The following is a 110,462-nucleotide window of genomic DNA, read 5'->3' on the forward strand; positions in this document are numbered from 1 at the left end:
GGTCTTATTGGTAAAACCCTCGATCCCTCCACCCGCATAGCGGGTGGTTTTATGTTTCGCACGCTATCGCGTGCTCAACTGACTAAAGTCATAATAAAAAACCCTGATCCATAACGGATCAGGGCTTTATTTTATGATTCCCTAAACTTAAAGGGCGTGATGTTTAATATGTCCACCAGTTCCCCGACATCACGATCATCGAGAACAGCTTGATGCTTTCCTCATAATATCCCTCTGCGGATGCGTTCGCCGTGTAACTCCATACCGAATTCAGCCAGCTCTGGTGGCTGGACGAAGTCATCGCACTTACGCCAAAAGGAGCATAGAACGCCCCACTGTTATAAGTTACCAGCGCGGTGCCGTTCAGGTTATACCCTGCCTTGATGTTGGCAGGATTGCTGCTTGTGGCTGATTTAATGAACGTGTTCATCTTGTTCAATTGATTCAGCGCACGCGTATCGCCGGTCATCAGATAGTCAGTCGTAATCCGCCAAGGAGTCCGGGATGAATTGTAATAGTATTTTCCATCATTCGCCCCTTCCAGGAATCCCCCTTCCGCAGGCTGATAATTGCTGCCCGACTTGACTACGAAATCCGGAAGCAAGCCAGTATTGGAGCTGTAGCCGTTATAGATGGAGTTGATGATGGTATAGGTTTTGTTAATGACATTATCCCAACGGGCATCGCCAGTAGCTGCACGGAATGCCTTCATATGGTTCAGCATGAAATCCGATGGGCGCGTGGCGGTGTCGAAGATGCCGCTTGTTGCCCAATCGCCTAAGCGCAGCGTCCACTGGGACTGATTAACGTCACTGCTCATGATGGCATTGATAATATCCTTGGCTGCCTGGAGGTAATTAATCGATCCGCTGCTTCCCCACTGCTTGTCCGCAAGCAGGAGTGCGTAAGCAATGTCCATATCGCCGTCCGTTGCCGAATTGGCTCCCCCTATATTCTGAAAGCTGCTGTTTTGCTTCCAAGCCATCAGATATGGATTGTTATTACTCGGATGCGCCTTATAATATCGATAAAGTCCGTCGAAATACGACTGGGCATTACTGTCGTATCCCGCCATCAGAACGGTGAAGAGCATCCCGTAGCCATGAGCCTCGGACACTGTCTCACCAGCCGAATTGTATTTTACGTAATATTGCCCTGTCGCTGCAGGCTTCAGGAAAGACCCTTTCCAGCTGTTCCATTTGTTCTTGACCGCACTGTCCATCGCTGACTGCGTCACATTGTTTGGTTTAATCGAACCGCTCGTATACGACGTATGCTGGGGAAACGGCTTGTTGGCCGCCAGAGACAATCCGGCTGGCAAGATCAGTAGAACAGCACAGAACAACACAGCCGACTTACGGATGATCGAATTTCGGAATACTTTCATCACGCTTCGCTCCTTTGTTTTTCGAATTGGAAAGCCATTACCGCTACAGTTTGGTAAAACGGTTTCGAATAAACCACCACCCTTCCAAAATCGATGGAAACGAGGAATGCGCTTATATGTATAAATCCTAAGAAGATTAGATATGTAAATATCTCTATATAAAATGATAAATTATCCATATCTACTACTAGTATAATTTAATTGTATATTATTGTAAATTAATAGTTTGGCAGATCGGATCCCGTCGCACGCAAAAAGCCGTCTTTCTGCAGTGGCATCACTGCTCGGAAAGACAGCTATAACGATTCCTCTTCTCGTTCCTCTACCGCGAATCCCATTCCCGGAATTCACGCATTGTCCGCGTAGTTAAATATCGTCCCCAGCGTCGTTGATCCAGGGCCGTACCGCTCATAAGCCTTATCCGCTTCATCCACGGGGATCACATGCGAGATCAGCGGATTGACCGATATTCTCCCTTCCGCCAACAGACGAATATATTCCGCGATGTTACGACCTTCCGTCCAGCGTACAAAGCCGATCGGGTAATCCGTATTGCGGAGTTCATAACTTGCGTCGTAGCGGCCCGGACCGCCTGCTCGCGAAATGAGCACCTGCGCCTCCTTGCCAAACATTCGGTCCCGCGCGTACGTCATGGACAAATCGCCGACAATGACGATTTTCCCCTTATCCCGAATCCATGTCATCGAAGAGTTAATGAGTTCTTCCCCGGGGCCACTTGCACACAGAATAACGCTGTCGGCTCCATGACCGCCGGTCATTCGCTGAATCTGCTCCTCAAGCTGCTCCTGGTTATCGTAGGCATAAGCAATATGCCGCTTCATTCCCAGTACCCGCTCCGGGTTCAGATCAAATCCCGCAACCGGGCAAGCTGCCGCGTGCGCGACCTGGGCAATCATCTGCCCCAGTATGCCAAGTCCGACCACCACAGCCGATTCGCCAAAACGAAGATCCGCTACCCGCAGGGCATGGATCGCAATCGCTCCCAGTCCCGCAAATGCCGCTTCTTGCGGGTCCACTCCATCCGGAACAATCGCCGTTAGATTGGAAGGCACCGTAAGCCACTGGGCATGACGGACGTAAGGAGCCCCATAGCAGGCCACCCGTTGACCGACGGCAAGTCCCTTCACGCCTTCTCCCAAGTCTTCGACGATCCCCACGGCGCTGTAACCCATAATGACTTTTTGATCCGATGCTCTTCGTATAAAGATCATCTCCGTGCCCGGGCTGACCGCCGAGTATTCGGTACGAATCAGCACATGGCCTGCCGGCAATTCGGCCGGCTTCTCGATTTGATCAACGATCACGTTTCCATGAATCGTGGCAACAGCCTTCAATATGAACCCTCCTGCTCCACCTTATTTTCCTGATGCTTTCCGATATTCGCTCGGCGAGACGCCGCTATACTTCTTAAACGTTGTCGTAAATGTGGAAGAGTTCGAATACCCCGTCTTCTCTCCGATTTCGGCAATGCTGAGATCCGTGTTTCGGAGATATTCACGTGCGTGCGATAGTCGGACCTTGTTCAAATACTCCACATAATTCACGCCGAATGTCTTCTTGAAATAATTCGAGAAATATTTCGAGCTGGTATCCAGCACTTCGGCCATATGGTCCAAATACAAATTCTCCATATAATGCAGTTCGATATATTGCGAGATGAAGGCGGGATTCAGCTTGCTCCGCGGATCATGGTTCCGCGTATTGGCCACCACGCGCATCACTTCCATTAGCGCCTTCTGGATCTCTTCATAGGTAAAGGCTTGATCAACCTTGCGGATGAAATCACTCTCCAGCTGAAACAGCTCATTGCGATCAACGGACGGCGAATCCGCCTGCTTCATGACAAGAAAGAACATGCTCTTCGCGATGTGCACCATCTGATGATGATGGATATGAAGGTCCGCATTCTGCTGAAAAATGTCACTCACGATCTGCAGTCCTTCATCCACCTTGCCGCTCAGCATGCAGTTGCTCAGCTTCTCAATCTTCTGAAGCGGATAATAAATATCCGGGACGTAACGGATTTGCTCCGTATCAACCATATCCGTGTCCGCATTCACATTCCGGTATAATCGGCCATCCTTAATGTTCCGGTATGCCTCGCAGCAATTGCTGATCTTGGACTCATACGTCTGGCTAACGCAGCCCCACACCATAAACGTATCTATAAACTCCTGGTTGCACAGGCCGATATACTCTTCGAATTTTCGTACCAGCTGCTTGCGGTCCGACGGCTGATCCAAACCGATGAGCGCGAGGAATCTCAGCTCTTCGATATGATAAACCACCACATGTTCATAGCGTTCCTGCAGGCCGTTTCGGATCTGGGCCGTCAACTCTTCCAGGACAAAATCCGCCTTGGCTGCCCCCTTGCCGGCAGGCTGCAAATATACGGCCGCCATCATGAAATGCCGACACTGGAAAAAATGCGTGTAATGCTTCTGCATCTGCATTTCCTGCTCGCGTGAATGGTGATGGCCGTCCAGCGTTTGCAGAAACACGCCGCGGCGAATATCTTCATCCACCAGGTCCATCTGCTTCTTCAAGGATTCATTCTCCCGCTGGACCTTGATAATGCCGCTCTGGATTTTTACAAAATCATTCCCTTTCAGCGAACTGCCTCCGAGCAGCTGCACGATGTTCTTCACCGGCCGGTACAGATAAATGCTGAGCAGCACCGACAGAATGACGTTTAACGCAATCGCGCCGTACATGATCCACGTATTGGCATTGGTGACGGAATCGATATTTTGAAACTTGTACGGCAGCTTGTTGATATAAATAAAACCGTTATAATCCGATTTATAAAAATTGTACTCAAAATCATCGTGTGTGAGGGAGGCTTCCTGCGACGGGTTAAAGTATACGTCGTTAAGAATGCCTACCAAATCCAGATCCTTCTCGGTGCTCAAGATGACGTTCCGGTTCGCATCCAGCACGATGAGCGAGGCACCGGGAATCATCGAGTTCAAATCGATCCCTTTAAGCAGCCGGTTCACGTTGATCATGACCATGAGGTTTTTGTTCGACATCCTGACCTTGTTACCGTCCACGGCAATCATCAAATTCCGGCCATACCCGCTGCTCTGATCCGCATAAACCTCTGCTGGAAAGATCGTAAGCTCGTGCTCCGATCGGGTAAACGTCTTCCAGAACATCGAGTTGAACTTCTGGGATTTGTACCGTCTGTCAAACAGAGCGTCCAGATTGCTGGTCCCGCGTGTCGTAATGGCCAAATCATGATTGTCGAAAGAGACGACTACATCTTCCACGATGTCCACATTGGACACTATGCTGGTGACGCTATCCTGAAGGGAAATGACCTTCTCCATGTCCAGCATGCCGTTATCCAATTGCATCCGGTCTGAAGGAAGCGCATGAATGTTAAAAATCAAATTGTTCACGGAGGAGAAACTGGTATCAAACGACTGAATAATGTTTCTGATCACCATCCGGTTGTTCTCGCTCACCTTGTCGTAAATTCCCGTAATGGAATTCTTGTACACGATGTAATTGAATATGAACATGATGCCGACGACCAGTTGCAGAGCGAAGAAAATCTGGAGCAATCCTCTGTTGGCGATCAATCGATTCATACGGATTCACCTCTCTTGGATGTCATCCCTTCATATTCAACATCAAAGCCCACGGCACCTTCCCGTTATCCCTTTTCGGAACCGAGCATGACTCCTTTGGCAAAATACTTCTGAGCAAACGGATAAATCAGCAGCACCGGAATCATGGACAACACGATTGTTGCATTCTTCATAGCTTGAGGCGCCAGCGCCGACGCGTCCACCAGACTCGGGTTGCTTCCGTTCTCACTGAAAATCAGCATATCCCTAAGGACAACCTGGAGTGGATACATATTCGCATCGTTCAGATAAATCAGCGGGATAAAGAAGCTGTTCCAATGACCCATGAAGTAAAACAATCCGATCGAGGCCAGCGCCGGTTTGGACAGCGGAAGCACGATCTGGAACAGGATGCGATACTCGGAAGCACCGTCGACAACGGCTGCCTCGCGCAGGGACTCCGACATATTCTCATAGAAGCTTTTGAGGATTAACAGTTCAAAGGTCCAGATCGCATTCGGAAGCACGAGTGCCCATACGCTATCCAGCAGGCCAAGCTCCGATACGATCAGGTAGTTCGGAATGATCCCCGGATTCAGGAACATGGTCATGATGATCGCCAACAGGAAAAACTTGCGCCCGAAGAAATTTTTGCGCGCGAGCGGATATGCCGCTACTGCCGTAAGCAGCAGGTTAATGACCGTACCAAGCGCGGTATAAAAAATCGTGTTCAGGTAGGCGCGCGGCACCCGGTCATCGTTCAGCACCTGGGCATAGGCGTCCAGATTAAATCCCTTGGGAAACAAGGTGATATTCCCTTGCACCACTTCGGAAGTCGCACTGAGGGAAACGGCGGTGATATATACGACGGGGTACACGGTAATAATGGCAAGGCACGTCAGAATCAGCGTATTGATGATGCCGAATAACGAGATGTTCCGAAGGCCGAATCGTTTGTTGTTTACCATAGTCCGCTACCTCCCAGTCTCTTGCTGAAGTAGTTCGAGGACAGCAGCAATATCATGGCGACAACGGCTTCAAACAAGCCCACGGCTGCACCATAGCTGTAGTTGCTCTCCAGTAGCCCTTTCCGGTAGACATAAGTCGAGAATACGTCCGCTACCTCATAGGTCATCGGATTGTAAAGCAGCAGTACCTTCTCGTATCCGATCCGGAGCATCGATCCCGTCTTCAAGACAAACATGATTATAATCGTAGGCAGAATGGCGGGAATCGTAATTCTGAAAATCATATGGCGCCTCTTGGCACCATCCACCTTGGCCGCTTCGTAAAGCGACGGGCTGATCCCTGCGATCGCAGCCATATAGATGATAGCCTCATAACCGACGGTTGCCCAGATGTCCGATGAAACATAGATGGTTCGGAACCAGCTCGGCTCTATGAGAAAGTACGTCTTCTCAAAGCCTAGCGCGGCGATAAGCTGGTTAATGATTCCTTGATTGGGCGACAGGAAGTCGATAATCATGCTGCTGATAATGACAACCGACAGGAACGAAGGAAGATAGCTGAGCGTTTGAACCGACTTTTTAAACCATTTGACTCTGACCTCGTTTAAGAGAATCGCCAGAATGATGGGAAATGGAAACCCGAAAATGAGATTATATACGCCGAGAAGCAGCGTATTCTTGAACAACAGCCAGAAATCCGGACTGTTGAAGAATTTCTCGAAATGCTTGAGCCCTACCCAGTCACTCTCCATGATACCAGTGAATACGCTGTAGTCCTTGAAGGCAATGATTAAGCCGTACAGGGGCCCGTAACGAAAAATGATGTAAAATAACAGGCACGGGATAAACAAAATCAACAGTTGTCTGTCCCGTTTCATATGCTGAAAGGCCGAAGCCATTCTTCTTCCAAGCCCGCCGCGGGGATTGGCCAGTTTTGTCTCTGTCCCTGCACTTGACATGGTGTTCCCTCCTTAAGATGATGAGCAGCACCCGAGCGTTGTACCCGGATGCCGCCATCAGTCCTATTTCTTCCGCGGATTAATTCGTGGCTTCATCCAATCTCTTCTGGGCTGCGTTGAAAATATCGACGATCTGCTTGGATCCCTGCTTCTCGGCTTGCGCTTGCCATTGCTGCCACTGCGCATCGCCGTAATTTTTGTTGAGAATGTATTTCGCGTTAAATTCATCCGCCAATTTCTTCAGCGAGGTTTGAATCTCCGCAATTGTTGCGGTTTCATCATCCGTAAAGTTCACGACCGGATCCAGCGGCTCGAATTTATTACCGTTCAGCAGCTTATCCTGAGCCTCCTGTTCCTTCTCCGTGTAGTTGAAGTACACGCTGCGCTTATCGGAGTTGACATACAGACCTTGCAGCCACAGACCATAACGGTCCTCCAGCACGCTGATGTCCACCAGCGGCACGTCGGTCAGCTCCGGATAGACGGCTTTATCGCCTTCGATCTTGAATGTCTCGCCTTCCACGCCCATCGTTACCAGCGTTGCGCCGGACGGGCTCGTCAGGTAGTCGAGGAGCTTCAGGGCAGCTTCCTTGTTGTCGTTGTTGGCTACCGCGATGCTGAAGCCGTTCGTAATGCTCTCGATCGTCTTGCCGTTGCCGGTCGGTCCGACCGGGTTGCCGTATCTCAGATCATAGTTCGGGTTTTGGTCCTTAACCTGGTTGTAGAACAGGTCCAAACGTCCGATCCAGTCATAGGTCACAAAGGATTTGTTGCCTGACGTCATTTTCGCCGTCCAGGAATCGTCGGTGTCCGTCATGAATTCCGGATCGAGGAGTCCCTCGTTGTACAGCTTCTTCATGAAATCGAGCATTTCTTTATGCTCGGGCTGTATAGTAGCGTACTTCCACACCTTGGCGTTCTCGTCGTAATACGTCGGATAGTTGGCTCCGCCGATTCCCCAGCCGAAGGCCCAATCGCGGAAAATGTGTTCTTTCGTCTTGGAGGCGTAAGGATAGGAATCCGGATAGGCTTCCTTCAACTTTTTGAGTGCCTGATAGAATTCATCGGTATTCGTCCATTCCTTGATGCCCAGCTCATCGAAGATGTCTTTGCGGTACAGGAAACCGTGGTTAACGTCACGGTTGATGTTTGCAACCGGCCAGGTATAGATGTTTCCGGATTCGTCTCCGTAGGACGGAATGACCCACGGATTCTCATCGACATACATCTTTTTAAAATTCGGCAGCATGTCGAGATATTCGTTGATGGCAACGACCGCTTTCTGTTTGCCGATCTTCTTCAGCTCCGGAGGCGTTAGCCCGTGGATAATGTCCGGGAGCTTGCCGGAAGCAACGGTTACTTTCAGTTTGTCTTGAAAGGTAGCCGAAGAATAGGCTTGGAAATTCACCTTGATGCCGGTTCGCTTCTCGATTTCCTTTGCAAGCAGGGAATCATTCAGGTTGGTTTTCTCGCTGACGACCATCCAATTGATCGTTGTCGGTTTATCAACCAAAGGAAGCGCGAGCCCCCCGGTATCCCCATATTGATCCGGATCTGCCGGTGCCGTTGGAGGGGCTTTGTCTCCGTCCGTTTTGGGAGCTGCCTCTTTCCCCCCTCCGCTGCATGCGGCCAGGATCGAAACTATCAGTGTGAATGCGAGTGCCATACGAAACCACTTTTTTGTCATTTTCGTTCCTCCTTTAAAAAGATCATTTACATGCTGCTGACTGAATCTGTGTAATCGCTACTCTACCCCCGTTATTTCTTCTCATCTGTGCGTGTTGGTTTATTCATCTGGACTACGTTTCTAATAGCAAGATGCTCCCTACCACTCCTCCTTGTTGGCGAAGATCCCTAGCTCAGTGCAGGGAATATTCTAAAATCACTCGGCAGCCGATACCGATCTTCCGGCACGGATTTTTCTATCCATCCACATCATAAAAACGCTTTCACGTTTCGTAAAGAAGCGTATTTCGGCGAGATGCTGTTTTTTCTCACCCAAGCCATTAAAATGCCAAAAAACCGCGTAGTATCAGGCTTTTCAGACATGTGGAAAATGCTAAAGCGGTAGAAATATCTAAAAAAAATGAGGGATTTCATAATGAAATCCCTCACGGAGCATGTTAAATTTCTTCTCCTCCTCATCGTACATTAGAGAAACCTGACGCCTTGGGCTTTTATGAAAATGAGTGTGAACTCATTCACCCGTTTCGTCTTTTCTTGCTTTGGCACCCTTTTCCCGCAATTTCTTGCCTTCCTTACCGTACAAGTCCTTCAGGATTTTCTTGCCGGTCGGCGTCTGCGCAAGACCACCCTTCGCTGTTTCCCTGTGCTTGGACGGCATGGCCGTGCCGACTTCCAGCATCACGTCAATAACTTCATCAGATGGAATGACACTGCGTACACCGGCAAGCGCCATATCCGATGCCGCCAGTGCTGTCACGGCCCCAAAGCCGTTGCGCACGATGCAAGGGATCTCAACCAGTCCGCCAACCGGATCGCAGATGAGCCCCAAAGAGTTTTTCAGTGCAAGTCCAACAGCATGAACTGCCTGCTCCGGCGTGCCGCCTCGAAGTTCAGTCAAAGCGCCTGCCGCCATACCGATGGCTGAGCCAACTTCGGCTTGACAGCCGCCCTCCGCACCGGAAATAAACGAGTTGTTGGCGATAACATAGCCGATTGCGCCTGCGCTGAACAGCCCCATCACCAAATGCTCGTCTTCCCAGCCGAAGCGTTCCTGCGTGCTGACGAACACCCCGGGGATAATGCCGCAGGAGCCTGCCGTCGGCGTTGCCACGATGCGCCCCATAGAGGCATTCACTTCAGATACGGACAGGGCGTAGGCCAGTGCCGTGCAGGCGTCCGTACCGAGCGCGGGTATCCCGCTGCTCATGTATTGATGAACGCGTACGGCATCGCCGCCGGTCAGGCCGCTTTTGGAAGGGACGGGTTCATGGATCCCCCGGTGCACAGCTTCCTTCATGATGCCGTAGTAATCGGCCATTTGCTTGAACGTCTCGTCCCGGCTTTTCCCCGTTTCCTTGATCTGTTCATTCAGCATCAGCTGGCCAATCGTAACCTGATCCTCCCGGCAGCATGCGATGATCTGCTCCAGCGTAGAAAACTTCATGACAACGCCTCCTCTACTGTCAAATCCGCAACGACGACACGGTGCACGCTCGGCAACCCTTCGATATGCTTCATCAACTCAGCCGGAACCGCTTCATCCGACTCCACCACCGTCATGGCATCACCGCCTCTTCCCTTGCGGTCGACATCCATATAGGCAATATTGACGCCGCCGGCCTCCAGGAGCCGGGTGATATGCGCGACCATGCCCGGCGTATCGTCATGAAAGACCAGCAGCACCGGATAATTCATCGTAAACTTGACGTCGAAGCCGTTCACGCGCAGCATTTCCACGCTGCCTCCGCCAATGGAAGCGCCTGCAATGACATCGGTATGATCGCCGTCCGTCAGCCTCAACTCCACGGTATTGGGGTGAAAGGCCACATTCTGTGCCGTCTTAAATTTAAGTTCAATGCCTGCCGCTTCGGCAAGCTCGATCGAATTCCGGATACGCATATCATCCGTGGCAAAATCGAGCAATCCGCCCACGACAGCCAGATCGGTCCCGTGGCCGCGGTAGGTTTCAGCAAAAGAACCGTAGAACACAATTTCCGCTTGATCGGGGAATGCTCCAAATATGCGCCGCGCAGCCCTTCCGATCCGCACGGCCCCAGCGGTATGAGAGCTCGACGGCCCCACCATACTGGGCCCAATAATAGAAAACACATCTTTAAACCGCATGCGCGATTCCCCACTTTCAACTATTCTGCCCTCATTGTATCAGTCCGCTAGCCATCTTTCCAAGTGCTCTTGAATAAAATCGTCATCGTTCAAATGCGGATAATCCCGGTAGACTCTGTCAATCTCTTCGGATTGGCCGGGAGACAGCGTCTCATGCGGATTCAGGCACCATATGCCTTGAAGCAGTCCCTGCCTGCGGAGCACCTCATGGATACCTGGAATACAGCCTGCAAACTGATGTGCAGGATCGAAGAAGGCTGCATTGGAGTCGGTAATCTCCACGTTGCGTGTCAGCCATTCCTTTGCGAATCTATCCTGCTTGCGAGCCTCCTTGATCTCTTCCAGCAACTCCACCGCTTTCTTCGTCCAGACTGCCCAATGACCAAGCAGACCGCCGACGATAGGCTTGGTGACCAGCGTCCCGTCCACCTGGAATTGATACGTCGTCAGCAAATCATTGACGATGTTATCGTCGTTCCCCGTGTACAGCGCAATATCATCTCTACGGCTCGAATAACAGACGGCACGAACGACGTCCATCGTCTGGTAGCGGTTGAAGGGAGCCATCTTGATCGCCACGATATTCGGAATTTCGGCGAAGGTCCGCCAGAAATCGAAGGAGAAGATATTACCGCCAACCGACGGTTGAAGATAGAAACCGATCACCGGCATCCTCTGTGCAATCTCCTCCGTGCGCTTTAGAATGTCTTCTTCGCTCCAGCCGCTTAAACCGCCCATGCTGAGAAGGACGGCGTCATAGCCAAGCTTGCGGGCAATCTCTGTTTCCTCCACAGCCTGCTCCGTGGGGCCGCAGACACCGGCCACCATCATGAACGGCCGATCGAGCTCCGCCCTGCGAACCTCTTCTGCCGCAAGTCGCAACACGGGTTCATACAAGTCGATGCCCTTGTCGCGGATTTCGAATTGAGTCGAATGAACGCCGACCGCAATACCGCCTGCACCGGATGCCGCATAATAACGCGTTAATGCCCGCTGGCGTCGTTCGTCCAGCTTCCGATTCTCATCCAATGCCAGCGGGTGAGCCGGTATAACGAGCCCATCATGCAGAGCTTTAAGCTTCTCGGGGGCCAAACGTTGAGTTTCAGGAACCTGTCCGCTCATTAGAATTTCCCCTTTCTCTCTTGGAAGTGAGTCGGCTTATTCCACCTCTCGCCGCCGGATTGTACCCATGCTGCGGTCCAGTCGAGCATCTGCAGCAGAGACACCTTCGGATAACCGAACAGCTGGTGGGATTTCGCAGCATTGTTCAGGAGTGCAGTCTCGGATTCAGTACCCGTAAAGGTCACTTCCTTGCCCATCCGTACCGCCAATTCCTGTGCCGCCCAGCGGATCGACATCGTCTCCGGTCCCGTAATGTTGATGATTTCAGGAGGCGAGCTGCAGTGCAGGAGCGAACGGAGCGCCATCTCGTTGGCATCCCCTTGCCATATGATATTCGCATGCCCCATCGCCAGGTGAATCGGCCGGTCCTCGTGGATCGATCTGGCCAGCTCATGCAGAACGCCGTAACGCATGTCGATAGCATAATTCAGGCGGTAGATCGCCATCGGCGTACCATTCTGGTGGGAGAAATATTCAAAGACGCGCTCTCTGCCGAGACAGGACTGCGCATACTCTCCGACCGGCTCCGGCGCTACCGATTCGTTGACTCCGCCGCTGCCCACCGGTGAGAACGGATACACATTTCCTGACGAGAACACCACCATGCGAGATTGCTTGAATTTCTCGGCCACCCGACCCGGCAAATACGAGTTCATCGCCCAAGTAAAATATTCACGGCCGGTCGTGCCGAATTTATTGCCCGCCATGTAGATCACGTTCGGAGCCTCGGGCAGCTGCTGCAGCTCCCCATCGTTCAGCAGGTCGCACGAAATCGTTTGGACGCCCGCCTCCTCCAGCTCGCGTCTGGCCTCTTGGTTCGAGAACCGGGATACGCCGATGATCCGTTTGCCACCACCGCCTTCACGTACGGCGTTCGCTGCCAGCCTTGCAAGGCTGGGACCCATCTTCCCGCCGACACCCAGCACAAGGATATCCCCCTCCAAAGACGCCAGGTCGGCAACAAGCAGTGCTGAAGGCTCAGCCAGCTTCGCTTCTAATTCTGCAACGGTTAACATGAACAATCTCCTCCTCCGATTGATGATTCATCCTCATCATACGGCCTTGCTTTATATAAAGACAAATCTTTAAATTGTCTTTAAATAGGCAGCGATGTGCCATTATACTCACAGACTTGCCTCCGGGAAACGGGGACTTTCACCCCCCGGCGGTCGAGCTGCAACCATCTTCATGACAGCATTAAAAAAGCCCCCTGATCTCAGGGAGCAAACGAAACGTTCAGCACGATGTGTCGAAGCACGAGGAAGGCAATGATAAAGGAGGCTGCCAGCCCCAGCATCGTGAAGATGACGATTTTCTCAACGCGAGTAAATTTGACCTTCGTTTTATTCATCACAATCACCTCGACTTCCATTATAGTACAAATATGATATCATATTCCAGAAATACAAATCTGAAGATTTGCCTTGGCCTTCCTCTGGATTTTATGTGTGTTTTTTGATGCATCCGGGTCTGCTCCTGCCGTTATTCGTCTTTCATTCGTTTTTCCTCGTCCTTTTGGCCTTCCGGATGCCCTTGCTCAGATGCCGGCCCGTTATTGAGCAGCTTTCGTTTACGGACTACCTCTTCCCGTTTCCGCTGCCCCGATCTTCGCGCCACCCATAGGATGAGCAGAACGAAGACCGCGATGAACAATACGGGAAGCGAGCCGGAAAGGATGACGATAATCCATTGGACGATGATGGTGATCACGTCGATGCTGCCCTGAAAAGCTTGGGAAATCCGCTGCCCGAGCGGTGCCTGCATGGCGGGCGTTTTGGGATCATCCTTTTTTTGTGGCGTCTCGTAAAGCCTGATTTCTACCGTGGAATAAGACACGTTTTGGTCAATGTAACGCATTCGGCCTTTCATCTGCTCGATTTCCGATTGGATGCGCTCCAACTCGTTTGCAAAAGCGACGAGGTCGGCCGTTTTGGTCGCTTTTTTCATGAAGGCGACGTACTGCTCCTCCATGATTTGCTTGGCCTTGAGCCTGGATTCCAAATCGACGTATTCCTCAGTCACGTCCTGCCCTTCGATGCTTCGCTGCAGGTTTTCATGCGCAATGTTCTCCAAACGGTTTAAAAAGGAGGAGAAATCGTTTGCAGGAACTTTCACAATAAACGTGCCGCCTTTTTCGCTGCTGGACTGGGTTTCGCTGAAATTAACAATATAACCGCCAGAAAGCGTCACTGTGTTCCGGACTTCCGACTGCGCTTTTCCATAGTCCTGAATCTCCATCACGATATTCGCTTTGTACATCAGCTTTTTGTTGAGCCCGCCTGATAAATCCTGCGAATTAAACCCTGCGCCGGAAGCCTGGGCAGGCGATGGCATATTCGGAAGCTCAGCATCCGCCGATGCCGGCTCCTCGACGCTCTTCTTGCTCGTCACCGCCATTTCGTTTTTGGCTTCCGCCTCACCTCCATCTGTTTTATTTGAGGCTTGATCCGCCGTTGTTTCTTGCGATTCGACGGCCGCGGCACCTCCAGCGCTTTTGTCTTGAGAACCCGAAGAGCAGCCGCCGACCAGCAATACGATAAGCATCAAAGCAGCAATCCATGAACCCCGCTTTCTCATACTTCAACCCCCTGAAGATAAATATATTCCATTTTATCTACTAACGGTTCCATCATCTGGAAGGTTGCGGGCGCGCTAAAGAAATTTATCAAGGCGGGGCCTTTGCTCCGAGAAACCTTTGCCCTCTCCATGCATCGCTTCGCCGCACACGGTAAGTACGAACGTCATTGTCAATGCACATCGGTAGGTTCAATCTGGCCTGCAGCTTTTCCGGAACTCTCCCGGCAGAAAGCCTGTCATTTCGCGGAATACCTTAAAAATTCACTTTATATCCCCGCATTGATGGAACCTGGACCGTATTCGCCATGTCGATATGGCACCACCGCGCCCTTTTCGTTCAAAACAACGCAGGAAAAACGCCTCCTTTCGTCGCGTAACGAAAGGGGCGCCCGTTCCAAAGCAATTTCACAGCGCTATTCCAAAAACGTAAATCTGAAAATCTGCCTTGGTCTCCCCCTCGGCACCTTCTCGATTCCGGCAATCTCGACCAAGTCGTTGTCGGTCCACAGCTGGAGCAGCCGATGTGCACTGCGGACGGTAATGTCCAGCAGGTGAGCGAGCTCGTGGACCTTGTATTCATATTTACCCGAACGGGCACGCTGGTTCAGCAGCTTGCTCAAATAGGCACTCGTCATACCCGCGTCCTCTGCCCGCTTGATCAGCTCTGCATCTGTAAAGGACAGCACCTCCTGCACAGGGTCGGCCATCTCCAGCGGTCCTATCAGCGTTCCATCCTCCCGGACAATAAAGCAGGCGTTGCCGCCAACTTCCTTGGATTTCCGCATCGCGATGCGCGCATTGGTTCCCGCCATGCTGGCCGACTGGCCGAATCCCATGCCGATGCTGAGCGAAATACCATAGGTTTTGTTCACGTCTTTAGCCAAGGGAATCGTTTTGTAACCTCCGGTTTCCCGTTCAAAGATGCCGCGCGTCGTGAAGAACAGATACTCGTCACCGCCCAGATGGGTCAGATAGCCATCCAGCGATTCCACATAATCGAGCACCATCCGGTGAATATCCAGCTTCAGCTTCTGCACCTCGTGCTCATTATTCCGTCTTAACGCCTGGGTTCCGAAATCGTCTATATTAATCATCCCGACCACGATCTGGCCTTCCCGGCTACGGCGGGATGCCGTGGACAGCAAAGCCCGCTCCAGCGATACCACAGTATCCTGATCGGAAGGCAGCAGCCATTCATTTGGGACCCCAAGCCTCGTCAGCTCATGGGCCACCGATTCTACGCCCGTGAACGCAACAGAGCAACCGCCGGATTCATATTGAAGACGGTGAAAATCAATCAGATTCCTCTTCGGGGCATAAGCCGGTCCATCGTAAATAACAGCTTGTACAGCCGGGATACCCAGATCCCTTATCGTCCGGACCACCATCGTCTCGGTTAAAGTATCCACCGATATGCCACCAGCCAGTCTTCCCCTCTGCCCGGCATGGAACAGCGCTTTATATAAACCCGCGTCCGTGACGGGGACATAATGCACAGGGATTGTGACCTGTCCGAGCTCCTTCACCTTGCGCTGGGACAGCGGATCCGAGAGGAACAATACCTCAACCTCGCCTCCGATCCGCTCAGCCAGTGCCGGCGCTTCGTCATCATCCTGAAAAACAAGCGGCACGGGGTCAAAGGAAGGAAAGGTTTCAATGACCTTCATGATTTTATCAACGATCGTCTGGGTTCCGATAATACCGATACGAATTTGTTGGACAGGGAGTTGCCTCCGCTCCGTCATATCTCCTTCACTCCCATCTTTCCCATTGCCGAGAAGCCGCTTATCGGCAAGCCGGCATGGATACTTAAATCATACCCGCTATCGAATATTTGGCAAGTGAAATTGGCCAGCGGGATTCATTACTTTTCAATTCCACCCCTGCTGCCTGCCACCTATAATTCCCTACAAAAAAAAAGAGCCATTACGGCTCTTTAACAGGCTTTCTTTAATATATAACGAATCCATAAATCATACGCACAGTGCGCGGTCCGGGCATGCTTGGATGCGATCGACCATATGCCGATTATTCACCATGAGGCTACCAGCCCAGATCCAGGGTCTCCCCCGTCTCCGCATAGGTCTTCAGAATGCTCATGACCATCCACCAACTGTCCGCCGCCTTGGCGCGAGACGGATGATCCGGCGTGTATTGATCATTGACGAGCGTCAGCTTGGTACAATTCCCTACCGGCTCGAGGGTGAACGTAATCCGAGACTCCAGCTCCTCATGATTCGCGTAATACGACGGACCCGGATGTTCGGACAGACTCAGTCTCTTCTGCGGCTCATAAGCCAGAACCTTCCCATAGACATGAACCGTCTCCTCTCCGTCATTCCCCGGACCCACATAAGCGTAAGGCTCCCCGATTTCAAATGAAGATCTCAGCTCGCTCCCGAAAAAGGTGGCCCGAGTTCCCTCCGGCAAAGTTAAGACATCCCATACCTTCTCCGGCGAAGCACCGATATAAAACTCATAATGTAACGGCTCCATTTTAGTTTCCTCCTACCATCCATGAAATACGCAGTAAGACCGGCTTGTCCTCCTGTGATATGATGATGTTATCAAGAAGCTGCGATCCAAGTATTGTAAAAATGCGACAGGCTGCAACCTGTAGAATCACTTCAAGCACAAGTCCCGTGTGAGGGCAAGTGGTCCATCGATCCTGGCCTGTTACGGATTATCGGAGGTGTTTATGTATCCATGATTCAGCATCCTCATCAGTCCAGCCTCGGCATTTTGAACATGAACAGAGCCGGAGAGAAGTTCCAGCTCCTGCGAGTTCCCCCATCCAAGGACCTTTCCTATTTCATCAAGCATTACTGGATCATTCATTGGGATTTAACCGATCAGGAGCCTTATCTGCAGGATGTTGTTCCTAATCCTTGCGCCAACTTGGTTGTTCAGCCCCATCGAACCGCTTTTTATGGCGTATCCAGCACCAGGCATTCCCACCATCTGGAGGGCATTGGACAAGTATTCGGAATCAAGTTCAGACCCGGCGGATTCTATCCGTTCGTGAACACGTCCATGGACCGTCTGACGGATTCCTCCATAGGGACCATGGAGGTTCTCCAAATCGAGCCCCATACGCTGGAGCAGCAGCTATTGACCGCAGAGGAACCGGAGCAAAAGGTTAGGTACATGGAGGAGCTTATTCGCCGCGTTCTCCCCGAAGAAGACGAACAGATCGAACGGATTCATACCATCATTGATCGGATTCATCACAACCGGGACATCATTCGGGTCGAGCAGGTTTGCGAATGGTTCCAGATGAGCCCGAGATCACTTCAGCGCCTGTTCAAGCAATATGTCGGGGTAAACCCTAAATGGGTGATTCGCCTGTACCGACTGCAGAATGTCGCCGAGGTGCTTGAAGGCCTTGATCATCAGGATGTGCTGGAGCTGGCCATGGATATGGGTTATTATGACCAGTCGCATTTTATCCGGGATTTTAAAGCGGTGATCGGTAAAACACCAGAAGTTTATATAAAGGAACGATAAACCTGAAGGAGGAAACAGCATGTATACGATACAGGCGATCGGAACGATCCATAACGAAAGAAAGGCGATTCAGGATGATTACTGGGGGGATGTTATCTCAGAGATCAAGCTGGGCAAAGAATGGGATGAATGCTCCCTGGATGGGATTGAAACGTTCAGCCACCTTGAAATCATCTATGTATTCCATCTCGTCCAGGACGACAACATCCAGTACGCGGCGAGACATCCGCGAAATAATCCGAGCTTTCCCAAGGTCGGTATCTTCGCCCAGCGGGGCAAAAACCGCCCCAACAAGCTAGGAGCCACCATGGTGGAGTTGGTAAGCAGAGAGGGCAGGTCCGTTTTCGTGAAAGGGCTGGATGCCATAGACGGGACTCCCGTCGTTGATATCAAGCCTGTCATGGAGGAATTTTTGCCGAAGACAAAGACCAAGCAGCCCGAATGGGCTACGGACATCATGTCCCGTTACTGGGAATAATGATTGAGCAATCCATCGTACAAAAACAGCGCTGCCGCGCCTGTCCCTAAAGGTTCAAGGGACTGGCCTGGCCAGCGCTGTTTCTATGGAGTCCATTTCTGTTAAGCCTACTCCTCGTGCATGACGAATTGAGCAATATTCTTACTGTGGTCTCCGACACGTTCCAAATTGCTCAGAATATCCAGATAGACCGCTCCGGAGTTTCCTGTGCACAGATTCTGGTTCAACCGCTGGATATGACTCTTGCGGAACCTGACCTCCATCTCGTCCAATTGCCGCTCATAGTCCAGCACCTCTTGAGCTGCGGCCACGTCATTATGCTCTAACGCAGCCAGCGCCCGTTCCACCGCCTTGTCGGCTAGGGACAGCATTTCCTTCAACTCGCGCCCGGCTTCCTCTGAGAACTCAACCTTTTTATTGATGCTGAATTCGGATAGCTCCACGATATTTTCCGCGTGATCGCCGATCCGCTCAATATCGTTCACCAGTTGGAACCAACCGGAGGCTTTTTCAGACTCGCCTTCCGGCAACCCGTTCTGCTGCTGGATTTTCACCATATAATCCGTGATTTTTCGATTCAATTCGTTGATAAGCTCTTCCTTCTGCAGGGCGAGTTCCCCCACCCGGGATTCCCTGCTGAAAAAGAAAGTAGACGCATCATTGAGAGTCTCCCGGGCATACTGCCCCATGCGCAAGATTTCATGCTGTGCTTGTCCAAAAGCAACCGCCGGTGTGGCCAGCAAACGTTCATCCAGATAAATCGCCTTAAATTCAAACTCCTGCATCTTGCCAGGAATAACCTTGGTTACGATCCATGCCAAAGCCGGAATTAATGGCAGGAAGATCAGGGCATTGGTTGTATTGAAGATGCCGTGAGCGTACGCAATCTGCATACGGATATTGACGCCTTCGCCCAGCCATAACACAAGGGAATGCACGGGAATCAACAGAATCATAAAGATAATGGCACCGATGACGTTAAAGATAACGTGAACCAGAGCCGTGCGCTTCGCAGCGACCGTTGCGCCGATCGAGGCGAGCACTGCGGTAATGGTTGTCCCGATGTTATCGCCAAACAAGATCGGTAACGAACCTTTCAGGTTGATCATTCCTTCGTCTGCAATGGTCTGCAATATGCCGATGGTAGCACTTGAGCTCTGGACAACCATCGTGAATATAGTACCTACAACGAGCGCCAGGAGAGGCTGATCCTTCAACTGGATCATAAAGTCAGTAAAGGCTGGAAGCTCACTGAGCGGCTTCACGCCGCTGCCCATGGTGGATAACCCCAGAAAAAGGGTACCAAAGCCAAAGACCACCTGGCCGATATATTGGAATCTTTTCTTGTTAAAGAAAAATAAAAAGAACGCCCCTACCGCAATAATGGGCAGTGCATATTCTTCGATTTTAATCCCCACGATAAATGCAGTCATCGTCGTGCCGATATTGGCCCCCATAATGACGCCTATGGCTTGTCTTAGTGTCATCAGCCCCGCATTAACCAGTCCGATCGCCATCACGGTCGTTCCCGATGAGGATTGAATCAGTATCGTGACCCCGACACCGACCAACACGCCCAGTACCGGGTTGGATGTGTATCTCTCCAGCAACCCGCGCATTTTGTCTCCTGCTGACTTCTGCAGACCGTCCGACATATACTTGATGCCAAACAGAAAAATGCCCAAGCCGCCGACAAATTTAAATAGGATGTCCTGCCAATCCAAAAAATAAGTCCTCCTTTAGATGTTAATCTCGTAGTGTGGCTATAAAAACCCTCTAAATAATTTAGCACAATATCACAACAAGATATACCTATCTAAGTATCGACATATTACGAGATCGGCAGACTTATTTCGACCGATGTTCCCCGCTCTTCCTCGCTCCGGATGACGATCCGGCCATTGTGGCTCTCCATGATCCGGTGGACGATCATAATACCAAGGCCATTGCCGTCCGGCTTGGTCGTATGAAAAGGCTCCCCAATCCGCTGAAGCACGTCATCCGTCATGCCGGAGCCGTTATCCGTAAAAATCACGCGTTGATATCCTTCCTGCACATCCAGATGAATGTGAATGTTTCCGCCATGCGGCAAGGCTTCCATCGCATTCTTCAGAATATTAAGAAATACCTGCTTAATCTGATTCCGGTCACATAGAATCGTTGCATGCTGCCCGATGCATTGGGTCATGTCGATCCCGCTAAGCTCCGCCTGAATGGCAAACAAGTGGAGCACCTCTGTCAGAATTTCACCGCAGTCCTCTAGCTTAAAAACCGCAGCCTGGGGCTTTCCCAGAATCATAAATTCCCCTACCATCAGATTAGCCCGCTCCAGCTCGGACATAATCAGGTCATAGTGCCGAAGGCAGGCGTCCTTATTCGCTAACTGGAGCATTCCCTTCACTGTGGTGAGAGGATTGCGCACTTCATGAGCGATGCTTACGGCAACCTGACCGGCAAATACCAGCTTTTCCGTATTCCGCAGCACTTCCTCCGTCCGCTTCAGCTCTGTAATATCACGAAGAAAACCTACCACCCGCATGAGCTGTCCCTCACGGTCATAAGCAGGTTGAACATCAAGTATATAGTGATTCATGTTTCCAGAAATCTCAAGCGAAAGCTCTTCTCCGATGCAGATTTGCTGCCGGTGTATCACCCGCTCATAAAACTCGCCAATCGGCTTAATTCCGAATACCGATCGACCCACATATCGGGTTCGGTTTCGGTCGCTGCCGTCCGGGCACAGCAGGCTTAAGCTGGTTTCGTTCATCTCCAGAATCTGACCCTTTGCATCGGTAATGATTACGCCATAATGATTCGTCCCGAGGAGCACCTGATTCAAGGTCTGCAGCTGCGTGTTCTGTTTGCGGGTAACCATCTCCCGTTCCAGGGAATCGGCCATCGTGCACAGCAAAGCATGCAAATGCGGGTGAACAAACTCTCTGTGCGTCATTAAAGAAATCGTTCCTAGGATCAACTTGCCATCCTCGCCATGGAAGGGAGCCGAATAACATGCCATGCGGTGAAGAATGTGATGAAAATGGTCCTCTCCTATCAACGTAAACGGCCGCTCATACCGGAGACACAGATCAATCGAGCTTGGACCGTCTTCTTGGCAATAGCCGTTGCCCTCGGCAATACCCAAATACCGGGCTGTTTCTATAATGGTCGGATCCCCTTCCATATCAAGAATGAATCCCTCGTTATCCGTAATGGTAATCACGACAGGATTTCCTGATCCGGAGGAAAGGAACTTATTCACGAAAACTTGGATCACTTCAATGTACTCTTTATATTTTGCACGCCTTGCGGCCAATACCTCATCATTCAATCGATTCGTATGTGTTGGAACAAGCTCCGGGTTCATCCCCTTGTCTATACACTGCTGCTTCGTTTGCTGAATGATTTCCTGATCAGTTATTTCACCACATTGATTATCCAAAATCACATACCCCTTTTTATCATACTGCCACTTTAATGTAACCTAACGTTTATTCTATCACTTTTATCGGCAGATGGAGTCTGCTGGTAAACTTAATAGAATGTGAACATGGCAGCGTTCATCTTAACATTTATGAAAATATACGGGATAAGCAGAACTTTGGAAGCATATTCTTTTATTCTTCTCCTGGTTATGTAACTCTTTACAGGAAATATCCGTTTAGGATGTAAAGGAGATGAGAATCCATGTTCAAACCCAATATTGCGTACCTGTTCCTCATAGCCGTTCTATTTCTTGGAACAGCCTGCTCGAGCAATCAAGCTGAAACGCCGACTTCATCATCTGAACCTGCGACTACTGCAGTGATTGACTATAACAGTACGGCGGAGAACGTATTTTCATTATATAAAGCGGAGGAGATGAGTAGCGAGGATAAAGTCAAGAACATGCTTGCTCAATTGGAAGGCATAGACTGGACAGAATATAACCGCCTGAGTAATGGCAAAACATTGGCGACTCTTGAGCTGCTGTATACCCACCGCTCCCTTATCAAACCCGAGCATCACAGAAGCCTGTTCCTGGCAACAACAAATCTCGACGGCGCCTCTGCCGAGCAATATGCCGCCATCGCAGGAGAATTGTTTACCAAAGACACGGAAGGCGTAGTTCAAGCACTTGCTGATTTGAGTGACGATGCTAACAGGCAAAGCGTCATTTCGAGTATTGCTTACCATCTTGGTTACCAAGATGTTTCACAGGTGAAACAAGAGCTCGAACAATGGCAAACGAATAAGGGGCTGGGGGAGCCCGAGAAAAACGTCATCTCCTCCCTTATAGCTGCACTTAACAATCCATAATACCAATCATATCTTTGCCCCTGCTGCGTCATATCTTCACACTGGACTCAAACGGTTTCACAAGCTTTATCTATGTCATCAACCCGAGATAACCGACAGCGAAAAAAAGCCGACCAAGATCTACATCTTGGTCGGCTCTTTATATCGATAAAACAACGATACACCTTATTGGTTTAGCAGGAACTCTTCTCCGGCAATGCCTGGAGATGTCATATGGTAAGGGTCCAGGATGACCTGGATCTGTTCCTCTGTCAAAAGACCCTGCTCCAGAATAATCTCCCTGATGCTCTGGCCTGTCTTCTGCGCTTCCTTCACGAGTCTGGAAGCTACGTCATAACCCAGATGCGGGTTCAATGCCGTAATAATGCCGTAGCTGTTATCCACGAAGTATTTGCAGCGTTCCTTATTCGCTGTAAGATCGACCATCAGATTCTTGTAGAACACATCCATGCCGTTCTTCAGAATTTTGAGCGAATGCATCAAGTTGTTCGCCGCAACCGGAACCATGACGTTAAGCTCGAATTGTCCGGCTTCGCATGCCAAACTGATCGTATGGTCATTGCCGATAACTTGAAACGACACCTGGTTCATGACCTCGGCCATCACCGGATTGACCTTGCCCGGCATAATCGACGAACCCGGTTGTCTTGCCGGCACGTTCAATTCGTTCAAGCCCGCTCTCGGGCCGGAAGCCATCAAGCGGATATCGTTGCACATTTTCGAGAAGTTCACGGCACACACTTTGAGCGCAGCCGACAATTCCATATACGCATCGGTGTTCTGGGTGGCATCGACCAAATCCTCGGCTTGCTTCAAGGAGAAGCCTGTCTGCTCAATCAAATGCTGGACAACGCTGTGCATATAGTCAGGTGTTGCATTAAGCCCCGTACCTACGGCCGTCGCCCCCATATTAACGACTAACAAACCTTGCGCCGCCCGCTCGATCCGATTGATGTCACGCGTCAAAACATTGGCATAAGCCCCGAACTCTTGTCCGAGTCGAATCGGTACCGCATCCTGGAGATGCGTGCGCCCCATCTTGATGACATCGTCAAATTCCTTGGCCTTCTCCTGAATGCCGGCAACCAAGGTTCGGAACACCTCAAGCAGATTCTGCGTCAGACGGTAAGACGCAATACGGATCGCCGTCGGGATGGCATCGTTCGTGGATTGCGACATATTGACATGATTATTAGGATTGCAGTAGAAATACTCAGCCTTCTGTTTTCCCAAAATTTCCAACGCGCGGTTCGCCAAGACCTCATTCATATTCATATTGATCGAAGTGCCTGCACCGCCCTGGATGGAATCGACAATGAATTCGGAACGGAGATTGCCCGCGATGATCTCGTCTGCCGCCTCTATAATGGCACTGCCTATCTTTTTCGGCAGCAGGCCAAGCTCCATGTTCGCCAGGGCTGCGGCTTTCTTAACCTCGCCCAGTGCAGAAATCAATTCTGCATGAATGGGTACCCCGCTAATCGGAAAGTTCTCTACCGCCCTAACCGTATTAATGCCGTAATAGGCTTCCACAGGAAGCTGTTTTTCCCCCAGAAAATCTTTTTCAATTCGATACTGCATATCCATGGACAACATCACCATCGCCTTTTGATTATTTTGTATCTTGCTTGTCACCTGTTATCATCCAGCTTGCCCGGATATATACAGAATTCTGCCTTCTAACTTGAAATCCTCTATAGCTTACGCGTTTTGTTAGAGAATATTGAATGATATGTGCGAATACGCAAAAAAAGAGACTTTATTTAAGTATAAATACCCAAAAAAGTCCCTCTTACCCCATCGTGAGCTTTCATTCGTGAATATTGATTGGGGCACACATGAATTAGACTATGCTGGTCTTCCTATACGGAGGGAATCCTACCGAGATGACGGCCCCACCCTCTGTGCGATTCCCTGCCGTGATCAGACCTCCGCAGCGTTCCACAATGGCGCGGGCAATAGCCAGACCCAGACCGGACTCCCCGTTCTTGCCCTTCACAAACCGGTGGAACAAATACGGAAGAAGCTCCTCGGATATGCCTTCACCATCATCGGAAACGGTGAGTAATACCCGGCCATTTTGGATACCGGCTTGAATGTATATATGCTTGCTCGCGTGCCTTGCTCCATTCGATACGATGTTCAGGAGCGCCTGCAGCAGCTTATCCCGGTCAGCATACACCATTAACGATTCGTTATCGCCGTAGGCAGGATGCACGAACAATCCTTTTTTCACCAAGACCGGATTGACTCTTTCGATCGTTTCCTCCACGAGCTCCTTCAAATTAACCGCCGTTGCCTTAAATATATCATCCTCGCTGTCCAGCTTCGCGAGCAGCGTCATCTCCGTTACGATATTCTTCATGCGGCTGCTCTCACTCATAATGATATCCAGCCCTTTGCGGATCTCTTCCCCTTCGAATACTCCGTCCCGAATTCCCTCCGCATATCCGGAGATGGACATGAGCGGCGACTTCAGCTCGTGGGATGCGTTCTGGAAGAATTGCTTCTGCACATGATTGTACCGCTCCAGTTCACCCGCCATTTCGTACACAGACTCTGCCACTATGCCGATTTCTCCGCTTGCCGGCACCCGCTGAACTTCGGAGAACTGGCGCTCTTTCACCTTCTTCAATTCCTCCCGCAGCAGCATGAGCGGCTTAATCAATCTCTTGGTGATGAACAAGCTTAAGATAACCATAATTACGCCCCCCACAGCAAATACGAGCATCAAACGCCCCATCAGCGCCTGCTCAATAGCCTTGATCTTGCTGATTGGAGTAATCAGCGTTACCGTTCCTTGGGGAACTGCCGTAACCTCTGTGAGATACGTATCATTCTTGATGGCAGATTGGAAGGATGTCATCGGATAGTCCGGCAGGACCTGCGCAACCTCACTATACGGATAAGTAGGAACAGCTGACATCGGAGCTACCACATTTCCTTGTGCATCTTGAATAATGACTTCCACATCCGCAATCCGGGAAGCAGCATAGCCACTGACAGCGATCGGCGTGCTATCGATTGGAAGACTCTGTGCAGCGGCCGTCTCCAGCTTTGCCGATAGTTCGGCACCGATGGACTGCATGTCCTTGCGCTGCGTACCGATAAAGTGATCCAGCAGCACGTAATGAATGACGACAGCCGTAACGGAAAGCACGAGTATTAACGATAAAGCAAAAGCAAGATTGATCTGATGCACCAGCTTCATATCAACGTTTCCTCCCCATCCGTTCTCATTCGGTATCCATGTCCCCATATCGCCTCAATCGGCAGCTGCTCCACTTTCTTGCGCAGCCGTTTGATGAGATGGTCGACCGCGCGGTCGCTTCCAAAATAGTCGTCCCCCCATACGGAGGTCAGCAGTTCGTCTCTGGTAAACGCACGGTTCGGATGCTCGGCAAACACTTTCAGCATCTCGAATTCTTTGTTGGTCATATCCACTTCTCCCCCGTTCCAGAACACGCGCCGCTCCTCCAGCATTAACTGAAGCCGCCCATTGCTAAGCTCCGGGGAAGCCGCCGCAAGCCGAGGGGGACTCTCCACATGATTGAATTTGTACCATCGGTTTAGCTGCCGTTTGATTCGGGCAACCAACTCGCGGGGGCTGAACGGCTTGACCATGTAGTCATCGCTTCCCAGCTCAAGCCCCAATATTTTATCCACTTCGCTGTCCTTGGCAGAGATCATGATGATCGGGACCTCGGCTTCCGCTCGGATCCGCCGGCACAATTCGAAGCCGTCCATGCCGGGCAGCATAATATCTAGCACCCACATATCCGGCGGGTTCGTTCTCCACATCTCCCAGCCTTCCTCCGCCGTGCCAAGGCCCACCGTCCGGTAGCCTTCCTTACGCAAATAAGCTTCCACCAAATTTCGAATATGCTGATCATCATCCACAACGGCGATGAGATAGGATTGGTTCATATAAGTACCTCCGAGCTTAATCTCCTCTCAGTATACCAAGCGGCACGAAGCGAATGGGGAATGCCATTGTTTTTCCACAAATACACCAATGTTCTGCCAATGCTGACTCGTACACTGGGTACTGTAAGACAAACCAAACCGATAAGGAGTGTTATACGATGAAACACAAACTATTTGGCAAGCTCGCCCTATCCGCTGCCCTTCTTGGAACAGCAGCTCTTCCAGTCCATGCCTCGGGTGCCGAGACCCCAAGCGATGCACCGAACCAAACAGGTAAAAGCGCCCCCGTTGCCACCACGGCAACGATTTCCGTTATGCCGAATCCGTTGGAAGTGGCTGAGAAATACGCCCCGGAAACGGTTCAGGACTGGAAGGAAACGCTGGAGAAGTACGGCAAGCTTGTCGGAGCCGAGGGAACCTTCTTGTTCTCGGAGGCTGCTGCTGTCAATGCAAATAACGGAGATGCACAGCCGGTTACGGGAGATGGCGAATTCGGAATTGCAATTGCCGTGATGGCTACTCCGGCTGCAGATATCAAGGGAGTCATGGACAGCGGGGATATCAAGGAATTCAAAGCGATCAAGGAGCTTGCCCCTCTGGAAGGTACAGCTATCAAAGTAACGGAAGCCGTGAAAACCGACGCCGGCGACGGGAAACACGACGTGATCCATGGCGAGACAGCCAGTTTGAAGGCAGTGAAGATCAGTGATGCAGAAAGTTTGGAAGTGAAGATCAGTGATGAGGATCTGGCGTTCATCCATGCCAGAATCGACCTTTTCAAAGCCGTGGATTCCAAGGACTCCGACTCTATCAAAAAGGCACTGACGAAATTGCTGGACCAATACAAGGAACAGATCGCCAAGCTGGAAGCTGAAGCGAAGTAAGGTTATACGGAGCAGCATATGTCGGCGCAAGCCGATCCTACTTAAAGCACAAACAACCCTTGCCGGTGCCGCGGCAAGGGTTGTTCTTCTGTATAGGCCTATATCACGATTTTTTCGTCATGACCTTCATCAGCTTAACAGCCGAGCGCACGCGGGGCCGCTTTAAGTGCTCTTCCACATAGCGGTAATCCGTCAGGATCACTTTGGCATCCCGGAGTCCGTAGGCAAAATCGTCATCGAACAGCAGCCGATACTCCCACACCCGCTTCTCCCAATTCGGGATATTCGCCAGCATCCATTCATCTTCCGCTCCTGGATGGACATAGGTTTCGCTGACTCCTTCAGGAAGTCTGTACAGCTTATCGATGAGCGATTGCTTGAAGCTTTCGTAGGTCTCTCCATCGACAACAGGAAACGGATGCGAGAGCAGATAATCCGGGATTGGCACGCCAAACGTATCAGCAAGGCCTGAGGCGAGCGCAACCGGACGCTCGATATTCGCCAGCGAGCTGAGCAGCGGATCCTCCGGGTAGATATAGCGGAACAATCGTGCGGGGAGGCGCCAACGCGAAGTCTTCCACAGCATCTGCGGAATGAGGCTTCGCCCCGTTTCCATCCCGTACAGGCTGCCCATATGATTATCCACATGACTGATCCGAATGCCGGCCTTGCTCGCAAGCCGGTACTGCGCCTCCAGCTCTTTTAACACGGCACCTGTCTCTGCCCCCCGTTCAAACTCCGGAACGGTCCGATATTGATGACCGCTGGCGTCATGAAGGGAGGAATGCCCCGTCAAGCTGCGCCATCGCAGAGCCTCAAATTCGCTCGTCAAGGTCAGATGCAGCCCCACATTGGATTGGCGTCGGCGTGCGGCCCAGGAGGCCGCCTCTTCAAAGCCGGGAGCCACGGTCATGATGGTTGCCGAGGAGACTTTGTTCTCCTCCAGCAGATGGCGAATCGCCTCATTCATGGCCTTGCTTTGCCCGAAATCGTCACAGTTGATGATCAGTCTTCGCTCCATGGTCGTGTCCGCCTCCTATAGTTTTTGAAAATTCGATTTTGGTTGCAAACGATAACAGAAAGGAAATAGCCAGCAAGCACAATGGAACGACACTGATCAAATACCTGAAGGTCGATTCCGGATCACTTCCCGGATTGTCACCGCTTTCATATCCGAATATCATGCCTACCACAAAAAATGCCAGGGCAGAGATCAATCCGCTGGAACGCGTAATAAATCCGCTGACAGCCGTATAGATCCCCTCTCTGCGCAGCCCCGTCCGCTCCGCATCCTCGTCGATGATGTTGCCGCTAACCATGGCCGGCGTTACCAGAAATCCCGCCAGACCGAACCCAACGCCGATGCCTGCCAGAATCCCGCTGATCAGATCGTAACCAAACCAGAGCGGAATGACCGAAAGGCCATACACGCCGAGCGACAACCGCCATGCTCTCACACCATCCATTCTTCGGATCATCCAATACCAGACGAATACCAGCGGAATGACCGATACAAACACGGCTGCCAGCAGAATGGATACTTGATTGTCCGGGATGCTGAGCACGTATTTTGCATAAAATGGGATCGTCGAGCTTATCAGTCCATTCACCGTCTGGGCAAAGGAGTTGGAGATGTTAAACACCCAAAACTTCTTGTTGCGCAAGGTTTCGCGGAACGCCTGGACGAGCTTGAGCGGCTCGCTTGCGCTGTACGCCTCCCGCTCCCGGACGCTCATCATGCAGAGGAACATAAACACGCCGAACAGCAGCGCGTACAGAATCGCCATATTCGAGAACCCCATGGCATCATAAATGATCGGGGTAAGCGCGGTGCCGATCAATAGAGCCACGACCTGGTAGCCCTGCTGAATGGCCGAGGCCTTCGCCCGGATGCGGTCTCCGCGGAACAGCTCGGGGAACAGCGCTCCATAATTGACCCATAATACGGTTGCAACAGCTTCGTACAAGATAAGGGCAACCAAAAACCACATAAATAGTCCGTTCTGCGACAACCCTTCCGGCGGCGAGAACACGAGCACGAAGGTCAGCATGAACAGCGGAATGGCGCCGAACACCCACGGCCTGCGCCGTCCCAGCCGGGTATTGGTTCGATCGGACCAATACCCCATGAGCGGATTATTAACCGCATCCCAGATCAGAAATACGGTTCGTGCCAAGGATGCAAGCCCAATGCCTAGACCCAATGTATCCACGTAGAAAAAGATGTAAAAGGAGCTGAACGCCTGGCTCGGGACCATCATGGCAAACATGCCAAGCGAAAATGAATACGGCGAATTCACCCAACTGCGCTTCATCCGTTTCCCTCCATCCGTCATGGACGATTTTGTTGTACAGTATTCTGCGGATGGCACGAATATACCTGCCTATGCGAAGGCTAAGTTGATTACGCCTACGGAACCGGACAATAGCCACGATGGGATCATAGAATTGGATGAGCATACATATTTTTCATGGCATCGGCCAACCCTTCTAAATAAGACCATAAAATTTTCAGAAAGGGTCTGTGCCATGGAACTCCTCAAAGATCTTCTGTTAGTGCTTGGAAGAATTTATACCATCTACCTGCTGCTCTTGGGCGTTACCTTATTCATGGGCCGCCGCTCCATCGGCGAGCTTCCCGTGTTTGACTACATCATCATCCTGTCGCTCGGTTCCGTGATCGGAGCAGACATCGCAGATCCAAAAATCGAACATATCCATACCGCCTTCGCGATCGTCGCCATCGGCGTGTTACAGAAGATAGCCTCTGTCCTTCATGTGAAGAGCCGGCGCATCGGCAAGTGGATTACGTTCGAACCGATGATTGTCGTTAAAGACGGGCAGTTCATTTATCCGAATTTGAAAAAAGCCCGATACTCCATCGATAACATTTTGCAAATGCTGCGCGAGGAGCAGATATTTGACATAGCTGAAGTCGATATGGCGGTATTGGAGCCTAGTGGCGTCTTATCCATACTGAAAAAGATGGAGAAGACCGCCGTCACGCTGGAGGACCTGAAGTTAAAACGTCCGAATTCCGGGCTGTCTTACGCCGTCGTCAAAGAAGGACGCATTCAGACGATCACCCTCCAAAAATTAAACCTTACCGGGAAATGGCTGGAGACTCAGCTGGATGAGCGGGGAATCCCGCTCGATCAGGTGTTCTTTGCTTCACTCGATGAACAGAAGCGTTTAAACATCACCGTCTACGATAAGGAGATCCCGATCCCTCCCCTGTATCATTAATGATCCACAACAAGCCTGGCGCTACCGCCAGGCTTGTTGTGTTCGTGACTTATTGAAGAACGATTTTAATGGCATTGCCGATCGGAGGCAGGCTCTTGGTCAGCACGGGGCTGTAATAACCGATAATCTCCGCATCGTCGGTCAATTCAGTAGCTTTCAAGGTTTTACCGTCTTTATTCACGACGACCGTCTCGGGTGTCAGATTCAGGATCACTTCGCTCGGCGATTGTTCCGTTAGTCCTTTTCCCTTGATCGTAACACGCAGGTTACCGCCATCGGCATTGATATCCGTGATGACACCAGCTGTAGCGAGCTGGTCCGTCTCTTCCTTGTCCGACTTAACGCTGATTTCAAATGCATAGGTCTGAGGAGGCAGGCTCATGGTCATCGCCATGCTGTGAACCGCTTCAATCTTCATGTCTTTTGCAAGATCCTTAAGCTCGATCTTCTTGCCTTCCGCATCGCGGATGACGGTGTTCTCATCCACGTTCAGAACAATTCCTTCGGTTCCCGTGCCGTTAATGTGAACGGCTTTACGATCTTCATTATTAATAATTTCACTGATTGTACCACTCACGGTTTCCTTCTTAACATCTTCTTCGGACGAGATGCTCACCTTCGTGCCATCAACCGATACGTTAGCTTGGAGCACTTCGCTGAAGAAATTAGCCGGAACATAGAGCGTGCCCTTCACATTTACAGGCGCAGCGCCGAGAGACTTGTACATTTTGTTAACCGCATACTGGTCTTTACCCGTTTGCACGAGGGTCCAGATCGGGGAGCCCGGTTTAGTTAGCTCCGCGGAGCGGTCCTCTTGATTCCAGCCCAGTTCAAATCCGAGCGCCTCGGATACGCTCCGCAGCGGGATCATGACCTGCTTCGCATCGGCGTTCATATAACCGGCGCCGGCCACTTTCTTACCGTTAACCAGAACCCCATAATCAATTGCAGCCGATATCACGACCGGTTGTTGTTCCTGGTTGCCTCCAGCCTGGGGTGCTGCATAAGCCGCTGCGCCACCAGAGACAGCGATGGCCGCAACCATCAATGTCGCCGCTTGCTTCTTCCATTGTTTATTCATGCTCATCATCCTTTCTAGGTGCCTTAAATTATCATGTACTACTATACTGACGGGCGTATTTGCCAAATGTTGCAATGAAATGATAAGCGAATGTGGAAGATCGTACGCAGAAAGGCCGTTCCGGGATAGACTTATCAAGTCTTCCGAAACGGCCTCTTTATCTGACTTAGCGATGGATAAATAGCGGGTCAACAAAGCTTCTGCAATATTCCTCCGCAATCTGCTCCGCGCTGTATCCCATATCACGCATGTAGAGAATGATATCCGCGCGCGGCAGAGATGCGAGCATCACAGAGGTAAACTGAGGGTCAAGCGGCATCAGTACTCCCTGCTCCGCCGCACGCTCCAGCAGGCGCTTAATCTGAAACCGTAAAAACGTGAAGGGCGGGTTCTCGCACATAATGTTCTTGGTTTCCTCCAGACGGTCAGAGGTCAGCATCACCCTTAGCCACTCCAAATCTTCATTGAAATGCAGAATGACCTTTGTCATCACCGTCCGCAGCCGATGAGCCACCGGTTCACCTTCGCTGCTCTGAAGGTAAACGTCCAGCCCCTCCATAAACCGATCGATCTTGGCTTCCATCAACGTGAAGCAGATCTTGCTCTTGCTGGGGTAACGGCGGTACAAGGTGCCTTGCCCGATCCCGGCTGTTTTCGCCACTTGATGCATGGAGACGTCCTCGACTCCGTATTTATTAAATAAAGCCTGAGCCGTATCCAAAATCTTTTGACCCAACTCGTCATACTCTTTCGGCAATGCACGCATCCCTTTCTAATTTGAACACACGGGAACCTTATGCAGCAGACTGTTCTTCTTCAACGGGTGAAGTTGTACGTTTAACAAATAAGCCCAGTACTAAAGCGATGATTGCAAGAACAAGTCCGATTACAAAAGCATTATGAAGACCGGCAACCATGCTCTCTACCGGATTGAGATCCCCGGTTGTTTCAACGTAATTTTTAGCACCTGCTGTCATGATGCTGATAAAGAGCGCCATACCTACGGCTCCTGCTACCTGCTGCAGTGTATTCATGATGGCTGTTCCATGCGGATACAGCAAGCGCGGCAGCTGATTCAACGCTGTAGTCTGGGCCGGCATCATAACCATCGAAATCCCTATCATCATCATAACATGAAGGAAGATGACATAACCACCGGTCCATGAAGAGTCGATGCGCGAGAACAGGAAAATGGCGACGCTCAAGAGAGCAAGACCTGGGATAATCAGAACTCTCGGTCCGAATTTATCGAATAGCTTTCCTGTAATCGGCGCCATCAATCCGTTGATGATACCGCCTGGCATCATGACAAGGCCAGCTGCAAGCGCAGTTAAGCCCAGTGCGTTCTGCAGGAACAATGGCAGCATGATCATGGTGGAGAACATGCTCATCATCAGCACCAGCATCAGCACAGTTACGAGCGAGAACATCGGAAATTTGAAGGTACGCAGATCCAGCATCGGTTCCTTCATCTTCAGTTGGCGCCATACGAAGAGCAGCAAGCTGATAGCCCCTGCCGTAATGCACCATACTACCTTCGGATCAGACCAAGTGCCTTCTCCGGCACTGCTGAATCCATATACGATACCCCCAAAACCGATAGTAGACAGAATAATCGAGATATAATCAACCTTCGGCTTGGTCAGTATCGATACGTTCTTAAGGAAAACCGCTGCAAATGCAATGGAGAACGCAGCAAGCGGAATGACCAGATAGAACAACCAGCGCCAGTTCAGCGCGTCCACGATCAAGCCGGACAGCGTCGGTCCGATCGCCGGGGCAGTCATGATGACAAGACCGATCATCCCCATGGCAGCTCCGCGATTCTGAGGCGGATAAATACTAAGTATCGTGTTCATCAGAACTGGCAGCATAAGCCCCGTTCCGACCGCTTGCAGGATACGCCCTACCAGCAGCACCCCAAATACCGGTGAAAAGCCGCAAATAATCGTACCTATAAGAAATAGCGTCATGGCGCCTATAAACATCTGTCTTGTCGTGAACCACAGCTGCAGCAGCGCCGTGACTGGCACCAGAATACCGACAACCAGCATATAGGATGTTGAAAGCCACTGTACCGTAGACTCTCCAATACCAAACTGCTCCATCAAGCTTGGGAAAGCGATGTTCAGCAGTGTCTCATTCAAGATGGAAACGAACGCGCCAATAATCAGCGCGGCAACAATCGGCCCTCTCTTTATTTTGCTTAAATCAATCTTGGCCGAACTTGGCCCCACTCCCATATCCAAGAGCTTATCCTCCCTTATCTCTGTATACACGGACAATTGTCCGGTAATGCGTTTTTTATTGTAACGGACAATTGTCCGCAGGTCAACTGAAAATTTTCATTGAATTTTCAATAAAAGAAAAATGGATGCCGTCCATGGTACGAATCCGCTGGGTCATGCAGTGGACACACATAGAATTACGGGCTGTTATCTTCTTCACAAAAAAAGGATCCGCCCTACGCCGCAACCTAGGACAGATCCTTCGATATTAGTATTTACGCACGTCGGCTCCGTGAGCCGTTACGCGTTCAGCGCAATCTTCTCCTTGTATACTCTGGCCCAGCCCTCCAGATTGTTCGTAACGATCAAGAGCTCAGGGTATTGGGCAAGAGATGCCAGTACAGCCTCATCATCCGGCGTCCAGACAATGAGCTGAACCCCCCGCTTGCGCGCTTCCTCCATAAATGAAGGGGTCACGTACACATATTTAACGGACACATAACGAGCGCCGATCTCCTCCAGGTAAGGGAATACCGATGGCGTAGCTCCATATATCACCAGGCCCAGCTCGATTTCAGGGTCCAGGGAACGTGCTCGTTCAATGGAATAATGATCGAAGGAAGTGAGGAATACCTGCTTCTCCATGCCTGTATCCTTGATCACGTCAATAACCTTTTGTTCCAGGCCGGGATAGGTATCCCCCATCTGCTTCAGCTCAATGTCAACGATCATCCGATCCTTGGCAAAGCGCAGAGCTTCCTCCAGCGTGGGAATGACCTCTCCTGAACCTGCATCCAGCTTGCGTATTTCCTCCAGCGTGAAGGCATTGATTGCCCCTGTTCCGTTGGTCGTCCGGTTTACCGTTGGATCATGGATCACAACAGGCACGCCGTCCTTCGTCAACTGGACATCCAGTTCCAGGTGCGAGAAGCCAAGCTCCAGCGCTTTCCCAAAGCCCAGCATCGTGTTCTCCGGGTATTTCAGCGGATATCCTCTATGAGCCAATCCCCGTACTTCCATGTGCCATTCCCTCCATATTTAAGTCGATTGATGGCCTCGATCACGGCCAGTACCGTACGTTAACGGACTGAGTTACGTAATCGGGATACCATTTGAAGCTCTATAGGACTGTTCGCCATGAACCTTCCGATCCCTGCTGTCTGCAGCAGATCATAACCTTCGGGAGAAAACAGAGAGACGGCATGGCGGTGTATCCTTGACCACCGTTTCCATACCGTCTAGAATACCTGCTTCATCCGGTTATGTGGTTATTTAAACGTCGAATTCGCCATCGCGGCCACGATATGCTTCTGCATGACCGTAAAGACCAGCACGATCGGGATAATCGCCATAACGCTGGACGCCATAATGACATTGAAGAACATGGCTTCATTTCCGGCAATGGAGTCCCTCAGCATCGCAATACCTACCGTTAGCACGCGCATGTCGTTGTTATTAGTCATGATTAGCGGCCAGAAATACGAGTTCCAGGACGAGATGAAGATCAACACGCCCATGGTAACGATCGTCGGCATCGCCATCGGGAATAAAAGCTTGTACAGTATGGAGAAACGACCGGCTCCATCCACGCGTGCCGCTTCCAGCACGTCGTTGTTAATCGATTTGAACGCCTGCCTGAGCAGGAATATCGCGTAGGCGGAAGCCCCGTGAGGCACGATGAGCGCCCAGAATGTATTCAGCCAATCCAGCTTGGACATCATGACGTATACCGGAACGAAAATAACCTGCTCCGGCACGATCAATGCGGCGAGAACGAGCAAGAATAGAGCGTCCCGTCCCCAGAATCTCCCCTTCGCAAATGCATACGCCGCCATAAGCGCCACGTTCAGCTGCAGAATAATCGTTCCGATCGCCATGAGCAGCGTATTGCCAAAAAATCGTGCATACGGGATAACACGGAAGGCTTCGGCAAAGTTCTGCCAGGCAAAGGTTTCCGGCCAGAATGTAGGTACGGCCATCCGCATCTCAGACTGTGTCTTGAGCGCGCTGATCAGCAGCCAATATACCGGAAAGAACATGACGAGCGTCACGATCACAGCTCCGATGATACGGAGCGCCACCATGGTCTTTCGGTACTTGGCGGACCCAGCCATATAATTATCCTTCATAGTGCACCTTCTTCCTGCTGACCACCCATTGTACCAATGTTAACAGCAATATGATTACAAACAGAATCATGACAAGCGCCGAGGCTCTTCCTGTTTTGAATTCATCAAAGGCCATCGTATAGATCCAGTACACAATCGCGTTTGTTGCCTTGAGCGGACCGCCGTCCGTCATAACATCGATCGACTGGAACACCTGCATAGAGGAGATAAAGCTGGTGATGACAAGAAACAGTGTCATAGGCGACAAGAGCGGCAGCGTAATGTTGCGGAACTGCCGGAACTTGCTGGCTCCATCAATCGAAGCCGCCTCATAATACTCGGCCGGAATCCCGCGCATGCCCGCAATAAAGAGAATCATCGCAAAGCCGACGCCCTTCCAGATCGAAACGGCAACCAGCGCCGGCAATGCCGTCGAAGGGTTGGTCAGCCATTCGACCGGATCCATGCCGAACCAGGAGACAATGGAATTCAGCAGCCCATATTGCCCGTTGTAAATCCAGGTAAATACCATGGCGGCAACAACCATCGAGACATAATACGGCATGAAAATAACGCCACGCATGAAACCGAACAACCGTGAGGATGACACGTTGAGCAGCAGCGCCAGCAGCAGCCCGATGACAAGCGTGAACACTACGTCCATAACAGTGTACAAGAACGTGACCTTCAAGGAGTGATAGAAATCCGGGTTTGACAGCAAGCGCGTATAGTTATCGACGCCCACGAACTTCTTCATGGGCCGCGTCATATTCCAGTTCGTAAAGCTGATGTACACGGAATAACCCAGAGGATAATACAGGAACACGCCCATGAATAACAACGCCGGGACCGCGAACGAGAAGTCCTTCCACTTCTCGATCAACGTATGGGAGATCCGTTTAGAGACCGAAGCGGTCGCCCGATTGGACGCCGCCTTTGTCATATGTTTATTGGTCTCCATAGGCATCACTCATAGTCAGCCAGAATATCGTTGATCTTCTTGGCTGCATCCTGCATAAGTGGTGTCGGATCTTTTTTGTTCAGCACCATTTCCCCTACGACTTCTTTGTAAACTTCGCTGAATTCAGGGTAAGCCGGGTGCTGCATGCGCGGTGTCACTTCGTCAAAGTGCTCGTATACCGCTCTGTATTGCGGCCATCTTTCGAAATATTGATCGCCTTCCTCAGACTCGATTGCGGATTTTCTTGTCGGCAGGTATCCAACGGATTCAGCCCACTTAATGTTTTGCTCCGCCGAAGTCATGAACTCGATGAATTTCCAAGCCGCTTCCTTCTCCAGATCCTCGGCACCGTCCATCATGACGATCCCCGCGCCGCCGATGTTGGAGGTCCGTACTTTATCACCAGGGATGAAGGATACGCCAACCTCGAAGTTCGCATTCTCGCGGTACATTTTCAGCATCGCGGAAGTATGCTGTACCATCGCGATTTCACCGTTCAGGAACATTTGACGCATATTATCGGAGGCCCCTTTACCGAAGCCCATATGCATGCTGCCGTCATTTTGCCACTTGTAGAAATTCTGGAGGTAACGGAGAGAATCCTCATTCTCGACAGCCGAGGCACTCAGGTCCTCCGTCAGAATTTGTCCACCGCCGTTAATGTTCCACGGGTCATAGTACCATGTGTCCCAGCCTGGAACAGAGAAAGCATAACGCGTCGTTTTGTCGCCTTCCTTTTTCGTTACTTTCGCATTGAAATCCTCGATCTCATCCCATTTCGCAGGAGGCTCTACGCCCAGCTCGTCCAGCATCGTTTTGTTGTAGACGAATACGCTGGTGCTGACGATCAGAGGAAATCCGAATTGTTTCCCGTTGTATGCATAAGCGTTCAGCATACCTTGAGCGAAATCGTCCATCTTCACTTCGTCGCGCTTAATCCACGGACCCAGATCGGCAAAAACGCCGCTATCCGCAAAGTTAGCGAGTGAAGATACCTCAACATTAGTAACGGCCGGTACGTCGTTCGCTGCTACTGCAGCCGATAATTTTTTGTGAAGATCAGGATAGCCGCCTTGGAACACCGGTTCTACCGTAATATGTGGGTACTTCTTCTGGAACTCTGCGATCATGTAGTTCAAGCCTTCCAGTTGAGCATCCGCATGGGCATGCCAGTACTGGATTTTGACAGGCGTTGTATCATTCTTCATATCCATCGAAGCAGCTTCCACATCGTCGAGCGAAACCTCTCCTCCGGCACTTTCACTTCCACCGCCGCCTCCGCAAGCCGTGGTAATAACCATAAATATGGTCAGTAACATTAACAACCATGATTTCTTTTTCATAGATGATCTGTTGTCCCCTCTCGAATCTATTCATCATTCATCTTCATCACTGCTGTCTATCCACTTCATCAAATGGCCGGTTCAACGGCACGCGGATCCTAAGATGGGGGGATTCCCCCATCCAATCAACCCGTCTACCCCTTAAAAAGCGCACAAAAAATAGAGACGTCAAAAGAGCGCAACCTAAGAGCCACCACCTCCTATAAAAGCTAAAGTAGCTGCTACTCGGGTTATCTCATCGTCTCCACCCCTAGCAAATATGTAATTATAGTTAATCCATCAGCCGTACAGGGAATCTTACGTCCAAAAACGCGTATCTCCTGTAGATACGAGGTCTGCACCATTTGCCAGCGCCTCATCGATTTCTTCCTCGCTTCGTAAAAAACCTCCCACAATAAGCGGACAGTGAATTTCCTTCTTCAGGTCGCGGATCACGCGGGGTATGAGTCCCGGCATTAATTCCACCTCATCCGGACGGGCTTGTCCGATCATTTTCACTGCGGTTCTTAAAGCTGTCGTATCAATGGCAAACACTCGCTGTATCGAGCTAATGCCCGCTTGGCGCGAAGCCAATACCGTATTCGTCTTCGTCGTAATAATCCCGTCGATCTTGTACGAATCCGCCAAATACTGCACAGCCGAATTATCCCGGCCAATGCCGCTTACCATCTCCAGATGAACAAACACTTTTTTGCCTGAGGAGTGAAGTCGATTAACGATATCCCTGAGTTTTATGATATCGCCTGTCATCAGGTTCACACGCTCCACCGTGCTGTTCACAGCTGCATCGATCTGTTCCAGCTTGGTAATCGAAGCGATTACGGGAAGACGCCGTGTCCTTTGATCTGCCATAAGTGCGTGTCCCCCTTCTACCGAACACTCTTATGATAAAGCGATAAGATCATGACAGTATTAACGATATGTAAAATCTGTGTTAACGGCACTCATCAAGGCTTCGATATATCATGTATACGCTTACTATTCAGTTAACAACAGATTCTGCTATATCCCTGGTTTGTTGGATTCCCCCTAGACTTAGGATCATTCGGTTCAGCGAAGAGGTTGGGATAGCGCTTTCAGGATAGCTCGCCAAACTATTTAATATCTATCATAGAGGAATGATTTAGCCATAGTCTATAGCGAAATTTGTATTATTTTGTCGAATTTAAAAGAATATCAACTCAATGTAACAAATATCATGGCGCGAACGACGATACTATGACACCGCTACACCCCAATAGAGCATGCTCTTGTTGGAGATTTACGAGAGTAAAAAGGTGTGATCATGTTTCACCCGTCCGCAGTTACGGTGCATCAGGCCGCCTGAAAAGTTCGGACGGCCTACGGTTCCATGCTTCAAATGCACCATTCGGGTCTGCTCTGCACGTAGCTTAGCTGCTTGTTCTGCAAGCCGCGCTGATCTTGCTTCACAGCTTGAGTATTAAGGATTCACATTAATCGTAAACGTCGATGTGTTATTCTTGATCGGCGTTACGGTATCGGTGATCTTCAGGTTATTAAAGGTCACGCTGCCAACGGCCGGACCTTGGTTCGGTTCCGGCATTTCGTTAGCCCAGATCCCTACGCCTGATTTGGCGTCAAATGCGTCGCCGCTCTTTTTGGCCCCTGTGATCGTAATGTTCGTAAAGATCGTATCCTTGACCGGATTCTGCGGCTGCCCGCCAACATAATTGGTCTGGAACATAATGCCGTGATAAGTCGGATCGATAATGTCCACATCCGTTACCCGAATGCCTTGGAACACCTTCGAGGCTGAGAACAGCCACATCGCCGGGAAGGTCTGCTGGTCCCAGAAATGGCCGCCAGCACGGACAATCGAGATATTCTCGAATTGGGTCGGCGGCGATGCTCCGAAGCCGTTCATCGGGTATCCGAAATCCAGCGAGCTGATCGTAACGCCGGAATAACAGAGCGTATCCGCAATGTAGATATTACGGAACGTATTGCCGTATCCTCCATATACCGCAAGGCCCGCCGCACGCCAGGTCAGCAGCGAAGTCAGATTCTCGTAGACGTTATCCTTCTCGTCTGCCCCTCCCGCATCAATCGCGGAGAACAGAGCAAAGCTGTCATCACCCGTTGCCCGTGCCTCAATGTTGCTTACGAGATTATTCGTGCTGCCATTGGTCATGTTGATCCCGTCAGCAAACACGTTGCGGATCCGGGAATTGGTAATTTTCATGTAATCCGTGTTGGCTCCCCAATACATGCACACTTGGTGCTCCACCCAGATGTTATCGATCGTAATGTTCGCGACATTCGAGAAATCGAACACTTTACCCGGTCCGTCGATCCGCGAGGTGTAATTGCCAAAGTATGCAAAGTTCGCGAAGGTAGAGCCGTTCGCCGTTGAATTGATGGAAAATCCGATATCGGTATTGTTCTGTGACGATGGGGCAGTAAAACGCGTAAACCATGGACCCGCACCGACGATCTTCACGGGCTTGCCGTAAACCTGGAGCTTATTCGAAGTCTGATAGGTTCCAGCCGGGAGATAGACGCCGACCAAATTCCCCGTCGTATCCATGCGGAATTTATCCAAGGCGTTCTGCACGTCCTGATGTGTAAAACCTGCCGGAACGACATATTTAGCCGGGTCCGGATTCGGAATAAACGACACCTGTTCCAGGTTGATAAAATCAATGGCGTACTGGCTGGTGTTGGCTGCATCCTTCTGCAGGCGGATTTTGCTTCCCTTCGGGATGGTGGTGTCAAACATGATGTTGGCCTCGTCATATATATGACGAGGTGCTCCCTCAGATGGGCTATTTCTTGGATTGGCCTCATCGCCATACAGCCATGCATATTTGGAAGTGAGATTGATTGCCTTCGTAAAGACGCCATTCACATAGATGTTCAGCGTGGCATCGATCCCTCCGCCGCCAGGCGCATCCGGAATCGAGAAGCGCGTAACCAGACTATTCGCGCTGGCTTTCGTCGTGAACTCTACGAAGCTGCCTGTTGAATTGAGTGTGACCGCCTTCCGGCCGGATGCTTCTCCGGCAATATCCCCGATGTTGCGGTTCGGCCCGACAACAGCCGCTCCGCCGCCAACGACGGCATCCTCAGCCTCATACATGTCGTACGGCATATTCGCGCCCCGCCCGATAAATAACGGGCTTGTTGAGATGTTGTTACCTTGCTTCACCGGCAGCTCATTGGCATCCACGGCCACCTCGGTCTTCACGTTATACTTGCCGTTGGCAGACGTCCAACTGCCGACGTTCACCGGCTGAGCCGAAGCCCCGCTGGCGATGGCGCCATTCACTGTGCCTGTAAAGGTCTGAATGATATTGTTCGTATTCGCATCGCTCAAGGTCACCTTAATGTTGTGGGCTCCTCCAGCGGATGCGGCCGTACCCTGGTTCTTCACCGTAACGGTGAAATTCACGCTGTTTCCGGCAGCTGGATTGCCCGGTGACCAGTTCGTCGTTGCCACCAGGTCGGAGCTTTGAACAGGGCTGATGACCATGGATGTCGGATGCATGTAGCTGTTGTTGGCTTCGTTCTGCTCAATAACGGCATTGTTCTCATCCACCTTGGCTGTGAGCTGATACGTACCAGCCTCCTGGGCACCAAGATTCAATGTCACATTAGCCGAAGCACCGGCTGCCAATTCTGCCACATTCGAAGTACCGAGCTTGGTATTGCCGTGGTAGAAATTAACGGTTGTCGCCCCGGAAGACAAAGTTCCGATATTCTTCACTACTGCCGTTACTACAATGCTGTCGGTTTCCACGGGGTTCACCGGTGACCAAGACATTCCCGTAATCGTCAAATCCGGATTGGAAGCAGGCGTGCCGATGACCTGAAATTCGGCAATTTGCCCTCCAGACGAACCGGTATTTGCGGTGATTCTCAGCTGTACGGCGCTAACCTTCGCAGCAACCGGAATGGTCACGGTATTTCCCAAAGCCGGGTTAAAGGTATACTGCGCAGCGGATACCAGATTCGTGAAGGTGGTACTGTTCTGATCATGACCCAGCACCTGAATAGTCTGTGTCCGCGTTCCCCACTGGCTATCCGGATTCAGTTTCAGTACGACCGAGGAGATGTCCGAATTTGAGCCTAAGTCGATGGTCAGCGTATGGGGATAGCTGTTGGCCCCGCCTTCCCAATACGTGCTCAAGCTGCCATCATTGGCATTGGAAGCGGCATAAATGTACTCGTTCGATGAAGCTGTGATCGGTTTGTTCAGTGCGAGATTGGTTCCGGTGCCTCCGCTGCCACTGCCCGTGCGGGTCACCGTGTTGCTAGCGGCAGATACATTACCGGCAGCATCTTTGGCCTTCACATAGTAACTGACAGTGGCAGCAGCAGGCTGATTATCCGTATACGTCAGCACATTGCCGGCTACACTTGCCCTCACCGCATGATTGGCATAAACATCGTACCCCGATACACCGACATTGTCGGCTGATGCCGACCAAGTCAGCTTAATCTGACCAGAAGCAGGCTCAGTATAAGCGAGGTTACCCGGGGCAGCCGGAGCCTCTGTATCCCCGGTTGGAGCCTGGCCGTATACTTCGAACTCGGAAATCTGACCGGCAGGCCATGCTGTATTGGCCGTGAAGAGCAGCCGCACATATCGCGCCGATTGTGCCGTCAGATTGATCGTAACCTTATTGCCGTCTGCCGGATTAAATGTATAGGCAGCGGATGAAGCCAGGTTAATGAACGTCGAGCCGTTGCTGCTGCCCTGTACGGTCAAGGTCTGGAATCTCGTCTCCCACCCGCTCGCGGGCAGCTTCAATATCACTTTGTTGACATTGTAGGAGCTGCCCAGATCCACCTGAAGCCACTGTGGAAAGGCATTGTTGTGGCTTTCCCAGTAGGTAGCCTGGTTAGAGTCATTGGCATTCCCGGCAACATAAGTCTGGTTATAGGAGCTGGCTGTCATATTCTTGCCCGCCGCCAGATTGCCAGGCTCCACCGCGATTACGGCATCCCCGGATGCAGGAGCTTTACCTTCTCCGGATCCACTGCCGGGAGTGCCTTCATTACCTGAGCCATCTCCAGGCACCTCCTCATGACCTGAACCAGGCTGCCCTGTGTCCGGATTATCACCAACGGGTTCCCCCGTCGCCGGATCGCCATCCATTTGCTGCCAATCTCCAATCTGAGTGGCTGGGTGCGGATCGGTATGGGATTGTTCCGCAAAGCCCGGGTCAGGCACGATGATCAGCTGTGTCCATATCAGCATCCATGCGAGTAAGCTCATTACAGCAGGCTTGATTGTATTCATCAACCTTCTGGATTTCATTATCCAACCTCCCGATATCAAATGCTTTCCTTCTGTACATTGCATACATAATCTCGCCTTCTTGGCCGCATGTTGAAAGAAAAAAGTATGCGCTTACATTTATGTTCCGTTCGTGCCGATCACCTCCCTTGAACTCCTGTGTGCCCTGTGTCGGTCAACCGTTGCCGCAGTACTCCACGTCACGCCGCAAACGCGAATAACCTTGTTGGTTAGCCCTAACAAAGGTAAAATCTTGAGTACTGGCATTGTTTGTAGTAAATCATCCGGAAAATATAATGAGTGGGTATGTTGGGTTCACGCGCTGCTGTAAGATAAGTAACACGATATTGCCGTGAGTAAATCTGCGGGGGCTTAACGGTGGGTGACAAGCACATTCCATGCTGTGTCATTACTATAAAGGATTCCCAGAAGGATTGACGATGCGTGATTGTATGTTTTTTATGTGAATTTCTATGCGAGGAAAGGAAGGAGCTTTCAAATGCTGAAAAAAAGCCGACCAAGAATAAATCCTTGTCCGGCCAGGGCTGATAATCCTCCACGCAATTGCTACTCGAATAACGGTACCTTCGGGTCCTTCCCGTTACAATGAACCAGCATCGCATGCAGCTGTCCTCTGTGGTGATACACATGCGCCACGATTTCGAGCAGCCATTCATACCTCGAATAGGTGACACCCCAGTAGGACGTCATCTCCTGATGGAGCTCTTCTTCTGTCATCTCTCGAAACGCCTGCTCCAGATAAGAATAGCTGCTTAATAATTCAGCCTGTAAATCCTTCAGGTTATTTAACGATACACCTGCATAATAGGTGCTCATCTCCTCTTGCGTGGCTCCTCCGGATATGTGGAAATCGGCTCGGCAGATGACGGCGATATGCTTAAGCAGTTCCCCGACAGAATATTTACCCTCTGTCGGCTTAACGAGCAAATCCGCTTCATCGAGCTTGTCGATAATCGCAACAATGGAAACGATTGCGACCTCAATCTGATGTAATGCATATGTACAATAGGAATTCATATGTTCTCTCCAATCCAATATGTATACACTAATATGTTGTTCGAACTCGCTTCATTATTATAGAACATATGTTCCTAAGATTTCAACAAAAAAACAACCTGCCCCTTAAATGCTAAGAGGCAGGTTGTTCCGCTATATATCTTATGACCGATCAGCCAACGAGATTAAATCCGGTTGTATTCTCAAGCACTTCCACGCGGAACGTGCTGCCGTCAGCTTCACGCACAACGCTGACGGACAGATGGCCGCTTCCGATCGCAATCCGTTCGGCCTTCAGTTCATTCATCCCTTCCGGAAGGAACGGGGACAATGCGATTTCCTTGGTCACCGCATTCGGATACAATCCGAGCATTGCCTGTAGGAAGACAATCGAGGTTCCGGCCGCCCATGCCTGCGGCGAGCAGGTTGTCGGGTACGGAACCGGATGGCCCAGCTTCGCATCATGTCCGCAGAACAGCTCCGGCAGACGCTGGTATTCAAAATGTGCGGAAGCCTGCAGCAGGCCGGTGATCACCTTGCCTGCCTCAGCTTTGAATCCTTGCTTGCCGAGACCCAGCAGGATCATGGCATTGTCATGCGGCCATACGCTGCCATTGTGATAGCTCGCCGGATAATATCCGGTGGAGTCTGTGCTCATCGTACGGATACCGTATCCGTTAAACATATCGTTTCGGAGCATCCGCTCGGACTGGGCTTTCGCCCGGCTCTCTTCCGGCAGTCCGCTCATGAGCAGATGCCCCGGGTTCGAGGTGACGCTTCGGACCTGACGCAGGTCCTTATCCAAAGCGATGGCATAACACCGCTGATCCTCCATCCAGAAGGCCGCTTCGAAACGGGCGCGAAGCTCCTCGGCTTCCGTCTCCAGCTTACGGGCCAGATCCGGCTCGCCCAGCTCTGCGAAGACGGGTGCCAGCGATTTCTTCGCTTGATACACGTAACCCTGAACCTCCGACAGCGCGATCGGAGATTCCGCGTACTCCCCGTTCTCATGAATGATCGAGTTGGCGGAATCCTTCCAGCCCTGGTTCGGAAAGCCTTTCTCCGCTTCCTGTTTGTAGGCCATGAAGCCGGAGCCCGCTTCAAGCGCGGCATCGATGTAATCCAATGCCCGCAGCATGTTTGGCTTAAGCTCCTCCGCCAAGGAAAGATCGCCCGTCCAGCGGTAATATTCGCCGATCAGCGCCAGAAACAGCGGCGTGGAGTCGATGGTGCCGTAGTACGGCGAGAACGGGGATTGGTTCGTCGTGACCAGCTCACCATAGCGAATCTCGTGCATGATTTTGCCCGGCTGCTCATCCCGCCAAGGATCGGTCTTCTCACCTTGATAAGCTGCGAGCGTTCTCAGGGTCCCCTTGGCATGGAGCGGATTCACCGGAAGCATGAACAGGGCCGTGATCAAGCTGTCTCTGCCGAATGGAACCGCGAACCACGGCAGCCCCGCGACCGTTGTATCGCCGAACCCTACATCGGTCGTCAGCATGCGCAGATCCTGCAGTCCTCTCTGGTACAAGCCGCTGAACAGCGCGAAGTCCGACTGGACCTGCGAGCTGTTCGCGTACCAAGCTTCATAGGAGGCTTCGAGCTTCTTCAGCCCCTCTTCGTAGGTCAACGGCTCCGCTGCGGAATGCTGCTCCGTCATCGGCGAAACAAAGAACGTAATCACCTTCTGCTCTTTGGCTTTCAGGGACAAAGGGAACGAAACATTCCCGGATTCATCCGCTTGGCCGCCATCCGCATCCCAAGTAATGCGTGTCTGCCTTCTCAGGTTGTCGGCGCCGACATAGGCCAGCGTCATATCTTGATCGCCTGTCCGTATACCCTCCATCTTGCCAACTTCCCCGGTACGATATTTACGCACCAGGAACATATCCTGAAAATCGGCATCAAAGGAAACCGTGAACTCGATATTCGAATCCGTCACAAAATAATTGGTCAAGGTGCAGCGCTCGTACAGGATGCCATTATAGATAAAACGCTCCCGAAGCACTTCAATCGCCCCTACATCCTTTGTATCCTTCATTAGGCGGGAGGATGCCACATAACTCTTGTCGCCCGTAGAGGACAAGAGCGAAGGCTTCTCGCCGTCGATGAACAGCTCCATGCGGCTCAGGAAACGCGTATCCTTCGTATATAACCCATGGCCTTGATCATCCCCGAGGACGATATCTCCATTAAGCCCGGTCAGAAAAAATACGTCTCCTTCTTTAATTACGCGGTAGTCCATACATAAATCCCCCTTTGATTCCGGTTTATTCAACAACCACAAGCTCAGCCTGCAATCCTTCTTCCGAATGCGGGCCGACCCAGACATGGAACTTCCCGGGCTCGACCGTAAACGCAAGCCTCTCATCCAAGAGCCCCAGTTCTTCACGCCCCAGCGTAAAATGCACCGTCCTGTTCTCGCCAGGCTGCAGCTGTACCTTGCGGAATCCCTTCAACTCTTTGACCGGCCGGGTAGAGCTTGCCACCAAGTCGCGGATATACAGCTGCGCGGTTTCCTCGCCGGCTCTGGATCCGGTATTCGTTATGCTCACGGATACGTGTACGGTCTCGTCCCGGCCGATTTGATGCCGATCCAGCTGCAAATCCGTATATTCGAACGTTGTATAACTGAGGCCATACCCGAACGGATACAGCGGAGAATCATCGCAATCGATATAATCTTCGTACAAATGAGGACGTCCGGTATTCTTCCGGTTGTAATACATCGGAATTTGGCCCGTCGCACGCGGAACGGTAACCGGCAGGCGACCACTCGGATTGTAAGCGCCGGTGAGCACGTCCACAAGCGCATGACCCGTGGTGGTTCCCAAATGCCACGCTTCAACCACAGCATCCGCATGTTCATGCAGCCATGGAGTGGCAAGCGGACGTCCGTTCATCAGGACGACGACGATCGGCGTGTCGGTCTGACGCTTCAACTCCTGAATCAGGCGCTCCTGGCAGGATGGAAGCGTGATGGACGTTACGTTGTAATGCTCGCCCGTCATCGCTTCGGATTCACCCACAACGACCACGGCGGCATCACACTGTCTGGCGAGTTCCACAGCCCGTTCCACTCCCCCATCCAGTTCCTCCAGAATGCCGCTGCCCTGCTCATAGAATACCTCGGCTTTAGGTGCGATTTCCGATTGAAAAGCATCCCATACCGTGACGACGTCCTCATCGCGGCCTTTCCAAGCCCAGCAGCCCATCGAATTGTGGCGGTCATCCGCCAGCGGCCCAATTAACGCCAGTCTCTTGTGCTTACTGGTATCCAACGGCAAAATCCCGCCGTTATTCTGCAGCAGCACGATCGATCTCCGGGCGCTGTCCCTGGCCTGAGCCAGATGATCCGCTGGAATGGCCTGCCCTTTCAGCGGATCTCCGGCGCCTTCAGCATCTTCGCTCACATACGGATTCTCGAACAATCCAAGGCGAATTTTTACCTGTAATATGCGGAGAACCGCATCGTCCAATAGCTTAAGCAGCTCAGGGTTTTCCTGGACCAGCGTTTCCAGATGATCAAGATAGACTCCGGCGTGCATGTCCATGTCGACGCCGGCGTTCAATCCCTTCAACGCGGAATCCTTCCGGTCTTCAGCATAGCCATGGTGGATCAGCTCTTCAATCGACTCCCAATCGCTGACGACCATGCCGTCAAAGCCCCATTCCTGCTTTAATATATCCCGCAGCAGATACCGACTGCCGGAAGCCGGAACGCCGTTCAGTTCGCTGAAGGCACTCATCACGGACAGAGCCCCGGCCTGAATCCCGTGATAGAACGGGGGAAGTACGGTTTCCCGGAGCGTCCGCTCCGACATGTCCGTCGTGTCATAGTCCCGGCCGCCTTCGATCCAGCCGTAACCGGCAAAATGCTTCACGCATGCCGCCACCGTCGGGTAGCCGTCCTCATTCGGACTTTGAAATCCTCTGACCTTCGCGGCAGCGGCCAGGGAGGACAGATAGACGTCCTCCCCCGTACTCTCCGCGATGCGACCCCACCGGGGGTCACGCGTAATATCGACCATCGGGGCAAAGGTCCAGCGGATGCCTTCCGCAGCCGCCTCAATTGCCGCAATGCGGGCGTTCTTCTCCATCCCTTCGGGATCCCAGCTGGCGGCTTCGCCGAGCGGAATCGGAAAGATGGTACGAAAACCGTGAATGACATCATCCCCGATGAGAAGGGGAATCCCCAGCCGCGTTTCCTCCACGGCCAGCCGCTGAAGTTCGTTGATCTTTTTCGGACCATGCACATTCAGCAGCGATCCGATCTTGCCTTCGGCAACCAGCTTCAACTCCTGCTCCTCGCACCGGCCGTACTGCACCGTCTGACCAACCTTCTCGGTCAAAGTCATCTGCGCGAGAAGAGCCTTTGCACGCTGCTCCACGTTATCCATATCTAATCCCTCCCAAGGCTTTATATCAACCTTTGACGCCGGCGTTCGAAATCCCCTCGATATATTGGCGCTGGAAAAGGAAGAAGAACAGGATGATCGGCAGCGTGGACAGTACAACCCCCGCCATAATCATCGGCGTATTCTCAAAGAACATATCCTTCACGCTGTTCAGACCCACAACCAGCACATACATTTCCGGTGTATTCGCAAGCGTACTCGGAACAAGGTAACTGTTCCAGGTTCCGGCAAAAGCAAGAATCGACATCGTAATCAGTGATGAACGGGCCAGCGGGTACACGATCCGCCAGAAAGCACCCATCTTCGTCAGGCCATCCATCCGCGCAGCCTCCAAAAACTCATTTGGAACCGAGATGAAGAACTGACGGAGCATGAAGATGTACAAGCCCTGATACAGGAATGGCACCGTTAGTCCCCAGAATGTGTTCAACCATCCAAGCTGCGCCACATTCACGTACACCGGGATCAGGATCATATGGTACGGCACCATCATGGTAGCCACGACAATCCAGTAAATCAGCCCTTTCCCCTTAAAATTCAGCTTGGCCAGCGCAAAGCCGGCCATCGGGTTAATGATCAGGTTCCCGATCACAACAACGCCGGTCATGATCACGGTGTTCAAAAACCATCTCGGCACGTTGTACGCATCATTCGTGAAGAAGATTTTAAAGTTCTCGAGCGTCCAGTTGGCCGGCGACGTCAGCGTATTGACATGGCGCATCGGGATGATAGACGTATAGAGGGTATAGAGAAAAGGAAGGGCAAATAAGAGCCCAAGGATGATCGTGCCGATATACAGAAACAGCCGACCGTTATTCGTACGGGTCAACATTACCCTCACTCCTTCTCATCCAAGAATTTTTTTTGCAGATACGTAATCAGCATGATGATCATGAAGAACAGCACCACCGCCGCGCTTCCGTATCCAATGTTCATGTAACGGATCCCGTGCTGGTAGAAATACGTAACCACCGTACTGGTAGCCCCCGCTGGCGAACCGAGTGCGCCATAACGGGAAATCGCTGCAATCTGATCGTAGATCTGGAAACCGGCAATCGTTGATACCGATACGATGAAGAACGTGATCGGCTTCAGGAACGGCACCGTAATGTAGCGGAATTTGTTCCACTTGGACGCTCCGTCAATCTCGCTCGCTTCATACAGATCCTTCGGAATTTCCTGTAGACCTGACAAATACACAATCATGGTGAAGCCCGCTTGCTGGAAGATAAACAGAATACATACGAATAAGAGCGCATAGTTGGTATCAGCAAACCATGTTACATTCCCGAAGCCTAAAGCTCCGAAAAATTCCGTCAGGAAGGTGCCCTGCTTAAACAGCATCATGAACACGGTTGTGATCGCGATTTGCGAGGTAATGTATGGAATGAAGAATACCGTCCGGAATATCCCCTTGCCCTTCAGCTTCTGGTTAACCAGGATCGCCAGGAGCAGACCCAGCAGGGTCTGAATCGGAATCGAGATGACAACAATTTCCAGGGAATGGAGCAGCGCCCGGAAGAATTCTTTATCTTGAAGAATGGTGACATAGTTTTCGAGGCCGATGAATTTCGCCTGGTCCAAGGCAGCGAAGTTCGCATCCTGAAAACTTCTTACGAAAGACTGGATAAATGGATATAGAAACCACCACGCCCACAATATCAAAAAGGGCAGTGAAAACAACCAGCCCAGCGTCTTGTCGGAGTCTGCCAACGAACGGAACCAGGATTGCCTAATCTTGTTTCCTTTCAAATCAGCGTGCTTACTGCTGTAATCGGACATAAGTTATCCCCCGCTTCCATGGCTTAAATTGAATGGATCATTTAACAAAGGCTCCCGCTCCCTGAGAACAAGGAGCGGGAGCGGGTGTTGCCTTTTTCTTATTTGAATTGGCCTTGAATATCGTCGAGAATTTGCTGTGCCGTTTTACCGGAGCCGCCAAGAATCAATCCTTCCAATTCTTTAACGAGTTCATCCGTGAAACGCTTGGTATCTGTCGGATAACCATAGTCTGTGCTGTACTCCAGCGCAGGCTGCAGCGCCTTGAATTCAGGGTTTTTCTCGAAATACTGCTCGGACAATGAGGCTACCGCCGGATTAAACCCAAGCTCCATGAACGCGGTTTGCGTATCGTCGTTGGTCATGTAATAAGCAGCTTTGAGCGCAGCTTCTTTGTTCTTCGCGTCTTTCAGTACCATGTAAGCGTCAGAGCTCATGGTGCTGCCGTTGGTTGTTCCTTTTGGTACCGGGATCGCTACCATCTTCAGGTCCGGATTTGCATCCTTCAGGTAACCTTTGTACCAGTAACCGCCTGTACTCATAGCGCCCTGCTCGTTGCTGAATACTTCGCCGTCCCAGCCAAAGCCGAGTGATTTAGGAGTTACAGCCAGTCCTTGGTCATACATATCGATGATCATTTCCAGCGCTTTGACGTTCTCTGGCGAGTTGATAGTCTCGCCGTTACCCCAGCCGCCGCCAAAGCTCTTCACGTAGTTCGTGATATGGAAGGCATCCAGATTCACGATAATGCCTTTCACATTGCCTTTGTTCAGCACTTTCGCTGCTTCGATCACTTCATCCCAAGTGGTTGGGTACTCGCCGAGGCCAGCATCTTTCCACATTTGCTCGTTGATGAAGAACATCGCCGGCATATCACTGTTAGGCACACCGTATTGTTTTCCATCCACGTTCCAGATTTTCTTCGATGTATCCGGGAAACGGTTCATGTCCACGCCTGTGGTTTGAACCAGGTCATCGATCGGGGAGAACAATCCTTTGTTGATGTACTCGTAAGCACCTTCGTTGGACATCTTAATGAAATCAGGTGCAACGCCGGCAGCGATTTCACCCGGAAGCGTGTTCCAGAATTGCTCACTGCTTGGATATTGTTTGATTTTTAGTTCAAGCTCCGGATATTGCTCGGAGATGGTATCCGCTGCTTTCTGATAAATCTCCAAATCCTGTGCCGTACCCCAGAATCCGAAATTCACCGTCACTTTTTCCGCAGCGTCTCCAGATCCATTATCTGTATTGTCAGCGCTTTTATTGCCGCCGCAAGCGGTTAAACCAACAACAAGAGCCAGGCACAACATTAGCATGGCAGAAAACTTCTTGTTCACTTTACCCATGATGCTACCCCCTACAATTCTTTTCGTTTTACCTTGCACCTTAATGATAAAGAGCCGAAGCAATAAAAAAAATTAATCAAATGATGATTAATTTTTTAAAATTGACTATTTTTTTATAAATAGGTTGCACGGCAAGAACGTTTTTATGAAAAATCACACTTTCTTTTCAAATATCACACTTCTTCTTTCCTATACTGTTTAGGAGAAAAGCCTGTGTATTTTTGAAATACAATCGCAAAATGGGCCTGATTATTGAATCCCACCATCTCAGCAACATCATAAATTTTGTAGCGGTAGTCTTTAAGGAGTATCTTCGCCTTTTCGATCCGGAGCTCATTAATATAATCGAACAGGCCTTGACCGACCTCTTGTTTAAACAGACGACTGACATAATTCGGGCTGACATGAAATAGGTCCCCGAACAATTTTAACGAGAGGCTCTCCGGGTAGTGCTCTTCTGTATACTCCATAATATTGCGCGTGAGCTGGCTGTATCCCTTCATCTCCAGATGGTTGCGGTTCTTAAACCGCTCCTCGAATTTGGCCCGGTACGCAGCCGACAGCTGCTGGAAATGATGGATCTCTTCAAAAGCCGTTACATCCTCTTGAACGGTCCCGCCGGGCGTCCCCGTGCTCTCCCCGATCATAAACAGCAGACCTTCGTAAACCTTGCGGACATCCTTCTCTTCCATGCATTCTTCTTGCTCCAGAAACGTCTCCCACTTGGACAGCAGCTCCATAAATCGATCGTTCGCTTCTTCCCTGAGCGCAGACTTCATCTGGCTTAAATAGGCATCTGCCTGTTTATAGACACTCTCGCTCTTCTGTTTCAGATGCTGATAATAGAATATCGACGTATCCGGGTTATAAAATTGATGCGCTAACGCGGTTCCTGCTTGCTCGTAGCCCTTCTGAATGCCATCGAAATCAGCAAACCAGTCGCTGATACCCAGCACGATGTCGATGTTCACAAAGCGCTTGAGCGCGGAACTGATCATCTGCACCATTTTATTGACACGCGTCAACGAAGCCAGCAGGCTTTTCAGCTCGCTGTTGCTGATGAATACGACGCTGCACTGCTCATCCAGCTGAAGATATTCAACTTCCTTCTCCGTAGACAGAATCTCACTAACCACGTTCTGCACCGTATTCGGCAGGATGGATTCGGTTTCTTTGGTATACCTTTGGATGACCGTATGATAATTCTTGATTTTGAAAAGAACGACGTATATGTTGCCCTCTTTAAGTCCCGTTTCGTGCAGGTCATGAACATGGCCATGGAGAGCGTCAAATAGCATCTTTTCCTTCCGGTTGCCCGCTGCACCCGACTCCGCCTGAGCCGGAGTCCCACGGCTTCCAAACTGTTCCCTGACGCTCTTCAGCATCGCGGTCAGCTCACGTTCATTCATATCGGGTTTGTGAAAATAATCGAACGCCCCCAGCTTCAAAGCTTCCTTCACATATGTAATATCATCGAAGCTGCTCAGCACAATGGTCTGCACAGGAAGCTGCCGCTCCTTAATCGCCCGGAGTACTTCGATTCCGTCCATCTTCGGCATTTTGATATCGAGCAGCACCACGTCAGGTGCGATTTCCATTATCATGCGCAGGGCCTCTTCGCCGTCGCCAGCCTCACCCACAATAGCCACACCCTGGGCCTCCCAATCAATCGCCGATTTGATTCCAATCCGAACGAGCGGCTCGTCATCTACTATAAGTATTCGCACTTGCTTATCACCCTGTTTCTTCTGTGATGATCGGAACCCGAAGCCATGCCACGGTTCCGCCATGCTCTCCCCTCTTGATCCACAGGCCGTATTCCGGCCCAAAATGAAGGGATATCCGGTTCCGTATATTGTTAAGTCCAATCGAGTTAAAGGTATCTTGCGGCCCCCCCTGCTCCACCTTCGCTTGTCCACCCTCCGGAAAACCGCGTCCATTATCACTTACTTCCATGATGAGCGCGTCTCGTTCCTCATAAATCGATATCACAAGGCTGCCCTTGTAATCGATACCTTCAAAGCCATGGAACACCGCGTTCTCCACAAGGGGCTGAAGCAGAAACTTCAGGGTCCTATGATTCATTACGGCAGGATCGACCTCATACGAGACATCAAATTTATTAAAATAGCGGAAATCAAGAATTTTCGTATAGTTCTCCATGAATTGGACTTCCTCCGCAATGGTCACGTAGTCGCCTTCCTTCTTCACCGTAAACTTGATGACTGAAGAGAAAGCCTGAAGCGCTTCTTCAATGCCGGTTGCTCCCTGAATCTTGGCCATCCACTTGATGACGTTCAGCGTGTTATATATAAAATGCGGACGAATCTGCGACTGCAGCGCATTCATCTCCAGATTCCGCTTCTCCTCTTCCTCCACATAGATCCGCTCGATTAAATCGCGAATTTCCTGCAGCATCTGGTCTACGGTATGGCTGATCACACCGATTTCGCCGTGCTGTCTCGTATCAAAGCTTACGTCAAGCTGACCTTGGGAGACAAGCTTCATTTTGCTGTTCAGCACCGCCAGCGGTTTCATGATCGTGGTCGCAATGCGTGCCGAGATCAGGATGGACAGCACGAGCAGCAGAATCAACGCGGCGATTAAGATGGCAACCATAAGATAGACAATCGAGAACAAATCCTTCTTCGGAATGACCGTAACCGCCTTCCAATTAGCCAAAGAAGAGGAAGAAGAAATCATGTAGGTATCCCGATTGATCTTCGTGTTCACTTCGCCGTCTGCGTTATATTGAAAATCATTCCCCAATACTTCGGATGCCGACAGCCCGATTTCCTCGGGGTGGACGCTATGCACGATATGATCGGCTTCATCGATCAGATAGAAATTCGTATTCTCGGAAAATGCCGTATCGCTCCACAGCGTCTTGAGTTTATCCACCGAAATGTTAAAGAGGATAAACCCAAGATCCTCCTTCGTGTACGGATCCATGATGGCCCGGCCAACCGACACGACCGGAATTCCTTTGGCTGACAGCAGCCGCTCCTGACGAATCCCTACAGGGACAAGGCGACCATGGGCTCCTCTGATCTTCTGGACAAAAGGCTCACGGGTAAACTGCTCCTTGAAATAAGCGAAGTTCATATATTCCCTGTTGCTTCGGCCAATAATCGACTGACTGTTCTCGTGATAGATGACAACGGAGTCAATCAAATCCGAATACAGCATGATCCCGCTCTGGATCAAGCCGTTCACTTTATCGAAATCCTGCCCCCGTTCAAGCAATGGATACGTCACCTTGCCGTAATCCTTGCGCATAATGGCATACACCGTGGAGTCCTGAATCGGAAACATCGACAGTCGCAGCAGCGGCTGCAGGGAGGTGTCGATATTTTTAATAATTTGTTTGTTGTTCTCCACGGCGGCATCAATCATCGTACTCCGGTTATTCTCCACGTATACCCAGGATACGATGCCGCCGATCAGCAGGAGGGGGACGATGATAAAGGCGGAGAACGCCGCGATCAGTTTCTTCTCCAGACTTAAGTGAAGCATCTTCTGCTTTAGTTTCTTCATGAGCCGTGTCTCTCTCTTCTCGTTGGGATCATCCTTTATCGCGCCGTCCCGCTTATCCGGAATTTTCTCGGCGTCATCCCCGTAAAATTCTTGAACAATTGCGTATAATAACTCTGGCTGCAAAACTTGAACGTAAACGCGATTTCGGATATTGACTGGTTCGTATTAGCCAGCAAATGTTTGGACTCCTCAATCTTCCGCCGATTAATAAAGGTTGTAATGGATACGCCCGTCTCCCGCTTAAAGCGATCGGATAGATAGCTTGGGTGGACTTTCAAATATTCCGCAACCCTCTGCAAGGTCAGTTCCTCAAAAATATGCTCCCTAATGTAATAGATCGCCAGGTTCACAATGTGAGAGAAGGACACATCCTCTTTCTCGGAGCGAATCATCGAAACAAACTGCACCAGCATTTCATACTCAAAATGAACCAGCCGCTCCACATCGGTCATTTTCTCGATCTCAAGGATCAGCGTATCGCTTAAGTGAAAAGCAATCTCAGGATCCACGCCGCCCCGGATGATTGCGCGGGTAAATAAGGTACAGGAAGCAATCAAGGCATTCTTCTTCGACCGAAGCGGATACGTCGCCAGCACAGCCGCTTCCAGCTCGTTAATCTTACGAAGCATATCCATGGCTCTATTCTCATCGCCGAAGCGGATCGCTTCCAGCAGCTCGTGCTCATAATCAAATGGGGGATGGATAAAATTCTCGCGCAAATAATGCATACGGGAAGACAGATAAAACGGACGGTTTCCCGAGCGTGAAGGCTCTTTCATTATTTCCACACCACCTAAAAATATTGATAAAAACCTTGATATTTTAGTATAACATAACCCCGATTAGCTCTAGAATTCAAGCATAACCATGCTAGGAAGGAAGTGTAGACCATGACCTGGAATATATCAAATCCTGATTTGTCACAGCAAGCGTTGCTGAATATGGAAAGTATTTTTGCACTCGGAAACGGTTACTTGGGTGTGCGTGGCAACTTCGAAGAAGGCTACGGAGAGAGTTTGTCCACCATTCGCGGCACCTATCTGAACGCTTTCCACGACGTGATTGACATCCCTTATGGCGAGAAGCTCTTCGCCTTTCCCGATACACAGCAAAAACTCGTTAACAATATTGATGCCCAAACGGTCCTGATCTATTTAGGTGAAGAAAAAGAACCTTTCCGCCTTGATCACGGCACGATCACTTCACATGAGCGCCACTTGCATATGGACAAGGGGTATTCGGAGCGAATCGTACAGTGGAAATCGCCTGAAGGCAATGAGATCAAGCTGGCCTTCCGCCGTCTGGTGTCCTTCACGCACCGGGAATTGTTTGCCATCCATGTACGGATCGAACCGGTTAATTTCAACGGTCAGGTTCGCATCGTCTCCACCGTGAACGGCAAAGTGAAGAACTACACCAATGCCAATGATCCCCGGGTCGGCGCAGGGCATGCGGAACGGATGACCGTCATCGATGCCGGTGTGAAGGGCAGCGACGCCTATGTTGTTGATGAGACGATGGCCTCCAAGCTGCGCGCAGCTTGTGTGACCCGTCACCAGTTGGATGCCGATGCCGACGCCGACGTTCAGCTCGAAGCCGGAACCGGAGAGGTTACATTCACGGCTACTATTCCATTGACCGGACCGATCCACTTTACGAAATACAATCTGTATACCGACAGTCTTCGTCACGGGCAGGACATGATCGAACGTGGAATCCAGCTGCAGGAGGAGTTGAAGGATACCTCGTTTGAGGACTTGCTGGCTGAGCAGACCGAGTATCTAAATGCCTACTGGAAGTCGGCCGATGTGCTGATTCAGAACGATGACCAGCTGCAGGAAGGCATCCGCTTCAACCTGTTCCAGCTGCTGCAATCCGCCGGTCGGGACAAGCACAGCAACATCTCCGCCAAAGGCCTGAGCGGTGAAGGTTATGAAGGCCATTATTTCTGGGACACGGAAATTTACATGTTCCCGGTATTCCTGATGACGCAGCCGGACATTGCACGCCAACTGCTGCTGTATCGTTATTCCACGCTGGAGCAAGCGAGAGACAGAGCTCGGGAAATGGGTCACCGGCAAGGCGCTCTGTTCCCGTGGCGTACGATTTCGGGAACCGAGTGCTCCTCCTTCTTCCCATCGGGAACGGCGCAATACCATATCAGCGCAGACATCGCCTACAGTTATATTCAGTATTATCTCGCCGAACAGGATCGGGATTTCCTCATGTCCTATGGGGCCGAGGTGTTGATCGAAACCGCTCGCTTGTGGGCCGACATCGGCCACTATTATAACGGCGCCTTTCATATTGATGAGGTGACGGGGCCGGATGAATATACCTGCTGCGTGAATAACAACTATTACACCAACGTTATGGCGAAGCATAACCTGAAATGGGCTGCTCAAAGCTGCACCATTCTGAAATCCTACGATGCTCAAGGCTTCAAGTCCCTCTGTGACCGGCTTGGCGTCACGGAAGACGAGATCATGGCATGGGCCAAAGCGGCGGACGCTATGCTGCTGCCGTACGACGAGGCACTCGGCATTAACCCGCAGGATGATACGTTCCTCCGCAAGGCGGTATGGGACTTCGACAACACGCCGGAGGACAAATATCCGCTGCTGCTGAACTACCATCCGCTGACCATTTACCGCTACCAAGTGTGTAAACAGGCGGATACAGTGCTTGCTCACTTCCTGCTGGAAGACGAGCAAAGCTTGGAAACGATCCAGCGTTCGTATGACTACTATGAAGGCATCACGACGCATGATTCGTCCCTGTCCTCCTGCATCTTCAGCATCATGGCTTCGAAGATCGGCAGCATGGACAAGGCGTATGAGTATTTCATCGAGACGGCACGCCTGGACCTGGACAATACGCACGGCAACACGAAGGACGGCCTGCACATGGCTAACATGGGCGGTACCTGGATGTCCATCGTCTACGGCTTTGCCGGCATGCGCCTGAAGGAAAGCGGACTTTCCCTCTCCCCGGCCATTCCGCAGGACTGGGAGAAGTATGCCTTCCGCCTGAACTTCCGCGGCCGCCTCATCGGCGTATCCATCGAGAAGGACGGCGTGACCCTGGAGATTGTTGAAGGGGATTCCATCGAGATCAAGCTGTACGACAAAGCCGTAACGCTTGAAGAAGGGAAATCTGTGAAACATGCGCTTCAGAGCAAGTAATTAGGTTTAGGCCGTGGGGTGATGCCCTACCTATACGTATGGCATCACTCCCGGTTTACGAAGAAAACGATCTATCGATATATATATTCCATGAAGACAGACTGCGGTAAGCCGTCATTTTTCTTGCGTTATCAGGGAGGTCCCATGCATCGATTTTATACTTTCTGATTTCTCAAAAAGGAGCTGTAAAAACATGAACGAAACACGTAAGTTGAAAGCTGTCATCTTTGACTTGGACGGCGTCATTACCGATACGGCGGAGTATCACTATCAGGCATGGAAAGCCACGGCAACCGAGCTGGGCATTCCCTTCACGCGAGAGTTCAACGAGAATCTCAAAGGGGTATCCCGCATGGACTCCTTAAAACTGCTGTTAAGCCAAGCGGAGAAGCCTGTAAGCTATTCGGATGAAGAGCTGGTACAGCTGGCCGACCGCAAAAATAAGCTGTATGTCGAGCTGATCGAAACGATTACGCCAGCCGACCTGCTGCACGGCATTACGGAGTTTGTGGCAGACATCCGATCTAGCGGCCTGAAGACCGGCATCGCGTCCGCCAGCAAGAACGCCATTGCCGTATTGACCCGGCTTGGCGTCATGGACCAGTTCGACGTCATCGTCGACGTGACCAAGCTGAAGAACAACAAGCCGGACCCGGAGATCTTCCTCACCGCTGCCGCGCAGCTTGGCGTAGAGCCTGCTGACTGCATCGGGGTGGAGGATGCCGCATCCGGCGTTGATGCCATCAAGGGCGCCGGCATGTTCGCCGTGGCAATCGGCAATGCCGCGCATTTCCCTCACGCGGATGTCGTGCTGTCCAGCACGGCGGAACTGAATTTCCGTATACTGGCGCAGACGTTTGAAGGCAGATCATAGATTAAAAGGGCCGCTCCTTAGGGAGCGCCCTTTTTTCATGTGTCCACCCCTTTTTGCAACCGATCACCATCTTCGGTAGACTTGTAGTTGGTAGTGAATACCTGTAACTTATCCGGTATGTCAGTCAGACGGGCATATCGAGAATACGATAAAGGGGACTTTCCATGGAACAGGCTGTTTTGGATCAAGGTGCCGAGCGATTCGGACAAGGTTCTTATTCACTGAAGTTACTTGGGGGATTCGATCAGAATGTATTTGAATACAACGGTGAAGACGGACGCCCCTTCATTATTAAATTCTTGGACGCATCCAAATACCGCAAAGCCTCGATCATTCGCGAGCTCACGTGGATGGCCTATCTTGCCGAGCATGGGCTGAACATAGTGGAGTCGGTTCGATCCGCTCAGGATCTTCTTATTGAAGAGATAACTCATGAGTCGAAGCGATATTATGTCATTGCTTTTACAAAGGCTCCAGGCAGCCCATTAACGGATTTGGCATCGGATTTCGCCATGATCAAGCAGTGGGGGCGCGGGATGGGCCGTATGCATAAACTCGGGAAAAAGGACTCCACCGCAGCTTCGCTCGTTCACCATATGGCCTTTCCCCAGTGGAATGATCATGTAATATTTGCCAATGCGTTCCCGGAGGCTGCAGGTGAAAGAGTCCATACGCAGTGGAAGCAGTATCTTAAGGAATTGGAGTCCCTTCCGCAGGATCAGGAAGGCTACGGCATCGTCCACAATGACCTCCACCATAACAATTTTCACGTACATAACGGGGAGATTATTTTTTTCGACTTCGGGGATGTCTCCTGTCATTGGTTTGCCTACGATATCGCCATAGCCATCTATCATGCGGTTCAGACCGTGCCTGAAAGCGGAAAAGCCGAATTTGTCGCCAGATTCTTCGACTCGTTCTTATCCGGCTACCTTCAAGAGAATACGCTGAGTGAGGATTGGATCGAGCGAATTCCATTTTTCATCGACTTCCGCAATATCTACTCCTATGTCTACTTCTCCAAATTCGTAAACTGGAATGAGATGAACGAGCGCACCCGGAATTATCTCTTAGCGATGAAAGCTGATATTGAGGCAGGCAAATCGGTTGTGAAGCTGTCCATTTAATATAGAGAAGGAAGATTGCTCTGCCATGAAACCAAAATCCAAACCTCTCCGCCGGCTCGGCTATTTAGGCCTAGGTTTACTCTTCTCGGCCTTCGTTCTATACCTGCTGTTCCTACGGCCCACGCCCATCAAGGTGGGTGGATTTACATCCTTTACGGATGAAAATACCATGATCTTCGAGGTGATCAATGAAGGATTCGCCGATGTGGAGCTGCTGGACGTGCGGGTGAATGATGGACGGAAGCCTGCCAAAGCCGAGCTGGGCGTCAGTTATTCCCTTCATCTTGTGGGCGGCGAAGGCCTTGATGAAGATCCCGATATCGAATTCGTCGATATTCGAGAGATGCCGTTAAAGCCCGAGCTCGTGCCAGACGAGAAGAGAGCCGCGCTCGGTCAAGGTTCGCGCATTCCGCTTAATTATGGCATCCGTCTTTATCACGATGAGCCCATCATTCAGATTGAAGTGAAATATAAGTATGGAGGGATCACCTTTACGAGGGAGATGCCGATGGGCCGATTTTTCAATAACGGCTAAATGCTCAAGGCAAAATTAAATCGATGAAGAGAGCCAAGCTCTTTGATGTCGATAATTATACTGTGTTCCCAGGACTCTCTTTTGAAAATAAATAAGTAAACCAAAGCCTCTATCCGTGTTGGATAGAGGCTTATGTGATAAAAACCAATTCCACAGTTCTCTGTAACTGATAGATTTCCTACGATACAATCTCCGCCCAGCGGGATAACGTCTTCTCAAAATAAGATTGGAAATTTCTTGGTAACAAAAAAACCGGGCTGCCTCAACCCGGTTCAATGATCAAATTAAGATGATACAACATAATTATTCAAAAAATCCCGCAGTGCAGCCTCCATATCAGGCTCCCCACCCTCTTCGATCCATGAATCCTGAAGAACAAGATAGCTGCAGGCACTGCTCTGCAAATAGCTGTAGATGATTTGTGCAGCATCGATATCTTCCCGGGTAACCTCGGTAGCATCGCATTCCATATCCCTCGTGAAATAGCTGAGAATCAAGGCTTTGACCCTCTGCCTCAACGATTCCATGTCCACTGTGGTAGCCACAGAGCATCGCTCGCTGTGCAGCACAACGTTCCCCTTAATCAGAAATAACTTGATCGTATCTTCGTCTAGATACTCGTAGACAACGATGCTGTGATTCTCTTCAGCGAACTCGATCACATGCCGTTTACTTAAGAGAAAGTTCACCGCCTCCATGCCGTCCCTGTATTTTGCAGCCTGCTCAAAATCGAAACGCTCTGCGGCGTCGAGCATGTTGCGCTCCATTTCATCATATAAACTTCGGTCGTCCCCCTGAAGCAGAGCAATGAATCGATCCATGATTTCATCAAATTGCCGCGCGGTTTCGCCGCCAAGACACTTGCCAAGACAGAGGCCAATCGAATAATTCAAGCAGGGGGTATTTGCCGAAGAAGCGGCAGGTGTATGATTGCAGGCGATTTTACAGCATTCCTTAACCTTTTGCACTGCGTGTTCAAGACTATGTCTGCTGGCTGTATAGGGGCCGAAACAACGAGGCGATTCGTGACCGCCTTCATCCAGAGTATCTGTAATTTCCAGCCATCGCCAATCTCGCTTTTGCCGCAATACGATATAACTATAGCCTAGCGGATTTTTCATCTTGCGGTTATACATCGGCTTTAAGTCCTGAATGAGCCTGCATTCCAGCATGAACGCCTCAAACTCCGTGTCGGTGACGATATGTTCCAGGTCTTTGATGTGCTGAACCAGCTTCTTCACTTTTGAGGAGTGCGATTTATTGTTGTAAAAATACGACTGCACTCTCTTCTTGAGACTTTTGGATTTGCCAACGTAAATGACCGTTCCCCGCGAATCTCTCATGAGATATACGCCCGGCGACAGCGGCAACTCTTGTATTTTTGTTTTCATTTTGACTGTCGATCCTCTCAACGAATCTATTAAACATGGCATTTTCCGTTCAATTCCAAGATACCATATGCACACCAAAAAGCACCACAGTCACAGGCTGATCCAATTCGATGAATGTGGTGCCTCTATTAGGGACTAGGGCTATAGCCTCTATTACCCCTTCTCGCATAGAGTTGATTGGTTGTCATGCTCCCGTACCCGAAAGGGGCCCAAAAATAACAGACTCTCGAATAGGCGCGACGGCACACGCATAATCTTCTTCATTGATGCAATACGCACGCTGCGCGGCCTCATTCGGCAGGAAGCGCAGAAAATCTGAGTCATACACAAAATCAGGGCTAGCTCCTCGCTTTAGTAAAATAGAGACTATCTATTTCAATTCAGCTTTTTCTAGTGTGCCAGAAAGAAGACATAGCCATATCCCTCTAACTTCGCATTCGATACTGCTGCCGATATTGCCTCGGCGACATCTGAACCGCCCGCTTGAACATCTTACCAAAGTGGGAGAAGTTGCTGAATCCCGAGCGCATGGCGATATCCGTGATGGGATCATCACTCTCCCGCAACAGCCGCTGCGCTTCCTTGACCCGAAGCAGATTAAGATAATCGCTAAAGGTAAACCCCGTTGTCTGTTTGAACAGCCGGCTGAGATAGTGCGGACTGATTCGGAACGCCTCAGCTATCTCGGGCAGCGTTAAGGCTTTCTGGTAGTTGTCGTTAAGATACCGGACGACCGCCTGGGTCTTCGGATGAAGAACCGGCTCGGTATCGGCGGAGCGAACCGTTCCCAGATGCCGGTTACGGTAGGCGAAGAGCAGCAATTCAACCGTCCGGTGCCGCAGCAGCCAGCTGCTTCCCGCCTGGGGACGGACCATCTCCTCCACCATTTCACCGACCATTCGCTCCATGACTTCACATCCCGGTGAAGGAAGCCTTAGAATCGGAACATCCCAGCCGAACGGCTCCTTCAGTCCTTCGGCCAGGTCGGGTGATACGGTCAATTCCGCAAATAACTCCGGACTTATATAAAGGACAACCCGGTCATGATCGGGCCGGCCGCTGTCTAGCGTCTTATGAACGGCATTCCGGTCCACGAAAACGAGATCCCCCGCTCTGACCCGGTAGGAACGGTCCTTAATGAAGTATATGCGCTCACCCGATAACAGGTAGTACAACTCGTAATGATCATGAAGATGGTCAACCGTCATGGAGAAATATCCAATGCGGCGGTCATATTCAATGTCCAAATATCCGCTGGGATCGTGGTAATCCGCTCGAAACGGCTTCGTCATGTCGCTGCCCCCTTTGCTTGGATTATAGCAAAATAAGCGGTGTTCGAAAGCGATTGCGCATAAAATGCGGCGAAAGAAATGCTTCCTTGTTATAGGCTATAGCTATATTCAAGGAGGCGATAGAGATGAGTGACAAGAAACGCTATGTATTGGTCGGAACTGGCGGCCGAGCCGAATTTTTTTATGGCGCCCTGGCCCAGAATTTCCGTGACAGATCCGAGCTTGCTGCCTTTTGTGATATCAACCAGACTCGCATGAATTACGCGAATCAGCTGCTGCGGGAAAAATATAAATACACCGAGGTGCCTACATACACCGCGGACCAATTCGACCAGATGATCGAGAACGAGAAGCCCGACTTCGTCATTGTCACGAGCATCGACCGGACCCATCACAAGTACATTATCCGCGCGATGGAGCTTGGATGCGATGTCGTGACCGAGAAGCCAATGACGATCGACGAGGAGAAATGCCAAGCCATCCTGGATGCCGCCAAGCGGACTGGGCAAAATATCAGGGTCACTTTCAACTACCGTTACGCTCCCCATCATACCAAGGTACGGGAGCTAATCATGAATGATACCATCGGCCAGGTGACCTCGGTTCACTTCGAATGGCTGCTGAATACCCGCCACGGAGCGGATTACTTCCGGCGTTGGCACCGGGACAAGCGGAACAGCGGCGGACTGCTCGTCCATAAATCCACCCATCACTTCGACTTAGTCAATTTCTGGATCGGCTCGCATCCTGAAACCGTTTTCGCATTTGGAGATCTCATGTACTATGGTAGAGAGAATGCCGAAGCACGGGGCGTAACGCAATTTTACAATCGTGCCACCGGCAACAAGGTTGCGAAAGAGGATCCTTTCGCGCTCCATCTGGATTCCGATGCGCATCTCAAAGCCATGTATCTGGATGCTGAGCCGGAAGATGGCTATCAGCGGGACCAGAGTGTTTTCGGCGACGGCATTAATATTGAGGATACGATGGGCGTTCTCGTACGATATCAGAACAAAGCCATTTTAACGTATTCGCTGGTGGCCTATCAGCCGTGGGAAGGCTATCGCATCGCAATTAACGGCACCAAAGGCCGGATCGAGATGAACATTGTTGAACAATCCTACGTGAATTCGCTGGGCGACAAGAATCAGGAAGGCGCGTTAATCGGAAAAACGCTGCGGGTGCTTCCAATGTTCGATGCCCCTTATGAGGTTCATGTTGAAGAGAAAAAAGGCGGGCATGGCGGAGGCGACCCGGTTCTTCTGAATGATTTGTTCGGAGAGCCCGTGGAAGATCCGTATGCCCGTGCGGCCAACCATATCGATGGAGCGAGGTCCATACTGACAGGAATTGCAGCCAACCGTGCCATCGCAACCGGTATGCCTGTACGAATCAACAATCTGGTTCGTTTTTAGGTCGTACAAGGGTGCCACACACACAACAGAAAAAAGAGCCGTCCGCAGACGGCTCTCCTCTGTATATCATATTACAGCTTCACAATTCTACCGGTCTCTTGGGATTCGAATGCACCCAGGATCACGTTCAAGGAACGCAGTCCTTCCTCGCCGGAAATGCTAGGAGGTGTGTTCGTAAGAATGGATTCGACAAAAGTGTCGATGACACCGCTCGGAACCTGCTTCTCATTGGTTGCCATGGCGCCAACCTTGTAGGTTTCTACCGTACCGTCGGTCAGCTCAACAACCACTTCATCACCGTTAACGGTACCGATCATCATGGCGCCCTTCTCGCACCATAATACCGTTCCGTTATCACCGGCTCTGTAATGCGTCCAGCTCGCCATCAGTGTGCCTACGGCCCCGCTCTTCATGCGAACGATGCAAGTCGCGTTGTCGTCTACATCGGTTCCGTCTTTATGAACCGTTCCGATGAAACCCGCCACTTCCACGATTTCATCGTTCAGCAAATAACGGATAAAGTCGGATTTATGCACGCCGAGGTCACCCATAGCGCCCATAATCGCTTCTTCTTTGCGGAAGAACCAGCTGTCGCGACCATCGAGGCTCCAGCTCTCCGGACCGCCATGGCCGAAGGAAGTACGGAAAGTAAGCACCTTGCCGAGCTTGCCGGAATCCAGGATTTCCTTCGCTTTCACGTGCGGAGGCATGAGACGCTGGTTGTGGCCTACCATCAGGTAAACCCCATTTTTGCGGGCTGCCTCGATCATTTGCTCTCCTTCTTCAGCCGTTGTTGCCATCGGCTTCTCCACCAGCACATGAAGACCGGCATTCGCAGCCGCGATGCTCATTGGGGCATGCAGATAGTTCGGCGTACATACGCTAACGGCATCGAGCTTCTCGTTCTTCAGCAGTTCTTGATAGTCTGTATAAGCTTTACCGCCATATTGGGCTGCCATTTCTTCGGCGCGTTCCTTTACCGGATCGGCAAAAGCAACCAGCTCCACGTTAGCATTGTTCGCGTATTCAGGAATATGTCTGCGCTGGGCGATTGCGCCGCAGCCAAACACAGCCACTTTAATTTTACTCATTGAAAGTCTCCTTTGTGCTCATAGATTAAAATTGGTTCAGGTAGTTCTGCTTCAGCCAGTTCATACTGTTCTCCACACTTTGCAGCGGCGGATTCTGACATACGTCCTGCTCGACGATCAGCCATTCCGTGCCTGCATCGGATGCAGCCTGAATGACGCCCGGCAGGTTAACCGACCCTTGGCTCAGCTCCAGCGTTTTCATGTTGCCTTCCGCATCCTTGCTGAAGTCTTTCAGGTGAAGCAGCGGAAGACGTCCAGCGTATTTCGGAATGTAGGTGAGCGGATCTTGTCCGGCGAATTGTACCCAGCATACGTCCATCTCCACTTGCACGGCTTCCGGCGTCGTTGCGGAATACATCGCATCAAAGACAAACTGGCCATCGACCTCGGTTTCGAATTCGAATGCATGGTTATGGTAACCAAAGATCAGGCCCTGCTTGCGCGCTTCGGCCCCTACTTCCTCCAGGAAGGAGAAGAGGTTCTTCCAATCCTCGGCATCTTTACGATCTTCTTCGGCCACATATGGACACATCATATATTTAGCGCCAATGGTTTTCAGGTAATCAATTTCCTTCTGCAGATCTGCACGAAGAAGGTGCAGGCCTACGTGACTGCCGATCGCTTTCAGGCCAAGTTCTTGAAGAAGCGTTTTCATTTCCTCGGCTGGAATGTCTCCATACCCTGCGAATTCCACCCCTTCATAACCTAATTCAGCCACTTTGCGAAGCGTACCGCGGAAATCCTGTGCTGTCTCATCGCGCAGCGTATACATTTGCAAACCAATGTTCATTCTTCTCATTATAGCGCACCTCGATTCCAAAAATGAGTTACTGCTCTATCTGCTACTATCATACATGCAAATAGGCTAAAATGAACATAAACAATATTGCTGCAACATGAACTATCTGCTTACATTTTTACTGGGGGTTGTTACCATGATGGAGGCAAGGCTGCTGATCTGCGACTATTCCTATCACTTCCAGCAATTTAGCAACAGCCATCGGGGCGGCTTGACGACCTATCTTTTCCGTCTTCAAACCGAGGGCTCCTGCGAAATCTACTGCAACGGCATCGAGCACCACGTGCAGGCAGGCGACCTGCTGCTGCTGAAGCCCGGCGATGAATACGAGCTGCGGGTGAAGGAAGACGGCGAGGATGGCCGCGTGTCCAGCGGGGATTATTTTATATTTTGCGACGGCACCTGGATTGATGATTGGTGGAACCGCATCCCCCGCCCTGTCGTCAGCCATGTCGGGCTCGACGATCATTTGCTGGGCCTGTGGAGACAGATGCTGCTGGAGAAGCGGCGCGGACTTGAGGGGGAAATCGGGGAGCTGACCGACTACCTGCTGCGGAGTCTCTGCCTCTGCCTGGACCGGGCCATTACCGAGATCAAGCCGACCGATCGTCTTGCCTTTACCGCGCTGCGGCTGAAGCGATTCGTAGAGGAACATGCCACCATCACCTTCAAGCTGGAGGAGGCTGCTTCCCATGTGGGACTCAGTTTATCCCGTGCCGTTAAACTGTTCAAGGAATATTACGGAAAAACGATGATCCAGTACGCCCTGGAGATCAGGTTGAATGCAGCCGTCGAGCGCATGAAATACAGCACCATGACGCTGGAGGAAATCGCGGAAACCTGCGGCTTTGCTAGCTATTCCTATTTTCACCGGGTATTCCGGGCCAACTACGGCGTGTCCCCGGTCAAGTTCCGGGCAACGGCAACGGTCCCGGCAAGGCCGGGGCAGGAAAAAAGCCCCCGATGAATTTTTTTCTACTATATAAAAGAAGCAGCCTGCACTACCCAAAAAGGTGGGCGCAGGCTGCTGGGCTAAAGATTCTGTTAATAACTCGATATACTCTCCATGAAGCCGGATTTGAAATCGTAGTCATACAGCAAATCATAATCTGCCGTAACTTTGATTTTGAAGGCATTTTTCAGCAGCTGGACCGGAATCATGAGTTTGCCCTTGCCCTTCCAGAGGGAACTTGCTCGGTATTGTTATTCATTTCAAAATTGATACCCAATGCCTTGGCTACAGCGGCCGCCGGAACCATTGCATTTTTCTTGAGGATCACGCCTTCTTACATTAGCTTGGAAGCCGGAATTCGTCTTCTGTAAATTGAGTTATAACCGCCATCTGAATGAAGCTGCCCGGCTTTATCGTATTTGAACCTTATAATTCAGAGACGTTCACAAATTCATAGCCTTCTTTTTGCAAATATTTCAAAATAGGTTCTACGGCTTCTGCAGTCGTTGCATGAATATCGTGCATTAGAATGATTGAACCGTCTCTCACATTTGCTTGAACGATTTTTAATATGGCAGCCGGATTACGCGATTTCCAGTCCAAGGTATCAATGGTCCACAATACAGCGGGACTGCTGATCGCACTCTGAACCTGCTTATTAACGGCACCATAAGGTGGTCGGAACACCGTTGCTTCTCTTCCTGCGGCGCTCTTGATGGCCTGGTTTGTTCGTTCCACTTCCTTGATCCCTTCTGCTTTGCTTAAGTTCGTTAGATCCTTGTGGTTCCAGGTGTGGTTACCTAGTTCATGTCCTTGATTAGCAACTTCCTTCACAATCTCCGGATAGAAATCCACCCTATTACCCAGCATAAAGAATGTCGCTTTCGCATTATACTTTTCAAGCAAGTCAAGAATCTTCAACGTGTTTTTAGGATGCGGCCCATCGTCAAAAGTAAGAGCTACTCGTTTACTGCCCTTTGGAGAATCATCATCTTTAACCGGCTTATCTTCTTGGGGCTTGTCCTTATTCTTTGAATTGTTTTTTGACTCGTCTTTTTCGTCTTTTTTATCATTCTCAATCTGCAACTTCTCTTTCCACTCATCAGTTAGAAGATCTTGCATCTCATCCAGTGGAATCGAAATTTTGGGCATGCCGGCCGCTCCGGCAGTTACCTCGTATTTATCAAATTGAAAAACAGCTGCCTTATCCGTAAAATACATGCCATTAAATTTATTGTTCGGATCAGTTGCCCAGATCTTTAACTCATCTTCGAACAGAAAAGGACTGTATTCTTTCGATTCCTTGAATTTTTTATTGATGAGCGCGTATAACTGTTCCCGGTTTTGTGTCGTATCCTTGAGGATCTCAGTTTTTTGAATGAAGTCACTTTTTTTGACATCTACTATATAAACCTTCGCTTTTTGCTGTGCGTTTGCACCTACGACATACCTTTCCTCAGAGAATACAATGGAATACATATTCTCCACCACGGGATGGATTTCCACCGCTAAAGATAACGCGGCTGCGTGGTTTTTTATATATTCCTTATTCTCCTCGACACTCGCCAGAAAATCCTCTTTGACCGAAGCTGCATATCCTTCCATTTCTGTATTGAGCTTATCGCTTTTAAATTTCGGATAGTGAATCGCCATGTTATAGTTCTTTTTCTCTGTTACTTCTGTAAATAAATCTACCCCCGGATATTTGGATACTTCTATTCTTTTTTTATCTTTGTCAGCTTCACTGGCATAACCGTCATTACTCTGCAACATAACATTAACAAAATACCCCACTATAAAAAGTCCCAGGATCAACAAGATACTAGATGTTATTTTTGCTTTTGCTGATTTCAAGATTCCACACTCCTTCTGCCTTATTTCCTTGGTAAGCAAAATTCTATCAAATTAACCGAGCGAGTTTCATTCTAACCAAAATAAACATAAAATAATTTAAACAAACATTTATATTTGCTGCTTACATAAGTAAGACGTACGAGGTTCCCTAAAAAGTTTGTTTTGGGGTTGGTAAGAGAAAGAAATCCTATCGTCATCTTCCTGGTAGTATTTCACACAAGTTGAAGATTGATTGAGCGTTTAAAAAAAGAAAAAGCCGCGAACAACAGGGCAACTGCCTGAAATTCATTTGGCTACATTCTTGTCATTTATAATACTCTCCAACAGTATATACAGCTTACATTAAAAAAAGGAAGATCCCCCTCCTGCGAGTAACGGTTCTTCCTCTTACTTCTTATTTTATACAAGCACAAGATCAGACGAGTGAATGTCCTCTCCCCATTGGATGATATAACGGAACTCACACCTAACGTCGCTTTAAAATTCGTCTCCTACAGTTCGTCATTGCTACCTACGGACATTCCATGGAGGTCACCTGTGGCGTTTTTTTCTATATAGTTTAGTATTTTTTACGCGTTCCACTTCGTTCTCCTTACGTTAATCCAAAGTTACATACTTTCCTTCTGGAAGGATTAGCACATGCGAATCGGCTTCTGTGCTTCCGTCCCCTTCAAAACTATGAAACACATATCGGGGTTCGAGTTTCCCCTCTGCATTCAGGTTGCACAGATGCCTCTCTCCATGGTCATTTTTTTCAGATGACTCCGTATGAGCTTCTCCAAGTCTGAATAATTTTTTCGCCTCATTTATGATACGGTTCAGCTTATTATCATTTAGTAGTCTCTAAGCTTTACATCGGTAGCAATCTCAACAATCATTCTGGGGTGGTCTCCGTAATCTGTTGCATTTCTGTCAGTTCTTAAATTAGTACAACCAATACTTCTGGCGAAGATCTTCCCTATGGAGAACATTCGAATCTTCGCGGATATAGTGGCAGACATAGGATCGGCGCCAACGGTCTTTGCTTCGGTTCTTGTTGGAAGAGTGAATTAACAGCTCACTGAAGAACAGGATGTCTCCCTTTTCCATGATAACAGGAATTTGATGGTTCGTATCCACACCTTCGGTTTCCTCGGTCCAGTGCTCGTGCTCTTCCAAATTTTTAACGGCGCCGTGAGGCAGCAGCCCCAGCTTATGCGTTCCCGGCAGCACCCACAGACAACCGTTTTCTTCGTCGATGATGTCCTCCATTGCCGTCCATGCGGCGATCATGGTCATCGGATCGTTCTTGATATAGTAATAATCCTGGTGGGAAGCTTGGCCAGGTGACCCTGGTTCCTTATAAAAATACATACTCTGCACGCAAACTGCTTCCTTTCCCATCAATTGGGTCAATGCTCCTCTTACCAAGGCATGCTTCATCACCTGCCGCGAGAAGCTGTCATGCTTGTGCGGATTAAACAGCCGCAGCGAGAACTTCTTGGATTCACTGCAAGCAGCCCATTCCGGCATCGGGTCCTGATTACGAATATCATAAATGTGACTGTTAAAGGCATCGATCAGATCGCCGCCCATCCCTTTTTTCCACAGTAGATATCCGTTCTGTCTAAAAAATTCAATTTGCTCCTGTGATAAAGGGTTACCTGGCAAGGAATATGTCTTGATCATCATCATTCTCCTCTGAACGGTTTTCTTTTACACCCCAAGAATACCTGGATCATGCCCTGAGAACAATGTCTGAGATTTGCAGGAATGTGTCTGTAATTGATTTAAAGCAACTCTAGCTGAAACGATCTCCATCTGCATGCCCCCTAACCAGGTTCAGGTATTTACCATAACCAAGGAAAGGCACAGCGGAGCATTACCTACAGGAGACCTCAACCAGAAGTCGATCCCCCCGCCCGGACGACGGTTTACGGTTGTGTGTATATTTGTAAATGGAATGTATCTTCCAACTTTAAGCTTAGATATTCAGATTGTAAGGCAGTTAAGACTTTGGCGTAATAAACGCAAACAACGAGCCTATGGGTATTATTCCCAATGGCTCGTTGTTCCCACATGAGATGTACTGTCCTTGTACCTGAACAAGCCCCTTGCCACGTAAGAAATGGATGTTTGCATCAACCGGCTGATCAATACATCTATTTTTGACTGCAAAAAACAAATAATGACCCATGAGCGGTAAGGGACCCTGAACTGTTCAGCCGCCCCCAAGCCATGAGGATTGCCGGATTTCCGTCGGTGTGAGGCCAACCTGTTTTTTGATGCTTTTAGCAAAATGAAATGTCGATTTGAATCCGCACCTATCGGCGATTTCTGAAATGGAAAGCCCGGTCTGTTTGAGCAGCTCGACCGCCCGAATGCAGCGGTAATTCCACAAGTAGCGGATTGGGGTAGTCCCATCACTTTTACGGAATAACCGGATCAAATGTTCAGCGGTGACACCCGCATGCGCAGCTAGATCATTTAAGGTCAGCTCATCGCCAAAGCGTTCCTGGATCAGTTGCTTGACAAGAATGACCGAAGAATGGCCTGGCGGTTTCGTTGCTGTCGAGGTGACGCCGGCATAATAGATTTGCAAAGCCAGGTGCCCCAGGCTGATCATCAGACGGCTGTCCTCTGGGTACTCCGCTTTCATGGAAAGAATCATTTCCGTAATCCGGTTCAGATGACTGGTGATGGGAACACAAAAAGGCAGATTCGAAAGAATTTGCTCCTCCTCGCACCGGAAGGAGCTGAAATGAACCGAAATCCAGCGATGCCATGTCTCCTGTTTTTGGGAAAACACGAAAAACTCCTCGTATCCCGGCATCAGCAGTGCTGCATGCCCAGGTTTCACAATCTGGGATTGCCCCGCGATATTGACTTCCATATGTCCCGAATCCAGCAGAACCAGTTGTATATCCTTCTGAATACGGGGTCCGAATACGCCTCCAGGTGGGTAGATCACACTCCCTGCCCCTGTGCAGGCAACGCGTTCCAAAGGAAAGATTTCTTGATTATGAGAAAAATGCGCTGCAGAATGAACGCTCCCGTCAGATTCTGTCATTAGATCCCCCCGCCCGGAAAAAGAAAATTTCCATCATGAATATTAAGTTAGAACAACTGCTTAAGTTTTTCACCTTATATAATCTACCTGTGTTGGCAAGGATTCGAATGTATTCTATCACAAAATCATGAGCTATACGATTGACAGACCCTGTTAGTTCGATTCCTTGGTTTTGCCGTCGATGTAAGATAATTCATGGTTATGATGGCCTTAGGATTAGTTTTTATCATTCGTTCTTTGTTAAGGCTTGATTGCCTCTGCTATCAGGGAAGCATAAGCCTTCGCGCCTTCTTCGCCAAGATGTACGCCGTCCCTTGAGAAATATGAATCTTTGTCGGAACTAGCCATGTACCAGTCAACAAGCGTCACGTTGGAGAACTGTTTCGATGTCTCGGCCAAAGTCGAATTAACGTCGCGTTCCCACGGACGCGGCACGCGAATGTTTACAAGCAGAATTTGCTGAACGTTTTCTAACGAATCCAGCAGCGTAAAGAGTGTCTTCTCCGAAAACGTACCATTTGTGCCGAGTGCGACGATGACAACGTCACCTAACTCACCCTTCGACTTATGCTGATCAATAACGTCCTTTGCCTGGGACATCTGTCGGCCCACTTTGCCGTCGATCGTAATGCCGGGGAGATGCTCTTGTAGATAAGGGGCAATATCGAGCAAGACCGAGTCGCCAATCGCGGTCACTTTCTGTCCCGCATCCGGCCTTAGAGTTCCATATGGCTGTTTCGAGCCGTTTGGTTTCGGTATGCTCCCTGGTTGTATTGTCCCTGTTTGAAAATCGTTGCGTTCGTACGAAACCGAGCCTGGTTTCGTATTGGATGTAACGCCAGTCATACCGATAGCGCATATCGTCAGCACAAGCATCATGCATACTGAAGCCATTCTGCCAAGGACCGGCATTGATCCCCACCTCCGGAACTGCCTCCATGCATATCCGAAACCGCCTTTTCGAATAGGCTCCTCGATAAACCGCCACGATATCGCGGCGAGTACAATGCTAATTCCAACCTGTAATATGCTACGTACAATACTGGTCTCCCCAGTGTTGACTTCAGGACGAGTTAGTATAATAACCGGATAATGCCAAAGATAGATGCCGTAAGAACGAACGCCAAGCCACCGCAGTGGTTTACAACCCATTACTTTGCCCAACCGGCTTACGGGATGGGCTAGAACCGCTACAACTATAGCTGTGGCGACGGATAAAAGCACGAATCCGCCACGGTAAAGAAAGCTATCGTACTGATCGGTAAGCCCGATCATGACCACAATCGTCATCAGACCCGCTCCCCCGATGCAATCAAAGATCAGGCGTGCTCGCGGCGCAGCCTTCACTGTGAGCTTGCGGCTCGGCCAAACCATGGCAAGCGCTGCGCCAATGAGCAAGGCAAACGCTCTCGTATCCGTGCCGTAGTAAACCCGGCTCGGATCGCTGCCCTGCTCGTAAATCAGCGCCATCGCAAGCGCCGACAAAAACGCGAGCAATAGAGTCAACCCGAGAAGTCTCCGCCGTGTCACGAAACGAAGTCCGATAACGAGAAGCAACGGCCAGAGCAAGTAGAACTGCTCCTCCACTGCGAGCGACCAAAAGTGTCCGAACGGGGAGGGTGGCCCGAAGCTCGAAAAATACGATACCTCATGATAAATACGCCACCAGTTATTTACGTACAAAAGCGCCGACAGCACATCTCCATGTACCGACGCCAGTTGGGAATGATCGAATAACGTAATCCACGCCACGACGACTGCAATCATGACGAGCAATGCGGGCATCAGCCGCCTTATGCGTCTTAACCAGAAGTCTTTCCAATCCAGCCCTCCATCTCTTTTCCATTGCGCAATGAGGATGTCGGTGATAAGGTACCCGGACAAAACGAAAAACACGCCGACACCTAGCAACCCGCCGGGTGCCCATCTGGAATCAAGATGATAGACGATGACAGCTAACACGGCGAACGCCCGCAGTCCATCGAGCCCGGGCATATAGCGCCCGTTACCTTTAAGCGGCTTAGGCATATCGGCCGTCTTCCCTATCTATATCAGCTTTCATTATAAATGGTGGGATTCGTTCGTTTGTCATGCGCTTCGCCGCCGTGATCTGTCTGCAGTTGTTCTGCTTCATTCGTTTTATGCCATGCATCTGTATTTTGCCCTTTCAATCTCGATAGGTTAGGTTTTCAACATAGTCCGGCGATTGACTCATTGAAAAACTTGTAACAATGAACCCGAAACATGTACGATACCGTCGGACCGGTTTTTCGTACGCCTTTTGCTCGATTTCGAAGTTTATTTTATATATTCATTACATACTAATGCATTGGCAATCTCATTGGTTGGAATAATAAATTCAACCACGCCCATAGAACCTGGCGCAACTTCGTATTTATCAAAGGAGATGACAAGTTTGCCTTCATTGTTTATATAAAAGGATTGATCCTTAGCAATGCTCTGAAAACTTTCAAAATCCACTTTATCGTCTACCCAATACGTTTTGTCCGGGTCCGCCTTCATTTGCTGCCTCATTTGTTCTTTAATATTTTCACTGATTAGTCTGATATAGCTGTCATCTTTAAATAAACTCGGTAAGGTAATTAAAAGTTGATTTTTCTTATCTATAGTGTCGTATTTAAATGTTGTTGAGGATGAACCAACCGTATTTACTACATATCTGCCAATGGCAAGAATCTGATCATTGTCGGTTTTGACTTCATAACCGCTTTCCACGCCGACGTGCCCTCCGCCATGTTTCTTTAATTCCTCCATTTCAGCCGTAAAATCGTTGTACAGCTTTTTACTATCTTCCAGATATTCACTATTAAGAGCAGCTTCTAACGTTTTATTTTCCATGTTCGTAATGGCAGGTACTTTGATATCGGCTTTGGCAGTTTCTTCATCGACTTTAAATTCTGTAAATGTCAGCACCTTGACGAGCGGACCAACTAATGGCACATCTGATAAAGCTTTTGCAAAGGTAGGACTAGCATTAATCCCTGTTATCAATATAATAGCTGCTGCCCCGACCCCAACGAGACTCTTCTTCCAATTTCCATGTCTTTTCTTGCTTTGTTTAATAGCTTTCTTAACAACGAAATCCAATTCATCAGGGATAGGCGTATCTTTATATTTTCTTTTTAACTGTTCCAGTTGTTCGCTCATCTTACTTTACCTCCTCTAAAATCTCTTTGCTCATTTTAACTCGGAGTTTGCGGAGCCCTTGATACAATCTTGTTTTTACAGTATTGATGTTCTCATCCATTACTTCCGCAATTTCTTCAATTTTTAAATCTTCAAAATATCTAAGTACTATTACAGTACGAAAGTTAGGGGGTAATTCCTCCAAAGCCTTCTCCAGATCCATGTCATGGTAGACGTCTTCACCTGTAGTGCTGTGTAATTCCAAAGTCTTATCATCCACAAGTTGAATCCTCTTTTGTTTTCTCAGGAAATCGATCGATGTATTCACCACAATCCTGTAAAACCAACTTTTTATGGAACCCTCGGATTTTAAGGCTTCTGATGATGACAGAGCCTTATGAATTGAGTCCTGAACAATATCCAGTGCATTTTCAGCATTTTTTACATAACTGAAAGCTAATCGATACACATTCTCTTTATCTTCCGTAATAAAACGAATCAGTAACTTTTCAAACTTGTTATTCATATTAGAGACTCTCCCTTTGATATGCGCATATCATTTCCTTGCTATACAAGTAAGACGTGGATGGTACCTAAAAAAGTTTGTTCTCCGGTAAATGAGCACGAGATGTAAAAATTTCAAGTTCATTCACACGAAGATTTTGGATAAATTAAAAAACTCGATGTTCCTCTGCTGTAGGAAATCGAGTTCTTTGCGCAATTCCAATTTCGTAAATTCTTCTTTTATTTTATATATATCCTTTTCCATACCTTTTCCATTATAAGTCTTGAACTATAGAGGAGCGATAGTTCAAGTTTCATCTATTCAAATCGGTGTATTGGTTATCCGCAAAAAGAGCTTTGAGTTTATTTTTTTCCCAAGTTAAGACAAGATGATCCACGTATCCACCATTTCCTCCTTGAGGGGCTGTTACAATAATATCGTCCACTTTATTGCCTGTATAGTCACCAATAATCAAATTCGGTTCTCTCCCGAATTCCCCACTCAATGTTCCATCTACGTTGTTCATCCAATCATATTTTACATACTTATGGGTTTTTCCATCCTGCACAATGACGGATAAATCACTGGCATACGCATCCAGTTTTCCATCAATCTTTTCTTTTGTACCCACCAAGATCACTTTGTCTTTAACGGAATCACCGTTCACATCAGACATTTTGTGATCAAGTACATACGTATTTTCCTTCAGTTTAAGCCCGGGTGCTGTAAATTTTTGACCAATTTCTATTTTGGGCAATGTTTTTTGGGATTGTTGAGTTACCACTTTTGAGGTTGAGGCTGCCTGTTTCGCTAAAGTAACTTGAGGTGCCCCGACTCCGACTGCACAAATGAAACCTGCCAGGGCTAACAAAGGAATTTTCTTTACGAATCGATTTTTCATTTTCCAAACCTCCATTTATATTTGCTTGCTTACATAAGTAAGACGTACGAGGTCTCCTAAAAAGTTTGTTCTCGATTCAGAGAAAAAGAAATCCTACCTATAAGTTCATTAGATCAGGAGATTCAGTTGTCAAGATCAAAGATGAAATGTAAAAATGATGCGCCTTAGCAAGGCACACCACAAATAGACTAACCCTGCATTCTGGAGTTAGTCTGTTTTAACATGGATGTTGAACCCGCAAAAACTAATTTAGCAGTTCGAAAGACTTGTTTACATCCAAATCACTATATAGTTGATCGAACAGCTTGCCGTCTTCCGACTGGGGGTCAAACGGATTGGACTGCGGCGTTGTACACACATACACCATGCCTTTGGCTTCCTCAATTACGCCCCCTACAGGCGGGCCCTCTACATGGGAGAGGCGAGTCCAATCGTTTTTGGTAAATACGGAGATCGTCAACAGCGTTTCAGCATCTTTTCCATCCTTTGACGTATAATCGAACTTCACTACATGCTTAGCCGATGGCAAAATTTCATCAGCATCTGCGCCTGCATATTGGCTCACCTTGGAATGTCCGTTCCAAGAATCGGGCAGTTTTAAACTAAAGTTTGCCTGAGGATTAGTGTAAAGTTCTTGGTTATCCGCCAAAACATCTTTGAGTTTATTTCCTTCCCAAGTTAAGATCAGATGATCCACGTATCCACCATTTCCTCCTTGAGGGGATGTTACGATAATATCGTTCACTCTGTTACCCGTATAGTCACCAATAATCAAATTTGGTTCCCTCCCGAGCTCCCCGTACATTTTTCCATCGGTCCCTTTATTTACCCAGTCATATTTTACGTACTTCTGGTTTTTTCCATCCTGCACGATGACGGATAAATCACTGGCATACGCATCCAGTTTTCCATCAATCTTTTCTTTTGTACCCACCAAGATCACTTTGTCTTGAACGGAATCACCGTTTACATCGGACATTTTGTAATCAAGTACATACGTATTTTCCTTTAATTTAAGTTCGGGGACTATAATTTTTTGACCCAGTTTCAATTTTGGGAGTGCTTTATTCGTTTGTGGTGTCACCCCTTTTGGGACCGTGGTTACTTGTTTTGCTTGCGATACTTGAGGCGTAAGGATTGCCGCCGCACAAATGAAACCTGCTGCCAAAAAAGTAATTTTCTTTACATATTGTTTCTTCATTTTAAAAACCTCCAGTTGTATTTTTGCTTGCCTTATATAGGTAAGACGTACGAGGTCCCCCAAAAAGTTTATTTTTCAACGAGGACAGACTTTGGCGTAATAAACGCAAACAACGAGCCTACGGATATTATTCCCAATAGCTCGTTGCTCCACATGAGGATATACAGACAGTCCTTGTATCTAGGCAAGCCCTTTTAATGTAAGAAATGAATGATTGCATCCTGTTACTTTATCAATCATGGAGTCAATCGATCCATCTAAGCTGCTGAACACAACTTTAATTTTTTCATTTTCCAACTTATAGCATGATTCATTTTGGACACGTTTTTCATGCCAATAACTTACTTTAACCTGTTCAATAGCTCGTTCAGTTAAGATGTATGTTGAAAGCCACATGCGGGAACATCCACTTCTAATGTCACTTTTAAATAATCATGTCCCCAATAGTGATTAAATCCACCGTACAAAAAGGACAGATAGAACAAAATATATCTGTCCTTTTCTGTTTCCATCTATGACCCGGCTATTTTTTCTCCCCTTGGCTGGCTGCTGCTGGCGTCCGGTTCGACGGTGATGCCGATTTGATCAAAAGTCTGCCCTTCGGCGAGCTGGTAGGTCAGTATTCCGGATCCGTTTTCGTCCGGCTTGAATATGCCGCCATTTACCCTCGTGCCGTTTTTCAGCAGCCAAACCTGGTAAACCTGTGAACCTTCGACGCCGCGCAATTCGTGAACCTGCACCACCAAATTTTTCTCTGATCCCTGCTGGACAATATAGGCGATGCCGTTTGTTCCCCGGTGGCTTTGATTGGCTGCTTTTAAGGGAATGGCCGTTAAAATTTCAATGGGGATATTTTCGGCATGGCGATTTTTTCCCTGTACATTCACTATTCCAAGACCAATAATCGCGAGCAACAAGACGGCCACGATACTGGCTGAAACAGGAGTGAACTGGCTTTTGAGCATCTTGGCAAGCTTGCTTATCTTAGCTATGAATGTTTCCGTACCGCTTTTCCTTTTGTGATCAAAAACAAACCCCAGCACCTCGCCTTTTAGCGATTCAGGCACCTCGATTTCGGTATAATCAAACGGCAAAGCATGCCAGGCCTGGGACAATTCCTGATATTCTTTCTTACAATCCGTACAATTCTTTAAATGTTCAACAAAGGCCATGTGTTCGCTCTCCTTGAGCTCATTTGCTATATATGGAATTAAATGATCACAATCTCTTCTCATTTTAGATCCTCCAGTTTCAGATGCTTCCTCAATCCTTTAAGAGCCTGGTGAAGCCTGCTTTTAATCGTGCCGAGCGGCTCTTGTTCCAGCTTGGCGATCTCTGAAAGAGAATACCCTTTCCAATAAAGCAAATCGATTAATTTTCTTTGCGCCGTCGGCAATTTGTTTTTCGCCATCGCAATATTATTCGTATTTACTCGTTGCTCGATTTCATTGGCAGGGTCGGCGATCTCTTCATGTTCCTCTTGATGGTGCTCAGTATGCCTCTTCTCTTTGCGGAGGTAGTCAATGCAAATATTTCGTGTAATCGTGAGGAGCCAATTGACAAAACTGCCTTGAGCAGGATCATAATGGCTGTTTGTTGTCCATAGCCTCAAAAAGACCAACTGAATAATCTCTTTCGTCTTATCCTCATTCCCATTGCAAAACTTCATAACGAAGCTGTAAACAAGCTTTATATATCGATCATAAAGCTCCTCTAATGCGTGACGATGTTTTCCGTTTACCAATCTCATTAATTCCGCATCGTGTTTTTCTTTCATATGGCACTCCCTGTTATTGGATAAAAATTATATTGCCATTTTACTAGTTTAAAAGAAAGGAGGAACGACCGCGATTGATCGTTCCTTGGACTGGCTTATTCAAATTCTGTTTCGCTGTTTACGACAAACCATACATCTTTTACTCCTTGTCCGTTTACATCCCCTTCTTGCTGGTCTTTTGCAAAATAATAGAGAGGAAAACCTTTGTACGTGACCTGTTTCTCCCCGTTGTCTTCTCTTGAGATCGTATCGAAATCCTTTTTGTCAAAACTTTCCGGGACCGCAAAATCCTCCTGGGTAAATGCCGGCCAGTTTGCCAAGCAGTCTCCGCTGCAATTGCTTTTTCCTGCTTCGTCGTTTTTAAAGTAATACAGGGCCTTTCCCTGTGAATCCGCCAGGTACTCTCCAGCTTTCTCATCCTTCAAAAGCTGAAGGCTATCAGCCGGGGCTTGTTCCGATTGAGTTTGTTCCGTTTGGGCTTGAGCGGGTTGATTCGTCGCTGTTTTTCCCTCAGTGCTTTTTCCGCAAGCAGCCAAAGCAAAAATAATCGAAAATATCATGAGGGTAAGTATTCCTTTTTTCATGTATATTCCTCCTGTTTTTTTGATTTAAGACTCTCCTTACTTCCAGCCCCATTTTTGAAAGATTTGGTGAGCTTCTTCCGTTTTTAAATAATCAATAAATTGCTGTGCTTCTTTTTTCTGATCGGTGAGTTTCGTCAGGGCGATCGGCGTTCCACGATAGAGCTTTTCTTCTTCGGGCAATTCGACCAGGTCCGTCACATCCTGGAGCCGGTAATGCCACGATTCATAGGTAATCCAGGCGTCTAGGCTGGAATTCGATTTCCATCGTTCAATGGCTTCGGCACTCGACTTTACAGAAAGGTTAATATTATGGGAAATGCCTTCGATCAGCCCTTTTCTGCCTGCCAGGTCTTCCCACAGGCCAAGCTGGCCCGCCCCATTCACATCGATTATTTTTACTCCCTTTTTCGTTAAATCCTCCAGGCTTTCAATCTTCTTGGGATTTCCTTTCCTCACCAATATTCCTGCAGCACGCGGGTATAGCTCCGTTCGTGATTTCGTGTCGATCATTTCGGGATGGTTGAAGATGAAGTCCTGCAGCATATACTCGGAGCCACCGAAAATAATATCTGCATCTTGCTTTGCCTGGCCGATCCAATTGCCCTCTGGTCCGGCTGTTACTTCCACCTCGATTCCCGTTTCAGCTGAAAAATGCTCAGTAGCTTCCTTGATCGGTCCAAGTGGTCCGCCTGGTCCATACACTCGGATGACATGATCACTTTGGCTGGAATTTGGTTTCGACTGGGACGCCGGCTTACGGTCCGTTTCTGCATAGGCTGACAATCCGGCAGCCGAAATGATAAAGAGCAGTAGAGCTGATAGGAATACGGTCTTCTTCATGATTCTTCCTCCATTTCATACATGATTTTTACCGGTACTATTAAAAGGAAACGAAGGGAGACTGTAAACGGTTTGATTATAATTGCAAAATATATAGATTGAACATATCTTACAAACCCATTATTTAAAATAAATAAAAAGAATCCATTTTGAAAAAATGATTGATCAAAATGGATTCTCATTCTCTTGTGGTGCGATCATCACTACAGATACCTTAGCGGCAGTACCAGAAAAAATAGTAACACTTCCCAGCTCATCTATTGATTTTATGCCGCCTACGGTTACATTGACGCTAAATGTGCTTAATGCTCCTTTTTGATCGGCAATGTACATGCTGTATGCTACGACGAAAGTCTACTATTCATGCAGGGTTGCGGTGCTCATCGATTTCTCATGATGCAGCAGCCATTGCTTGCGCGACAATCCTCCGCCGTATCCGCCCAATTCGCCGCTCGAATTGATCACGCGATGGCACGGAATGACAATCGCAAGCTGGTTAGCGCCATTCGCTTGGGCGACGGCACGATACGCGGTCGGTTTTCCCATCGTAGCTGCAAGCTCGCCATACGAAGACGTTTGTCCGGGTGGAATCTGCAGTAACTGATCCCATACTTCCTTTTGAAATGGCGATCCTAACAGGTACAAGGGTGTCTTAAATTCCGTTAATTTCCCGTCAAAATACGCGTCGAGCTCAATCTCGATCGAACGAATCGGTGCTGTGTAACCCGGAACGATTGCCGACTTGGTTCTCTGCCGGAGACGTTCAACCTCACGCTCCAGGCCCCGGCGGTCTACGAATTCGAGCAGATACAACGCCTCCTCATCCGCGATGGCCATCATTGGTCCTAGACGTGTGTCGATCCATGAAGCTTTTAAGATCTTGTTATTCCCCGATCGAGTAGGCGCAGCGCCCATAATCCGCGAAAAGGCGTCCCTGAATCCACTGCTGGACTCGTAGCCGGTCGACAGCTGCGCATCGATGACGGCATGCCCCTCCCGGATTTGCTTCAGGGCAAGTCCCATCCGCCGTGCCCGTGCATATTCGACGAAGGTCATCCCGAACCGCTTCTTGAATTGGCGTCTCGCCGTCGAAGCATCCACGGACAGCTTCTGAAAATCCTGGTTGGTCCACCTTTTCTCCGGATTTTCTTCCACCGCCTCAACGAGCAGCCGGACCAGGTCGGACACCTGATTGGGGTGTGATAGCGGACGGCATCGTTTACAGGGCCTGAAGGAAGCAAGCAGCGCTTCTTGAGCCGTCTCGTAAAATTCACAATTTTCCATTTTTGGTTTTCGGGCCGGACATGTCGGGCGGCAGAACACCCCCGTGGTCTTCACGCCCACATAAAAAACGCCCTCGTACTCCGATTTCTTTTCCACTAATGCCTGATAATACTCCTGTTGATTCGCAGCCGATATCACTTGGGGTTCCTCCCTCGATCTCATATACGTACACTGTGGCTATCGCTTGCAAGCCATCATCTCATGCTCTCTTTGTCCTTGTCTTCCTATTATATTGGATATGCCGGCATGACGTAGCCGAAAATCGTGCATGAATATTTTCGAGGAAGAGGCGAAAACTTTGCCAACTTCAGTACTTAAACAAACCGCACTACGGAATTAGACCAACCTGAAATCCTAGTTGACCTAATAATACGAAAAAAACCCCTTCCTTTGAACCGGAAGAGGCCTTTCTTTTAAGAATATTGAATTTCCTTAAGACCAAAGATTTAACCTTTGATGGACCCTGCCACCATACCCTTCATGATCTGCTCCTGCAAGATCAGGTAGGCCACGATCGTTGGAATGACTGCGATCGCCATCGCTCCCATCGTCAAGCTGTAATCCGTGCCGAAGCCGTCCGAGAATAAGGACAAACTGAGCGGCAGCGTCTTCAGCGCTTGCGTACTGATAAATACGAGTGCAAAGGAGAAGTCATTCCAGAATCGGAGGAATGCCAGAATCGATATCGTTGCCACGATGGGCGTACAGAGCGGAAGAATCATTCTGGCGAAGATTCCCCACCAGCCGCTGCCGTCAATCATGGCCGCTTCTTCAATCTCTCTTGGAATGGATGACATGTAGGCCATCGCCAAGAATATCGCGATTGGCAGCTCAAATGCCGTATAAGGCAGAATGAGCGCACCGTACGTGTCGAGCAGGCCGATATTTTTCATCATAATAAACAGGGGCACCAGCGTACTATGAATCGGAATCAGCAGCCCGGTCGTAAACAACACGACCACCAGCTTTTTGAACCGAAACTCGAATCTGGACAATACATATGCCGCAAGTACACTGAGCAGGATGGTCAGAACGACAGCCGTAATCGTCACAACCGTTGAATTCAGCATCGCTCTGCCCATATTTCCAAGCTCCCATGCCCGGAATAAATTCTCGGTCATCCACTCCTTCGGCAAGCCGTAAGGGTTGGTGAAGAAATCCTGATTCGATTTAAACGCGCTCGTAAAAAGCCAGTACAAGGGATAGAGCGTAAGAATCGCATACACAATCAGCAGCAATTTTACGAACCCGGTTAACCCCTTCGTGATGACGCGTTTCCCTGAGGCGCTTCCGGTCCCGGTCGTCTGTAAATTCACATCGCTCCCTCCTTCATTAACTTGACTTTCTGCGCGTTGCGAAATAGTTAAGCGCGATAAGAATGGCGCTGACAATCATAATCATCGTGGAGACGGCGGAGCCGTAACCGTAACGGTACACGCTGAACGTGCTGTTGTACATATAAGTGGCTAGCAGCTCGGTCGATTGCGCCGGTCCGCCACCCGTCATGACGATGACATGGTCAAAAGCTTTCAGGCTTCCCGAGATGCATAGCACAATGGTTACGACAACCGTGCTCCAGATCATCGGCAGCGTGATTTGCATCAGCTTGTTCCAGCCGGTGGACCCATCGATTTTGGCCGCATCATGGATCTCCGGTGAAATATTTTGCAGTGCTGCGATAAAGATGACCAGATAAGGGCCGATGTTCGCCCAGTTAATCGGGATTGATATCGCCAGCATGTTGACTTTTGGATCGGACAGCCAGGCACGGGTCCATGACTCCAGACCGAGCATCTCCAGCACATAGTTGGCGATTCCGAACTGAGGATGATAAATATAACCCCAGATGAGACCGACAACAACCGTGGAGAGAACCATCGGCATGAATACGGCAGACCGAATGAACCTGGAGAAGAACGAATTCTTGAACAATACAATAGCCAGAATCAACGCGATTGGAACCTGACCGATAATGGATGATACGACCAGAATCAGGTTGTTTCGAAGCGCCCGCCAGAAGATCGGATCCTTGAACATCTCTTTATAATTATCAAGGCCGATAAATGTGGCGTCTCCGAACCCTTTCCAACTGAAAAATCCGTAGTAAGCTGACCAGAACACCGGAATAATGACAAATATCAGAAACAACAGAAGCGCAGGAAGAAGAGCTATGGCTATAAATCCTTTGCTTCTCATCGCTGTAGGCATGGCAGCCTCCTCCCTCCTAATCCTTGTGTAGTGATGAACGGTTTCTTATGGAGTAGCGGATCTGGCTTGCGCATCCTGTAGCTTCTGGGCCACACCTTCGACGGGGCCGCCCATCATAATTTCCTGCAGACCGTTGTTGATGACTTCAGCCGCTTCTGCAGACAGATAAGCATCGTATACCGGCGTAATGCTTGTGGATTTCACCAGGTTAAAGGCTTTATAGTACAAGGAAGTAACTTTGGCCTGATCGATTTCGGTATCGTACATTACCATGGAGTTGCTCTCGGCAATCGCTTTTTGCGCTTCTGGTCCGCTGACCGCATAAATCAGTTCCAGCGCCAATTCTTTCGCTTTCCCTTCCGTTCTGCTGCTAAGGGCCAGACCGCCGCCAGCTCCGCCGGAGATGGTGTTAGCCTCACCTTTACCGCCCGGGATCGAAGGCAATGTCGTCACTTCAATATCCTTCATTTGCTCCTCCGAAGAAGAAGCCGCCAGGTTCGTGAGTGTCCATGCACCGCTGATCATCATCGCTGCATTTCCTTGGATGAAATACTGCTCGGCTTGCGTGTTGTCGATGCTGTTCGCGCCTTCCTGGAAGGCTTTGTTATCTACCAGCTCTTTGAAATAACCAAGAGCTTCGATAAAATCAGGATCGGTAAATTTCGCGCCATCCTGTGCTGCCGCTTTCTTGAACCATTCGGTGCCTGTCACACGATCGGCAATCGATCCGATAATGGTGGATTGCGCAACCCATGGCGCTTTGTTTCCGAGTGCGATCGGCGTAATGCCGTTATCATTGAACGTTTTAACCGCCGCCATCATTTCTTCCCAAGTTGTTGGAACTTTTACGTTATGTTTGTCAAACAATGCTTTGTTGTAGTAGAGAATTGAAGTTGCGGACATGCCTAGTGGAGCAGAGTAGATCTTGCCGTCCTCGAACTCGTATGGATCAAACGCTCCCGGCAGGAATTTATCCTTCCAATCCGAATGCGCATCGAGCACCTCTGTAATCGGCTGAAGCAGTTTCGCCTGATGAAGCTCGGCTGACTGGCTTCCAGCATATACGAAGAATACATCCGGCATTTCATTCGCAGCCGCAACCGTACTCAGACGTTGACGGTAACCGTCCGGCGGAATCGCTTGTGCATCGAGCGTAACTTCAGGATGGTCCTGAGCAAACTGATCGATAAAGCTTCGGACTGATTTTGCACGCAGGTCATCACCGGCAAAGTTATGCCAGATTGTCAGCTTGACCTTCTCTTGATTACTCTCATTTCCTCCCGCCTGCTCTTTGCTTTGCCCGCCTCCGCAAGCTGCAAGGACCAGTGACATCATCAGCAGAACAAGACCTATTTTACGTTTTGGTCTCATGGTCAATCCCCCTTTTTAATATACGAAAATGATGAAACGTCTTAGATGATTAGTCCAAGTATATAAAAGGATATAACGCTTACATAGGGGATATAATTCAGTCGATAGAGGGACAAAATTCAGGATTTGCCCGATACTCCGACGGGGTTTGTCCTGTCCATTTCTTGAACAGGCGGTTAAAATACTTAATATCCTCATAGCCGATTTCATTCGCGATTTCACTGATTTTGGCTGGCGTTTCCCGCAGCAGGTGCATCGCTTTTCGCAGCTTCGCCTGGGTCACGAATTCGATATAATTCTGCCCGGTTTCCTTCTTGAACATCTCGCTGAAATAGTTGGGGTTCATATGAACATGCTTGGCCACTTGTTGGAGAGACAAGCTCTGTCCCAGATGCTCATGAATGAAGGAGATCGCTCGCTGGACGGGACTTGTCGTCGACACCATATCACGGTACTCCTTCATGATGAGCCCGAGCGAATCGACCAGCACCTTCTCCGGATCCTTGGTCAACTCGCGGATATCGTATGTCTCTTCCACTTTCACCGGACTGGTATAGCCGATAGACGTTGCAGCCCGTATAAGCCAGCGCTGTGCCGAGATGATCAGGGAATGTAGGTAAGCCTGAACCGAGCCAGGCGTTGCCTGGTCCTGACTTTGGATGCGCCGCAGCAAATCCGTCACCCATGCCTGCAAGTCGGCGGATTCTCCCGAACGCAGCAGGGATGACAGCTTGGTTTCTTCTTCCATCGAACAGACCGTGCGAATGCCTGTACGTCCTTCGATATCTTCATAGCGGATATGCCGTTCCGATTGCAGCAGCCACTCGTAGGAGCTGGCCTCTACCGCGGTAGCCAGCGCAATGTGCAGCTCCCTGGCGTTTGCGACCCGTCGGCCGCTGGCAGCCTTGATGCCGCAGGCGTGCATGGATTCCATTTTCCGCAGAGCGGAATCTACCCGCCCCCAGCCATTACTCGGCTCTGCCCGCACCAACAGAAGCAGGGAGCCGTTCCACTCCAGCCATGCACATTGCAGCACTTCGGCCAACTCCGTGCCGATTAATCGATGCAGCTCGCTAACGTTCGATTGTTCCTCTTCTTCTGGATGCAGCGGATATACCGACAGTATCCAGATCTGCAGCACCGAGCCGTTCGATTCCAAACGCAGCTCCGGGTATCGCTCACACAATTCGGCCTCGGCATGCTCGTCCAGCGGAGTGCCGGAAGCAAGGAGCCTTCTCAGAAAGCCCCGGTTGACCACCATTTCCTGCGCCTTTCCCTTCGCTTGAGTAAGCCTGCGCTGTAACAGCCGTTCCCTGGCTTGGACAGCAGCCTCAATAATTTCCCCGGGCCTGCTCGTCTTCAGCAAATAGTCACTTACGCCTTCCCGCATCGCCTGCTGCGCATATGAAAATTCATCATATCCCGATATAACAATGATTTCGATCTCGGGATACTGCTGCTTGACTTCATGTGCCATATCCAGTCCGCTCAAGCCTGTCATGCGAATATCGGTAAAAATAATTTCGGGCATTTCAACAGGAATACGCTGAAGGGCTTCCTCCGCCGAAGCCGCGGGCGTCAGCACCGTAAAGCCGTTATCGGCCCAATTGATCACTGTACTCAGACCATTTCGAATGATCACTTCATCATCAACGATCAGTACCTTCAATGTCGCCATCCCCTTTATTGGATAATTCAGATTGTTGAATTTCAGGTAAATCAGGTATCGTAAACATCACACGTGTTCCGACTCCTTCCGTACTCTCCACACGCAAGCCCGCATCCTTGCCGTAATGAAGGAGAAGCCGTTTATGGACATTGCGCAGCCCGTAGCTTCCGCGCGGGGTCTGCCCCTTCTCGTACTGCAGCGGATTCTCAACCAGCTGATCCTGAAGCCATTTCAGGCGATCCGTCGTCATTCCTATGCCATCATCCTCCACCACGAAGTGGATCCCTTCAGGCTCGCGGTGCCCGCGAATCGTAATCGTCCCCATCCCGTCACGGCTCAAAATACCGTGCAGCATGGAGTTTTCAACCAACGGCTGCAGCAGCAGTTTTAACATGGTGTGCTGATAAAGCTCTTCCTCCACATGAACCTCAAACTTGAACTTTTCCGGATAGCGGATGGTTTGGATATTCACGTAATGACGGACATGCATAATTTCCTGCTGAATCGTGCAATATTCCTGCCCGTTATTGAGACTGAACCTCAGGAAATCGCTGAGCGATCCCACCATCTCGGCGATTTTCACATCCTGGTTCATCAGCGCCAGCCAATGGATGGATGACAGCGTATTGTAGAGGAAATGCGGATTAATCTGCACCTGCAGTGCATGCATATCCGCCTCCTTCTTCAGCGACTCGTTCAGCTTCACTTCGTCGGTAAGCTTCACAATCCGAGAGCTGAGCCGGTTGTAACTGATAATGAGCTGCCCGACCTCATCGACCGTCTTAACCGGGAGCGCAGGCAGCGGCTCTTCCGGGCTTGAATTCTTGAGAAACTTCGTTAGCACGGACAGCGGATTCGTAATTTTCTGGATCAGGAAAAGAACCAGTATAATGGCAAGCAGTATAGCCACGGTGACGGCAACCGCCGTCAATTTGATGAAGTATTGGTTCTGGGAACGGTATTCCTGTGAGGGTATGATGCCGACCAGTTTCCAGTTCACGCTGGACATTTTCTTATAGAGAATGGTCTTCTTGTTGCTCCCCTCGCCATAGTCTATATTTCCGCTGAGCCCCTCAAACTCTCCAATCGAAGGATAATAGTCTGCAAGTGTAAGATTGGTCTCCATATCCGGCGGACCAGCGATAATCCGGTTATTCTCATCAAGAAGAAGGACAAACCCGGTCTTCTCCAGGACGGCCTGCCGGAATTGATTGGCAATGACACCCTGATCCAGGTTGATCTGCAGATTCCCGATCGGCTTATATTTATCCGTGCTCCGGATCGGTCTGGCCAACGTAATGACTTTCCTAACGCCTTCAAAAGTCCACTGTCGATGCACAAAGGACCACCATTTGGGATGATGCTCGTAATAATCGGGGACCACTTCGGTAATATTCCGGAACTCGGAGCGTACCAAGGATTTGTGCGAGATCGCATCTTTGCTGCCGAGCGGTTCGACAATGATGTTAGCGATATAATCTTTGGAAAAGGCCAGATTCGTCAAAAAATTAATAACCGTCGTCTGCTGGACATAGTTGCTCTGTTCGGTCTTCAGATAGGCTTGAACACCGGTATGCCCGATGAGAAACAGCGAGATGTTCTCCACGTCTTTGACCATCGTATCCAGGTAAGCTTCCAGCTGCCGAAGCGTATTCATTCCTGTAATCTTGGCCTTCTCCTCCGTCAGACTCTTGGCTATGTTAAAAGAGAAAATACCGAGAAACAGCAGCGGCACCAGCGTAGCGATAATAATAAGTAACGACAATTTATGCTTTAGCGATTTCCCAAGCCATTGCTGCATAAAAACACCTCGTTCAAAGCCCTCATGGTATGGACTTGTTATATTACTTAACATTGAATGCGTTTACTTACGAAATCACTCTCTTCCCCTAACAAAAATGTGTCAGGTTTATTAACTATCTTAGAGGAATCTTAAGACTCAAGTAAATGGTAATAAAGGCCTATGAAAGAGGATGAAATCTTCCTGCATAGGTTCTAAATGCGCCATTCTCTCTGGTTCCTTTTTGGAGAGTATGGAGGGAATAAATGGGATGGACTGGATATTAAAAAAGCACAAAAAGGGCACCGTAGCACCCTTTTGATTAGCGAAGCACATCATTCTATCAAGATTTATGCTTCTAGTCCATGTTCATAACGTCTTATCAGATATGCGTTTATATGTAGATCTAAAGTTCCACATCAATAAAGCGTTACTTCCCCCATTCTTCCAGACTACTATATTCAATGCTATCCACCACAAATCGGTTCAACTTTTCTTGAAATCGGTATGTTATATGGAGATCGCCAGCGAAGCCGGCAGGGCTGATGCTTCCCGCAGCTTCCGTAACAAGCTGGCCTTCCGCTAGTTTGTGTCTGACGACGGCCCCGAAGCCAACCTTATCATATAGGTAGCTTTTATCCTTGGAATCATCCTCGATCCTTTCGACATACTCCTTCCCGTCGATCAAAAGTTTGATCACAAAGTGGTCTGCATACTTCTCAATGTTGGATTGCACATGGCTCAATACCGCCTGTTCCAATGATTCGATAGGAATTTCCTTCAGAGTCTCGGCGTCGACTACATGCATCTCCCCCATGTAAAGACCCGTGCCGGTCCCGTTCACATAGAACACCACAACTTCCGGCTTGCCATCGCCTGTAACATCCTGATATTGAATGACGGGTTTACGCATACCATCTCCGCCGTTCCAGTCCTTAAAGACCTGCTTCCTTCCTTCGACCTCGACCACCATTCCTTCATATCTACCGTATTTCGTGGCGCTTACCGGATACAGCTTCACATCCCGGTTCTCCTCAGCCGTCGACACGTCAACTTCCGGTGTATAGATGTAGACCATCCCGGCCTTCGTATCCAAGCTTACCTGTGCACCATACAGCTCCGCCATCCATCGAGCAGGAACCATGACGCGCCCATCCTTTAGTTGAGCGGGAACAGACAAGGTGTAGATCTTCCCCTTTCCCTTGGCTTCCTTGCTCCCCATCTTTAGGGTGACTTGATCGGTGCCCGTGTTGACGGTTACCGTCTTGTTCTTGTTGTTCCAGCGGAGCTGCATAGGCTTCAAATATTCCCTCACCGTGTTCAAAGGGACCAGCGCCGTACCATTCACGATGACAGGTTTAACGTCCATCGTGACAACATAATGATTAACATTTAATCCCAATTCCTTCTTGTGCCCAGTCTCAGCCTGAGCCTGTACCATCGAGCTTAACAGCATTGTGGCCGCTATAGCGCCGCTTGCCGCCAGTTTTGTCCATTTCTGGGTTGTCATGTTCTTTAAATCTCCTTAGCTGAAAATATGAATCCTTATAAACTTTAACGCATCGTGACCTGGATTGGTTAGTCCATATCAACAAATAATGAAAATACTTCCTCTGTCGTCCCCTTCCTGCAGAGCCTCCAAGAATTTGCCCCATCTTATGTAAAAACATGAGTACGATCCTTCTGTTATGTTAGAATCGGATATGATTGTTATATTATGGAATATAATGAGTTCAAAATGGTTCTGATGCCGGTGCCAGGAAGGTCCTGTGCGGAAAATGTTGAAGGGAGGTGGGCTGTATGGGTTCCATGTTTAGTTTATGGCCTATGTTGATATTAATCATAAACGGACTTTTTAAGCTGCTTGGTTTGTATGCATTGTATCTGCTCATTAAACTTCTGATTCGCGCCATAACAGCTGTCGAGCTTTACATCGATGAGAAAAGAAACCGGCGGTTGTGAATGTAAACTTCAGATCATTTAGGATTGAAACTACTGAATCTCCTGTGGTAAAGTCTAGGCAACCAGAAATGAAAGGGTGAACCAAAAGCCAATGATCTACTAATCCTGTCCCAAGCATTGGAAAACACTTCGATTTCGATACGAGGTTTTCGGGATAGGATTCGTGCGGCTTTTTTTATATGTGACGGGTAGATGCTTGAAGCTTCTTTATTCATGAAGCCGGTATCTTCTTTTGTCCGTATTCAGCCTCCTATTCCGAAATCTCGGAGTGGGAGGCTTTTTATGCAGCATTCATAAACGCTATGATCCTGGCATGATCAGGAGCTGCTGGAGATCCGTTGGTGGGACGCTGATATCGAGTTAATCAACCGACTTATGGGTGTGATCGTGAGCGGTGACTTGGATACGCTCAGACAAATGAAGAATCCGTCTTAAACCATTCCTAACAACTTTCTATACAAGGAGGCATATTTGCATGCAGATCATAACACAGGAGTACAAGACAGCGAATCGGGAGTCGGGACCTTATGGTATTACGACAGGACAAGATGGGACCATATGGTTCACGGAACAAAAAGGAAACCGGATCGGGCGGCTCACCAAGAATGGGGATATGCGCACGTTCGAAGTGCCGACTCCGGATGCCGGGGTCATGTCCATCCTCTCTGCCCATACTTGTGACCTCTGGTTCACGGAGTACAAAGCGAATAAAATCGGAAGAATGACAGTGGAAGGAACATTTACGGAATTCGAACTGCCTGAAGCCAACTCGTCTCCTTACGGCCTGACGGAAGGTCCGGATGGAGGCATATGGTTCACCGAGCTAACCGGCAACCGAATCGGAAATATAACGCCGGCAGGCGTTATCGCGGAATATGACTTACCATGCAAAGGGGCGTACCCTTCCTATATTACAGCCGGTCCGGACGGCGCGTTGTGGTTTACGGAAAACCAGAACAACTGCATCGGACGGATTACAGTGGACGGAGAGATTACCGAATTCCGCATTCCAACAGAGCAATCCGGCCCGGTCGGCATCACGGCAGGTGCCGATGGCGCCCTATGGTTTGTTCAAATCAACGGCAATCAAATCGGTCGGATCACAACGGCCGGGGAATTCACTGAATTCAAGCTCCCGTCCGGGAATGCCAGACCCCATGCCATCACGGCGGGGGTTTGCGAAGATCTATGGTTTACGGAATGGGGAGCCAATCAAATCGGACGAATTACCTGTAACGGGGACATTACCGAGTACCCGATCCCTACCCCCTCCGCCGAACCACATGGCATTACCGTGGATTCCGGCGGCGAGGTCTGGTTCGCCGAGGAATGCGATCAGATCGGACGGTTTACGATTCAATATTAGGCTTAGGATGCCAACATATTGCTCCACCCATAAAAAAGCCCGTTCAGCAGCCTGTTGCCGGGCTTTTCCAGTGCAAAGTTGTCCCGGCTTGTTTCTTCATCTATGCGAATATGATAGATTAAATGGATACTTAGAATTATTTCTCTTAGGAGAGTCCAATAATGAACCCAAACCAAACGTTAAATGATATACAGTGGCAGACGCTCATTCAACAAACCGCCGGTTACTTCAGCGATTTGACTATTAAACGGGGGTTTCAATATTACAAGCAAGGTCGTGTTCACACAAGCGATTTGACAGAGGCTTCCGGGATAATTGAGGCTGCCGTTGATGGAACGGAAACTTACCGTATCCAGCTCCATCTTCATTCGCTGAGTGACAGCACATGCAGTTGTCCCGTTAATGAAGGCTGCAAGCATATGGTGGCTGTTCTGCTTGACTATGCTCAGCTTCAGGGTCGTTCCATTCACGCCCTAGTTAATGCCCATTCCACCACGTATGCTTCCACCTCTTCGTATGACCGAAGCGAGTCCGGCTTCAGCCCAGCGCAAGAACGGCCGTCTGCCGGAGCATCAAAATGGAGAGTCAAGGCGGACCATTTGCCCGAGCTGCCGATCTCCGCATGGCATGAGCTGTTCGAAGTTTGCACGGCTTCGCTGGGAGCTAATACGCAGAACTCATTTTACGCCAAAAATGCACTGGCCTCCCTCCATCACATCAAACCGCCGATGCCGCCGGAAATGGGATCATTATACGAGTTTCATGCTCATCTCTTTATTCTCGAGAAGCTGGTCAAGCAGCCCGCGAGTGCCTGGAATTCCTCCGGATCCTACATCGGCTATCATACGCAGGTAGCAGCGGATCATATCCTGGCCAGAATCGAGCGCATCTTCCATGAAGGGCTTGAGAGCAGCGAACATGGAGAGGCATTCAAGCAGCGACTGACCGAGACCATTTCGCATGTCCGGCGGAGCATGCTGAGCGAGCCGCGGAACCGCAAATTTTACGCCCAGGTCTATATGCAGCTCTGGATGTACTGGATCTATCCGTTTGCCAAAAAGGACAACAGCTTAATCCAGGCGGAGTTAGAGCAGTTACAGGCAGCCGAAGCCGAATTCGGCAGCACCCTCTCGCGTGCCTCGTGGTATATGGCGCAGGGCTTAATGTCCTTCTACCTCGGACAAGACAAAACGTCTTGGAGCCTGATCAAGGAAGCAGACAAGGTTAGCAGTCTGTCTCCGGCTTCCGTCCTGGGCTTCTTCGACATGCTGCATTCCTGGCAACAATGGGAACGCTTGGCTCACTGGCTCCCGGAGATCGGCCCGCTGCTTGGCAGTCACCGCAACGAGCATCTCAGCAGCTATCAGTTCTATTGGGATGCCGTCATAGAGCACCTGCCCGAGGAGGCTGAACAGATGTGGAGCAGTCTTGCCGACATGCTTCCATATGCGAAGGACATCTATCAGAATGCCTTGATCACGCACGGCAGATGGCGGGAATGGATCGACTACCAATTAAGCACAGGCCGGGAGCCGCTGGAGCTCCGGGTCAGCGAGCTCGCGCCGATTGAGAAGAATGCGCCCGAGCTGCTGCTGCCTTTTTACCATCAGGCCGTTGAGCGGTACATCCTTCATAAGAACCGAGCCGGCTATAAAGCAGCGGTCAAGCTGCTCAAACGGTTGGCCAAGCTATATAAAAAGCTCAAGCAGCAGGAGCGCTGGGATCTGTTCATTATCTCATTGTCCGTACGAAACAGCCGGCTTCGTGCATTCCAGGAAGAGCTGCGGAGAGGAAAGCTGATATCATGAGCAGACACACAGAAACCATCACGGTCCACATGGCGTTAAGCGAATACGGAGATGCCGTCATATACGGCTCTACCGTCATGCGGGGTTACGTGTCCGGACAATACCTGAAGCACCGTTTATTTGCGTGGCACGAAGCTTCCTTCTACGGAACAGAGCTCACCGTTCAATCCGTTCAGGATATGGAAGTGGTCATCCTACCTTCCGAGCAGGTCATACCGTTTTTTGCGGATGGACGACTACTCGAGCATATTGAATGGGTATGGGACCAGGATTGTCTTCCCTTCATTGAAATTGCTCCTTCGCTGGCAGCTTGCATTCAGGACAAGCAATACGCGCCCAGCTTGAGTGCCTTCAAATCTGGCAAGCTGCAATGGATTTGGGATCCGGAGGCGTTCACAGCGGAAGAGTTGTCCCGTCTTTCCCTTCTGAATGCAGACGAGATATGGAATGAGGGCTTACGGGCGGCGTTCTCTGCCGCCGTTCAAGATCAGTGTTACGGCAGCGAAGAGGCGGCGGCTGACCTGCGCAGAGAATACCCGCTTCTCTTCTCGCCGAACCGCACGGCAGCCGAAGGCATGGACGACAAGTCATGGCTGATCGCCATCGGATGGCGGCCGGATACCGCTCCATTCCGACCGCTGCTGCAATTGTTGGAGCCTGACGAAGAAGAAGCCGCATGGCGCCTTCGGCTTGTATTGCAAGACAAGCAAGACGCTGCATCGCTTGCAGCCGTTCGTCTGGCTGAAGACGGGCAGGCATACGGATCATGGCCGGAGACATGGACATCACATATCAAGGAGCGGTCCCCCGGCTGGCTCCAAGGTTTGCAGGCAGCACTGCCGGCAAGGGTGCTTCACGCTCCAGCTGAAGACGCACTCGGTACGCCTCTGTCCGATGAGGCCGCATGGCAGTTCCTGACCGTTGACAGCCAGCGGCTGCTCCAGTTAGGTTGGCTGGTCCTGCTGCCAGCTTGGTGGGAAGCCGCCAGCAAGAAGAAACCCAAACTGCGGGCGAAGGTACGCTCGGGCGAGGGCGAGAACGCCGAGCGAAGCAGCGGCGGTTCCCTGTTCGGTCTGGATGCGCTGGTCAATTTCGATTGGCGGATCGCCATCGGCGAAGCTACTCTTTCCGAGGCGGAATTCGCGGAGCTTGTTGCCCGGAACGAACGGCTGGTACGGTTCCGGGGCCAGTGGATTCCGCTGGATCCCGCTCTGGTCGCCCAAATCCGCCAGATGATGGCGGGCGTAGATCGTGAGGAAGGCCTATCGTTCCAGGATATTCTGCATCTGCATCTGCTCGGGAACAACGATGAGTCAGGGCAGACTCAGCAGGATGCTGAGGAAGCGCGGGACCCGGAACGGATCAAGCTTGAGGTGGAGCTGAACGAGCACCTCGTGAAGCTTATCGGCCAGCTTGGCCGACAAAGCGAATGGCCGAACCTTCCTGTCCCGGCTGGGCTGAAGGCCGAGCTGCGGACTTATCAGCATGACGGCTTTGCCTGGCTTGCCTTTTTGCGACGTTACGGGCTTGGGGCATGCCTTGCCGATGACATGGGTCTTGGCAAAACCGTGCAGTTTATCGCCTACCTGCTGCACGTGAAGGAGACGGCGATGCAGCGGGAAGAGCGACGCCTCCCTTCCCTGCTGATCTGTCCCACCTCGGTGCTGGGCAATTGGCAGAAGGAGCTTGAACGGTTTGCCCCGTCGCTCCAGGTCATGCTTCACTACGGCGGCAAACGAAGCAGCAGCGAGGATTTCTATAAAGAGGCTTACCAAGCCGATATTATCCTTACTTCCTATGCGACGGCCACGCTCGATCAAGAAATGTTAAGAGACATGAAGTGGGAAGCGATCGGCATCGACGAGGCCCAAAATATCAAAAATGCTGACACCAAGCAATCCGCCGCCGTGCGAAGTTTCCCGGCAAAGCATCGCGTTGCCTTAACCGGCACACCGATTGAGAACCGGCTGTCCGAACTGTGGTCCATCTATGACTTCATCAATCCCGGATATCTCGGCAGCCTGCGCGCGTTCAATCTCCGGTTCATCCAAGCCATAGAAAAAGACAAGAGCGAACAGCGCACGGCTGATCTGCAGAAGCTGATCAAGCCCTTCATGCTTCGACGCAAGAAGAAGGATCCTGCAATTCAGCTCGACCTGCCGGACAAAAACGAGATGAAGACCTATATCCATCTCACCGCCGAGCAAGGTGCACTTTACGATCAAACCGTGAACAGCCTGCTGGAACGCATGCAAAAGCTCGAGGGCATCGAGCGCAAAGGGGCCATCCTGGCAGCTCTTACACAATTCAAGCAGCTCTGCGATCATCCGGCTCTGCTTACGAAGGAGCCGCTTCCGGAATTGCCGGGAGGCGGCGGCTTGCTCGACACCGAAGCTGTCGTCAACCGTTCAGCCAAGCTGGAGCGGCTGCTGTCCATGGTGAAGGAGCTGCGGGAAGAGGGCGAGCGCTGCCTGATCTTCACCCAGTATATCGGTATGGGTGAGATGATGCGGCAGGTGCTCCATCAAGAGCTCGGGGAGCCCGTGCTGTACTTGAACGGCAGCACGCCCAAGCGGACTCGCGACCGCATGATCGAGCAATTCCAATCCCAGACGCTGCCGCCCGAAGAGCAACCGAATGTCATGATTCTCTCGATCAAGGCCGGCGGCGTTGGTCTGAATCTGACCGCGGCGAATCATGTGTTCCATTTCGACCGCTGGTGGAACCCTGCGGTGGAGAATCAGGCTACCGACCGCGCTTATCGGATGGGACAGACCAAGGATGTCCAGGTGTACAAGTTCATCTCCATGGGGACGCTCGAAGAGCGAATCGATGAGATGCTGGAGAGCAAGCAGCAACTAAGCGATCAGGTTATCGCAAGCAGCGAGGGCTGGATTACCGAGCTGTCCACCGATGAGCTGAAGGATCTCTTCACGCTGCGGCGCGACTGGGCGTAATCGTCACTATCAGGAGTAAACGAATAGTCGATCGTGGATACTCGGCCCCAAAGAGATGGAGCATAGTGGAATCCTGTGAAACTCCTTGGCGGCCGCAAGGTGTCGCTCTACAACGACGATATAGTTGAATAGCAGAAAGCCCCGTGTGCGGACACGGGGCTTTTGTTATTTGGAGGAGTTTAATACTTAGAATAATTTCGTTTTGTTTACGCGCATGAAGCTTGTATAGCTAAGGTTTCTAAAATTCAAACCAGTTGAAGTACTTTGTCTTGGGTAATCCATTTCAACTTGAGGTGCTTTCGCTTACACAGGAAATCCACTCAACTTAAGGTACTCTCGATTACGCAGGTAATCCGGCAGTCTTGAAGTGATTCACTTACAAGGAGAACTCCGATTCAACCGCACAAGATGGCCGGCACCAGAACGTTTGGCAACCTGCTGGTAATTAGGTAGGAGGAGAGTGATTCTTTGTATTAACGGACACAGAATACGCTATTTAAGACAAATTCATCATTTTTAGATACTGACGGACATAGGATCCGTTATTTGCGCCAAAACAGCATAAAAATGCCGGATATGCGCCCAATAACGGATCTTGTGTCCGCTGCGGTTTAAATTATGGCGTGATCTCATCATATAACGGAACTGGAGTCCGATAGGAACAGCGAGTAGTTGACTACTTCAAGAACAGTAAATGCTGGCGCGGGATCGGTATTTCCGGCCTGCCCCCCCACTCCCTCCGCTTACTTCTCCTCCATCAGCTGCCGCAGCTTCGCTTCCGTAGTCGAATCGGGGGCGGGGGTATAGATGCTGCACCGCAGGTCATCATTTCCGTACACTTTGAGCGACGTGAGCTCATATACCATTTTTCCGGCCTTGGCGTGCCGGAACTCCAGATGTACTTCCGGGGCGTAGCTGACCTGGCTCTGCTCCCACATCCGATTGAAATCGGGATGCCCCTGCTTCATCTCTTCCAGAAAACGGTCATACCACTCATCCTCGACATATTGACCGTAATAGGACCGGAACATCGACAGGAAGCCGCTGGCGAACTGCTCCCAATTTACCGCCAGCCGTTGAAACTCCCTGCGGGTGAAGAGCAGCCGGATCATGTTCCGCTCCTCGGGCGGAATGCGGTCAAAATCAAGGAACACGTATGCAGCCGCGCGATTCCACCCCACGATGTTGCACATCCGATCCGATATCATGACGGGGCAATATTTTAGCTCAGTGATGATTTTTTGCAGGGACGGACTGATCTGCACCGCTTCTTGTTTGACCGTATAAGGCTCCGCCCCGCTCTCCAGCGCCAGCGAATACAGATATCTGCGCTCATCCGCATTTAGCTGAAGCGCATTGGCGACGCAGTCCAGCACGGACGACGATACCTGGATGTCGCGTCCCTGCTCGAGCCAGGTGTACCAAGTGGTGCTAACACCCGCCAACTGGGCGACCTCTTCCCTGCGCAAGCCTGGTGTTCTCCGTCTAGTCCCGGGCGGAAGTCCGACCGACTCGGGTGAGATTTTGGCACGCTGCCCTTTCAAGAATGCCGACAACGCTTGCAGCCTAACCTGGGAATTCATTGTACAAGCCCCCTTCACTCATTAAGGATAGCAGTATTTATACTAGGATAAACGGTATCTTGTAATAGGATACTACACGTGACATTATAACCTTAAGATTGACAAGTTATAAAGTCTTAAGGAGGCTGTTGATCCATGGAAAGAGTTGTTATCACCGGTATGGGCGTCATATCGCCGCTGGGCCATGATGTTGAGACGTTCTGGTCCCGGCTTGTTCGGGGAGAGTCCGGTATTACACATATAGAAAATTTTTACACATCAAGACAAAAGGTACAAATAGCAGGCGTCGTGAAGGAGTTTGACGCAAACGCGCTGTTTAGCGTTAAGGAAGCCCGGCGGTTGGACCGCTTCTGCCAGTTTGCGCTGGCTGCGGCGGATCAAGCGATAAGCCAGTCGGGCCTTGATCTTGATCAGATCGATCATGAGCGCATGGGGGTCTACGTCGGCTCCGGCATCGGCGGCATCCAAACCCTGATGAATCAGAGCGGCACGCTGTCGTCGCGGGGTCCCGAGCGGGTCAGTCCTACCCTGGTTCCCATGATGATTCCCAATATGGCGGCCGCGCTCATCAGCATTAAATACAAGGCGCTGGGCTCCACGCTGGCACCGGTTACGGCATGTTCGATCGGCAATACGGCGATCGGCGAGGCTTTCTTTAACATCCAAGCCGGCCGGTCCGACATCATCATCGTGGGAGGATCCGAAGCCGCATTGACCGACATCTCGCTAGCCAGCTTCGCGAATGCAACCGCTCTTTCCTCCCGTAACGATGAACCGGGCCGGGCCAGCCGGCCGTTCGATACAGACCGGGATGGATTCGTCATGGCGGAAGGTGCCGGCATCCTCGTTCTGGAATCCCTCTCTCATGCCTTGGGCAGAGGCGCTGAAATTCTGGGCGAGGTCATCGGATACGGCGCCAGCTCGGATGCCTATCATATGGTTGCCACACCGGAGGACGGCAACGGCGCGGCACGGGCGATGAAGCTGGCCCTGACCGAGGCGAACCTCGCTCCAGCCGACGTGGATATCATCAGCGCCCATGCCACAAGCACGGTCATCGGTGACCGTTCGGAGACAGCGGCCATTAAGCAGGTGTTTGGCGAGGAGGCGTATCGCATTCCGGTAACGGCCAACAAGTCGATGACCGGACATATGCTGGGCGCATGCGGCGGCGTGGAGGCCATTGCACTCGTGAAATCTCTGCAAGAAGGCATCATACCGCCGACGATCAATCTGGAGCATCCCGATCCAGCATGCGATTTGGATTATGTACCGAACCAGGCGAGAAACGCCGAGCTCCGGATTGGCATGTCGAATTCCTTTGGCTTCGGCGGACATAATTCGGCGATTGTTATCCAGAAATATGAGCATGAATAACCATGAGTTCCAGACCCCAGTGAAAACTGGGGTCTTTTTCTTGTTGTGATTCTGGAAGAATGGGCTGAATAATGAGACAGAAACACTTTTTAAATTTTTTTTCGCAGAATCAAACTTTTTGCAAGACTCGCACGTCTTGCTTCCGTAAGTCAATTGCAATTGATGGTTACCCGCGCGGGCCCAAAGGAGTGTCATATTTACATGAGTGGCGGCCGGAAGCTTGAGAAGCTTCTTATTCAATGTATAACCGAAAATCAGGACAGCGCCTACCGGCTGGCATACAGCTACGTTAGAAATAAAGAGGATGCCCTCGATATCGTTCAGGACGCGATCCACAAAGCATTTTTATCCATGGAAAAGCTGAAGCAGACGGGTTCAATAAAAAGCTGGTTTTTCCGAATTATTGTAACAACCTCCCTGGATTTCATTAGAAAACAGAAAAAAGTCCGTGTCATGGATGACGAGAACCTGGAGGTTATATTACCCGGCAGCCATGACCACTATCCGAATCTGGATCTGGCCCAATCTTTGGAGGAATTACCCGACAAGTATCGGGTCGTCATCATACTCCGATTTTTTGAAGATATGAAGATTGACGAAATTGCCGAAGTGCTCAACGAGAACGTCAGCACGGTGAAAACGAGATTATACCAAGGACTACAGAGACTGCGGGTGAACTTAAGCGAGGAAGATCAAGAGGAGGCACAACGATAATGCATGACAAGCTGAATAGGATGAAAGAGCAGTACGAGAGCACTCCTATTCCTGACGAACTAAGCTCGATTGTCAACAAGACCATAGCAACCAGAAGAAAAAAAAATAGAGCGCTGCCCTGGCTCGCTAGTAGCGCAGCTGCATGCATGCTACTGTTCGCCGGAGTGAATACCAGCCCTGCCTTTGCCCAGGCCATGTCCGATGTGCCGATTCTGGGCCATATCATCAAGGTGATCACCATCCGTGAATATGCCGAGCAAGACGATAACACGGAAGTGCATATTGAAACACCCGGCATTGCCAACTTAGGAAATACAGAGCTTGAGCAAACCCTGAATAACAAATACCTGGAAGAAAATAAAAAGCTGTATGAGAACTTCAAAGACGAAGTCGCCCTGCTAAATAAAGAAGGCGGCGCCCATCTGAGTCTCGATAGCGGTTATGAAGTGATCACCGACAATGAACAGCTGTTGACACTTTCGCGCTATATTGTCGAATCTGCTGGAAGCTCTGCCGAATCGAGAAAATACGATACGATCGACAAGAAGAACCAGATGGTGATCACACTGCCAAGTCTGTTCAAGGATGATCGTTATATCCAGGTCATCAGTGACAATATCAAGGAGCAGATGCGCCAGCAGATGCAGAATAATCCAGACAACATCTACTGGGTGGAGCAGCCCGGCGTGGAGTCCGATGTACCGGAGGATCTGTTCCAAACGATCACCAAGGACCAAAACTTCTACATCAACCAAAACGACAAACTGGTCATCAGCTTTAATGAATACGATGTTGCACCCGGCTATATGGGCGTCGTGGAATTTACGATCCCAACGGAAGTGATCGCAGACCAGCTCGTCAGCAGCGAATACATCCGATAGATCCGCCGTTCATCACTAGGAATGCAGATCGTTCTTCCGATCCCTGTTGCCTCCAGATTTTCTTTTGAAATTTTATGAGTCAGTGGAAATCCGGGGACAAAGGGGACCGCTTCGCTTCTCCAGAACGATTCTGCCTTCTCCGTTTCAGATCACAAATTGTAGATATCAAACCCTAAACCTGGAGGTAATATATAATGAAAAAAACAATGAAAACAACAACCCCATTAACTAAAACCCTGGCGGCTGCCGGATTAGCGGGCATCCTTATGATCTCCGCTTCGGGTCTGCCATCCGCTCATGTCCATGCCGAAACCAAAGCTGCAGCGAGCACGAATCGGGTGACCGCTCCAACCGTTGCCCCGCAACTAGTAACATCCAAAACACTGCAATCCAAGGAAAAATGGCTGGAAACCAATATTAAGATCCCTGTATTCCAAGGTCTGACTGACACCAAATATCAAGACCAGTTGAATGACATTATCGAATCCCATGCTTCCAAGGATATGGACAAATGGGAGAAAGAAGCGGCGGAAGCGGCTGCAAATGCACAAAAGAATGGCTATACCATGCACCCTTATCAGCTGACCATTAATTATGAGCTCACATCGGATGGTAAAGACGACAGCTTGATTTCCCTTAAGGTCATCACCGAAGGCATCGGAATGAACAATGGTGATCCTCGTGTGGATACGTACAACTTCACGAACGAAGTCGAAGCCCAGCGCGTGACGCTCGAAGACCTGTTCGGTAAAGATTACACATCCATCGTGGATAAAGCTGTCAAAACCGCGATTGCCGCGGATCAGGACCAATACTTCGCGAACGAAGACGGATTTCAAGGCATAGACGCGGAGCAATCCTTCTATGTCGCGGACGGAAAAGCCTATATCGTATTCCAAAAATACAGCATCGCCCCTGGATCCACAGGCACACCGGAATTTGCCATAAAGCTGCCGGGTAAAGGATCAGACAAAAAGCCTGCTGCAGCCGTAGTGAAATCAGGCGCTTATTACAAAGATAGAAACGGCAAGATCATGGTTCAGGTATCCGTGCTGCGCCAGCTGCAATTCAATGTCAAGTGGAACGGCAAGAGCAAAACCACCGAAATCTCCAAAGGAGCTGTCTGGAGCGCGGTGAAGCTGAACAAGGATGCATACACTTTGGGTAAAATGGCCCCACGTTCGCTGGGCTCGGCTCCTGTAATGAAAAAAGGCCACATCTATGTTCCACTTGCTTTCCTGACAGACGTTCTGAACCTGAAGGCAGATCAAAGCAAGCATGGCCAGATTACGGTGACCGCTGCAAAATAATAGATCCACTCCATTCAAAGCCTGTGCCTCCTGCACACCATCTTTCCAAAAGCAGGGACAGCACAGCATGCGGTAAAGAAGAGGCCCTCTCCAACACGGAGACGGTCTCTTCTTATTTTCTGTTAGCTCTGAAGAACGTTTACCTTAACCAGGCCTTCCTTGTCCCTGTTATAACGCAAAATTCCGTCAGCAATACCCCAACGACAATGCTTCTCCAGCCTTGCCGCCCCATTCATCATCCATCAGATACCGGGCATGAATCCCTTCTCCCTCATGTACAAAAGTGAAACGATAATACACTTCTTCATCCTCGCAAATCTCAAAATACAGTGCGTATCGCCCCTTTTGCAGCGGAAGCTCAATAACGGCGTCCGACATGACGGACAACAGCTCCAGCTTCCCGGGATCCAGAACATCAAACGGCACGACCATCCGCCGCTGCGCGTTCGGATCTTCGATGAACGCTTCTTTCAAGGCCAGCTTTACCCAAGCACCGAAAGCATCGTCAGGGATGGGATCAAAAGTGAGATAACCGGGATGAATGACAACGCCCTGCTTGATATTGGTTTCTCCCCATTGGCACAAATCCTCATCAAAGTCCCGTGAGCGGACTTGTATCTGATGGTGCGAGATCGTGAGGTCCACCTCTTGGGTCATTTTTGTATGCTGCATATGTATAGCACCTCGCTTTTTGGATATCTGCATTCTATTTAAGCCGCTCCATATGGATCGTGGCCAGCCTGCGGTCCTTATCCACCTGAACCCGCATGCTGATGCCCAGCTTCTCCTCGAACAATCGGGTGACATTCAGATACTTATCCTCGACGACTCCCGATCCTCCTCGGCCGTTGGAACGCGTCATGCCTGCGGTGATAATCTCTTTCACCATATCCCCATCCGCTTTGGCGTCCGGATCGTATGTAAATATGGGCTCTTTACGGTCATTATAAAAGATCATGTCCTGCCGGTATTCCTTTGCGTTCACATACTCTTTTCGCGTCTCGATATAGTCGCTCTCCAGATGGCCATACTGAACCCGCCCTGCCAAGAACGGATTGTCCTCCAAAGCCTCCACCTCGAACTGCCCGTATGCCAATTGATACAGCATGTTGAGGTCCGACCCTTCCAACCTGTAGTACAACGGACGAAGTTCCCCTTGCTTATCGGTTGCGGCGAAACCGGCCAGCAGCGGCCAAGCATCCACTTGTTCACCATCCACATCAACGGCCAGCTGGTATTTGGTCAGGACCACCTCATTCTGAAAAAGCCCATACGTGCGCGCAATAAAATAGCCGGGTATCAACAGCGTGGCTGCCACCAGTATGATCACTCCCCAGAGGACCCGCCTGCCTTTCATGCTGCCACCCCCCTCGCTAGTTCTTCTTCTGATTATCACGCACAACGACATCTTATGTAAGCATCAAGAGCACTTTCTGGCGTTCCATCAGTAGTCCACCTCTTCAATGTCGGTGCGCAGATTGCGATTGGACGCCCGAAGCAGTTCCGTGAAGGAAGGCGCGATATAATACACAAAGTCAGGATCATGCACGTACATGATGATCTGCCCGGATGTTCCCGGCTCCGCCGGATCGAAATCCAGCATTAGATACAGCGACCCGCCTGCCATCGTGGCAAACGGATACCAAGCCTTGTGAAACAGATACGGTTTAATCTTCGGATCCAGCTGCTGTATTTCCTCCGAACTGTAATACGCATCCAGTGGTTCATCCCGCTCGCAAAAATAAGATTTGACTTCCTTCATCTCTTCCAGGCTCATCAGGTAAAACGGCGGGTATTCTCCATCCCCCTCGTTACCGGGATAGAGCACGTGAAACCCGTATCCGCTACCGTTCTTCTTACTGTAAAACGAACGAAAGTCCTGCGGCAACTTGATCCCGAACTCCGCTTCGAAAAGCTGCAACTGGGCAGGAGCAGCCCCCTCCAATTGTTTATATTCCTCCAGCAGATCCCGAAGATCTTCGGCAACCTTCTCCTCCAACTGCTGCTCCAGCTCGAGCATCAGTCCATCAATGACAGCATTCATACAATAACCTCCGTTTATTACATGTCCACTTACTCCAAGCGGGGTGCTTCCCTTTACTAAAAGTATATAGAACGCTGCAATGAAAACAACATGTCCTGCGGCATGCAAAAAAAGGGACAAAATCCCCCTTGAGATATTGGTTTTGGTTCTTTTATGAAAACACCCCAGGATATTAATGGCTGCTGAAGCGCAGCTATTTCATGGCGGTATCAGTTAATTCGATACAGGGATAAGTGGGATAGAGATAGCCCGCTCTCCTACCGGAGAGTTAACACCATTTTCGCATAAGCAGCTCCATGGGACCTCGCTTCACTCGCTTTCTCCATGCCCAAGAAAAGATGACAGCCATCACAAAGTAACCGCAGCCGTAAGCAACCGCAAAGCCCAGATGGCCATTGTTCAAATACCCGACCGCTTCCAGCAGCCCCAACCCAATGAAGATATGACCGAGATAATGGGAGAGCGAGAGCTGCCCGGTCCATATAAGCCACCCTGTCAGACGGTTCTTCTCAAAACGCTCAACGATATAAAAACAGATCGTAATCACGGCAACAGCCAGACATGCGGCAGAACATACATAGAGCAGCGTGGGCGGCATCGGCTTGGTCGTAAACAGATAACTCGCCGAATCGGCATCAAGCCACGGGGACGTCCAGTGAATGAGGAAATACGATAACAGCTCAAATATAACCGCCCCGGACAATGAATAAATCATGAGCTTCCGTCTGTGGTTGCCGCCCCACCAGCCCTTTCTTCCAAGCCACATGCCGATGAGGAAAAAGCTGCTCCATGGAAAAAGAGGATGATATCCGTTGAACATCAAATTGAGTATGAATCCTTCCCCGGTCCAAAAGTCGGCATATCGATGAAAACCGGAGTCCCAGCCCTTGCTGTAGTCCAGCAGGATCAACATGGATGACGATACGATCAGAACGAGTCCAGTCAGGATTAGGAGCGTTCTGTCCGATACCGTTATGAGTACCGCGGCCAGAAGCAAAAATACCGCATAATAGTGCAATATATCGGCGCTCCATCCGGTCAGCAGCAGAACTGTCCCGGCAATAAACAGAAATACGGCTCTCCTCACCAATGTCTTCCGATTCTCTCGAATCATGTGTTGGTCCCGGGATAACCTGGCTTTCGCAGTCATTAAGGACACTCCGATGCCGGCCAGCACCACGAACAATGCAGAAGCTCTTCCTTCAAACAGACCGGCGATGGTGTGCAGCCAAATTGCTCCATGATCCCCCACCTCCATGGCAAGTTTATAATTGACAATAATCATGCCAAAGATAGCCCAGGCGCGAGCATAATCGAGTGCGGTTAAACGCGTTGACTTAGAGCTCATTTCCCGCCAGCTCCTGACATCACCTGGTTGACCACTTGCGTCCAGATCACCTCATAGTCGTACTCAAGACCGTAACTCATGAAGTTATCCATGCTGTCAATGATCATCGTTAGCATCTGTGCCTGAACTCCCATATTGCCCTCTGGCAAAGCTCCAATGGAAACTCCATGCTGCAGCAGCTCCGTAAAGCCGGAAGTGAACCCTTCCAGAATGCCGATTAGCTGCCGTGCATATTTAGGATTGCGATAACCCAAGGCCTGATACTGATTCATAATTCGAGTGTAGTGCTCATCTTCCTGTTGCTTATGAATCATGTTCAATCCGTCAGAGGTAAGTCTCGCGCCGAAATTCTCCACCGTATAATTCTCCAGTTGAAAATAAACATGAAAGCCGATGCTGCGGCAAATCTCTTCAAAAAGCTTGTCAATAAGAGCTTCCTTCGAAGAAAAGTGATAATAAAGCGCAGGCTTGGACACATCCAGTTCCTTGGCGATCATCGCCATGCTCGTTTTCTCAAAACCTTGTTCCGCAAACAAGCGATAGCTTGTATCTAAAATAACCTCGTACGTTGATGGATTACTCATCTTGATCTGAACAGCTCCTCGAAATTTTACTTACCGGTCGGTAAGTGAATGATAATACAGGATGATCTTATTTGCAACATGATTCTCTTCGCAAACACAAGAATGCCGCACAGCGGATATGAAAATCCACCGATGCGGCATTCCGGTTACATTAATATGCTAAATGACATCGACAAACTCCAGCTTCCCAAAACGCGAAGGAATATGGTAGTTCACTTCACCGGTCGGGCTCCATGCCTGATACTCCCGGTTTCCTTGGGTGTCCTCATCAATGCGGTAAAAATTCACACCCCAGCTTCGTCCCGCTTGCGGAGCGTTCTTGAAGTTCGCAGCCGGAATGCGAATTTCATAAATCAAATTTCCCTTACCGTCATGTTCTACCGAGGTTTGAAGACCGGTAAGATCCCAATGAATATCGCTGCTTGTGATCGACTTCCCTCCATCATTACGGATCAGGGCGTCGAATATCACATTGTTCGGACTAACCTCAAGCTCGATATATTCCGTTCCCGTTCCTGCTTCGTCGATAAACAGTTCCACGACATCCTGTTCATACAGCGGATCATCCCGATGCTGATACTCCGATACGATATGAGAATCTTGGCAAACAAACCGTACATAGAAGCATTCGGAGCTCCAGCAGGCGCGAACCTCGGTCGCTTCTTTCGTAGCAAGCCCGGTCACGGTATCACTTAAGGCCACTGCTTCATAACGGTCCCAATCGACGCTCCCCTGATGCTCTCCCTGCTGCTTGTATATAACGGGCTTGCATGGGTAAATTGCCGTATAATGCATGATCATCCCTCCGAAAAAATTCAATGGTTAATCTATCCTCTATGATAAGACATACAGATTCGGTTCGCTATTCCGTGGTAAGAATAAAGAACATACGGGAAATCCCATCTTTTGCTCTATGTCCCCATAGTGAAAATAAGCGCATGCTGTGCTACAATAATAAAATTGCAAACTCTAGGGAGGGTTATGGATTCGCCATGCTCATAATTGGTATCGCCGGCGGCACCGGATCGGGCAAAACGACGGTTGCCCGCTCTGTCATTGACCGTCTTGGTTCAGATAAAGTGACTTTCATTTCGCAGGATAACTATTACAAGGATCATAAGGAACTCAGTTTCGAGGAACGCGAAGCGATTAACTATGATCATCCGTTCGCATTTGACAACGAGCTGCTCGTCGAACATCTCGGCATTTTGAAAAGCGGACAACCCGCATTCGCACCAGTGTATGATTTTACTGCCCATGCCCGCTTCACGGATCAGACCCTCGAACTGAAGCCGAACAACATCGTCATCATTGAAGGCCTTCACGTGCTGTCCGATGAGAATCTGCGCAAGCTGCTTCACATTAAAGTGTTTGTGGATACCGATCCTGATGTACGCCTGCTTCGCCGGGTCGTACGCGATATCGAAGACCGCGGCCGGACCATCCAGTCGATTCACAATCAGTATCTGACAACCGTCAAGCCGATGCATGAGGCGTTCATTGAACCCTCCAAGAAATACGCCGACCTGATCATTCCCGAAGGCGGAGAGAATGAAGTCGGCATTCGCCTGCTCTCCATCTTAACCGAGAAATATTTGACCGGCGACCGCACGCTGTCGGGGGAATAGAACAAGCCTGCGAATCAGCTATTTGTCAGTTTGGCAGCATAGAAAAAAGTGGCTGTCCCAAAAGTAAGTTTGTTCACTCGGTAAGACAGCTTGATTGGTGAAAAAGCAGGGGAATAAAAGAATGGTGGTGGCAGGGAGGTGATACCGGGGCCCACCCATTGATTATTTTTGTTAAAATGCGCCATATAACACGCCTCGATAAAGTTTTTTTAGTAACAAATAAAATTT

General features: G+C 49.9%; 91 protein-coding genes. 20 read left to right on the forward strand and 71 right to left on the reverse strand.

What is annotated here, in order from left to right; translation table 11 throughout:
• Positions 1–163 precede the first annotated feature (163 nt).
• The 14 genes from ACOZB4_RS21125 to ACOZB4_RS21190 all read right to left on the reverse strand — a co-directional run bounded on the left by ACOZB4_RS21125 (position 164) and on the right by ACOZB4_RS21190 (position 16,915).
• On the reverse strand, positions 164–1,387 hold the full coding sequence (locus tag ACOZB4_RS21125) for a glycosyl hydrolase family 8 (RefSeq protein WP_379414659.1): 1,224 nt from the start codon (positions 1,385–1,387) through the stop codon (positions 164–166).
• Positions 1,388–1,734: 347 nt separating this feature from the next.
• Positions 1,735–2,742, reverse strand: a complete 1,008-nt coding sequence (locus ACOZB4_RS21130) for a zinc-dependent alcohol dehydrogenase (RefSeq protein ID WP_379414660.1) — start codon at positions 2,740–2,742, stop codon at positions 1,735–1,737.
• A gap of 21 nt (positions 2,743–2,763) precedes the next feature.
• The gene (locus ACOZB4_RS21135; RefSeq protein WP_379414661.1) at positions 2,764–5,004 is read right to left on the reverse strand and encodes a helix-turn-helix domain-containing protein; all 2,241 of its coding nucleotides are present in this window, start codon (positions 5,002–5,004) and stop codon (positions 2,764–2,766) included.
• A 65-nt stretch (positions 5,005–5,069) separates the two neighbouring features.
• On the reverse strand, positions 5,070–5,951 hold the full coding sequence (locus ACOZB4_RS21140) for a carbohydrate ABC transporter permease (protein ID WP_339269884.1): 882 nt from the start codon (positions 5,949–5,951) through the stop codon (positions 5,070–5,072).
• Positions 5,945–6,910 carry an ABC transporter permease gene (locus tag ACOZB4_RS21145; RefSeq protein ID WP_339269882.1) on the reverse strand — a complete coding sequence of 322 codons (966 nt, stop codon included), beginning with the start codon at positions 6,908–6,910 and terminating at the stop codon, positions 5,945–5,947. Before ACOZB4_RS21145 ends, ACOZB4_RS21140 begins: the two co-directional genes overlap by 7 nt.
• 79 nt (positions 6,911–6,989) lie before the next feature.
• Positions 6,990–8,597 carry an extracellular solute-binding protein gene (locus tag ACOZB4_RS21150; protein WP_379414662.1) on the reverse strand — a complete coding sequence of 536 codons (1,608 nt, stop codon included), beginning with the start codon at positions 8,595–8,597 and terminating at the stop codon, positions 6,990–6,992.
• Positions 8,598–9,107: 510 nt separating this feature from the next.
• Complete coding sequence (gene sdaAA, locus ACOZB4_RS21155) at positions 9,108–10,040, reverse strand: L-serine ammonia-lyase, iron-sulfur-dependent, subunit alpha (RefSeq protein ID WP_379414665.1); 933 nt, start codon at positions 10,038–10,040, stop codon at positions 9,108–9,110.
• The gene (sdaAB, locus tag ACOZB4_RS21160; RefSeq protein ID WP_339269878.1) at positions 10,037–10,720 is read right to left on the reverse strand and encodes an L-serine ammonia-lyase, iron-sulfur-dependent subunit beta; all 684 of its coding nucleotides are present in this window, start codon (positions 10,718–10,720) and stop codon (positions 10,037–10,039) included. Before sdaAB ends, sdaAA begins: the two co-directional genes overlap by 4 nt.
• Positions 10,721–10,759: 39 nt before the next feature.
• A complete protein-coding gene (locus ACOZB4_RS21165) occupies positions 10,760–11,842 on the reverse strand; it encodes a dihydrodipicolinate synthase family protein (protein ID WP_379414668.1) in 1,083 nt (360 codons plus the stop codon).
• Positions 11,842–12,858, reverse strand: a complete 1,017-nt coding sequence (locus ACOZB4_RS21170; RefSeq protein ID WP_379414670.1) for an NAD-dependent epimerase/dehydratase family protein — start codon at positions 12,856–12,858, stop codon at positions 11,842–11,844. Before ACOZB4_RS21170 ends, ACOZB4_RS21165 begins: the two co-directional genes overlap by 1 nt.
• 200 nt (positions 12,859–13,058) lie before the next feature.
• A complete protein-coding gene (locus tag ACOZB4_RS21175; RefSeq protein WP_256720511.1) occupies positions 13,059–13,193 on the reverse strand; it encodes a hypothetical protein in 135 nt (44 codons plus the stop codon).
• 131 nt (positions 13,194–13,324) lie between these two features.
• Entirely contained in the window at positions 13,325–14,419 is a 1,095-nt protein-coding gene (locus ACOZB4_RS21180) for a DUF4349 domain-containing protein (RefSeq protein ID WP_379414673.1), read from the reverse strand.
• A 413-nt stretch (positions 14,420–14,832) separates the two neighbouring features.
• Complete coding sequence (locus ACOZB4_RS21185; RefSeq protein WP_379414675.1) at positions 14,833–16,164, reverse strand: hypothetical protein; 1,332 nt, start codon at positions 16,162–16,164, stop codon at positions 14,833–14,835.
• A 298-nt stretch (positions 16,165–16,462) separates the two neighbouring features.
• Entirely contained in the window at positions 16,463–16,915 is a 453-nt protein-coding gene (locus tag ACOZB4_RS21190; protein ID WP_076322371.1) for an SRPBCC family protein, read from the reverse strand.
• A gap of 210 nt (positions 16,916–17,125) precedes the next feature.
• On the opposite strand from ACOZB4_RS21190, the gene ACOZB4_RS21195 reads away from it, so the two are divergent.
• Both ACOZB4_RS21195 and ACOZB4_RS21200 read left to right on the forward strand, forming a co-directional pair.
• Positions 17,126–17,926, forward strand: a complete 801-nt coding sequence (locus ACOZB4_RS21195) for a DUF6597 domain-containing transcriptional factor (RefSeq protein WP_379414677.1) — start codon at positions 17,126–17,128, stop codon at positions 17,924–17,926.
• A gap of 19 nt (positions 17,927–17,945) precedes the next feature.
• The gene (locus tag ACOZB4_RS21200) at positions 17,946–18,404 is read left to right on the forward strand and encodes an SAM-dependent methyltransferase (protein WP_379414680.1); all 459 of its coding nucleotides are present in this window, start codon (positions 17,946–17,948) and stop codon (positions 18,402–18,404) included.
• Positions 18,405–18,511: 107 nt separating this feature from the next.
• Here the strand turns inward: ACOZB4_RS21200 and ACOZB4_RS21205 are convergent, their stop codons facing one another.
• Both ACOZB4_RS21205 and ACOZB4_RS21210 read right to left on the reverse strand, forming a co-directional pair.
• The gene (locus ACOZB4_RS21205; protein ID WP_422759635.1) at positions 18,512–20,128 is read right to left on the reverse strand and encodes a Na/Pi cotransporter family protein; all 1,617 of its coding nucleotides are present in this window, start codon (positions 20,126–20,128) and stop codon (positions 18,512–18,514) included.
• Between the two features lie 107 nt (positions 20,129–20,235).
• Positions 20,236–21,849 carry an ATP-binding protein gene (locus ACOZB4_RS21210; RefSeq protein ID WP_379414684.1) on the reverse strand — a complete coding sequence of 538 codons (1,614 nt, stop codon included), beginning with the start codon at positions 21,847–21,849 and terminating at the stop codon, positions 20,236–20,238.
• A gap of 239 nt (positions 21,850–22,088) precedes the next feature.
• On the opposite strand from ACOZB4_RS21210, the gene ACOZB4_RS21215 reads away from it, so the two are divergent.
• Complete coding sequence (locus ACOZB4_RS21215) at positions 22,089–22,700, forward strand: hypothetical protein (protein ID WP_379414687.1); 612 nt, start codon at positions 22,089–22,091, stop codon at positions 22,698–22,700.
• Between the two features lie 165 nt (positions 22,701–22,865).
• On the opposite strand, the gene aspA is transcribed toward ACOZB4_RS21215, so the two are convergent.
• From aspA to ACOZB4_RS21230, 3 genes are all read right to left on the reverse strand, one after another.
• Positions 22,866–24,296 (reverse strand): aspartate ammonia-lyase, encoded by a 1,431-nt coding sequence (gene aspA, locus ACOZB4_RS21220; protein ID WP_379414777.1) that lies wholly within the window; start codon positions 24,294–24,296, stop codon positions 22,866–22,868.
• A gap of 247 nt (positions 24,297–24,543) precedes the next feature.
• Positions 24,544–25,911, reverse strand: a complete 1,368-nt coding sequence (locus ACOZB4_RS21225; protein ID WP_379414780.1) for a sensor histidine kinase — start codon at positions 25,909–25,911, stop codon at positions 24,544–24,546.
• The gene (locus ACOZB4_RS21230; RefSeq protein WP_379414689.1) at positions 25,908–26,627 is read right to left on the reverse strand and encodes a response regulator transcription factor; all 720 of its coding nucleotides are present in this window, start codon (positions 26,625–26,627) and stop codon (positions 25,908–25,910) included. The genes ACOZB4_RS21225 and ACOZB4_RS21230 overlap by 4 nt, the downstream gene beginning before the upstream one ends.
• Positions 26,628–26,785: 158 nt before the next feature.
• On the opposite strand from ACOZB4_RS21230, the gene ACOZB4_RS21235 reads away from it, so the two are divergent.
• Positions 26,786–27,511 (forward strand): hypothetical protein, encoded by a 726-nt coding sequence (locus ACOZB4_RS21235; protein ID WP_379414691.1) that lies wholly within the window; start codon positions 26,786–26,788, stop codon positions 27,509–27,511.
• 103 nt (positions 27,512–27,614) lie between these two features.
• Here ACOZB4_RS21235 and ACOZB4_RS21240 read toward each other — a convergent pair whose 3' ends face one another.
• Both ACOZB4_RS21240 and ACOZB4_RS21245 read right to left on the reverse strand, forming a co-directional pair.
• Complete coding sequence (locus ACOZB4_RS21240; RefSeq protein WP_379414693.1) at positions 27,615–28,532, reverse strand: polysaccharide deacetylase family protein; 918 nt, start codon at positions 28,530–28,532, stop codon at positions 27,615–27,617.
• On the reverse strand, positions 28,504–29,826 hold the full coding sequence (locus tag ACOZB4_RS21245; RefSeq protein ID WP_379414696.1) for an MFS transporter: 1,323 nt from the start codon (positions 29,824–29,826) through the stop codon (positions 28,504–28,506). Before ACOZB4_RS21245 ends, ACOZB4_RS21240 begins: the two co-directional genes overlap by 29 nt.
• Positions 29,827–30,040: 214 nt before the next feature.
• On the opposite strand from ACOZB4_RS21245, the gene ACOZB4_RS21250 reads away from it, so the two are divergent.
• The gene (locus tag ACOZB4_RS21250; RefSeq protein ID WP_379414782.1) at positions 30,041–30,757 is read left to right on the forward strand and encodes a DUF421 domain-containing protein; all 717 of its coding nucleotides are present in this window, start codon (positions 30,041–30,043) and stop codon (positions 30,755–30,757) included.
• A gap of 49 nt (positions 30,758–30,806) precedes the next feature.
• Here the strand turns inward: ACOZB4_RS21250 and ACOZB4_RS21255 are convergent, their stop codons facing one another.
• The 18 genes from ACOZB4_RS21255 to ACOZB4_RS21340 form a co-directional block, all read right to left on the reverse strand.
• Complete coding sequence (locus tag ACOZB4_RS21255; RefSeq protein ID WP_379414698.1) at positions 30,807–31,838, reverse strand: copper amine oxidase N-terminal domain-containing protein; 1,032 nt, start codon at positions 31,836–31,838, stop codon at positions 30,807–30,809.
• 166 nt (positions 31,839–32,004) lie between these two features.
• Entirely contained in the window at positions 32,005–32,604 is a 600-nt protein-coding gene (locus ACOZB4_RS21260) for a TetR/AcrR family transcriptional regulator (RefSeq protein WP_379414701.1), read from the reverse strand.
• A gap of 28 nt (positions 32,605–32,632) precedes the next feature.
• The gene (locus tag ACOZB4_RS21265) at positions 32,633–34,081 is read right to left on the reverse strand and encodes an MDR family MFS transporter (RefSeq protein ID WP_372238799.1); all 1,449 of its coding nucleotides are present in this window, start codon (positions 34,079–34,081) and stop codon (positions 32,633–32,635) included.
• 285 nt (positions 34,082–34,366) lie between these two features.
• Entirely contained in the window at positions 34,367–35,086 is a 720-nt protein-coding gene (locus ACOZB4_RS21270) for a glycerophosphodiester phosphodiesterase (RefSeq protein ID WP_379414703.1), read from the reverse strand.
• Positions 35,087–35,334: 248 nt separating this feature from the next.
• Positions 35,335–36,195 (reverse strand): carbohydrate ABC transporter permease, encoded by an 861-nt coding sequence (locus ACOZB4_RS21275; protein ID WP_379414706.1) that lies wholly within the window; start codon positions 36,193–36,195, stop codon positions 35,335–35,337.
• Positions 36,185–37,141, reverse strand: a complete 957-nt coding sequence (locus ACOZB4_RS21280; RefSeq protein ID WP_379414709.1) for a carbohydrate ABC transporter permease — start codon at positions 37,139–37,141, stop codon at positions 36,185–36,187. Before ACOZB4_RS21280 ends, ACOZB4_RS21275 begins: the two co-directional genes overlap by 11 nt.
• On the reverse strand, positions 37,141–38,478 hold the full coding sequence (locus tag ACOZB4_RS21285; protein ID WP_076322388.1) for an ABC transporter substrate-binding protein: 1,338 nt from the start codon (positions 38,476–38,478) through the stop codon (positions 37,141–37,143). The genes ACOZB4_RS21280 and ACOZB4_RS21285 overlap by 1 nt, the downstream gene beginning before the upstream one ends.
• Positions 38,479–38,775: 297 nt before the next feature.
• The gene (locus ACOZB4_RS21290) at positions 38,776–39,330 is read right to left on the reverse strand and encodes a glycerol-3-phosphate responsive antiterminator (protein ID WP_076322389.1); all 555 of its coding nucleotides are present in this window, start codon (positions 39,328–39,330) and stop codon (positions 38,776–38,778) included.
• A 589-nt stretch (positions 39,331–39,919) separates the two neighbouring features.
• Positions 39,920–43,762, reverse strand: a complete 3,843-nt coding sequence (locus tag ACOZB4_RS21295; RefSeq protein WP_379414713.1) for a discoidin domain-containing protein — start codon at positions 43,760–43,762, stop codon at positions 39,920–39,922.
• A gap of 546 nt (positions 43,763–44,308) precedes the next feature.
• The gene (locus ACOZB4_RS21300; protein ID WP_339269838.1) at positions 44,309–44,779 is read right to left on the reverse strand and encodes a DinB family protein; all 471 of its coding nucleotides are present in this window, start codon (positions 44,777–44,779) and stop codon (positions 44,309–44,311) included.
• Between the two features lie 151 nt (positions 44,780–44,930).
• Positions 44,931–47,003, reverse strand: a complete 2,073-nt coding sequence (locus ACOZB4_RS21305; protein ID WP_379414716.1) for a glycogen debranching N-terminal domain-containing protein — start codon at positions 47,001–47,003, stop codon at positions 44,931–44,933.
• Between the two features lie 25 nt (positions 47,004–47,028).
• On the reverse strand, positions 47,029–49,158 hold the full coding sequence (locus ACOZB4_RS21310) for a glycoside hydrolase family 3 N-terminal domain-containing protein (protein ID WP_379414719.1): 2,130 nt from the start codon (positions 49,156–49,158) through the stop codon (positions 47,029–47,031).
• 25 nt (positions 49,159–49,183) lie between these two features.
• The gene (locus ACOZB4_RS21315; RefSeq protein WP_076322395.1) at positions 49,184–50,008 is read right to left on the reverse strand and encodes a carbohydrate ABC transporter permease; all 825 of its coding nucleotides are present in this window, start codon (positions 50,006–50,008) and stop codon (positions 49,184–49,186) included.
• 5 nt (positions 50,009–50,013) lie between these two features.
• Positions 50,014–50,958, reverse strand: a complete 945-nt coding sequence (locus tag ACOZB4_RS21320; RefSeq protein WP_379414722.1) for a carbohydrate ABC transporter permease — start codon at positions 50,956–50,958, stop codon at positions 50,014–50,016.
• 98 nt (positions 50,959–51,056) lie between these two features.
• Entirely contained in the window at positions 51,057–52,304 is a 1,248-nt protein-coding gene (locus tag ACOZB4_RS21325) for an ABC transporter substrate-binding protein (protein ID WP_379414725.1), read from the reverse strand.
• 173 nt (positions 52,305–52,477) lie between these two features.
• On the reverse strand, positions 52,478–54,031 hold the full coding sequence (locus tag ACOZB4_RS21330; protein ID WP_379414785.1) for a response regulator transcription factor: 1,554 nt from the start codon (positions 54,029–54,031) through the stop codon (positions 52,478–52,480).
• 7 nt (positions 54,032–54,038) lie between these two features.
• Positions 54,039–55,841, reverse strand: coding sequence for a sensor histidine kinase (locus tag ACOZB4_RS21335; RefSeq protein WP_339269828.1), 1,803 nt, complete (start codon positions 55,839–55,841; stop codon positions 54,039–54,041).
• Between the two features lie 35 nt (positions 55,842–55,876).
• Positions 55,877–56,620: a helix-turn-helix domain-containing protein gene (locus tag ACOZB4_RS21340; protein WP_076322399.1), complete on the reverse strand. Its 744-nt coding sequence runs from the start codon at positions 56,618–56,620 to the stop codon at positions 55,877–55,879.
• 111 nt (positions 56,621–56,731) lie between these two features.
• Here ACOZB4_RS21340 and ACOZB4_RS21345 point away from each other — a divergent pair, with 111 nt between their 5' ends.
• The 4 genes from ACOZB4_RS21345 (at position 56,732) to ACOZB4_RS21360 (ending at position 61,562) form a co-directional block, all read left to right on the forward strand.
• Positions 56,732–59,026 carry a glycoside hydrolase family 65 protein gene (locus ACOZB4_RS21345; RefSeq protein WP_379414729.1) on the forward strand — a complete coding sequence of 765 codons (2,295 nt, stop codon included), beginning with the start codon at positions 56,732–56,734 and terminating at the stop codon, positions 59,024–59,026.
• A gap of 193 nt (positions 59,027–59,219) precedes the next feature.
• The gene (gene pgmB, locus ACOZB4_RS21350; protein WP_379414732.1) at positions 59,220–59,900 is read left to right on the forward strand and encodes a beta-phosphoglucomutase; all 681 of its coding nucleotides are present in this window, start codon (positions 59,220–59,222) and stop codon (positions 59,898–59,900) included.
• Between the two features lie 164 nt (positions 59,901–60,064).
• Positions 60,065–61,027 (forward strand): phosphotransferase enzyme family protein, encoded by a 963-nt coding sequence (locus ACOZB4_RS21355; RefSeq protein WP_379414734.1) that lies wholly within the window; start codon positions 60,065–60,067, stop codon positions 61,025–61,027.
• Positions 61,028–61,052: 25 nt separating this feature from the next.
• Complete coding sequence (locus ACOZB4_RS21360; protein ID WP_379414736.1) at positions 61,053–61,562, forward strand: hypothetical protein; 510 nt, start codon at positions 61,053–61,055, stop codon at positions 61,560–61,562.
• 284 nt (positions 61,563–61,846) lie between these two features.
• Here the strand turns inward: ACOZB4_RS21360 and ACOZB4_RS21365 are convergent, their stop codons facing one another.
• Together ACOZB4_RS21365 and ACOZB4_RS21370 are read right to left on the reverse strand one after the other, a co-directional pair.
• Positions 61,847–62,953, reverse strand: coding sequence for a GIY-YIG nuclease family protein (locus ACOZB4_RS21365; protein ID WP_379414739.1), 1,107 nt, complete (start codon positions 62,951–62,953; stop codon positions 61,847–61,849).
• 425 nt (positions 62,954–63,378) lie between these two features.
• Positions 63,379–64,245 (reverse strand): AraC family transcriptional regulator, encoded by an 867-nt coding sequence (locus tag ACOZB4_RS21370; protein ID WP_379414741.1) that lies wholly within the window; start codon positions 64,243–64,245, stop codon positions 63,379–63,381.
• 125 nt (positions 64,246–64,370) lie between these two features.
• On the opposite strand from ACOZB4_RS21370, the gene ACOZB4_RS21375 reads away from it, so the two are divergent.
• Complete coding sequence (locus ACOZB4_RS21375; RefSeq protein ID WP_379414743.1) at positions 64,371–65,660, forward strand: Gfo/Idh/MocA family oxidoreductase; 1,290 nt, start codon at positions 64,371–64,373, stop codon at positions 65,658–65,660.
• A 71-nt stretch (positions 65,661–65,731) separates the two neighbouring features.
• Here ACOZB4_RS21375 and ACOZB4_RS21380 read toward each other — a convergent pair whose 3' ends face one another.
• Positions 65,732–66,751, reverse strand: coding sequence for a Gfo/Idh/MocA family protein (locus tag ACOZB4_RS21380; RefSeq protein WP_379414745.1), 1,020 nt, complete (start codon positions 66,749–66,751; stop codon positions 65,732–65,734).
• A gap of 25 nt (positions 66,752–66,776) precedes the next feature.
• On the reverse strand, positions 66,777–67,550 hold the full coding sequence (locus ACOZB4_RS21385; protein WP_339269808.1) for a sugar phosphate isomerase/epimerase family protein: 774 nt from the start codon (positions 67,548–67,550) through the stop codon (positions 66,777–66,779).
• 139 nt (positions 67,551–67,689) lie between these two features.
• On the opposite strand from ACOZB4_RS21385, the gene ACOZB4_RS21390 reads away from it, so the two are divergent.
• The gene (locus ACOZB4_RS21390) at positions 67,690–68,517 is read left to right on the forward strand and encodes a helix-turn-helix domain-containing protein (protein WP_379414788.1); all 828 of its coding nucleotides are present in this window, start codon (positions 67,690–67,692) and stop codon (positions 68,515–68,517) included.
• Positions 68,518–68,928: 411 nt separating this feature from the next.
• Here the strand turns inward: ACOZB4_RS21390 and ACOZB4_RS21395 are convergent, their stop codons facing one another.
• From ACOZB4_RS21395 to ACOZB4_RS21495, 21 genes are all read right to left on the reverse strand, one after another.
• Positions 68,929–70,356: a polysaccharide deacetylase family protein gene (locus ACOZB4_RS21395; protein ID WP_379414748.1), complete on the reverse strand. Its 1,428-nt coding sequence runs from the start codon at positions 70,354–70,356 to the stop codon at positions 68,929–68,931.
• Positions 70,357–71,280: 924 nt separating this feature from the next.
• Positions 71,281–72,024 carry a phytanoyl-CoA dioxygenase family protein gene (locus ACOZB4_RS21400; protein ID WP_244878990.1) on the reverse strand — a complete coding sequence of 248 codons (744 nt, stop codon included), beginning with the start codon at positions 72,022–72,024 and terminating at the stop codon, positions 71,281–71,283.
• Positions 72,025–72,556: 532 nt separating this feature from the next.
• Positions 72,557–73,405 carry a helix-turn-helix domain-containing protein gene (locus tag ACOZB4_RS21405; RefSeq protein WP_379414752.1) on the reverse strand — a complete coding sequence of 283 codons (849 nt, stop codon included), beginning with the start codon at positions 73,403–73,405 and terminating at the stop codon, positions 72,557–72,559.
• Positions 73,406–73,645: 240 nt separating this feature from the next.
• A complete protein-coding gene (locus tag ACOZB4_RS21410; protein WP_379414755.1) occupies positions 73,646–75,433 on the reverse strand; it encodes an acyltransferase family protein in 1,788 nt (595 codons plus the stop codon).
• A gap of 270 nt (positions 75,434–75,703) precedes the next feature.
• Complete coding sequence (locus tag ACOZB4_RS21415) at positions 75,704–76,573, reverse strand: DUF3298 and DUF4163 domain-containing protein (protein WP_379414758.1); 870 nt, start codon at positions 76,571–76,573, stop codon at positions 75,704–75,706.
• 1 nt (position 76,574) lies between these two features.
• A complete protein-coding gene (locus tag ACOZB4_RS21420) occupies positions 76,575–77,078 on the reverse strand; it encodes an RNA polymerase sigma factor (RefSeq protein ID WP_379414760.1) in 504 nt (167 codons plus the stop codon).
• A gap of 292 nt (positions 77,079–77,370) precedes the next feature.
• A complete protein-coding gene (locus tag ACOZB4_RS21425) occupies positions 77,371–77,958 on the reverse strand; it encodes a hypothetical protein (RefSeq protein ID WP_379414762.1) in 588 nt (195 codons plus the stop codon).
• 244 nt (positions 77,959–78,202) lie between these two features.
• Entirely contained in the window at positions 78,203–79,159 is a 957-nt protein-coding gene (locus ACOZB4_RS21430) for a hypothetical protein (protein ID WP_379414764.1), read from the reverse strand.
• Between the two features lie 180 nt (positions 79,160–79,339).
• The gene (locus ACOZB4_RS21435; protein ID WP_379414766.1) at positions 79,340–79,555 is read right to left on the reverse strand and encodes a hypothetical protein; all 216 of its coding nucleotides are present in this window, start codon (positions 79,553–79,555) and stop codon (positions 79,340–79,342) included.
• 116 nt (positions 79,556–79,671) lie between these two features.
• The gene (locus ACOZB4_RS21440; protein WP_379414768.1) at positions 79,672–80,331 is read right to left on the reverse strand and encodes an anti-sigma factor; all 660 of its coding nucleotides are present in this window, start codon (positions 80,329–80,331) and stop codon (positions 79,672–79,674) included.
• Positions 80,332–80,390: 59 nt separating this feature from the next.
• Positions 80,391–80,936, reverse strand: a complete 546-nt coding sequence (locus ACOZB4_RS21445; protein ID WP_379414770.1) for an RNA polymerase sigma factor — start codon at positions 80,934–80,936, stop codon at positions 80,391–80,393.
• A gap of 95 nt (positions 80,937–81,031) precedes the next feature.
• Complete coding sequence (locus ACOZB4_RS21450) at positions 81,032–81,520, reverse strand: hypothetical protein (RefSeq protein ID WP_379414772.1); 489 nt, start codon at positions 81,518–81,520, stop codon at positions 81,032–81,034.
• A gap of 36 nt (positions 81,521–81,556) precedes the next feature.
• The gene (locus ACOZB4_RS21455) at positions 81,557–82,360 is read right to left on the reverse strand and encodes an extracellular solute-binding protein (protein ID WP_422759637.1); all 804 of its coding nucleotides are present in this window, start codon (positions 82,358–82,360) and stop codon (positions 81,557–81,559) included.
• A gap of 165 nt (positions 82,361–82,525) precedes the next feature.
• Positions 82,526–82,693 (reverse strand): hypothetical protein, encoded by a 168-nt coding sequence (locus ACOZB4_RS21460; protein ID WP_379408788.1) that lies wholly within the window; start codon positions 82,691–82,693, stop codon positions 82,526–82,528.
• A 24-nt stretch (positions 82,694–82,717) separates the two neighbouring features.
• On the reverse strand, positions 82,718–83,806 hold the full coding sequence (locus ACOZB4_RS21465) for a bifunctional transcriptional activator/DNA repair enzyme AdaA (RefSeq protein WP_422759638.1): 1,089 nt from the start codon (positions 83,804–83,806) through the stop codon (positions 82,718–82,720).
• A gap of 284 nt (positions 83,807–84,090) precedes the next feature.
• The gene (locus ACOZB4_RS21470) at positions 84,091–84,960 is read right to left on the reverse strand and encodes a carbohydrate ABC transporter permease (protein WP_379408780.1); all 870 of its coding nucleotides are present in this window, start codon (positions 84,958–84,960) and stop codon (positions 84,091–84,093) included.
• Between the two features lie 16 nt (positions 84,961–84,976).
• Positions 84,977–85,852: a carbohydrate ABC transporter permease gene (locus ACOZB4_RS21475; RefSeq protein ID WP_076322415.1), complete on the reverse strand. Its 876-nt coding sequence runs from the start codon at positions 85,850–85,852 to the stop codon at positions 84,977–84,979.
• Between the two features lie 45 nt (positions 85,853–85,897).
• Positions 85,898–87,223, reverse strand: a complete 1,326-nt coding sequence (locus ACOZB4_RS21480; RefSeq protein WP_379408772.1) for an extracellular solute-binding protein — start codon at positions 87,221–87,223, stop codon at positions 85,898–85,900.
• A gap of 97 nt (positions 87,224–87,320) precedes the next feature.
• Positions 87,321–88,892, reverse strand: coding sequence for a response regulator transcription factor (locus ACOZB4_RS21485; protein ID WP_422759639.1), 1,572 nt, complete (start codon positions 88,890–88,892; stop codon positions 87,321–87,323).
• Entirely contained in the window at positions 88,873–90,693 is a 1,821-nt protein-coding gene (locus tag ACOZB4_RS21490; protein WP_379408763.1) for a cache domain-containing sensor histidine kinase, read from the reverse strand. The genes ACOZB4_RS21485 and ACOZB4_RS21490 overlap by 20 nt, the downstream gene beginning before the upstream one ends.
• Before the next feature lie 409 nt (positions 90,694–91,102).
• Complete coding sequence (locus ACOZB4_RS21495; protein WP_379408759.1) at positions 91,103–92,182, reverse strand: copper amine oxidase N-terminal domain-containing protein; 1,080 nt, start codon at positions 92,180–92,182, stop codon at positions 91,103–91,105.
• Between the two features lie 290 nt (positions 92,183–92,472).
• On the opposite strand from ACOZB4_RS21495, the gene ACOZB4_RS21500 reads away from it, so the two are divergent.
• The 4 genes from ACOZB4_RS21500 to ACOZB4_RS21515 all read left to right on the forward strand — a co-directional run bounded on the left by ACOZB4_RS21500 (position 92,473) and on the right by ACOZB4_RS21515 (position 98,765).
• On the forward strand, positions 92,473–92,634 hold the full coding sequence (locus ACOZB4_RS21500) for a hypothetical protein (protein WP_379408755.1): 162 nt from the start codon (positions 92,473–92,475) through the stop codon (positions 92,632–92,634).
• Positions 92,635–93,109: 475 nt separating this feature from the next.
• Positions 93,110–94,000, forward strand: a complete 891-nt coding sequence (gene vgb(C), locus ACOZB4_RS21505) for a streptogramin B lyase Vgb(C) (protein WP_379408753.1) — start codon at positions 93,110–93,112, stop codon at positions 93,998–94,000.
• A 161-nt stretch (positions 94,001–94,161) separates the two neighbouring features.
• On the forward strand, positions 94,162–95,808 hold the full coding sequence (locus ACOZB4_RS21510) for an SWIM zinc finger family protein (RefSeq protein ID WP_379408750.1): 1,647 nt from the start codon (positions 94,162–94,164) through the stop codon (positions 95,806–95,808).
• Entirely contained in the window at positions 95,805–98,765 is a 2,961-nt protein-coding gene (locus tag ACOZB4_RS21515; protein ID WP_379408747.1) for a DEAD/DEAH box helicase, read from the forward strand. Before ACOZB4_RS21510 ends, ACOZB4_RS21515 begins: the two co-directional genes overlap by 4 nt.
• Before the next feature lie 743 nt (positions 98,766–99,508).
• Here ACOZB4_RS21515 and ACOZB4_RS21520 read toward each other — a convergent pair.
• A complete protein-coding gene (locus ACOZB4_RS21520; protein ID WP_339269791.1) occupies positions 99,509–100,348 on the reverse strand; it encodes a helix-turn-helix transcriptional regulator in 840 nt (279 codons plus the stop codon).
• Between the two features lie 135 nt (positions 100,349–100,483).
• On the opposite strand from ACOZB4_RS21520, the gene fabF reads away from it, so the two are divergent.
• The 4 genes from fabF to ACOZB4_RS21540 all read left to right on the forward strand — a co-directional run bounded on the left by fabF (position 100,484) and on the right by ACOZB4_RS21540 (position 104,630).
• The gene (gene fabF, locus ACOZB4_RS21525) at positions 100,484–101,725 is read left to right on the forward strand and encodes a beta-ketoacyl-ACP synthase II (protein WP_379408742.1); all 1,242 of its coding nucleotides are present in this window, start codon (positions 100,484–100,486) and stop codon (positions 101,723–101,725) included.
• A 201-nt stretch (positions 101,726–101,926) separates the two neighbouring features.
• A complete protein-coding gene (locus ACOZB4_RS21530) occupies positions 101,927–102,439 on the forward strand; it encodes an RNA polymerase sigma factor (RefSeq protein ID WP_379408737.1) in 513 nt (170 codons plus the stop codon).
• Positions 102,439–103,320, forward strand: coding sequence for a DUF3298 domain-containing protein (locus ACOZB4_RS21535; RefSeq protein WP_379408732.1), 882 nt, complete (start codon positions 102,439–102,441; stop codon positions 103,318–103,320). Before ACOZB4_RS21530 ends, ACOZB4_RS21535 begins: the two co-directional genes overlap by 1 nt.
• 194 nt (positions 103,321–103,514) lie before the next feature.
• The gene (locus ACOZB4_RS21540; protein WP_379408730.1) at positions 103,515–104,630 is read left to right on the forward strand and encodes a DUF3298 domain-containing protein; all 1,116 of its coding nucleotides are present in this window, start codon (positions 103,515–103,517) and stop codon (positions 104,628–104,630) included.
• A 186-nt stretch (positions 104,631–104,816) separates the two neighbouring features.
• Here ACOZB4_RS21540 and comJ read toward each other — a convergent pair whose 3' ends face one another.
• The 6 genes from comJ to ACOZB4_RS21570 form a co-directional block, all read right to left on the reverse strand.
• Positions 104,817–105,302, reverse strand: coding sequence for a competence protein ComJ (comJ, locus tag ACOZB4_RS21545; protein ID WP_076322682.1), 486 nt, complete (start codon positions 105,300–105,302; stop codon positions 104,817–104,819).
• Between the two features lie 34 nt (positions 105,303–105,336).
• On the reverse strand, positions 105,337–105,987 hold the full coding sequence (locus tag ACOZB4_RS21550) for a hypothetical protein (protein WP_379408727.1): 651 nt from the start codon (positions 105,985–105,987) through the stop codon (positions 105,337–105,339).
• Positions 105,988–106,074: 87 nt separating this feature from the next.
• Positions 106,075–106,674 carry an SMI1/KNR4 family protein gene (locus tag ACOZB4_RS21555; protein WP_379408724.1) on the reverse strand — a complete coding sequence of 200 codons (600 nt, stop codon included), beginning with the start codon at positions 106,672–106,674 and terminating at the stop codon, positions 106,075–106,077.
• Between the two features lie 268 nt (positions 106,675–106,942).
• Entirely contained in the window at positions 106,943–108,022 is a 1,080-nt protein-coding gene (locus ACOZB4_RS21560; protein WP_379408719.1) for a DUF418 domain-containing protein, read from the reverse strand.
• Complete coding sequence (locus ACOZB4_RS21565; RefSeq protein ID WP_379408715.1) at positions 108,019–108,606, reverse strand: TetR/AcrR family transcriptional regulator; 588 nt, start codon at positions 108,604–108,606, stop codon at positions 108,019–108,021. The genes ACOZB4_RS21560 and ACOZB4_RS21565 overlap by 4 nt, the downstream gene beginning before the upstream one ends.
• Before the next feature lie 159 nt (positions 108,607–108,765).
• Positions 108,766–109,401 carry a carbohydrate-binding family 9-like protein gene (locus ACOZB4_RS21570; protein WP_379408710.1) on the reverse strand — a complete coding sequence of 212 codons (636 nt, stop codon included), beginning with the start codon at positions 109,399–109,401 and terminating at the stop codon, positions 108,766–108,768.
• A 197-nt stretch (positions 109,402–109,598) separates the two neighbouring features.
• On the opposite strand from ACOZB4_RS21570, the gene udk reads away from it, so the two are divergent.
• Entirely contained in the window at positions 109,599–110,234 is a 636-nt protein-coding gene (gene udk, locus ACOZB4_RS21575) for a uridine kinase (protein WP_076322433.1), read from the forward strand.
• Positions 110,235–110,462: the final 228 nt, after the last annotated feature.

Source organism: Paenibacillus sp. NPDC058898 (assembly GCF_049316025.1).
Taxonomy (GTDB): domain Bacteria; phylum Bacillota; class Bacilli; order Paenibacillales; family Paenibacillaceae; genus Paenibacillus_AQ.

Excerpts from the sequence above, each read along its gene's own strand:
- sdaAB (WP_339269878.1), bottom strand. The coding sequence starts at position 10,720 with ATGCGGTTTAAAGATGTGTTTTCTATTATTGGGCCCAGTATGGTGGGG.
- ACOZB4_RS21570 (WP_379408710.1), bottom strand. The coding sequence starts at position 109,401 with ATGCATTATACGGCAATTTACCCATGCAAGCCCGTTATATACAAGCAG.
- ACOZB4_RS21180 (WP_379414673.1), bottom strand. The coding sequence starts at position 14,419 with ATGAGAAAGCGGGGTTCATGGATTGCTGCTTTGATGCTTATCGTATTG.
- ACOZB4_RS21215 (WP_379414687.1), top strand. The coding sequence starts at position 22,089 with ATGTTCAAACCCAATATTGCGTACCTGTTCCTCATAGCCGTTCTATTT.
- ACOZB4_RS21460 (WP_379408788.1), bottom strand. The coding sequence starts at position 82,693 with ATGTACATTGCCGATCAAAAAGGAGCATTAAGCACATTTAGCGTCAAT.
- ACOZB4_RS21400 (WP_244878990.1), bottom strand. The coding sequence starts at position 72,024 with ATGATCAAGACATATTCCTTGCCAGGTAACCCTTTATCACAGGAGCAA.
- ACOZB4_RS21325 (WP_379414725.1), bottom strand. The coding sequence starts at position 52,304 with ATGGGTAAAGTGAACAAGAAGTTTTCTGCCATGCTAATGTTGTGCCTG.
- ACOZB4_RS21170 (WP_379414670.1), bottom strand. The coding sequence starts at position 12,858 with ATGTTAACCGTTGCAGAATTAGAAGCGAAGCTGGCTGAGCCTTCAGCA.
- ACOZB4_RS21245 (WP_379414696.1), bottom strand. The coding sequence starts at position 29,826 with ATGAAGCGCAGTTGGGTGAATTCGCCGTATTCATTTTCGCTTGGCATG.
- ACOZB4_RS21275 (WP_379414706.1), bottom strand. The coding sequence starts at position 36,195 with ATGAAGGATAATTATATGGCTGGGTCCGCCAAGTACCGAAAGACCATG.
- ACOZB4_RS21305 (WP_379414716.1), bottom strand. The coding sequence starts at position 47,003 with ATGGACTACCGCGTAATTAAAGAAGGAGACGTATTTTTTCTGACCGGG.
- ACOZB4_RS21415 (WP_379414758.1), bottom strand. The coding sequence starts at position 76,573 with ATGAGCGAACAACTGGAACAGTTAAAAAGAAAATATAAAGATACGCCT.
- ACOZB4_RS21490 (WP_379408763.1), bottom strand. The coding sequence starts at position 90,693 with ATGCAGCAATGGCTTGGGAAATCGCTAAAGCATAAATTGTCGTTACTT.
- ACOZB4_RS21375 (WP_379414743.1), top strand. The coding sequence starts at position 64,371 with ATGAGTGACAAGAAACGCTATGTATTGGTCGGAACTGGCGGCCGAGCC.
- ACOZB4_RS21430 (WP_379414764.1), bottom strand. The coding sequence starts at position 79,159 with ATGAAGAAACAATATGTAAAGAAAATTACTTTTTTGGCAGCAGGTTTC.
- ACOZB4_RS21230 (WP_379414689.1), bottom strand. The coding sequence starts at position 26,627 with ATGAACCAATCCTATCTCATCGCCGTTGTGGATGATGATCAGCATATT.
- ACOZB4_RS21345 (WP_379414729.1), top strand. The coding sequence starts at position 56,732 with ATGACCTGGAATATATCAAATCCTGATTTGTCACAGCAAGCGTTGCTG.
- ACOZB4_RS21250 (WP_379414782.1), top strand. The coding sequence starts at position 30,041 with ATGGAACTCCTCAAAGATCTTCTGTTAGTGCTTGGAAGAATTTATACC.
- ACOZB4_RS21145 (WP_339269882.1), bottom strand. The coding sequence starts at position 6,910 with ATGTCAAGTGCAGGGACAGAGACAAAACTGGCCAATCCCCGCGGCGGG.
- ACOZB4_RS21445 (WP_379414770.1), bottom strand. The coding sequence starts at position 80,936 with ATGAAAGAAAAACACGATGCGGAATTAATGAGATTGGTAAACGGAAAA.
- ACOZB4_RS21270 (WP_379414703.1), bottom strand. The coding sequence starts at position 35,086 with ATGGAAGTACGGGGATTGGCTCATAGAGGATATCCGCTGAAATACCCG.
- ACOZB4_RS21510 (WP_379408750.1), top strand. The coding sequence starts at position 94,162 with ATGAACCCAAACCAAACGTTAAATGATATACAGTGGCAGACGCTCATT.
- ACOZB4_RS21240 (WP_379414693.1), bottom strand. The coding sequence starts at position 28,532 with ATGGAGCGAAGACTGATCATCAACTGTGACGATTTCGGGCAAAGCAAG.
- ACOZB4_RS21175 (WP_256720511.1), bottom strand. The coding sequence starts at position 13,193 with ATGAATAAAACGAAGGTCAAATTTACTCGCGTTGAGAAAATCGTCATC.
- udk (WP_076322433.1), top strand. The coding sequence starts at position 109,599 with ATGCTCATAATTGGTATCGCCGGCGGCACCGGATCGGGCAAAACGACG.
- ACOZB4_RS21265 (WP_372238799.1), bottom strand. The coding sequence starts at position 34,081 with ATGGGAGTGGGGCCAAGTTCGGCCAAGATTGATTTAAGCAAAATAAAG.
- ACOZB4_RS21450 (WP_379414772.1), bottom strand. The coding sequence starts at position 81,520 with ATGAAAAAAGGAATACTTACCCTCATGATATTTTCGATTATTTTTGCT.
- ACOZB4_RS21360 (WP_379414736.1), top strand. The coding sequence starts at position 61,053 with ATGAAACCAAAATCCAAACCTCTCCGCCGGCTCGGCTATTTAGGCCTA.
- ACOZB4_RS21480 (WP_379408772.1), bottom strand. The coding sequence starts at position 87,223 with ATGAGACCAAAACGTAAAATAGGTCTTGTTCTGCTGATGATGTCACTG.
- ACOZB4_RS21420 (WP_379414760.1), bottom strand. The coding sequence starts at position 77,078 with ATGAATAACAAGTTTGAAAAGTTACTGATTCGTTTTATTACGGAAGAT.
- ACOZB4_RS21475 (WP_076322415.1), bottom strand. The coding sequence starts at position 85,852 with ATGCCTACAGCGATGAGAAGCAAAGGATTTATAGCCATAGCTCTTCTT.
- ACOZB4_RS21465 (WP_422759638.1), bottom strand. The coding sequence starts at position 83,806 with ATGAGATCGAGGGAGGAACCCCAAGTGATATCGGCTGCGAATCAACAG.
- ACOZB4_RS21165 (WP_379414668.1), bottom strand. The coding sequence starts at position 11,842 with ATGAGCGGACAGGTTCCTGAAACTCAACGTTTGGCCCCCGAGAAGCTT.
- ACOZB4_RS21410 (WP_379414755.1), bottom strand. The coding sequence starts at position 75,433 with ATGCCTAAGCCGCTTAAAGGTAACGGGCGCTATATGCCCGGGCTCGAT.
- ACOZB4_RS21190 (WP_076322371.1), bottom strand. The coding sequence starts at position 16,915 with ATGGAGCCGTTACATTATGAGTTTTATATCGGTGCTTCGCCGGAGAAG.
- ACOZB4_RS21150 (WP_379414662.1), bottom strand. The coding sequence starts at position 8,597 with ATGACAAAAAAGTGGTTTCGTATGGCACTCGCATTCACACTGATAGTT.
- ACOZB4_RS21440 (WP_379414768.1), bottom strand. The coding sequence starts at position 80,331 with ATGGCCTTTGTTGAACATTTAAAGAATTGTACGGATTGTAAGAAAGAA.
- ACOZB4_RS21255 (WP_379414698.1), bottom strand. The coding sequence starts at position 31,838 with ATGAATAAACAATGGAAGAAGCAAGCGGCGACATTGATGGTTGCGGCC.
- ACOZB4_RS21365 (WP_379414739.1), bottom strand. The coding sequence starts at position 62,953 with ATGAAAACAAAAATACAAGAGTTGCCGCTGTCGCCGGGCGTATATCTC.
- sdaAA (WP_379414665.1), bottom strand. The coding sequence starts at position 10,040 with ATGAAGTTTTCTACGCTGGAGCAGATCATCGCATGCTGCCGGGAGGAT.
- ACOZB4_RS21285 (WP_076322388.1), bottom strand. The coding sequence starts at position 38,478 with ATGAAAAAGAAATCATGGTTGTTAATGTTACTGACCATATTTATGGTT.
- ACOZB4_RS21315 (WP_076322395.1), bottom strand. The coding sequence starts at position 50,008 with ATGTTGACCCGTACGAATAACGGTCGGCTGTTTCTGTATATCGGCACG.
- aspA (WP_379414777.1), bottom strand. The coding sequence starts at position 24,296 with ATGTTGTCCATGGATATGCAGTATCGAATTGAAAAAGATTTTCTGGGG.
- ACOZB4_RS21310 (WP_379414719.1), bottom strand. The coding sequence starts at position 49,158 with ATGGATAACGTGGAGCAGCGTGCAAAGGCTCTTCTCGCGCAGATGACT.
- ACOZB4_RS21515 (WP_379408747.1), top strand. The coding sequence starts at position 95,805 with ATGAGCAGACACACAGAAACCATCACGGTCCACATGGCGTTAAGCGAA.
- ACOZB4_RS21290 (WP_076322389.1), bottom strand. The coding sequence starts at position 39,330 with ATGGCAGATCAAAGGACACGGCGTCTTCCCGTAATCGCTTCGATTACC.
- ACOZB4_RS21555 (WP_379408724.1), bottom strand. The coding sequence starts at position 106,674 with ATGAATGCTGTCATTGATGGACTGATGCTCGAGCTGGAGCAGCAGTTG.
- ACOZB4_RS21565 (WP_379408715.1), bottom strand. The coding sequence starts at position 108,606 with ATGAGTAATCCATCAACGTACGAGGTTATTTTAGATACAAGCTATCGC.
- ACOZB4_RS21280 (WP_379414709.1), bottom strand. The coding sequence starts at position 37,141 with ATGCCTATGGAGACCAATAAACATATGACAAAGGCGGCGTCCAATCGG.
- ACOZB4_RS21340 (WP_076322399.1), bottom strand. The coding sequence starts at position 56,620 with ATGAAAGAGCCTTCACGCTCGGGAAACCGTCCGTTTTATCTGTCTTCC.
- ACOZB4_RS21195 (WP_379414677.1), top strand. The coding sequence starts at position 17,126 with ATGATTCAGCATCCTCATCAGTCCAGCCTCGGCATTTTGAACATGAAC.
- ACOZB4_RS21320 (WP_379414722.1), bottom strand. The coding sequence starts at position 50,958 with ATGTCCGATTACAGCAGTAAGCACGCTGATTTGAAAGGAAACAAGATT.
- ACOZB4_RS21385 (WP_339269808.1), bottom strand. The coding sequence starts at position 67,550 with ATGAGAAGAATGAACATTGGTTTGCAAATGTATACGCTGCGCGATGAG.
- ACOZB4_RS21260 (WP_379414701.1), bottom strand. The coding sequence starts at position 32,604 with ATGCGTGCATTGCCGAAAGAGTATGACGAGTTGGGTCAAAAGATTTTG.
- ACOZB4_RS21560 (WP_379408719.1), bottom strand. The coding sequence starts at position 108,022 with ATGAGCTCTAAGTCAACGCGTTTAACCGCACTCGATTATGCTCGCGCC.
- ACOZB4_RS21295 (WP_379414713.1), bottom strand. The coding sequence starts at position 43,762 with ATGAAATCCAGAAGGTTGATGAATACAATCAAGCCTGCTGTAATGAGC.
- ACOZB4_RS21185 (WP_379414675.1), bottom strand. The coding sequence starts at position 16,164 with ATGACGGAGCGGAGGCAACTCCCTGTCCAACAAATTCGTATCGGTATT.
- ACOZB4_RS21235 (WP_379414691.1), top strand. The coding sequence starts at position 26,786 with ATGAAACACAAACTATTTGGCAAGCTCGCCCTATCCGCTGCCCTTCTT.
- ACOZB4_RS21425 (WP_379414762.1), bottom strand. The coding sequence starts at position 77,958 with ATGAAAAATCGATTCGTAAAGAAAATTCCTTTGTTAGCCCTGGCAGGT.
- ACOZB4_RS21500 (WP_379408755.1), top strand. The coding sequence starts at position 92,473 with ATGGGTTCCATGTTTAGTTTATGGCCTATGTTGATATTAATCATAAAC.
- ACOZB4_RS21335 (WP_339269828.1), bottom strand. The coding sequence starts at position 55,841 with ATGAAGAAACTAAAGCAGAAGATGCTTCACTTAAGTCTGGAGAAGAAA.
- ACOZB4_RS21200 (WP_379414680.1), top strand. The coding sequence starts at position 17,946 with ATGTATACGATACAGGCGATCGGAACGATCCATAACGAAAGAAAGGCG.
- ACOZB4_RS21520 (WP_339269791.1), bottom strand. The coding sequence starts at position 100,348 with ATGAATTCCCAGGTTAGGCTGCAAGCGTTGTCGGCATTCTTGAAAGGG.
- fabF (WP_379408742.1), top strand. The coding sequence starts at position 100,484 with ATGGAAAGAGTTGTTATCACCGGTATGGGCGTCATATCGCCGCTGGGC.
- ACOZB4_RS21530 (WP_379408737.1), top strand. The coding sequence starts at position 101,927 with ATGAGTGGCGGCCGGAAGCTTGAGAAGCTTCTTATTCAATGTATAACC.
- ACOZB4_RS21300 (WP_339269838.1), bottom strand. The coding sequence starts at position 44,779 with ATGAATTCCTATTGTACATATGCATTACATCAGATTGAGGTCGCAATC.
- ACOZB4_RS21455 (WP_422759637.1), bottom strand. The coding sequence starts at position 82,360 with ATGAAGAAGACCGTATTCCTATCAGCTCTACTGCTCTTTATCATTTCG.
- ACOZB4_RS21355 (WP_379414734.1), top strand. The coding sequence starts at position 60,065 with ATGGAACAGGCTGTTTTGGATCAAGGTGCCGAGCGATTCGGACAAGGT.
- ACOZB4_RS21495 (WP_379408759.1), bottom strand. The coding sequence starts at position 92,182 with ATGACAACCCAGAAATGGACAAAACTGGCGGCAAGCGGCGCTATAGCG.
- ACOZB4_RS21135 (WP_379414661.1), bottom strand. The coding sequence starts at position 5,004 with ATGAATCGATTGATCGCCAACAGAGGATTGCTCCAGATTTTCTTCGCT.
- ACOZB4_RS21370 (WP_379414741.1), bottom strand. The coding sequence starts at position 64,245 with ATGACGAAGCCGTTTCGAGCGGATTACCACGATCCCAGCGGATATTTG.
- ACOZB4_RS21405 (WP_379414752.1), bottom strand. The coding sequence starts at position 73,405 with ATGACAGAATCTGACGGGAGCGTTCATTCTGCAGCGCATTTTTCTCAT.
- ACOZB4_RS21390 (WP_379414788.1), top strand. The coding sequence starts at position 67,690 with ATGGAGGCAAGGCTGCTGATCTGCGACTATTCCTATCACTTCCAGCAA.
- ACOZB4_RS21140 (WP_339269884.1), bottom strand. The coding sequence starts at position 5,951 with ATGGTAAACAACAAACGATTCGGCCTTCGGAACATCTCGTTATTCGGC.
- ACOZB4_RS21380 (WP_379414745.1), bottom strand. The coding sequence starts at position 66,751 with ATGAGTAAAATTAAAGTGGCTGTGTTTGGCTGCGGCGCAATCGCCCAG.
- ACOZB4_RS21550 (WP_379408727.1), bottom strand. The coding sequence starts at position 105,987 with ATGAAAGGCAGGCGGGTCCTCTGGGGAGTGATCATACTGGTGGCAGCC.
- ACOZB4_RS21225 (WP_379414780.1), bottom strand. The coding sequence starts at position 25,911 with ATGAAGCTGGTGCATCAGATCAATCTTGCTTTTGCTTTATCGTTAATA.
- ACOZB4_RS21125 (WP_379414659.1), bottom strand. The coding sequence starts at position 1,387 with ATGAAAGTATTCCGAAATTCGATCATCCGTAAGTCGGCTGTGTTGTTC.
- ACOZB4_RS21535 (WP_379408732.1), top strand. The coding sequence starts at position 102,439 with ATGCATGACAAGCTGAATAGGATGAAAGAGCAGTACGAGAGCACTCCT.
- comJ (WP_076322682.1), bottom strand. The coding sequence starts at position 105,302 with ATGCAGCATACAAAAATGACCCAAGAGGTGGACCTCACGATCTCGCAC.
- pgmB (WP_379414732.1), top strand. The coding sequence starts at position 59,220 with ATGAACGAAACACGTAAGTTGAAAGCTGTCATCTTTGACTTGGACGGC.
- ACOZB4_RS21540 (WP_379408730.1), top strand. The coding sequence starts at position 103,515 with ATGAAAAAAACAATGAAAACAACAACCCCATTAACTAAAACCCTGGCG.
- ACOZB4_RS21435 (WP_379414766.1), bottom strand. The coding sequence starts at position 79,555 with ATGTGGCTTTCAACATACATCTTAACTGAACGAGCTATTGAACAGGTT.